The sequence below is a fragment of the Macrococcus brunensis genome, from assembly GCF_022343725.1.
GTDB classification, from domain to species: Bacteria; Bacillota; Bacilli; order Staphylococcales; family Staphylococcaceae; genus Macrococcus; species Macrococcus brunensis.
On sequence record NZ_CP092179.1, the window covers coordinates 1 to 115,343 of the forward strand.

A 115,343-nucleotide genomic window follows, 5' to 3' on the forward strand; every position below is an offset into this window, starting at 1 on the left:
ATGAGTGGTATTGATTCAATATGGTCGTCAGTCCTGCAAAATCTCGAAAAAAAGCTGTCTGCTCCTAGTTATCAGACATGGTTCGTCAATACAAAACTAAAGACGCTCAATAATCATCACATCATTATTGAAGCGCCCACTGCCTTTAATGCAGACTGGCTCATCAAAAACTATGTGCCAGTCATACAGGAGACTATTCAGGAGACTATCGGTGAAACAATAGCTGTCAAAATCATCTCTAATGGTGACACAGAGGAACTGACAGATCCTGAACCTGAACCCGTTAAACAAACAGAAAGTGAAGTACTTCCTAATCAGCTGAACGTCGATAATACATTCGATACTTTTGTTATCGGCAGTGGTAACCGTTTCAGTCATGCTGCCTCACTCGCTGTAGCTGAAGCACCTGCAAAAGCCTATAATCCGTTATTCATCTATGGTGGCGTCGGATTAGGAAAGACCCATCTTATGCATGCTATCGGTCATTATGTCATGGAACATAAGGATAATGCGCAGGTCGTTTATACTTCGAGTGAAAAGTTCACCAATGAATTCATCAACTCAATCAAGGACAATAAAACAGAAGAATTCCGTTCTAAATATCGTAATGTCGATGTTCTCCTTATTGACGATATTCAGTTCCTCGCTGGTAAAGAATCAACACAGGAAGAGTTCTTCCATACTTTCAACGAGCTGCATCAGAATCATAAACAGATCGTTATATCAAGCGACCGGGCACCTAAAGAGATACCGACATTAGAAGATCGTCTACGCTCCCGATTTGAATGGGGCTTAATCACAGACGTGACACCACCTGACCTCGAGACGCGTATCGCGATTTTACGCAAAAAATCAGAAGAAGAAAACATCGAAATCCCTAATGAAGCAATGCTTTATATCGCGAGCCAGATTCATTCCAATATCAGAGAACTTGAAGGGGCGCTTACACGTGTCAGTGCTTATTCCAAGCTGGTTAAACGCGAACTGACACCTGATCTTGTAGCGGAAGCACTTAAAGACATCATCGCGACCAGCAAACCTAAGAAAATAAGTATTCAGGACATCCAGACGATTGTCGGTGCTTATTACAATGTCAGACTCGAAGATTTCACTGCTAAAAAACGAACAAAGTCCATCGCCTTTCCCCGTCAGATAGCCATGTATCTTGCCCGTGAATTGACGGATTATTCTCTCCCTAAAATCGGTGAGGAGTTCGGGGGACGTGACCATACAACGGTCATTCATGCTCATGAAAAAATCAAAACGCAGATTGAAAATGATGAAAAATTAGCGAAAGAAATCAAAAACCTGGAACAGGAGATTCTCGGCTAACCTGTGGATAACAGTGAATAACGTGAGCAGCCTTATGCACACTTTATTCACATGTGGATATCTATAGGCTGTAGGAAAAATCGCACTTATCCACCTATTCACACCCCCTATTACTATTATTACGATTTTAAAAGATATAAAATATATATATAACGACGATAAGGAGTAACGATATGAAATTCACAATCCAAAGAGATTATTTCATCAATCAATTAAATGACACATTAAAAGCCATTTCGCCTCGAACAACGTTACCCATCCTGACAGGTATTAAAATTGATGCGACTGATAACGGACTTGTACTGACAGGTTCAGATTCAGAAGTTTCTATTGAAATCACGATTCCAGCTGAACTGAATCATGAACAGATTGTAATGATTCAGGATAAAGGATCTATCGTATTGCCAGGCCGCTTCTTTGTAGATATCATCAAGAAGTTGCCTGCTGCTGATGTGACGATTGATACGAATGCACAATTCCAGGCAAAAATTACTTCTGGTCAGTCAGAATTCAATGTTTCAGGGTTAAATCCAGATCAATATCCATTATTACCGCAAGTTTCTGAAGACAGCGTCATTACTTTACCGGTTAAAGTTCTTAAAAACATGATTCGACAAACCAATTTCGCAGTGTCCACCTCAGAAACACGACCTGTACTGACAGGTGTTAACTGGGTGATTCAGGATAATGTTCTCAGCTGTACTGCAACAGATTCACATCGACTGGCGCTCCGTCGTCTGCCGCTCGAAAATAATACGATTGAAAATATCAACGTTATCATTCCAGGTAAGGCATTAAACGAGCTCAACAAGATCATCAGTGACGAAGATGAATCAGTAGATGTCTTCTTTGCTTCTAACCAGGTGCTCTTCAAAGTCGGACACGTACATTTCATTTCCCGTCTATTAGAAGGCAATTACCCGGATACGAGCCGCCTGTTCCCTGAAAGCTATGAGACTTCACTTACTATTGATAATCATGAGTTCTTCCATGCCATAGACCGTGCGTCACTGTTAGCACGCGAGGGCGGTAACAATGTCATCAAATTATCAACAGCAAGCGAACATGTTGAACTGTCTTCTACTTCTCCTGAAATCGGAACGGTAAAAGAAGAAGTGAAGACTTCAAAATTTGAAGGACAGGAACTTAAAATTTCTTTTAACTCGAAATATATGATGGATGCGCTGAAAGCGATCGATAACAGCGACGTAAACGTTGAATTTTTTGGTACGATGCGTCCTTTTATCCTGAAACCACAAGATGATGACAATGTTATCCAGCTTATTCTGCCAATCAGAACTTATTAATATTGAACCTATGCTATCCGGCATAGGTCTTTTTTTGTTAATATAAAATGGAAGGGGTGGGTTTTTATGTTAAATGTCCAAAACGTGACGAAACAATTTGGAAAATTTACAGCTGTCGATCAGTTATCTTTTGAAGTGCCATCTGGCGAGATGCTTGGCTTTTTAGGCGGCAACGGTGCAGGAAAGACTACGACATTCAGAATGATTCTCGGCTTACTTGAGCGTGATGCCGGCGATATTACTTACAAAGGTCAGCCGATTACATATGCGGTAACCGACCATATCGGTTATCTGCCTGAAGAACGAGGGCTGACTCCTAAGCTTAAAGTATCTGAGCAGCTGACTTATCTTGCGAGTTTAAAGGGCATGAAAAAGGCGGATATAAAACGCGAGATTGATTACTGGCTCGAACGTTTTGAAGTAACAGAAAATAAGGAGAAAAAAATTGAAGCGTTATCTAAAGGAAACCAGCAGAAGATTCAGCTCATCGGAGCGATTATCCATCAGCCTGATCTGCTGATTTTAGATGAACCATTCAGTGGACTTGATCCAGTCAATGTGGAGCTACTGAAATCAGCCGTCAAAGAAATCAATGATAAAGGTGCCACCATCATATTCAGTTCTCATCGCATGGAGCACGTCGAGGAAATGTGTGACAGAGTCTGTATTCTGGATAGAGGAAAAACGGTGGTGGAAGGTAATATCCAGCAGGTGAAGCAGGATTTCGGTCGTAAAGAAATCATCATCAGAGGGGCACACGACTTTACTTCTCTTGAAGCGATTCCGGGTGTCATCGGCTATAAAGCGAGCCGTCACGGTGTCAATTTGACCATCAATGATATTCAGGTCGCACCTGTGGTATTTGAAGCGGTCAGTCGTCTGGGTTACGTCTCTCGCTTTGAAGTAGCAGAACCGTCTCTTAACGATATATTCCTCGCAAAGGTGGGACACCAGCATGACTAAATTTATGACAACTTTTTCAATGACCTATCTGAAAAAAGTAACCAGTAAATCATTTATCATTACGACGCTTATCCTGATGCTCATTGTCATCGCACTGAGCAATATAGACAAAGTGATTGATTTCTTTGATCACAGCGAGGATGAAGTGACAGCTGTGGCAGCAGATAAAGATCTGCAGAATGCCTTTATCGCCGCCTATAAGCAGGCCGATAAAGACCGAAAAATTGAGAAAGTAACACTGACAGAAGGTAAAAAAGGTGTAGAAGATGATCGTTTCAAACAGCTGATTGACATTAAAGAGTCTGACGGCAAACTGAAAGCTACCCTCTACTCAAAGGACGGCGGCGATAGAGCAGCCGTAGAACCGGTGCTTACGAGTCTGCAGTCGAGCAGAGTTGCTCAGACTCTGGATTTGACACCTGCTGAAGTGACTGCCCTGACAGCACCGGCAGACATCAATGAGACGTTGCTCGGCCAGCAGAAGAATGAAGTGGATGATAGTGAGAAATTCATCAATACAGCGGTAGTCTATATCGGTCTGTTCCTGATTTTCATGATTTCACTTAATTATGCCAATCAGATTGCCACTGAGATTGCGATGGAAAAATCCTCGCGTGTCATCGAAATGATTGTGACGAGCGTGTCACCGGTCAATCACATGATGGCTAAAATAGTCGCGATCATCGCGGTTGCATTGACGCAGATTCTTGCCGTGGCGTTAACGATTTTAGTCTGTCTCTATGCTTTTGATCTGAAAGACGTACTTCAATCATTTGACCTGAGCTTCGGCCCGGGGACAGTCCGCGTTATTATCTATGCGGTTATCTTCCTGCTGCTCGGCCTTCTGATGAATGTCAGTGTCTCTGCGATCATCGGCGCATTGACCAATCGCGTCGAAGATATTGCGCAGGCGGTGATGCCGGTGACATTTATCAATCTGGCGGCATTCTATATCGCAATCTTCAATCTGACGACACCTGACAATATGCTCGTCAAAGTGACAAGCTATATCCCGTTCTTTACCCCTATCGTCATGCTGCTGAGGACGTTATCCAGCCAGACAGGCGACTTTGAGATTATTGCAGGGATTATCATCTCTATCATTACTATCGTCCTGTCCCTATTGCTGGCCGCCCGTATTTATAAAGGCAGTGTATTCAGCTATGGAAAAGGGCTGGTTAACAACTTCAGACAGGCGCTGACCATGAAATAACTTTGTCACAAAATCTTAACGATTACGCACTTTCTAAAGCATGCTCTTTAGTATAAAATTTATACTGTAACTTACATCAATTTTGAGGAGTATGTCATGAAGAATAAAGGAAATATGATATTTGCAATGATTTTAGCAGTTATTGCCATCGGCGCGATTGCAGCGATGATTATTTTCAATCAGGGTAACGATTCAGATACAACTGATTCATCTGCGAAAGCGGTTGATATAGATGTCAAAGGTCAACCGATGATGGGTGACGAGAAAGCCCCTGTAACAATTGTTGAGTTCGGTGATTACTTATGCCCGGCCTGCCGATTCTTTGATACAGAAATTCAGCCAGAAATCATTAAAGATTATATTGATAAAGGCGATGCGAAGATGTATTTCGTCAATACACCTTTCCACGGCGCTGATTCTCTGAAAGGCGCACGTGCTGCTGAATATGTCTGGAAGAACCATCCGGATCAATTCTGGGATTTCCATAATGGTTTATTTGAGGCACAGCCGACTTCTCATACAGAAGGTGAAAGCTGGTTAACAGATGCTGTTATTAAAGAACAGGCGGACAAAGCGGGGATTAAAGATACTGCTAAAGTTGCGCAGTCTAAAGAAGATGCAGCGGTGAAGCATGATATCGACCTCTATAAAAAGCATGGTGTTGTACAGACCCCTACGATTTTCGTCAACGGTAAAATGGTCAGCAACCCACTTGAACTGGAAACGATGAAAAAAGCGATTGATGAGGCGAAAAAATAATGCAGAGGAACAACCTGTTCTTCTTTGCAGCATGGATTGTGTCCATTGTCGCGATGCTCGGCAGTCTGTTCTTCTCTGAAATCAGACATTTTGTGCCGTGTGAGATGTGCTGGTATCAGCGGATACTGATGTATCCACTCGTGCTGGTGCTGGGCTTTGCAGCATTACGTGAAGATTACCACATGAAGTATTTAATCATGATGTTTTCAATCATAGGTCTTTGCTTCTCGGTCTATCACTACATGGAACAGAAAGTGCCAGGCTTTGCATCCGTTAAACCTTGTGTCGGCGGAGTGCCATGCAGTACGCAGTACATCAACTGGGGTGGTTTCATCACGATTCCATTCCTGGCTGGAACAGCATTTCTTCTCATTACGATCTGTATGCTGCTCGTTAAACGACCTGTACAAAAATAACTCGAAGCGATGGAATATCCATCGCTTCTTTTTTGTCTTTAAGACATGCAATTTTAGCAAAAAAAAGGTATAATTATATGATGACTTAAATGGATAGGAGGAACCGTGACATGGTGAAACAAGTCGAATTTGACAGTATAGTAACGCTCGGTCAGCTGCTGAAATCAGAGGGCATAATCGGGACAGGCGGACAGGCAAAATGGTTTTTACAGGAAAACACGGTCTACCTGAACGGCACGCTTGAAACAAGACGAGGAAAGAAACTTGCACAGAACGACATCGTGGATATTGAAGGTGAGGGCAAGTTTAAGATTTCTTATTCTGCTGAAGGATGAAATTAAAACACCTCGACCTGACCCATTTTCGTAATTATGACAAGGTGTCGCTCGATTTCCATGACGAAGTGAATGTCCTGATTGGCTCAAATGCGCAAGGTAAGACTAATCTGCTGGAAGCTATCTATTGTCTCGCTCTGGCTAAAAGTCATCGTGCGACGCAGGATAAAGAGCTGATTCAGTGGCAGGCGGACTTTGCTCTCATTGAAGGCGAGCTTGAATATCGTTACGGAACCATGCCGCTTTCTCTTCAGATTTCTGCGAAAGGAAAGAAAGCGAAAGCCAATCATCTTGAACAAAGCAAGCTGACTCAGTACGTCGGTCATATGAATGTCGTCTTATTCGCGCCGGAGGACCTCAGTCTTGTAAAAGGCAGTCCACAGGTCAGACGACGCTTCATCGATATCGAAATTGGCCAGATCTCTGCTGTCTATTTAAACGATCTCTCCAATTATCAGCGGATTCTTAAACAGAAGAACCATTATCTTAAGCAGCTGAAGTCAGCAGGCGGCGACCGGACAATGCTGGAAGTGCTTAATCAGCAGTTTGCGGAGTATGCGGCTAAGCTGACGCTAAGAAGACAGCAGTTCATTGCTCAGCTGGAAGAAAAAGCGAATGAAATTCATCGCGGTATTACGAAAGATAAAGAAAATCTCAAGATTCATTATGATGCGAGTCTGAAGATAACAGAGGATATGGTAGAGGAAACGTATAACCAACTTTCAGCTGTGATGGACCGGGAAATCGACCGCATGACGAGTCTGTACGGCCCCCATCGTGATGACCTGTCCTTCACCATCAATGATATTGATGTTCAGACATACGGCTCTCAGGGCCAGCAACGGACAACGGCTCTATCCATGAAGCTTGCAGAAATTGAATTAATTAACGAAGAAGTCGGAGAATATCCGATTTTATTATTGGATGACGTACTCAGTGAACTGGATGACAGCAGACAAACACACCTGCTGTCGACGATACAGCATAAAGTACAGACATTTGTGACGACGACTTCAGTGGACGGTATTGAACATGAAACAATACAGGAGGCAAAGCTATTCTTTGTCGACCAAGGCAGTATAACTAATAAAGAGTAGGTGACGTGTGTGGAACAGAATTTAGATCAGTACGGCGCAGATCAGATACAGGTCCTTGAAGGACTGGAAGCGGTACGTAAAAGACCGGGGATGTATATTGGTTCGACTTCAGCAAGAGGATTACACCATCTTGTCTGGGAGATTGTCGATAACAGTATCGATGAAGCGCTCGCCGGCTACGCAGATCACATCGTAGTGACGATAGAAAAAGACAACTGGGTTCGTGTCCAGGATAATGGACGTGGTATTCCAGTCGATATGCATAAAAAAATGGGCCGCCCTGCAGTGGAAGTCATCTTAACAGTCCTTCATGCCGGCGGTAAGTTTGGCGGCGGCGGTTACAAAGTTTCAGGCGGGCTGCACGGTGTAGGTTCATCAGTCGTTAACGCATTATCAAGCACGCTTGAAGTATACGTTCATCAGGACGGTAAAGTACATCACCAGGCCTATCATAAAGGGATACCTGCATTTGACCTGAAAGTCGTCGATGAGACAGATAAAACAGGGACAGTCATCCGTTTTAAGGCAGATCCTGAAATCTTTACGGAAACAACAGAATATGATTACGAAACATTGCAGCAGCGTATTCGTGAACTCGCCTTTTTGAATAAAGGCATTAAAATAGAAATCAATGATGAACGCAACGAAGAAGGCAGAAGCGATGAATACTTCTATGAAGGCGGTATTCGCTCATATGTTGAAATGCTGAATGAAAATAAAGAAGTTTTATATCCTGAACCGATTTATATTCATGCATCACGTGACGTGGTAGAAGTCGAAATCGCCCTACAGTACAACACAGGTTACGCGACGAACCTTCTGTCTTACGCCAACAATATTCATACTTATGAAGGTGGTACACATGAAGAAGGCTTCAGACGTGCTTTAACACGTATCATCAACAACTACGGCTCAAAAAACAAACTGATTAAAGACAGCGATGAAAAACTGACAGGTGAAGATGTGCGTGAAGGCTTAGTGGCCGTTGTCTCTATCAAGCATGAGGATCCGCAGTTCGAAGGTCAGACCAAGACGAAACTCGGTAACTCTGAAGTGCGTCAGCTTACGGATTCACTGTTTGCGGAACATTTTGAACGTTTCTTATACGAAAACCCTCAAGTAGCCCGCATTATTGTAGACAAAGGTATCATGGCTTCCCGTGCGCGTCTTGCAGCTAAGAAAGCCCGTGAAGTGACGCGTCGTAAAACGGCGCTTGATGTCGCAAGTCTGCCAGGTAAACTGGCTGACTGCTCAAGTAAATCACCGGAAGAAAGCGAACTCTTCATCGTAGAGGGAGACTCTGCCGGCGGTTCAGCGAAATCAGGTCGTAATTCTAAGACGCAGGCCATTCTGCCGCTTCGAGGTAAAATTCTGAACGTAGAAAAAGCACGTCTCGATAAAATACTGGGCAATAATGAGGTCCGTTCTATGATCACAGCAATGGGGACAGGCATCGGCGGAGAGTTTGATATCGCGAAAGCCCGTTATCACAAAATCGTCATCATGACTGATGCCGATGTGGATGGCGCACATATCAGAACGCTGCTGTTGACTTTCTTCTACCGGTTCATGCGGCCGTTGATTGATGCAGGCTATATTTATATCGCACAGCCACCGCTCTACAAAGTAGAACAAGGGAAAAAGACATATTATGTCTACAATGACCGTGAACTCGACAGACTCCGCAGTGAGCTGCCGGCGACACCTAAATTACAGCTTGCCCGCTACAAAGGTTTAGGTGAGATGAATGCCGACCAGTTATGGGAGACAACAATGAATCCAGAGAACAGAAGCATGTTACAGGTGACTTTAACAGATGCTATTGAAGCGGATCAGACATTTGAAATGCTGATGGGTGATGTAGTGGAGTATCGCCGCCAGTTTATTGAGGAAAATGCTCAATACGCGACATTAGACGTATAGGAGGCGCCGAAATGGCTGAAAACAACGAAAGAGTACAGGAAAGAAATATCAGTAGGGAAATGCGCGAATCATTCCTTGATTACGCGATGAGCGTTATCGTGGCACGTGCATTACCTGATGTTCGTGATGGCATGAAACCCGTGCATCGTCGTATTCTGTACGGCATGAATGACCAGGGCATGACATCAGACAAACCTTACAAGAAGTCAGCACGTATCGTCGGGGACGTCATGGGTAAATATCACCCGCACGGTGACTCTTCTATTTACGAAGCGATGGTCCGTATGGCGCAGGACTTCAGCTATCGTTATCCATTAGTCGACGGACAAGGGAACTTCGGTTCTATGGACGGCGACGGTGCTGCTGCCATGCGTTATACAGAAGCACGTATGACGAAGCTTGCGATGGAAATGATGCGTGATATCAACAAAGATACGATTGATTTTACAGATAACTATGACGGTAATGAACGTGAACCCGTTGTCTTACCTGCCCGATTCCCTAACCTGCTGGTCAATGGTACGTCAGGGATTGCGGTCGGTATGGCGACAAATATTCCGCCGCATAATATGACGGAAGTCATCGATGGCGTTCTTGCCCTCAGTCATAATCCGGATATTACCATTCCGGAACTGATGGATTACATCCACGGCCCGGATTTTCCGACTGCCGGTCTTATTTTAGGACGTAGTGGTATTCGTCGTGCATATGAAACAGGACGTGGCTCAGTTATTATGCGTGCGAAGACATTGATTGAAACACGTAGTAACGGCAAAGAGACAATCGTCGTGACAGAGATTCCGTATCAGGTCAATAAGGCGAAGCTCGTCGAGAAGATTGCGGAGCTTGCACGTGATAAGAAAATCGACGGCATTACTGACTTACGTGACGAGACGAGTTTGAAAGAAGGCGTCAGAATCGTGATCGATGTCCGTCGTGATGCGAATGCAAATGTCATTTTGAACAATCTGTACAAACTGACGCCTCTGCAGACGACGTTTGGTATGAATATGCTTGCTATCGTCAACCAGAAGCCTGAAGTCTTGAATCTGAAACAGATGCTTTATCATTATCTGGAACATCAGAAAGTCGTTATTCGTCGTCGTACAGTCTATAACCTGAAAAAAGCAGAAGACCGTGCGCATCTTCTTGAAGGTCTTCGTATTGCGCTCGATAATATCGACCGTATTATTGAACTGATCCGTGCTTCAGAGAATGATCACGTCGCTATCAGTGAGCTGCAGTCACAGTTCAGCCTGTCGGAACGTCAGGCACAGGCTATTCTTGATATGCGTCTTCGCAGATTGACAGGACTTGAACGCGACAAGATTGAAGCAGAATACCAGGAACTGATGAAATACATTGCAGAACTGAAAGAAATTCTTGCAGATGAAGAACGTATTTTAGAGATTATCCGCGAGGAACTGACTGAAATCAAAGAGAAATTCGGCGATGGCCGTCGTACTGAGATTACAGTCGGTGGTTACGATGTGCTGGAAGATGAAGACTTGATTCCGGAAGACCATGTCGTGATCACACTTAGCCATAATAACTATATCAAGCGTCTGTCTGCATCTACTTATCGTGCGCAGAACCGCGGCGGCCGCGGCGTACAAGGAATGAATACGATTGAGGATGACTTTGTCAGCCAGATCGTCACAACTTCTACGCATGACAACGTCCTCTTCTTCACGAATAAAGGACGCGTCTATAAGCTGAAAGGTTACGAGATTCCAGAGCTATCAAGACAGTCTAAAGGGATTCCAATCGTCAATGCACTGGAACTTGAAAAAGACGAAAGTATCAGCCAGATGATTGCTGTAAAGAATCTGAACCGTGAAGATGCCTTCATCATCTTTGCGACAAAAAAAGGTCTCGTCAAACGATCAAGTCTGTCGAACTTTGCACGTATCAATAAAAACGGTAAGATCGCCATCAATTTCCGTGAAGACGATGAATTAGTCGGTGTCCGTTTATCTGAAGGCGGCAACCAGCTGATCATCGGTACGAAAAATGCCTCACTCGTTCGCTTTGAAGAAGAATCACTGCGCCCGCTTGGCCGAACAGCTGCCGGGGTTAAAGGGATTACGCTTCGCGCAGGCGATGAAGTGATAGGCCTCGATGTCGTCAGACCGGATAGTGAAGAAGAGATTCTCGTTGTAACTGATAAAGGTTATGGTAAACGGACAACGGTAACGGATTATCGTGTCTCTAACCGTGGCGGTATGGGTATTAAAACGGCGACACTCACAGAACGAAATGGTTCTCTTGTCTATTTCGCGACAGTAACAGGCGATGAAGATTTAATGATTGTTACAGATAAAGGGGTCATCATCCGCTTAGATGTGAATTCTATTTCCCGTACAGGACGTAGCACACAAGGCGTGAAACTGATCCGTCTGTCAGATGATCAGTTTGTTGCGACTGTTGCAAAAGTAGAAAAAGAGGAAGAAGAAGTCGTGGCACCACAGGAAGAAAACCTGACAGAATTATCCCAGGAAAAAATGGATGCAGAAATTGAACGAGAAAATGGACATCTAGTCGAAGAAACAGAAGAGCAGACTGAAGAAGAAGAAACAGATATCTTTGAAGACAGTGAAGATGTGGATACACTAGACTCAATCCGCAATCAGGAAAACAACTAGTATTTCCTGAGAAATAAATAAGGATGATGCCGAGGCATCATCCTTATTTTGATTCCAGTTTTTTCATCATGAACGGAATTTCATTGATAATCATGGACGGAGGTGTGACGTACATGGTCTGTGATAACTGATCCCCAATCTTGCTGTGGATGTAGACCGCGTATTTAATCGCTTCTTCTGTATCGAACTGACCGATAAAACCTGCTATCATACCGGCGAGTGTGTCACCCATGCCGCCTGTCGCCATTGCAGGATTACCTTTATCAATTTTATAGTCCCCTGTCTTCAGATAAAGTTCGGTATGATGTTTTTTTAGGATGACGTGCGCGCCCAGTTCATCGGCCACCTGACGGTTTTTCTCAGGCGTCTGGTCATCGATCTGAATGCCGCTCAGTCTTTCCCACTCCATCTGGTGCGGTGTAAATATCACTTCGCAGTCCGGCAGTGATAGACGCAATTTACTGAAGATAGTGATCGCATCCCCGTCGATAATGATCGTCTGATGCGGCTGAATATGCTGCAGGATAAAAGTCAGTGTGTTATTACCTTTAATATCAAGGCCAAGTCCCGGACCGACGAGAATACAATCTGCCTCGGTCACGAGTTTAGTCAGTCGCTTAATGTCACTTAAATCGCTGACCATTGCTTCCGGACAGCGGGAATGAAGTGCCGTATGATTGGACTGGTGCGTACAGACAGTTGTCAGACCGCCTCCGCTATAGACGCATGCGCGTGACGACAGCATGATAGAACCGCCCATGTTCTGATTGCCGCCGATCAACAGGATACGGCCGTAATCGCCTTTATGAGACTGATCTTCGCGTTTTGGAATAGTAATGCTGTCAATTGTTTGCATATAAGGCTCCCTTAAATTTAATATCATCATTTTAACAGAATAGTTTGCATTCTTAAAGTTTGTCTGATAATATATAGACAACTTAATAATAAATTGTCTCGGAATAAGTACTTTCTTCTTCTTTCAAAGAGAGTCAGTGGTGGGTGTGAACTGACAAAGAACAGAAACGAAATCTATCCGATTAAGCAGACAATCGGTCTAACCGTTATGTTAATGGAGTGAACAGCTTCGGCTGTTAATTAGGGTGGCAACGCGTAATACCACGTCCCTTTCAAGGGATGTGGTATTTTTTTGTCCCCAAAAATAAAAAGGAGGCAATACAATGTTAGATATCAAAATGTTTAGAACTGAACCTGATTTCGTGAAAAAGAAACTTGAAATGCGTGGTATTGATACTTCCCTTGTTGAGAAAATCGTTGAACTTGATAAGAAAGCCCGTGAACTGACACAACAGACTGAAGAACTGAAAGCAAAACGTAACAAAGCAAGTGAAGAAATTGCCCTTAAAAAACGTAACAAAGAAAATGCAGACGATGCTATTGAAGCAATGCGCGTCGTAGGTGACGATATCAAGAAAATTGATGTGGAACTCAATCAGCTGAATGCAGACATCAAGCTTGAGCTGTCAAGCATCCCGAACTTAGTAAGTAACGAAACACCGTTTGGTAAAGATGAAGACGAGAACGTTGAAGTCCGCAAATGGGGAACACCACGTGAGTTTGACTTTGAAGCGAAAGCACACTGGGATATCGTGGAAGATTTAAAAATGGCAGATTTCGACCGTGCTGCAAAAGTTTCTGGCGCACGTTTTGCCTTCCTGACACGTGACGGAGCGCGTTTAGAGCGTGCGCTTTATAACTTCATGCTTGACCTGCACACAAAAGAACACGGTTACCAGGAGATGGTAACTCCACAACTTGTCAATGCAGATTCTATGTATGGTACAGGACAGCTGCCGAAGTTTGAAGAAGACTTATTCAAGATTGAAAAAGAAGGTCTTTATGCGATTCCGACATCTGAAGTCCCTCTGACAAACTACTATCGCAATGAAATCATGGACGTTAATCAGTTTCCGGTGAAATTTACTGCTCTGACAGCATGTTTCCGTTCTGAAGCAGGTTCTGCTGGCCGTGATACACGTGGATTAATCCGTATGCACCAGTTCAACAAAGTAGAGATGGTCCGTTTTGAGTTACCTGATAACTCTTATGCAGCGCTGGAAGAAATGACAGCGAACGGTGAAAAAGTCCTTCAGTTACTGAATATTCCTTATCGTACCATCGCTTTATGTTCTGGAGATATCGGTTTTGGCGCTGCGAAGACTTATGATATTGAAGTCTGGTTGCCAAGTTATGATGCCTATAAAGAGATCAGCTCATGCTCTAACATGACTGACTTCCAGGCACGTCGTTCTAACATCCGCTTCAAACGTGAAAAAGATGGTAAAACAGAATACGTTCATACACTGAATGGTTCAGGACTGGCAGTCGGCCGTACATTTGCTGCTGTTGTCGAAAACTATCAGAATGAAGATGGTACGATTACAGTGCCGGAAGCCCTTGTTCCTTACATGGGTGGTCAGACAGTCATCAAATAACATCAATCCCTCTACAACGAGTAGAGGGATTTTTGGTGTATTAATACATTTTTAAATGGGTATATAAAAAAGTAAAAGAAAATCCGCCTTTTTACTTGAATATAAAAAATATATCTGATATATTAAATATATCAAATAAATAAAAAACGAAAGAGGTTATTCAAATGACAAACTTCAAATTAGATCCAGTACACAGCTCAGTTGCTTTTTCAATCAAACATTTAATGGTTTCTAAAGTTAAAGGTGAGTTCAAAGAATTCGACGGAGAATTATCAGGAGATGTGAGCGATGTTTCTTCATTACAGTTCAAAGGTTCTGTAAAAGTAGACTCTATCGATACTCGCAATGCTGATCGTGATGGTCACTTAAAATCAGCTGATTTCTTCGACGCTGAACAATACCCGGAAATCACTTTCGTTTCTAAATCAATCACTGACTCTAAAGTAACAGGTGATTTAACAATCAAAGGTGAAACGCGCGAAGAAACATTCGATATTGAACATAATGGTGTTTCTAAAAACCCGATGTCTGGTGGACAAGTTACAGGTATCATCGTAACAGGTAAAATCAACCGTGAAGATTATGGCATTACTTGGAACCAGGCGCTTGAAACAGGCGGCGTAATGGTAAGTAAAGATGTAGCGTTCGAAGTTGGTTTAGAATTCGCAATCGAAGAATAGAAATAGGTTTAAGCCATGCAGATGCATGGCTTTTTTGTCGTTGTGTGGATACATTGAGCAATCGCGCCAATAGTTGTAAAATAGTAAGGAATGAAATTTATGTGAGAAAGAGAGTTTTTAAATTTGAAAATTGATTTTCTGAAGACAGGCATCATCACGCTGATTCTTCTGCTGATGACTTTACTGATACATACAGCGCCTGGCGTTATTATCTTACTAGCACCTTTTTCACTGATTCCGGGTGTCTATCTCTATATGAAGAGCAAACCTTCATTTTATGTCATGGCGGGCATCGTCACACTCATTTCGATGATCTTCACATCCATCGTTGCTTTTCAGATCGTCCTTGCCATCCTTGTCATGAGCTATGTTCTGGGTTACTTACTGACACAGCGGGCTTCCAGAGAAGCGATGCTCTTCATCATGACAACGCTGCTCAGTATGTATACACTCATTTCAGTTATTTTCCTGCAGCTTGCTGACCTGGCACCGACAACTAAAACGTGGTTCAGCGACTTAAAAAACACGTACTTCACATTAGTGAAAAGTGAGATTGAAGCAGGCAACGTAACGAAAGAGAATGTAGCACTTTTCAATACTGCGCTGGACGCAATGCAAATACAGGTGCCGGGACTGATTGTTTTTAATCTGTTCTTATTGATTCTGCTGACACTCGTCATTACATTACCGATTTTACGCAGTTTCAAAATTGCGACCCCTAACTTTAGACCGCTCTATTTCTGGAATATGCCTAAGATGGCACTATACCTTTACTTCATCGTCAGCATCATCAGCTGGTTCGTGGCGCCGGAAGGCGTCGTTCTGCTCGGTATAGTCCTCAACTTAAAGTATGTGTTAGAATGGATTATGTTCATCCAAGGTTTATCATTACTGAGTTTCTTCCTGAAAGTAAAACGTATTCCAACCGTTTTCGGTGTACTGCTTTTCATCATGGCATTTCTGATGGCACCCGTCACTCAGCTCTTTGGTGTGCTGGACTTGATCTTCAGAATGAAAACTAAAATCAAACCTTAATAGGAGGCAGTTAAATGGACCGTAAATATATGAGGCAGACCCTCATTACACCTTTTGTTGTAATGGCTATTCTCGTCTTCATTTTAATCGCACTGCTGTTTACTGTGCATCCTGTTATGGCACTTCTTGCGGGCTGTATCGCTGTGATCATCATAGTCATTACAGGTGTCATCTTGAAAAAGAATCTGGCACGAAGTGAATCATACTTTGAAAACATAGCCGTAAAAGTCAGTAAAGGGAATGTCGTTGCGATTAATCAGATTCCGGTCGGCATGATTCTCCTGAATCAGTCAGATAAAGTGGAATGGTACAATCAGTTCATCCGTGAGAAGATTGACCGCCCTATTCTGGCAGATGCCATCAATGAGATTTTTCCTAACCTGCTTAATCAATTAAAGATTCAAGGGGTCAATGAAGTACATACACAGTATAAAGACACGAAATTTAAAGTTCGCTATGCAGAAGATATGCATATGCTTTACTTTCTGGATGAGACAGAACGCGTTGAGACATTTGAAGTCTACGAGGAATCTCAGCCGGTCATCGGGATGGTTTTTCTCGATAACTATGATGAAATCACTCAGAATATGAACGACGCGAATCGGACAGAAATGAATAGTATGATGACCAATGCCGTCAATGAATGGGCCGCGGAAAATCATATTTACGTTAAACGTTTCTCTTCTGACCAGTTTGTTATTTTCCTGAACAACCGTATTCTAGCTGACCTTGAGACAACGAAATTCAATCTGCTGGACCGTATTCGTGAGAAGAGTCGTGACAAAAAGACACATCTTACGCTGAGTATCGGGATAGGTGAAGGTACAGATAACCTGATCACACTCGGTGAACTCGCTCAGTCAAGTCTTGATCTCGCGCTCGGTCGCGGAGGTGACCAGGTCGCCATCAAAAATACATCCGGTGGTGTTCGTTTCTTCGGTGGGAAGACCAACCCGATGGAAAAACGAACGCGTGTCCGTGCACGGGTTATCTCACACGCACTGCGAGACATCCTGATTGAAGGGGATAACGTCATCATCATGGGGCATAAGCGTCCGGATATGGATGCCATCGGGGCAGCTATAGGGGTGGCACGCTTCGCCCGTATGAATGACTTGAATGCCTATATCGTATTGAATGCTTATGATATCGACGAGACACTCAGTCGTGTCATGCTTGAGATTGAAGAGAAGCCGGAACTTAAGGAAGTATTCATCACGTCTGATGAAGCTTGGTCACTGATGACGAATCGCACGACTTTAGTCGTCGTGGATACGCATAAACCGGATATGGTCATCGATGAGAATATCTTGAATAAGGCATCTCGTAAGGTTGTCATTGACCATCATCGCCGCGGTGAAGATTTCATTTCAAGCCCTCTTCTCGTCTATATGGAGCCTTATGCAAGTTCAACTGCAGAACTGGTGACAGAACTGCTTGAATATCAGCCGGAAGAGCATAAGCTGACACGTCTGGAATCAACAGTCATGCTAGCCGGCATTATTGTTGATACACGGAACTTTACATTACGGACAGGTTCACGGACTTTCGATGCAGCAAGCTATTTAAGAAGTCATGGTGCAGATACCATCCTCTGTCAGCATTTCCTGAAGGATAATATGGAGACGTACTTGCAGCGTAGTGAACTGATTAAGACGGTACAGCTGGGCCGTGACGGTATTGCGATTGCTAATGGTGACGAGACGACCATCTTTGATCCGGTGACGATTGCTCAGGCAGCAGATGAACTGCTCAGCATCAACGGCGTAGAAGCCTCGTTTGTTGTGGCAAGACGTGCTGACGATATCGTCGGTATTTCAGCCCGCTCACTCGGTGAAATCAACGTTCAGCTGGTGATGGAGGCGTTAGGTGGCGGTGGTCATCTCTCAAACGCAGCGACACAGCTTAGCGGCGTAACAGTAGAAACAGCTATCCTTGATTTAGAGGATGCGATAGAAGAACAATTCAAAAGGAGTGAAGAATAATGAAAGTTATTTTCATACAGGACGTTAAAGGTAAAGGTAAAAAAGGTGAAGTGAAAGAAGTACCAGTCGGTTATGCGAACAACTTCTTACTGAAAAATAAATACGCAGTTGAGGCGACACCAGGTAATCTTAAACAGCTGGATGCTCAGAATCAGCGTATTGAAAAAGATAAAGAACAGCATTTAATCGATGCACAGAACTTAAAAGAGAAATTAGAAGCACTGGAAGTTGAAGTGAAAGCGAAATCTGGTGACGGTGGACGTCTTTTCGGTTCTGTCAGCACAAAACAGATCGTCGAAGCACTGAAAGAACAGCACGGCATCAAGATTGATAAACGTAAAATGGAGCTGCCGGACGGCATCAGAAGCTTAGGTTATACAAATGTGCCCGTTAAACTTCATAACCAGGTGTCAGGCACGTTGAAAGTTCACGTTACTGAGATGTAAGAAGGAGGCGCACAGATGGAAGATTTTAATTCCATGCAGATGCCCCATCATTTAGAAGCAGAGCAATCTGTTTTAGGTGCGATTCTGCTGGATCCTGAGCTTTTGATTCCCACGCTCGAAAAACTTTTACCTCAGCATTTTTATCGCAGAAGTCATCAGCATATCTTCCAGGCTATGCTTTCTCTGTCTGAAAAGAACGCACAACTTGATATCATCACACTCACGGATCAGATGACAAAGGAAGGGACACTGGAAGAAGCCGGTGGACCGATCTACCTTTCTGAACTGTCTGAGATTGTACCGACGACGCGCAATATTGATTTCTATACAGACATCGTCTTTAATGATGCAGTCAAACGCCAGTTGATTAATGTCGCGGATTCCATCGCAAAAGATGGCTACAACCATGAACTTGAACTGGAATCACTTCTCAGTGACGCAGAGAAGCGGATTATGAATATTTCCAGTGACCGCGGCACAGATGGCTTCCAGAATATCCGGGATATACTGCAGGTCGTCTTCGAGAATGCAGAGGATCTGGACCGTAACCAGGGACAGACGCCGGGTATTCCGACGGGTTATCGCGATCTGGATAAAATGACTGCAGGCTTTAACCGTAATGACCTGATCATTATCGCTGCACGTCCATCTGTCGGTAAGACTGCTTTTGCGCTGAACATCGCGCAGCAGGTCGCGACACATGACAATAACTATTCTGTTGCCATCTTCTCACTGGAGATGGGTGCGGACCAGCTGGCAACACGTATGATCTGCAGTACAGGCAATGTCGATTCCAACCGACTGCGGACGGGAACGATGGAAAATGAAGACTGGAATCGTTTCACGGTTGCTATCGGTAAACTGTCCCGTACTAAAATATTCATTGATGACACGCCAGGTATTCGTATTACAGATATTCGTGCTAAAAGCCGACGTCTGAAGCAGGAGCATGGTCTGGATATGATACTGATTGACTATCTTCAGCTCATTCAAGGCTCGGGCTCCAGAAGTTCTGACAATCGTCAGCAGGAAGTCTCAGAGATTTCTCGAATGCTGAAGTCACTTGCCCGTGAACTGGAATGTCCGGTTATCGCCCTCAGTCAGCTGTCTCGTGGAGTCGAACAGCGTCAGGACAAGCGCCCGATGATGAGTGATATTCGTGAATCTGGTTCGATTGAGCAGGATGCTGATATCGTTGCCTTCCTCTACCGGGATGATTACTATAACCGGGGAAATGGCGAAGAAGGTGAAGAGAACGTTGATGCCGGCGCTCAGGATGAGAATGGTGAGATTGAAATCATCATTGCTAAACAACGTAACGGTCCGACAGGCACGGTCAAGCTGAATTTCATGAAGCAGTACAACAAATTTGCGGATATCAGCTATGAATATGAAGGTTTTGAAAATTAATTAATACGTACATTTTTGAATTTTGATTCAAAAATGTACGTTTTTTAATACCTTTCTAACTTGTATATGAAGTAGATGTCTGTATCGTAAATAAATCAAAAAATAGGCTGATATACTGATATTATCGTCTTTTAGAGCTGTTTGAATAGGTTTATAAAAACAGAACGTGCACTCAAAATTTACATTTTAAACGTTCGGGTTTCGTTTGATTTTTCATATGGTTATTGGTAAAATGGCTAAGGTTATTAAATTTGGAGGTGCAAGAATGTCATCTATCGTAGTTGTTGGTACACAATGGGGAGACGAAGGTAAAGGTAAAATTACAGACTTCTTAGCAGAACAGGCAACAGTTATCGCACGTTTTTCAGGTGGTAACAATGCAGGACATACAATTAAATTTGGCGGCGAGACTTATAAATTACATTTAGTGCCGTCTGGTATTTTTTATTCAGATAAATTAGCAGTCATCGGCAACGGTGTAGTCGTTGATCCAGTTGCTTTACTGAAAGAACTGGATGCATTAAATGAACGCGGTATTTCAACTGATAATCTGCGTATTTCTAACCGTGCACAAGTCATCCTGCCTTATCATTTAAAACAGGATGAACTGGAAGAAGAAAAACGTGGTAACAACAAAATCGGGACGACTAAAAAAGGTATCGGTCCTGCTTATGTCGATAAAGTACAGCGTATCGGTATCCGTATGGCAGATTTACTGGATGAAGAAACGTTCAGAACACTGTTAACACAGAACTTAGCAGCAAAAAACGAACTATTTGAAAAAATGTTCAATGCTGAAGGATTCACTTTCGATGAAATCTTTGATGAGTACTTTGCAGCAGGACAGCGTCTTGCACAGTACGTGACGGATACTGCGAAAGTACTTGATGATGCGTTCCATGCAGATGAGAAAGTCTTATTTGAAGGCGCACAAGGTGTCATGCTCGATATCGACCACGGTACTTATCCGTTTGTGACATCAAGTAACCCGATTGCAGGTAACGTTACGGTCGGTACAGGTGTCGGCCCGACATTTGTAGACCGTGTTATCGGTGTATGTAAAGCTTACACTTCTCGTGTAGGTGACGGTCCATTCCCTACTGAATTATTCGATGAAGATGGTCATCATATCCGTGAAGTCGGCCGTGAATATGGGACAACAACAGGTCGTCCGCGTCGTGTCGGCTGGTTCGACTCAGTTGTTCTGCGTCATTCTCGTCGTGTAAGTGGTATCACTGATTTATCTATCAACTCTATCGATGTGCTGACTGGCCTTGAGACAGTGAAGATCTGTACAGCTTACGAGCTTGATGGAGAAGAAATCACTGAATACCCAGCAAACTTAAACAACTTAAAACGCTGCAAACCTATCTTCGAAGAACTGTCAGGCTGGACAGAAGACGTAACAGGCTGCAAAACGATGGAAGAGTTACCGGATAACGCACGCCGTTATTTAGAACGTATTTCTGAGTTATGTGATGTGAAGATTTCTATCTTCTCAGTCGGTCCTGACCGTACGCAGACAAACTTACTTGAAGATTTATGGCAGAACTAAAAAAGAGCCCTCGGGCTCTTTTTTTTAATGGATATCGCGCTTTTTAAAACGACCGCCTTTTACTTCTGAGACGTTGCCGATCGCAACAAAGGCAGATTCATCATAATGATTGATAATATCCTTCAGTTTATATTCTTCCAGACGCGTAATAACCACAAAGATAACTTTCTTGTCGTCACCGGTATAGGCACCTTCTCCGCTGAGATACGTGACTCCACGACCAAGACGCGCATTAATGGCATCACCAATTTCTTCATACTGATCACTGATGATCCAGACGGATTTCGATTCATCGAGTCCGAGCTGAACAATATCGATAGCTTTAAAGGCAATGAAATAAGCGATAACGGAATACATAGCAGATTCCCATGTGAAGACAAAGCCTGCAACGATAAATATAAAGAAATTGATGACCATTACAATTTCACCTACTGAAAAAGGTGTCTTTCCACTGATCAGAATCGCTAAAATTTCTGAACCGTCCAGTGAGCCTCCGTAACGAATAACGAGACCGACACCAAGACCTAGAATAGCACCGCCAAAAATAGTGACGAGAAACTTCTCTTCGATAAAGGGTGGAATCGGATGCAGAAAAGCTGTGGCGATTGACAGAACAGCGATTCCGTAAAGTGTGGATAATGCGAATGACTTACCGATTTGCTTGTAACCGAGGAAGAAGAACGGCAGGTTCAAGATGAAGATAAAAAGACCTAAAGGAAGACCGATTAAGTGGCTCGTAATAATGGAAATACCCACGATACCGCCATCTAGTATGGCATTCGGTACTAAAAATAATTCAAGTGCTACTGCCATGAGAAGTGCGCCGATAGTGATCATGAGAAACCGTTTGATTTTCTCTTTCAGCGGCAAAGTTCTATGGACTTTTTCAACTGCTAATTGTGACATAGCATCCCTCTTTTCTAATGGTTTCTACCTTTATTATACTATAAATAAATTGTTAGAAATTTCAGAATGCTCACAGATAGAAAAATGTTTTAGAATATAAAATTTTTTTCGAATTATAGTTGTCAGATTATAATTAAGCATGCTATAATCAATCTTGTGCTAAAAAAATATGGCCCCTTGGTCAAGCGGTTAAGACACCGCCCTTTCACGGCGGTAACACGGGTTCGAATCCCGTAGGGGTCACCATTTAAATAGCTTTAGGTCCCGTGGTGTAGCGGTTAACATGCCTGCCTGTCACGCAGGAGATCGCGGGTTCGATTCCCGTCGGGACCGCTTTAAGACATGCATTTGATGCATGTCTTTTTTTGTTGTAATTCAGTAGATAGAAAAAAACACATAAAAATGGTAAATTATAAGATAGTAAATGAAACTCTAAAGAGAAGAGGTTACCTATGGCTCGTAAAATAGTCGTTGTAGATGATGAAAAACCGATTGCGGATATACTTGAATTTAATTTGAAAAAAGAAGGCTATGATGTGCATGTTGCCTATGATGGTGATGATGCAGTTGAACTGATCTATGAAGTACAGCCGGACATCGTGCTGCTGGACATCATGCTGCCAGGACGTGACGGTATGGAAGTCTGCCGTGAAGTCCGTAAGAAATATGATATGCCGATCATTATGCTGACAGCGAAAGACTCAGAGATCGATAAAGTACTTGGACTGGAACTCGGGGCAGATGACTATGTCACGAAACCGTTCAGTACGCGTGAACTGATTGCGCGTGTAAAAGCGAACTTACGTCGTCACTACACACAGGCGCAGTCTGAAGAAAAAGAAGAAACAAATGATATCGTTATTAAAGACATCACGGTTTATCCGGATGCTTATTCTATCAAAAAGCGTGGCGTCAGTATCGAACTGACACATCGTGAATTTGAACTCTTCCATTATCTGGCACGACATATCGGCCAGGTCATGACCCGCGAACATCTCTTGCAGACAGTATGGGGCTATGATTATTTTGGAGATGTAAGAACAGTTGATGTGACCATCCGAAGACTCAGAGAAAAGATTGAAGATGATGCTTCACATCCTGAATACATCGTGACAAGACGCGGTGTCGGTTATTTCTTACAAGTACAGGATAAATAATGAAATACATCCAGTCTTTCATTAAGAAACTGCAATCTCTGCATATCAAGCTCGTTGTCGTCTATGTTCTGCTGATTATTATCGGCATGCAGATTATCGGGCTCTATTTCACGAATAATCTGGAAAAAGAGCTGACTGAAAACTTCAAGGACAATGTAGAACGACAAGTGAAACAAGTTGCTTATGATATTAATGAAACATATAAGGAAAATAATGATGACAATACGGAGCGAAAGATACAGTCGATTATCGATGATTATACTTCACGTTCCGGTGTCGGAGAGGCTCGCTCAGATATAGATGAAATCCGATTTATCAATACAAATGAGCTGATTATCGCGACGAGTAAAGTATCTGATAATGTTTCGATTGACCAGAAAAATAAAGATACTCAAATACAAAAAGCGTTGTCGCTTGGCCAGAGCAATGACCAGATTCAGTTAAAAGAAGAAGGCACGAGTAAGAAGCGTGTCTGGGTTAAAAATGAAACGATTAAAGTGAATAATGAAGTGGTAGGTGTTATTCACGTTGAATCGAGTATCGAGACTGTTTATCAGCAGCTTGATAAAATCAACCAGATCTTCATTATCGGAACAGGTTTGTCACTTCTTATTACTGCACTTCTCGGCTTCTTTATTGCCAGAACCATCACTAAACCGATTTCGGATATGCGTAATCAGGCACTCGAGATGTCAAAAGGGAATTACACGAACCGGGTCAAAGTGTACGGCAGTGACGAAATTGGTGAACTGGCTCTGACTTTCAACAACCTCGCGAAAAGAGTACAGGAAGCTCAGGCGAATACAGAAAGTGAAAAACGACGACTGGATTCTGTTATCACTCACATGTCAGATGGGGTTATTGCCACTGATAGACGAGGACGTGTACGTATTGTCAATGATATGGCGCTGCGCATGCTGGCTGTCAATCAGGATGATATAGAGGGCCGTCATGTGCTGGATGTACTTAAGATGGAGGAACATTATTCTTTAGAAGAATTGCAGGAGAATAGTGGAGGCGTCATCATTGATATCGCAGGTGAGTATCCATTGATTGTCCGTGCCAGTTTCTCGACGATTATTCAGGAGACAGGCTTTATCACAGGTTATATCGCTGTACTCCATGACGTGACCGAACAGCATCATGTCGAAAATGAACGTCGTGAGTTCGTCGCAAACGTTTCGCACGAACTACGGACGCCGCTGACATCTATGCGCAGCTATATCGAGGCGCTCGAAGAAGGTGCCTGGCAGAATCCTGAACTGGCGCCCCAGTTCCTGAGCGTGACACGAGAAGAGACGGACCGCATGATTCGTCTCGTCAATGACCTGCTGCAACTCTCTAAAATGGACAACTCTAATGAAAACATTAACCGCGAACTAATTGATTTTAATATGTTCATCCATAAAATCATCAATCGTTTTGAGATGAGTGAAGGCAAATCAGCGACATTTATCCGTGATATCCCGAAAGCAGGTATCTTTGTAGAAATCGACCCCGACAAGATGACGCAAGTATTTGATAACGTTATCTCTAATGCGCTCAAGTACTCAAAAGGGAAAAAACGTGTTGAATTTCATGTGAAACAAAACATGTTATTTAACCGGATGACCATTCAGATTAAAGATAATGGTATCGGTATTCCAAGAAACAAAGTCGACAAGATTTTTGACCGCTTCTTCCGGGTCGATAAAGCAAGAACACGGACGATGGGTGGAACAGGTCTGGGTCTTGCTATCAGTAAGGAAATTGTAGAAGCGCATAACGGACGTATCTGGGCGAACAGCCAGGAAAATCAGGGTACATCTGTGTATATCACATTGCCTTGTGAAGTCTTAGATGATGGTGATTGGGATGTATAAGAACATCATTAAAAGTCTCATACTGATTATTCTGGTCTGCACGAGTATGGTGCTGACCTATCTGATATGGAACTTTAAGCCTCAGCTGACCAATGTAGATACAGCTGTCGTTGAAAAGAAAACAATCGGTCCTAGATTTATTGATAATATCAAGAATATCTATATGCCCTATCAGGTGGTCTCATACAATGAAGGCAACATCAAAGGAACGACAGAAAGTCATCTGATTATGGAAATGACTAACTTTTTAAGCGAAAGTCATATTCAGTCCGCTTATCTGATTGATAATAACGGTAAATTTCAGGCGAAAAATATCGGTAACCGTTTTACGTTATTTGATTTTACTGTTGATATCCCTCAGACCATGTATGTGACAAACATATTAGATATGAACTATAAGTCGGAAGATAAGTATACTTTTAAGCGCTTGATGATTGATAGCGAAAGCCGCACGAACGTCAATATTTATCTGATCGGCAAAACAAAAGTACTGAAGATAGAGACGGATGCGAAGAGTCAGACATTCAATAAGATGCTGCAACAAGAACGCAAGTCTATGGTAAACTATACAAGTCTTGTTACAAATGAATTGACATCCAGCGATAAGATGCAGCTCTATATCTCGGAAGAAGCGGACAGCGTTAAAGCTTATCGATATATAGCGGATCGTATCAATGTCAAGGATATTAACGATGCTGTACTGGATGATCAGGATAATATCATTGAGCGTGACAGAAAAGAGAGTACGACGTATTTCAGTAATACAGGTATCGTCTCTGTCAATGACAGTGACATCTATAAATATAACAATTTATCAGAAGCGGATTCAGTTAAGGCCGCCCCGCGTGATATACTGGTTAAATCATTCAAGTTCATCAGTAGTCACGGCGGCTTCACAGATGATTATCGACTGTTTGATATCAATGATGATAATAGAATGATTGATTATCAGATGTATCTAGGAGGCAGACCTGTCTTTAATGACACGGGACTTTCCAATATCTCAGTCATCTGGGGTAAAGATGATCAATATGAATATCGACGGGGACTGTTATCGACAAGTGTCGCAGTGCCGTCGACCCAGGAAGTAGAGAAACTGCCGAGTGCAGAAAGCGTTCGTTACAGACTTGCTTCTTCAAAGGAATATCGTTTCGATAAAATCACGAACATGCTGATTGGCTATGAGATGAAAAAATCAGCAGACAGTGAAATACAGGCTAATCTGCTGTTTGAACCTTACTGGTATATTGAATATGACAATCAATGGCTGAAATATGAGAATGGGAGGCTGAAGTAGTGGATTGGAAACAAGCAAGTTCACTGTTTATCTTCGTCTTCCTGATTATCAATATCTGTCTTGGTGTGCTGTACTATCAGAAAGTCGAACGCTCCAACCAGATAGATATCGCCAATGAAAAAGTGCTGTCTTTTGAGAAAGAGAATATCAAGTTACCGAAAGAACTGCCACCGTCAGAAGGCGTCAAACTGAACTACTTATCGGGTCGCAGCAAGAAGTTCGAAGCAACAAATACCACACGCAGTAATACTGTTGTTAAAGATAAAGTCATCAAAGACCGTATCGCGACCAATCTGCCTCTCAGCGCGATAGAGCCGGATGCCATCATGGAAGACCTGAATATCTTTATGGCAACAGTCCCTTATAGAGGAACTGAATATATTCTGAGCGGCATTGACCGCATCAATAAACGTATACTCTACGAGCAGACTTTTAACAAGTATCCCATACTGAGCAATGATACGGCAAAAGTCGTGGTGAATTATAATGATAACCAGGAAGCCTATAGCTATGAGCAGTCCTATATCGAGAACCTGCAGGAAGGCATCGGTAACAATAACAAGAAGAAACAAGTCGTTGAACCAAGACGTGCACTTGAGGTTCTGTATTATCAGAATGAATTGAAAGCAGGAGACGAGATTACGGCGGTCCGCCTGGGCTATTATTCCGTCGTACCGAATATAGAAGGACAAGTACTCAAACCGACATGGCAAGTTGCAGTTCTTCATAAGAACGGCAAGCGTGAGACGTTCTATGTGGATGCACTGAATCCGCAGGAACCTATACTGAAGTAATAAAGAGAGTGATATCAATGATTAAAATGTCAGTACTGGCAAGTGGCTCAACAGGTAATGCAACTTACGTCGAAAGTGACAAAGGTTCATTATTAGTAGACGTCGGCTTATCAGGTAAGAAGATGGTCGGCCTTTTCAGCCAGATTGACCGCAAAATAGAAGACCTGGATGGCATCCTCGTCACCCATGAACATATCGACCACATCAAAGGACTCGGTGTGCTAGCAAGAAAGTACAAAATACCAGTCTATGCAAACGAAAACACATGGAAAGCAATAGAACGGGCAGATAAAAATATCCCGCAGGACCAGAAGATGATTTTCAATCCATACGAAACGAAAAGTATCGCAGGCTTTGATATCGAATCCTTCAATGTGTCACATGACGCGATAGACCCGCAGTTCTATATCTTTCACAATGACTACAAGAAGCTGACGATGATCACAGATACCGGCTACGTTTCTGACCGCATGAAAGGCATGATACACGGCAGTGACTGTTTCGTCTTTGAGAGCAATCATGATGTCGATATGCTGAGAATGGGCCGTTATCCGTGGAAAACCAAACAGCGTATATTAAGTGATATGGGACACGTCTCAAATGAGGATGCAGCATATGCGATGCGTGAAGTCATTACAGGCTCGACGAAACGTATCTATCTCTCTCACTTATCACGCGACAATAATCTGAAGGATTTAGCCCGCATGAGTGTGGAACAGGTATTAAATGAGCATGATATCGATACAAAAAATGATGTCACGCTGCATGATACGGATAAAGAAGTGGCAACAAAGCTTTATGAACTCTAATTTACACACTTTTCATTAACTCCACTAGAAATGTGGATAACAGTGAATAACTTTGTGGATAGAAAAGAATTTATCCACAATTGTATAAGATGTCTTAGAAATAAGGCATCTTTTTTTATGTTTATGCATAAAAAAATGGAAGAAAAAGAGCGAAAAAAGACAAAATACGATAAAATAAGGCTTGTGAAATGTGCATAAGTTAATAACATGTGGATAACTCGAATAAAACATACAATAAGGATGAATATAGATGAAGATTACAATTATAACTGTGGGTAAGTTAAAAGAGAAGTACTGGAAGCAGGCTGTGGATGAATACGTAAAGCGACTCGGCGCCTATACAAAGATGGAATTGATTGAAGTGCAGGACGAGAAAGATATGGACAACATGAGTGAGAAAGATATCGAAATCGCGCAGAAGAAAGAAGCGGAGCGCATCCTGGCCAAAATAAAAGACGATAGCTACGTCTATACATTAGAAATCCTGGGCAAACAACTGGATTCAGTCGAACTATCGCAGCATATCGAAAACAACATGAACATGGGCAAAAGCCACCTGACCTTCATCATTGGCGGCTCAAACGGCCTGCATGACAGCGTCAGTGCAAGATCCAATTACAAACTCTCCTTCAGCAAAATGACCTTCCCCCATCAGATGATGAAAGTGATTCTGCTGGAGCAGGTGTATAGAGCTTATAGGATAATGAAAGGGCAGGCTTACCATAAATAAAACTAAGTACATTCATTTTGAATGTACTTTTTTAATTTTAGCGTAGAGTAAAGGTTAAAAATTGTCTATACTAATATTTCATAAAGTTTATATGGTATTATTTGTTTAAATCATAAAATATGCAGTGATATGAGATAATGTAATTGAATTTTAAATATCATATATATCATATATTGGGGGTACTTATGACTAGAGATGAGACAATGTTTTATACTTACATAGATGAATGTAAAAATAATTATTTTGTCACAGAATTTTATAAAAATAATAGGGATAATGAAATTTATAATTTTTATTCATTATCAAGCATTTCTTTTAAATCAGAGGAGTATTTATATAAGTTTGAAGAAAGATGGTGTGGTTTTAAGGAAAGCTTTAATATTCCAAGTAATACATGCTTACACTTTGCAGAATATAAAAAATTATTATCAAGTAATCATGTGAAAAATATTGAATTAGCAATTAGACAAAAATTAGAAATCTTTATTGATGAAAATCATATTGATATGGAAAAGTTAGAAACCATTCTGAATGATAGTTCTTCATTATTCACAAAGGATTTAGAAAAATTAAAAAATTCAGAAGAAGGAATTTATCAAGAATGTGAAAAGCTTTTTAATAGATACACTAAGAAAATTTTAGAAATAGATGAAAAAGATATTACAGCATACAATCTTTTTTTAGATTCTTCTAATGAATTTAATATAAGCATTGTTCATGAGTTTTTCTTAGAAATGAAAAAGGTTCTGAAGGAATCAAATTTTTCTATTTTAAATACAGATTATATTAATAAAAAAAAATCATATTTACCTAAAAGAAAGCTTACAGCGAAGCCAGAACTCACTAACCCAAAGCCCCAACCTGCTAAAAACTTAAGTAAAGATGAACCGAGAATCACAATGAAGAAACATCTAGACATACTAATTGAATTCCTTATATCAAGAGAATTTGAGGGAAAAATATATCTTGATGAGAATTTACCAAAATCTACATATACTAAATTACGTTTTGATGCAGATGGTAAAGAATTTGAAGCGAAAAATGATTTAAAAATGGCCTTTCACGAATGTTTAACAACGGGAACAGAAAGGTTCAAACAAGAAACTGTAGTGGATTTATTGGATGAAATCCGATTTATAAGGAAAGAAGAGGTAGGTAGCGCAAATAATCCGCCACATTGTGGATCGGAAGTAGTAGATTTTTTATGTTCATTAGTATGCTCTGGAACTAGAATTGCTTATTTAAATAAAATAGGAATAATTTCTAAAGAAGAATACCCTAAAATTAAATATACAACATTAAATTTTGAAGAAGGTTTGAGTGATATTCCTTTTCAAGATATTATTGATGAGAAATTATTTCTTGCCACCACAATTGACTATAGCTAAAAATGAACAAAAAAAAAACTCGCCAGATATCATCCGCGAGGCTCGATATAGCAGAAAGCATTCCCTATATCTGTTATTAATTATAGATAGTCTCATTAAATTTTGCAAGTAATTTTAATCAATTACTGAAAAAATCAATAAAAATATATTGATATAATAATTATATTATTTTAAGAAGTGGAGAATTACGTTGGGAAAAGAACTGAATCAGGCACTCTTCAGTGCGGCAGATAATCTAAGAAGTAAGATGGATGCATCTGAGTATAAAAATTATCTGCTCGGACTTATTTTCTACAAATATCTTTCAGATAAGATGCTGAAGAAAATGGTGGAATTAAGCTACGAAGATGAAGATGTGTACAATACAAAGGAAAAACAGACAGAACTTTATGAGTCGCTCATTAAGGATGAGGATACGGCAGAAGATTTAAAAGCCACACTTGTCGATACACTGGGTTATGAGATTGAACCTGAGTATCTGTTTAATAAGCTGGCCGAAAAAGCGAAACTGAATACTTTCCAGCTTGATGATATGAAGAAGGCCTTTGTTCAGCTCTCTGCAAACTATGAACAGTTTACAGGTCTCTTCGATGATATTGATCTGAACTCTAATAAGTTAGGGACAAGTCCACAGCAACGTAATATCACTATTACTGAAGTCATTAAGAAACTGAATGATATTGATTTGATTGGACATGAAGGAGACGTTATTGGTGATGCCTATGAGTTTCTGATTGGTCAGTTTGCATCAGAGGCAGGAAAGAAGGCCGGGGAGTTCTATACGCCTCATATGGTATCGGATATGATGGCTCAGATTGTGACAATCGGACAGCAGAATAAGCCTATCTTCTCAGTATTTGACCCGACAATGGGATCAGGCTCACTGATGCTGAATGTAAGAAATTACTTAGATGATAGAACAGTCATTAAATATCATGGTCAGGAATTGAATACAACGACCTATAATCTGGCGAAGATGAACCTGATTCTGCATGATGTCGATGCTGAGGATATCAATCTAAGAAATGGCGATACGTTAGACAGAGATTGGCCGACAGATGAACCTTACACATTTGATGCCGTGGTCATGAATCCACCTTATTCTGCGAAGTGGAACGCAGATTCAACATTCCTTGATGATCCACGTTTTAATCGCTATGGCCGGCTGGCCCCTAAAACGAAAGCTGACTTTGCGTTCCTTCTACATGGCTATTATCACTTAAAAGAAACAGGGACAATGGCTATCGTCTTGCCACATGGCGTGCTCTTCAGAGGTGCAGCAGAAGGAGAGATCCGAAAAAAATTACTTGAAGACGGTGCCATTGATGCTGTCATCGGTGTGCCAGCTAATCTGTTCTTCGGTACAAGTATACCGACGACTATTATTATCCTTAAAAAGAATAGAACGAATCGTGATGTTTTGTTCATTGATGCGAGCCATGAGTTCACTAAGAAGAAGGCTCAGAACGTTCTAACTAAAGAAAATATCACTAAGATTGTTGAGGCCTATCAAAACCGTGAGAATATTGAAAAGTTTGCGTATGTTGCCTCATTTGATGAAATTAAGGAGAATGACTACAACCTGAACATCCCCCGGTATGTCGATACTTTTGAAGAAGAAGAACCTGTCGATATGGTTGAAGTGGCGAAAGAAATGACAGCTATCCGTCAGGAGAGAAAAGAACTCGAAAAAAGTCTATTTGAGGCTATCCAAATATTAGAAGCTTCACCTGAGAATCAGGAGTGGCTGAACAGTGCATTAGAGGTGTTCAGAAATGAGTAAAGTACCTGAAATAAGATTCAAGGGTTTCACTGACGCTTGGGAACAGCGTGAGTTTTTAGAGTTGGTTAATAAGTTAAGCAAAACTTCAATTTCTGAAAATTTACCTAAAATTGAATTTGAAGATATTATCTCTGGAGAAGGTCGATTAAATAAAGATGTTTCAGCAAAATTTGATAATAGAAAAGGTATATTATTTAATGAGAATAACATACTTTACGGTAAATTACGTCCTTACTTAAAAAATTGGTTGTACACTGATTTTAAGGGTATTGCATTAGGGGATTTTTGGGTTTTTGAAGCTAAAAATATAGAACCAAAGTTTTTATATTTCCTAATTCAGGCTGATATTTATCAGAAGGCTGCAAATGATACATCTGGTACTAAAATGCCTAGATCTGATTGGCAGAAAGTGTCGTCTACTAAATTTTATATTCCAAGAGACTTAGAAGAACAAATTAAAATAGGTAATTTGCTTTGGGAGATTGAAGAAACACTCACCCTTCATCAGCGTAAGTTAGAACAATTACAACAGACTAAGACAGCATTTCTTCAGAAGATGTTTCCACAACCAGGAATGCTTGCACCTGAACAACGTTTTCCTAAATTTAGCGAAAATTGGAATAGCAAAAAATTAGGAGATTTTACCAGATTAATTACAAAAGGTACTACACCAAAAGATAAATCTGGAGTAGGAGAAGTTAATATGATCAAAATAGAGAATATATCTAATGGTAAAATTAATCCTACTAATCAAATATCATTTAAAGAACATGAAACCAATTTAAAAAGGTCAAAACTAATCGAAAAAGATATTCTATTTTCTATTGCAGGCACATTAGGAAGAACTGCATTAGTTACTGAAAGTATATTGCCAGCTAATACAAATCAAGCCTTAGCAATTATTAGAGACTATGATTTTGATTCAATTTTTCTGACAACATATTTGTCAGGTCCTAAATTAAAGACTTATATAAAAAGTAATCCAACAGTGGGAGCACAGCCTAATTTATCTTTAGAACAAATAAATAATATAACTGTAACTGCACCATCTACACAAGAACAAAAAAGAATTGGACAGCTTTTTTTGAAAATTGACCAGGTGATTAATCTTCATCAGCGTGAGTTAGAACTACTGAAACAGACGAAACAGGGCTTTCTTCAGAAGATGTTTCCGAAAGGAGAATAGATATGAATGGTATTTCTTTTGAGGATGAACTAAAGATTGAGAGACAGCTGATCACTGTGATGGGCGATGGCTATAACCAGTGGACGTTCCGTGAGGACCTGAAGTCTGAACGGGACCTATGGGTGAACCTGAGACAGAAAATCACACAGAATAATCTGGCTGAGCTCGCTGACCATCCTTTGACTGATAGAGAGTTTGATAAGGTAAGGACTGAACTTATGCGGCTGACACAGACGCCGTTTGACGCTGCCAAGTGGCTGAAGGGTGAGAACGGCATTGCACGGATCACGGTTGACCGGGATGATGTCTCACTCGGAAACGTCTCTCTGATTCTTTACTCTAACCACGATATCGGTGGAGGCATCTCCAGCTACGAGATTGTGCACCAGATTGCTACTCAAGGCGCTGACAACAGCCGGAACAGACGGTTTGATGTCACTCTTCTGATCAACGGCCTCCCGATCGTTCAGATAGAGCTCAAGAAGTCGAGTGCGAAGGATGGCATCTATCAGGCCTTTAACCAGATTAAGAAATACGCAGAGGAAGGTCAGTTCAGAAATAATATCTTCTCTACTCTCCAGCTGTTCGTCATCTCTAATCTGCAGACGACCCGTTATTTTGCGAACACACTCCCTAGATACATGGATAAGAAGTTCCTGTTCTCCTGGCGGACACGAGATAACAAAAAGGTCGATCATCTCTATGAGTTCTGTAAACAGGTGCTTAAGATTCCGGATGCTCACCGTCTGATTGCGGAATATACGATTGTCAGTGAGGACCAGGACAATAGACTGCTGATGGTGCTTCATCCCTATCAGATCCATGCCATACAGGCGCTGGTAACCTCAGCCAGTAAGCATGAGTCGGGCTATGTCTGGCATGCGACAGGTTCAGGGAAGACCCTGACCTCCTTTGTGGCGACAAAACTGCTGGCCCGGAAGGCCGGTATTGACCGTACCATCATGCTGATTGACCGTAAGGACCTGGACAGTCAGACGACGAATGAATTCACCAATTTTGCCTCTGAATTCAATACAGGACAGACGAGTGGTGAAGGGGTATCCAACAGCCTCATTGTAGGGACAGGTGATACACGGGAACTGACCCGTGCCCTTCTGTCGGATTCTAACTCCAATGTCGTCATCATCACGACACGACAGAAACTGGACTCAGCACTGAAGTATGCGCAACGACAGGAGGAACAAAAGGGGACCCATCGTTTCAGGAAATTGACGGGCCAGCATGTCGTCTTCATCGTGGATGAATGCCACCGTGCCATCTCGCCTGAGAATATGCAGAACATCCAGTCCTTCTTTCCGAACTCGACCTGGTTCGGATTCACGGGCACACCAATATTCGAGAAGAACAAGAAACAGGCGAAGGGCAAGCTGGCCCGTACGACCTATGACCAGTATGGACCGGTCCTGCATACGTATACCATCAAGAATGCGCTGGAGGATGGCGCTGTCCTCGGTTTCCAGGTTGAACATGAGAATACCATCAACTCACGGACACTGCATAACTACATCTACGAGATGCTGTCGAATGGTTCTGATAACCCTGAGACTATCAATGCCTATATCGATGCAATGACTGAAGAAGAGAAGGAGAAATATATTCCTAACGCACTCTATGAAGATGATGACCATATCCAGACGGTGATTGAGAAGATATTCCGTCCGGATAATGCCTATACTAAGTTCGATTTCCGTAACGGCCGTCCGACCAAGTCAGCTATCCTGACGACTTCATCCATCGATATGGCCAAGCGCTATTATCATGCCATCAAAGAGATGACTTCACAGCCGGGATGGATGGAGGAGAAATATAGGGACACACCTCTGCGTAAAGGTCGTACGATGGAAGACCCGGATTTCCCGAGGATCGCCATCACCTATTCGCTGGATGAGAATGCGGACAATGCTTATGCCAAACAGGAGGAGATGCAGACCATCATTGAAGATTACAATGCCTACTACGGCACCTCCTGGAATATCGACGGGATTGAGCGCTATAACGGAGACATCAATAACCGGCTGGCAAGAAAAAGGGCTGAGTTCAAGGTGCCGGGCAGACAGATTGACCTGGTCATCGTCGTCGACAGATTGTTGACGGGATTTGACTCTCCTTCCATGCAGACATTGTTTGTCGACCGTAACCTTGAGTATGCCGGCCTTATTCAGGCCTTCTCGAGAACCAACCGGACGTTCAAGGATAAGTCTAAGGGGCTGATCGTCACCTTCAGAAAGCCGGCGACTATGGAGAAGAACGTAGAGGAAGCCACAAGGCTCTATTCCAACGCCAACGAGGAGACCGGACTGGTCTATCCGACCTATCAAGATGCGAAGAAGAAGTTCGAGAAGTCATACAGGGAGCTCCATTCACTGATCAGGCATCATCCTGATATCGATGAGAACACAGATGAATCCATTCAGATAGACTATGTGAAGGCCTACCAGAAGAGTCTGAACGCATTCGAGGAACTGATCACTTATGATGAGTTCAATGATAATGTCCAGGAAGAAAAGGCGCTGCAGGACAAGATGACAGTACTTGAGAATCATAGAGGCAGTTATGAGACGGTCAAGGGCCATCTGAAGACACTGATCAACAGACCGGAGGATGTGGATGCGCTCCTCAATGAGATCGAGTTCTTCGCAGATGTGAACAACAAGATGTACAATATCGATTCCTCCTATATCGACCAGCTGCTTGGAAATTATCAGCCCGATAATGCCTCGATACGGGATGAGATAGAGAAGGCCCTCCAGAAACTGAACAAGCCGGATAATGTCAGAATGGTCTATCAGAATATCCTGGATGAGATTGACCGGGAGAAGGGTGACGTGAAAGAGGACATCTTCAGTCTGAAACGTGACTTCTTCACACGTGAAAAAGAGCAGATCATCGCTGAGTTTGCGGAAGAATATAAAGCAGAGGTATACGAGCTTCATTCATCAGCGATACAGTATACGGCAGGCGCTGATGAGATTCCGAACATGAAGAACGTCATGAATAAGATTGACTTCGAATCCTACAAGAAAGAGCATCCGGAGATCAATCCCTTTAAATATCGTCAGATGATGAAGTCCAGATGGAAAGAAGTGCTGAACACTGAGATAATTCCGCTGGAAGATGAATTGCGATAACTTACGTCGTCTATTTTGGTAGTTGATAATAAGAGATTAGAAATAAAAAATTTATATTTTCACTTCGTAATAAATCAGCTGATCCATCGTTATGTTTAAAGCTTGGGCTAATGCATATAATTCAGTGCCGTAGAGACCACGTTTGTTGGATTTTATCTTTGAATATTGCACAGGAGTGAGTTCCATCATTTGTGCAAATTCATATTGTTTATATCCTAATTTTCTTCTGTTGTATTCTATCGATTTCATAATGTCGACCTGTTTCATATTAAGTTCACCTCATTTTTTTTGACTATCATAGCAAAAAAAATAATAGGTGAGTGATTTGTTGCTGATATGGAAACATTTCAGCATCGACAGTGTCGCAGAATTTACATTATAATCCTCTTTTCCATTTGACCTTTATTGACTATTGGGGCTATACTATACTTCAAAGTGATGAAGGAGGAAATTATGCGGAAGAATGATTATTTATATTCTATTTCAGTTGGAGACTATGTAAGAAGAGATGTCTGGAATTACATGGAGGACGAAGATGTTAGTCTGGATAAAGCATTAAACGCTTTAAATTTAGATTATAGCGATGCATTTCTTGAACCGGAGGAAAGAAGAGAGTTTATGGCTCTTCAAGATGAAACAGACATTTGGTAATAAAAACTGCATTCATTTTGTCTTATCTTTTAAGACGAAGTGAATGCAGTTTTTTAGTTAATGTATATTAGTCATAAAAAAAGTAGCTAATTGATTTCCAGCTACTCTTAATTTATAGTTCGATATGCAAGTTTATTGTACATATAACTCGTCATCTACTTCTCCCATAGGACTCATTATTCTGACAAACCCATTTGAACATGTGTAAAAATTAGCTCCTCCAGAACCGGAAGTATTATTGCCGTAAACGTCATAACATTGTGCATCAAGATCCTCATCATAACCAGCGTATTGTGCAGAATAATTCATTAGACTGCTGTCATTGTCAGGTGATGATTGATCGACACCTTTCTTTGTATAATCAATAGCCTGCTCTTCACTGAAATCATTATTATTATTTTCAGCTGTTTGTTCTTCTTGCTTTTCGTTATAACACTTGCTGTTAACATTTTCACAATCTTCTTTGCCGTTTTCATCTAAATTATTCAGAGTATAAACCAAATTTTTAGCTTGATTGTATTCTTCGGGCATTACGTAGTAAGTAGCACCAGGAACTTGTAGAATTTCAGTTCTAGATGAAGAAGGCTGATGAACATCAAAACCAAGTTGACTGGAATCTCCCATCCAACTTCCATCTGTCCCTAGAACACTTTCTTTTATAGTTTCCTGAAAAGTTGATTTTTCTTCTGTTTTTACCTCAGCTTTTTTCTCTTCCGTAGCAGAATCTTTTACATTTTCTTTTACCTCTTCAGTCTTAAGCTCTACTGTATTATTATTTTTATCTTCTTCTAATTTAGCCATTTCTATCTTAATTTTTTCCTTCTCCAGTTGAGTTTCTTGATACTTATTAAAAGTCATAAATCCCAAAATTGCGACTATTAATAATGCGAGAAATAAAAATAATGACATTGTAATTTTATTCATGATTTAGACTCCATTTAATTTATTTGAATTACTGTATATCTTCTGAAGTTTGTGTCTCTACTTGGGTTTCTACGTTATTCTGTTCCATTTCAGCCATCTTACGATCATATTCTTCTGGTGTGACATAAACACATCCTGTTTCAGACAAAACACTGGGTATACACTCGGTACGATCTGCTGAGGGATGTTCGGCTATCAGGTCATCCTGTGTAGGGGCATCTCCCAGAGGTAATGAAGAAGTTGCTTGCTCTACAGTGTCATCTTGAGTTTGAGTTGTATCAGCATCTGATTCGATAGAGGATTGATAGTTACTTTCATTTGATACTTGTTCAGACTGATTAGTCGATGGTGTTTCAGTTGTAATAATCTCTTCATCCGTAGATTGACTATCCGTTTTACTTAAGTCATCATCTTTTTTTTTCGATGATTTTTTGGACTCCTTTTCAGAGTTCTCTTTCTTGTCTTTAACACTTTCAATTTCAGCTTTCTTTAATTTAAGTTTTTCTTTTTCAATTGAAAGCTCCTGACTTTGAGAATACTGGAAATATAAAATGAATCCTAGTCCTACTAGTAAAAAAATAGAGATTATAGTTATTAATATCTTTTTCATACTTTATCTCCTGTTTATTATTTTAATATATTACAAATTGTAGCATAATAATATGATTTTTACTTTATATATTTTCAATTAAAGCTATAGAATATTTTAATACTGATGATTTAAAAAGAAGTAACTTTAAATTCTATTATTGATTAGAATTTATTCATTGATTGACATTCCTTATATTAATTAAGCAAAAAAATAAAAGCAGTAAGTTTGATAACTTACTGCCTATAATCTGCCACTTTCTCGTATAGACTGGTGGCTGTCAGGAGTGAAGATAATATGATCGAGTAATTCTATACCCATAAGAGAGCCAGCTTCAAGTAATCGCTGAGTTGCTAGGATATCCTCGTGGGATGGTTCTGTATCACCAGAAGGGTGATTGTGTAAAAGGAGGATACTATTACTATTGGCGAGGATAGCAGTCTTGTAAACTTCACGAGGTGATATGATACTGCTATTCAACGAACCTACCGACACAGTAGTGATGTGTGTAGGTTCATTTTTAGTATTTAGACATATCAGGATCAGTTCTTCACGGTCAGAGGATGGAGAATATTGTCTAGCTATGTCCGCTGCATCTCGGGGACTGGATATCTTTCGTTTTGCATAATGAATAGAACCCTCTTTAATCTGCTGTATCTTTACGATATCTATTCTTTTTCTCACGTTTTAATCACCTTTCTCTTATTATCCGTGAATTCTTTCTTCAAAATCCATTTAGAGTTTCTGACGTAAGTATTTAAGGGGTGAGCTATTTCGCCAGTTAAAGGCTGTATAAGACGCATCAGCTTATCCTGATGTGGCTTTAGCATATCAAGTACTTCGTTCACTCTAGGCTCTATTAAGGGCCTTCTAGCGTAACTTCCATAAGCCAATAAGATTGTTGAAGATTCACTGGCAGCATTCATGATTTCAACGTCGGTAAAATTATCAAAGCCATTAACAATATGCTTTCGGTTGCTAGGTGCATCAATATTCGAATATAGATTGACGAAGTTAATGGCACCAAATTCGCCATTCTTTACAATTTCATTCATGCTTAGCATTGTCGTTAGGTCGATTGTGTCCACACCGTCATAATGGGGATACATTGTTACCAGCGTTATCACTGGTTTATCAGAATCCCAGATTTTCTTAAGCCTATATCTATGTGTACCATCCTCACTGAAGATGGCTTCTGTCTTAAGATTGCTGTCCTTGTGTATTAACATATCTCTTCCTCATTTCATTTAATATTCGGTCGGCAGCAGCATGATATAAAAAGGGTCTATGTCGTCTTCTCTGACGACATAGACCTTACTTTTTTTGAAATCTTCTATACTTTGTATCATGTATTTCAGATTGTAGGGTGGCTGTTCCTGCAACATCTTTATCTGAATGTGTCGTTTATCTTTTCTTTTTATATGAAACACACTGAGATAATCTGCTTTCTGTCCGTTCTTTTCAGCATCATTATCTCTTGTATCAACTAATGAGAAAAGAATCTGTTGAAGGTGAGGAGAGAGATTCCCCTGTATGCCTCGTGTGATGTATCTTTCTGGTGCTTTCATCTTAGTCATCTCCAAACTGTCGTATTAATTCACCGATTACAACAACACTGATCTGTGCGATTTTAACCCACGTCGAGGTTGGCATAGAGTAAGTCCTCCTCTTTTAAGTTGATAAGGTAGAGCTCGTCATGAAGTGTCTCTTCTAAGTTGTTAAGATAGATACTGTAACACTCGTTGTGACACTCCTTACATTTAACATAACCGATGCTGACAACGACATCTTTGTAATAGGCGATGAATGAATAGATGTCATCGAGTTCGTCACTGTAATAGGTATATGTGTCCAGAATCTTCCCTTTGAGTGATGGACTGATGAGAGTTGGTTCATTGATGAATTCTTCGGCTCCTAACTGAACATGTTCGACTGAGTAACGATGAGGTGGTAGATGATAGATTCGTTCCACAAAGTCTGTTAGATTCTTCTTAATAGACATAGCTTGTTCCTCCTGATAAAAGATTGATGTAGTACACATCAAGAAAATAATATATATCTCAAATCGCGATTGTTTCACTGGGGGAAGTTTATAAAACAGAAGTGCAGATAGTGCAGATAGTGCATCAGTTTTAACTGGCACTGAAGTTAAGAGAGAGTTACTGAAAATAGAGTTGAAGGGGGATTAGCTTGCCAACATATTAATCCGTACAAAGTCACGGTCAATTTCATAGTGGATGGCCGGAAAATAAAAAAGACCGCAATCATTTTTAAATGATTGCGGTACATCTTCTGCATCTATCTTGTAGGTAATTTTCTTTACCTGTTTATCGTCAGTCAATTCAATTTTGTCGATTAACATTCTGAGGAGCTGGTTTTTCTGGTCGGCTGTTGCCTGGTCAAATACATCATCAAAATTAGTGAACAACTTATTTAATAGCGCTTTTATCTGTTCAGGATTTACAGCATTTTTATGTGGGGTGTGTTGAGAAGGTGCCGCCTTCAGCTGTTTTTCAATAGTCTGAAGTTCAGTACCGATGACAGCTATTTTTTTATCTAATATTTCCGTGTCGAAAGGACCACTTAGATATAAGTCGAGTACTTTCTCTTTTTGTTTCATCAGTTCGTCTCTTCTTTTTCTAAGACTACCAATATCAATTGTATCGTCCGGCTTATCCACGTTTATCAAATTCATATACTTATCAACGATTTTATCAATTACGTGCTGCTGATTCATCAGAACTGAAAGATGACTTTTAACGATATCTTCAATGACTTCACTTCTGATGCTGTGACTGCTACAGGCTGAACTGCCGCTACGATTAAAGAGGGAACAGATATAATACTTCTTCATTGTGCGAGAGCCATCTTTTCTTTTATAATAGCTGCGCCTGCAGACCATTTTTTGCCCACAGCCGGGACAGGATATTAATCCTCGTAAATAGAAATCCTTACTTGCGGGGCGTCCGGGTTGGAAGGACCGAGCCGCAAATTTTTCTTGGACCTTATCAAATACTGTGGGATCAATAATCGCATCATGTTTTCCTTTATACAGTCTGAGGTCGTCAGGATGACGGTCTCTTCTACTTTTCTTAATGTTCCAGTTGGTGTTGGTATGATGTCGTATCATTCCTTTATACAATGGATTCTGCAGCATATACTTTGTGGTGAACACCGAAAATGGTCTTCCTCTGATGGTTTTATATCCTGATTTATTCAGATGGTTGGTGATGGCCTTAAGTCCCATATCTTTGTTCAAGTACATATCGAACATCTGTCTCACGATGTTTGCTTCATATGGGTTAATCATTAATTCCGATTTTCTAGTCTGCTGGTTAATCATCAAATCATAACCAAAAGCTCTGCCGCTTATAGGTTCACCCTTGCTTGCTTTAGCACTGATGCCCATCTTAGTATTCTTGATTAAAGTTTTCCGTTCCAGCGAACTTTGTAGCCCGAATATAGTCATGAGAATGTCAGAAGATTCTTCATCATTTTTAGTGTCTATTCCTTCAGCCAGAGCCCGGTAATGAACACCATTTCTCTTGAGTGTGTCAGCAAATATATGCTGATCCGTTTGTGAACGCGATATACGTGAAAACTTCCAGCTCATAACCATATCTAGTATTCCATCCTCAACATCTTTTAGAAGACGCTGCATCTCAGGTCTATCCGTCATGTTTTTCCCTGAAATACCACCATCGACATAGCATTCATAATTATAACCTGGGTAATTATTGACCACTTCTTCTATGAGCAGTTTCTGCTGCATTTCCAGCGAGTAACCATAGTCAGCCTGCTCGTTTGTACTCACACGACAATATAATCCTATCGTTTTCATCTTAGTCATCCTTTCTTGAAATATAAGTGATTCAGCCATATCGACTGAATCACTGCAAGTTGATAATATATGCTCTATTCTTCAATTAAATCATCTAGCAAGGGCTTCACAATGAGCACAAGCTGGTCATATACGGATTCCTCCATCTCCATTACACCTCCATGTGAACACTCAAAGAAACTTTTGGAACTCAACTGTTTTTATAGCACTACTTGCACTAAAGGCACTATTGTATTCTGATTCCTTTGACAACCTGTCTTCCATTAGACTTCGATTTAATATAACCAATACCTAGTGACGTTGCGTTTTTTTCGAACTCGGTCCAGAATTTTTTAGGAGATGCCAAGTGGACATATTGCAGATTCTGACCACTTGCCCACTGAATAAAGTCAGTGATAAATGCACTTGCCGCAACCTTATTTATCGGATTGTTATCTATGACTATACGGTTCTTGATATAAAGCTTCATCACATTCGAGGAGCCGTGATACAGGTTCTGAATCGCTCTCATAGACGTCGAAACCGTAAAGTTATAGTTGTTGCTTTGTAGACGCTGTAAGCCCTCTAATGCCCAGTTAAGGATACCGCTGAGCTCTCCATTCAGCCTTTTCGCAAGGTGCTTATCCTGTTTGTCAGGTGGCAGAACATGTAAGAAGGGCAGAATAAGTAAGCGCCGTGCAAATCCTCGTGAGTCATCGCTTAGTTGCGGTAATTCATTCAGTAAGAAAATAAGTTTTGCAGGCAAGATCATGTCTGTTTCAGCCATGTTTTTACGATTAACAGTAATTTTCTCACCTGCAGTTATAGCTTTTAACTTTGAGGTATTAAAAGCACTGCTGCCGCTTTCAGTTGAGATATTAACTTTCTTGCCCACTAAAGGTTCTAATCCGAAGTCAGTGTTCAGATTTCCAAGTGTGGCAGCAGAACTGTTGATCTGTCCTATTAAGTTTTCCAGCACACCGAAAAAGGTTGATTTTCCTTCACCGCCTTTACTATAGACGAGAAGGAAAACATTAGCCTGGTGTCCACCTGCAAGACAATAGCCATACCATTCCTGGACAAAGAGTTGGGTGTCTGTCTCGTTTTTAAACCAAATCTCTAGCATATTTTTAAATGTGGGACAGGATGCGTTAGGATCATAGCTAACATCCGATTTTATAGTCGAGAAGTAGCTAGGGTCATGTTCATGCATTGTCAATGTCTGATAGTCCAACGTCATATTCATGAATGGAAAGCCCTTCTGGTTAAAGTCTTTCCATTCTATTACAGGAACTTTACGCCCGATTTCATCGTTTATTTTCTTCTCAAGTAGCGAACTCCACTCAAGTTGCATGGCTATTCTGACCAGCTCATAGATTAATCGTTTGATAGGCAGGCTGCCAGGTTCCCATAAGCCATGACGAAAATTATAAATGTATAGATCGCCCGTTTCTTTTATCATCACGATTTTAAATATCTGCCGAACTAAACTGGATACGGAAGAGCTGCTCGCTCTTCGATTACCAGAATTGCCAGCCACGAGATAGCTGTATCTTTCTAACAATAAGTCCTGTATCATTTTTCGGATTTCAGTGGCTGAATTAATAGGCTTAGATGGTAAGTGTGGAGCTGGCTGAGCCGGTATATATTTATTCCAGACGTCTATTCTGCAGACGTTCTGTTGCAGTTCAGATATAATCGTCTGACGGCTCATAGGAAGCAGCGAAGAGGTGATAGAGGCCTCTTCGCTACTGCTGAACTTAGGGTTGTAAGATGGATTGATGAAATCCTTAACAATGTCATAGTTTTCTTTTAATGTGACATTAAACATAATCATTATCCTCCATGTCATCAGCTTGTCCATATTCAAAATCGAAATAGCCAACAGTGTTTTCAGGAATATTAGCATCAGTATGAAAAGATGGTGTAAAGTTATCAAAAGCATTATGGTCTAAATCGTTTAGACCTTCATTATGAGGTTGTAACGGTTGAATTATTGCCGTATTTTGTTTGACGTGATTTATTAGTTGAGCTTGAGCAGCTGATGAAGGAATATTAAATTTCCAACGACTCAAAGTCTCATAGCCTTTACTGTTTACGTAATAATCAACAGTTCCCTGGATGCCTATTAATTCAGCGCCATTGTCGAATCCTTCTTGGTCTATTTTAGTCGCATATTCCCGCACAAATTGTCCGAAGTCTGATTTCGGATTTTCGTTAATAAAAAGTAAGTAACTAGGGAGTCTGTCGGTTCTTTGTGTCCGTTGATCAGTTAAAGTAACATCCATTGAAATGACTTCTACAATGCCGTTAGTAGAATTAATTTCTTTAATCACAGCATTATTGATTTCGAATCGAACTTCTCCGTAATTGACCTGTTGCTCTAAAAAACTCAAATTGTATTTTTTCATTTTAATATCCTCCGATTTTGTTAATTTTAAGCATGCCTTCCGTTGGAAATAAGGGATGACTTGCTTTAAGTGAGTCCGCAAACTCTTTCGTTAGTGCAGTTTGCCATATTGAATCACGCGAATTAGGTACTTCAACCCAAATCTCGTCGTGGACGATGTTGATCACTTTGAGCCGCATAGATGTCGCTATTAACGATAGAATCTTAATGGCAGTGGCAATGGACGACTGCAAAGCAAAATTACGTTTTTGACTACATGTCATGTTGACCAAGGGGTGGATAGGGCCGAAGAAACAGCCGACTAAGTCACTGTTTTCCACAGACTTAAAATATCCCTCAAGGGTGGCATAACAGCTGAAGAAAATATTTTTAATGTGAATAACATCATTAAATTGAATATCATAGCCACTTTTTTTGAGACCTTCAGCAAGACGAAAATCTCCAGCGCCGTAGAGCATGGCGAAGATAAATGTCTTTGCCGCCTTTCGATGATTCGGTTCCTCACCTTTGTAAGATAAGTGTTGTTGAAACAGAGTTCCTACAATGTGGTGAATGTCACGTCCATTTCTAAGATCATCAGTTAGCTGCTGATCTTTCGAATATAGTGACAGAAACCGTAGCTCAGCGTTACTTAGGTCTATTGACCAAACTGTGCAGCCTTGCTCGGAAGGAACGACCCAATGCTTCATCTTGTTCGGCATAGATGTAAGTGGTAACTTCGATGCTGTAATCCTGCCGGTATAAGAGGTAAAGCTTCTCCAGTGCCCTGTTAACTCTAAACAATTGTTTGTCTTAGAATAGTAGGGTGTCAGCTTTTCTACCCATTGCTGATGAAACTGTTGTGCCTTTAAAAATTCCTTGAACTTACTGTATACTGGATGCAAGGTGCTTAACGCATCTAGCTGTTGTAGGTCTTTAGTAAAATAAAGACTGTTCAGTTCCATATAATGAATGAAGTCATGTTCTACGCTGCTAAGATTTGAGCCCTTGCCAGCGTTTAGACCATCCCTTACCTCATTCTGAAGGGTTTCATACTCATAATTTTGAGTACGTAACCACTGTGGAACGATGCAAATCTTTCCCCCGTTCAGTGTTGGTAGCACGGAACGGGTAAAGGCTTGTTCAAGTTTGTACAGTGAGTGAAATGCTGAATTTGCCTTCAGCATCTCACTTTTGTATATTTCTACGTCCCTATCACTGATGCTGGTAGGTACCAGCAATAAATGATTGATCATTAAATCACCTCCTATAAAATTTTTAAAGTACTCGCCAAATTAACTGAAGACTTGTATCAAGTAACAACGTTACTTGATATTTTTATTTTTGCATGAAATAAAAAAGAATCCTCCCAAACGTTTTATAAAAAAGCGTTTGGGAAGATTCGAATTTATTTTATCTAGTTTAGTTCTTATTAATTATCTATTCTTATAAATTTCGAAGATTCATTACTATCTGAATCTGTCGCTTCATTTAGTGCAACCTTGATGTCCTCTATTAGTTGATGTTTATATTTCTTAACTATAAGTTTTTCATATTCAATTTTACGATCTTTACCTTTAGTCATACCCACATCAACTATAGCATTAGGAATTGCTCGTTGAATTAGTCTTGCATAATAGGAAGTAGAGACGGTGTTTGTAGTTTTTGAATTCAACATTTTTTTTGCATCAGATCGCGAGATGAAGACGCGATCATCAAATAAATAGTTCTCATCGTAATTCTTTATGGTCGAACTTAGCGAGGCTAGATTGCCTAAATGATCGAACACTACTTCATCAACGTCATTTATAAAAGATTCATAGATTCTTTGTTTATTTTTAAATGGAAGACCATCTGTTTTAAAAAGAATGCTTACCATTCTGTCGATAGGATTATCTCTTAAATCACTTAATTCAAACTTTACAGTGAAAACTGACATGGCATTATTATAGTCCATGTCATTTTCTATACAATTAGCAATGAAATCATGTATGGCTTGTATTTTCTCTTGTTCTTCAATCGTAAATACATTTGTAATACCAGTTTTAAGAAGTTTATTATAGACAGCATTGTTTTGTAAAATTTTTAACAGATAATGTGAGGTACTTAGCTTGAAAGAATAGTTATCGCCATTTTGTCCTGCACTCTTAAAATTATCTGAGTCGATATGGAGGTTGACACAGAACTTCTTAAATGCGATATCTAAACGACTTGCCTCTCCTTTTAACATATCATCACTAGTTACTTTTGTTTTAGCTTCTTTTAGATCTTGAATTGTAAAGCTATTTTTTACGTTCGGATATAAAATTGAAAGCCTAGATAAGTCTTGAAAGTTAATTATTTTTTCTCTTTTAATCAATTTAATACTACTCCTTTATCATAAGTCTTTTTAAATAGCATAGCATCGAAATATAAATTATGATTACTTACTTTATAAAAAATAAAAGGAATATGTGCTAATATGATAGGGAACATACGTTCTCTATAAAGTAAAGGAGTGAATAATAGTGAAAGTGTCTATGACTTCAATGGGTGAGATACTAGACATCGTCGAACTTTCTTCTGAAGATAAAAATTTTAATTATACTGGGAGGTTGAATGAGGTTCAGTTCTTATCGCGTATTTTTGATTTAAAGAAACTTAAATCGAATGATTACAGATACAATAATATGTATGAAGATATAGTTCAACATACAGTGAGAAATGATGATTGGGAAGATGACTGGTTGTTTTATGATGAAAGACTAGATATAAGAGGAGAAAACTTCATAAAATTTATAGAAGAAATCTTTCATCCTGCTGTAAGAGTTGAACAACAAAACTGGCGAATGTACATTGATAAAATTAATGACGTTTTAAAATATGATAAATTAAAGATAGGTGTTACATCAGATTTAGTTGATGGTAGAGAACGATATAAGATCATGCAACTGTCATCAGATACTTTAATGGAAATATATTTAACAGAGGTAAGGGACAAATTTAGCTCTCAATATATTGACTCTCAAGTTGATATCATGATGAAATGTATTGAATCTAATCCTAGTGTTGCTATAGGAAAAGCTAAGGAACTTATTGAATCCTGTGCTAAGACTATACTAATTGAGGTTAGTAATGGATATGATAAAGAAGCTGACTTACCTGCTCTCGCGAAACAAGCAATGCAAGTGATTGGTTTATCAGCAAAAGATCAAGATAAAACAAATTCCTCGGGAATTATATCCGCTAAAATATTAGGTAATTTGAGTTCGATATCACATAACATGGCTGAACTACGAAATGAGTTCGGGGATGGCCATGGTAAAGAAAGTACATTTATCTCTTTACCACCAAGATATGCTAGGCTGGCTGTGGGGACTGCATCTACTCTAGTCTATTTCATGTGGGAAACTTATCAAGAGAGAAAGACTAAATTTTAATCATTTCTCAACTAATTGAAGTATAGATGTGTCTTGGTTAGTCATATTAAATAATTGTGGAGTGAGAATATATGAATAAAGTACCTATAAATGATGAAATAATAATTGCACTAGCGAACGCAGTCGATGATTCTCATATTAGTACGGCTAGACGGGACCCATCACATTCACAAATTGATTTTTTAGTAAATCGATTTAACCTTAAGGAAAATGATCCAAGACAAAATGGACAAAATGTAGGGAAAAAAAAGAGGATCTATACCATCTTATCCAGTTCAATAGACTCACCTAATGAAGAAAGTGCTGAAAAATTCATGTTTTCGCTTATTAATGAAATAAGAGGTCTCGGTGGATTTAGAAAGGACTCATTAAATTATATTGGTAGTAATGCAATAATGAATCTAACTGAAGCACTTAAAAACCAAGGTTATATACTGAACTCAAATGGTACAATCACTAATTCCATCTTAGATAATATAAGTGAAATAGAAAAAGAAAAAGCGTTGATGGGCTATGTAAACAGAGCAAAAAAAGGGCAACAAGATGCAGCTTTAATTGTTGGTACCAGTAAGGACCTTTTGGAAGCAGTGGCTCTGCATGTATTAGTGAAGAAATATAATTATGATAAGAACACATATTTAAATTTTCCCACACTTTTAGGGCAAGCTTTTACTGCTCTTGGACTTTGTACAAATGAAAACGAAATAAAAGAAGCCGATAAAGCTATAGTAGCCCGAAAAAAAGTAGAGGCTTCTCTTTATAGTTTGGGTTGTTCTATAAATAATTATAGAAATAAAGTTGGTAGCGGGCACGGAAGGCCTTTTATACCTGAAATAAAGGAAGAAGAAGCTAAATTAAGTATTGAGATTATGGGAATCATTTCAGAACTGATGTTAACAAAACTAAAAGAAGATTGAGAACAAATTTAAGCTCTAAACTAGTTGAGTAGAAACTTTGAAGAAACATTTAACCGGCACTTGAACAAATACCTTTAACAGTATATAATAGGATTACAGGTGATTGAACAATCGCCTGATTTTAGATTAAAAAGGAGAAGTTATATGCGAGTACAATTTTCAGTAAATGATGATGAATGGAAAAAGCTAAAAAATTTTGCTGAAAAATTAAACTATCCTGATGTTCCATCTTATTGTAGAGGAACTGCCCTTCGTGATAGAACTTATGCTGATATGTGGGAAGATGTAAAAACAAGTATTAGTAAGATGTCTAGTGGATCTACATTTATTCTTAGAGATTTATTAGATGCACCACCAGCAAATTTAGGTGTAATGTTATATAATCATCAGCAGGAATTAGGTATTGAAAAAGTTTCGAAGAATGCCTCAAAAGTTAATGTTTTTAAAAAGATTTAGATGAATTATTTTATTAGTTGATAGAATTAAAGAGTTTCAGAAGTAATAATCCTAACTTATGATAGCTTCCTAGTTGAGAGTGCTTAGTAGCGTCTCAGGTAGGAGGCTATTTAGGTTTTGATTCGTAATACTATATTAAATTATAAGTTGAAGGAAGCAATTTATTTTTAATAGTAATATCTTCTTTTTTTAGCAATATAATAGGTAGGGGCAGGCCTACCATAAATAAAACTAAGTATATGCAAAATGAATGTATTTAAATAAATTAGTTTAGGATTCCTTTGAGAGAGTCGTATCATAAGTGATGCGGTTATATTCTAGTTGATTCTCTTATAATATGTCCAATGAAGTGTAGACGATTCAATTTTTGAACAGGCTACCGAGCGAAGAGAGGTAAAGTTATAAATTCACTGGGTCCAATTTCTTGACACAAATCCACTTTTATACGTGATCAAGTATTAGGTATCTACATTAACAGTGAACTTGATGGAAGACTCGATAGTGGAGCAATTTCGTTTATATCATTCTTAATATCTTTAGCAAAGTTTAACTCTGAAAATAAAAAAGACACTGATTAATTTCAGTGTCTCTTATTCTATATCAAGTTGTTCTCTATTCTCTCTAGCTATTCTTACCCAGTTTTTAAATTCATTGCTTGCATCTATATCCTGATACTCTAAGTCCTTTATTACTTGTTCAGTATCTATATCATCTAAGTCTTGTGTTAATAAGTAGATTGAATACATCTTATTATCATGTGACTCATAATCTAAAGCTCTATTGTATAACAAACCTTCTCTACTGATACAATATATTCTACTGCCATCTTCAAGCTCTATCGTCTGAGTTTCTTCATATCTCATTGGGTCTAATGGTTCAGACATTATTTGTACTGCTACATTTAAAGGTTCATATTCAAATATTGTATACTTCTTGAATCCTAATTCAAGCAAAATCTCTGTTAATCTAATACTTGCTGTTGTTACAAAGTCTATATCATGTGTTGTATATTCACTACGTGTATATATCTCCATAGCTAATCCACCAACTATTATTGGTTTATCATTCATTTGTGTAACTTCAGCATCTAAAACTTTAGTTAATATACTAGCTACTTTCAACATTCTCTCAACTAAAGGCTCACACTTATCTATATTCTCTAAGTCAATTTTAGCTTGATTAATAGTGTAATGCATATTCTTTTTCTTTCATGCGTTTCAACTGTGCTTCTTTACCTTTGATACGTTTAGCATCATATTTTCTGCTTCCAATGTTAAAGTTGCTATCAAGTTTTTGCATAGAAGAGAGAACTTTTTTTCTTTTTAATAATGAATTTTGAGTAAGTGAGCTGTAAGACACTACCATTGTTCCTCATCCTTCCTATTAATCTTTGTTATTTCATTTTACAAACATTATAGTAAAAAGTAAACTATATCAATTGCGACAACATAAGTTTCACATTAAAGAAAAGAGAAATTTATAAATCTCGACTTCTCATTTTACTTAATTCGGTTTCTCTTTTTTTCTTATAGTCCTTTTGTCCTTTATCATATTGAGAAAATAATAATACATACGCGATTACTAAAAGTAATCCCAAAGCCCATAATGGCCATACACCATTTACATATAAATAACCAGCATATAGTGTACACAAAATAGGTATAATAAGACCTAGAAATTTAAACTTTGTTTTGGATAAAAAATATTGTGTCGCTAATATGGCTGCAAACGTTAAAGCATTTATAATATGTTCTGTCATTTTATTGCTCCTTTTCACTGTTATATAGATTAATGATTTTCTTCGCATCTTCTAAACTTATTTTTTCATCAATAACCAAAGATTTCACATAGTTTACGAGTCCTGAGTTTTCTTCTTGTGAAGCTAACTCTACTTTTTTGATTAAAGCATTAAGTCTAATTCTCACAGTTGGATATGAAACATCATACATCTTAGCAATACTTTTTAAGGAACCTGATTCTAAAACAAAATTTTTCATAAATTCAATATCTTCTTTATCTAATTTTAATAACCAGTCTGGTAATTCATTTCTTTCCATCTTGCTCCCCCAATCTTTAAATTCATTCTAAGGCTTATATTAATAAAAATCAATATTTAAACAACAATATTTTTAATAAAATTAAAAAAAACTTTAATTTTATTAAAAAGTGTTGTAAGCTAATGTCATAATACAAATTATGGAGGTAACAAATGTTTAATATTATTGAATTGATTTTTTTAATTTTAGTTTTATTTGGATTGCAACGCTATTTAGCTTCTCGTGATAACAAATTACTAGGATTAGTTGTCCCGATAATTTTTAACTTATATGTATTCTATAATTTTATATACGTACACCAAGATGTAGATTATTTATGGTATAGAGCAGTAATAGGTAATTTTATTTTAATTGTCGACTATTACTTTGGTCTTCAAAAAAGGAAAGAAAGATATAAAAATGAAATTCAAAAAATGAAATCAAAAGATATCTAAAATCATTTAAAAAGGGGTAGTATTATGAAAAATCTAGAAGTAAGTTATATTAAGAGAGCCTTTATTATTTATGCCATTATGATATTAGTGGCCATTTTAACTTTTATTATTTCACTAGTAATTTATCCTTCAGAAGAATTATTTGAAGATATAACCAGTAAGTTACCTTCAAATTCAGTAGAATTAAAAGGGCTTGATAAGGTATGGATGTATGTAGTAAATAATGGATTTATTGTACCATTGCAAATGTTTATTCTATCTCTAATACCTATTCCATTTCTTTATTTCTTAAATGTAATATCTACTACAATCATTACTGGAATTATATTTGGTTTTGCCATTCATCTCCTACCTGATTTTGGCTGGATATTAGTATTGTCATCTATTCCACATGCATTGATAGAAATTCTAGCATTTTGTTTTGTTGCAAGCGGACTATGGTCATTGAACCGATCAATCATAAGTAAGGTAAGTAGTTTTTTCAGAAAAGAAAAGAGATATGGACCATCAATTTCAGAATCTATATATAACTTGATTAGAGTTTATGTATTTATTGCGTTACCTTTATTTATCATTGCAGCCTTTGCCGAAACATATTTAACGGATTTCATAGAACATTTACTAAAGTAGACTTAAAAACCGCACTCTTAACTGATACACTGAGTCGTATCATAAGTGATGCGGTTATATTCTAGTTGATTCTCTTATAATATGTCCAATGAAGTGTAGACGATTCAGAGTTTGATAATCATCTTATTGATGAAGTGCTTGATACCTTTGGTATCCAGAGATCGCTAAGTATGAAAGGATGCCTATACGATAATGCAGTAGCTGAAACTACGTTTAAAGCGATGAAGACTGAATTTATCAATCAATATAACTTTCAATCTACTGATCATTTGAATATTGAACTTTTTGATTATGTGAACTGGTATAACAATGTCAGGCCGCACGGCGCATTAAATTATCTAACACCAAGGGAATATAAAGAAATATTCTATAAAAACTGTCCAATATTATGTTGACAGACCAAGTAAGCAATCTGTAAGATACTACCATGTTTCTCATCCTTTCTATTAGTGTTTGTTATTTTATTTTCCAATCATTATAGTAAAAAGTAAACCATATCAATTGCGACAACATAAGTAATCAGTATAAGTAATACAAAGGTTATCATTAAACAGAGATTATTATTATAGTTACAATTATGTAATAAAATATATTGATAGTATTAGTAAGGTAATTAATGGATTTATGAACAAAAATTACTTTATTGGCCCTTTGTCAACTAATGTTTGTACATCTTCCACTATTTCATTTTTAGGAAACTTTTCTTCTCCAGTATCTTTACCGATATAATCTTTTATTATTTTTCTATTTTGATCGATTAAGTAAAATGAAGTACCATGAGTTGCTTGGTTGGTTTCTATTGTTGGAGCAGCAACTATTGTTTTAAAATTTTCAACTGCAAAATCAGCTATATCTTTTGGTTTATAACCTGTTACAAGCTTCCATTTCCCTCCTGTTTGATCTAAATCTTTCACATAAGCTTTCAACTTATTCGGAGAATCTACTTTTGGATCGACACTCATACTAAGAACTCCATAATTTTTTATTCCTTTTTTCTCAAGCTCTTCTGTAACATCACTCATATTTTTAGTCATAGGTGGACATACTGTCTCACAATTGGTAAATATAAAATCTACAAGCCATACTTTTCCCTGCATATCTTTAGTATTAAATATTTTTCCATTCTCATCAGTTGCTTTAAATTCTGATAATGTATTGCCATAGCCTTCTTGTATTTTTAAATTTCCACACCCAGCTAGCACACTTAAAAGTAGTAATAAAATAAATTTTTTCATATTAATTATTCCTCCTTATTCAAATATATAATTGATTATTATCCCTTATTACAATATACTACATTCAACTAATAAATTGAATAAGGAGTTGTTAATATGAATTCATATAAATGTGATGTCATTTGTCATAATAAAGAACAGGTCGACAGAGTGAAGAAACACTTAAATCAATTGCCTTTGGAGAAAGTAACTTCCTTTCTAAAAGTGATTGCTGACGACAATCGTTCAAAAATTGTAAGTGCTTTATGTACAGAAGAAGAGTTATGTGTGTGTGATATAGCTTGTATTCTAGAAATTTCCATTGCTAATGCCTCAAGTCATTTAAGAAAGCTTCATAAAAAAGGAGTTGTGAAAACTAGAAAAGAAGGAAAACTTGTTCACTATAGTCTTGATGATCAACACGTCAGACAAATCATGGAAATGACCATTGAACATATGGAGGAAATCGCATGAATACGAATAATGAGAGAAAATCCTATCGTATACAAAATCTTTCTTGTTCAAGTTGTGCAAAGACATATGAAGCTAATTTAAAAGCTTTACCAAATGTGGTCGATGCAGAAGTTAATCATACGGCTGCGAAGATTTACATCACTGGAGATGCGACGATTGCGGAGATGGAAAAAGCCGGCGCATTCGATAATGTTAAAGTGAGAGATATCAGTGAACGCAAAATCGAAAAAGAAAGTTTCTGGAAGAAGAAAGAGAATTATCCTGTCTACGTGGCTGCTGTCATCGTTCTTATCAGCCTGATTCTTTCCTTTAATTTAGGAGAGAAGCATATTCTGCCGACAATCGGTTATCTGGTGGCAATCATCATAGGAGGATATTCTCTTTTCATCACCGGATTTAAAAACTTGATTCGATTGAAATTTGATATGAATACATTGATGACGATTGCGGTTATCGGTGCAGCCTTAATCGGAGAATGGCAGGAAGGAGCGACTGTTGTCATCCTGTTTGCGATAAGTGAAGCATTGGAGCGCTATTCAATGGATAAAGCGAGACAATCTATCAATATTCTGATGGATGTTTCACCATCAGAGGCATTGATTCGAATAGATGGTGCTGAACAGACAATGAATGTCACAGATATTCGAATCGGTGATATCATGATCGTCAAACCTGGTAAGAAAGTGGCAATGGACGGTATTGTTATTAAAGGTCATTCTACAATCAATCAGGCTGCTATAACTGGGGAAAGTGTACCGGTAGCCAAAGGTATAAATGATGAAGTTTTTGCAGGAACTTTAAACGAAGAAGGGCTTATTGAAGTCAAGGTCACAAAACTAGTAGAAGATACGACGATTTCTAAGATCATACATCTGGTTGAGGAAGCACAGGCAGAACGTGCTCCTTCTCAGGCATTCGTCGATAAATTTGCTAAATACTATACGCCTGCCATTATGATAATCGCTGTATTAGTCATGCTGATTCCCCCGTTATTGCTGAATGGTTCATGGCATGATTGGTTGTACCAAGGTCTTGCCGTATTAATTATTGGATGTCCATGTGCCCTTGTCGTTTCTACACCCGTTGCAATAGTTACTGCTATTGGTAATGCAGCACGTCAAGGCGTCCTAATCAAAGGTGGAATACACCTCGAAGAAGCTGGTCATATTGATACGATTGCTTTTGATAAGACTGGTACATTGACGGAGGGGATTCCTGTAGTCACAGATATCTTCCCTGATGATAATGATTCACTTATCAAAGCAGCTGCACTTGAAAATGGTTCGCAGCATCCTCTGGCGTCAGCTATCGTTCGTAAAGCAGAGGAAGAGCAGTTATCCTATCAAGCTGTAACAGTTGAAAACTTCCAGTCGATTACAAGTAAAGGTGTGAAGGGCGACATCGAGGGTAAGACATATTATATAGGTAGCCCGTCCTTATTTGAGTCGCTTGGATTCGGTGGCGATGAGAGAATCGAAACGTTACAGACAGATGGTAAGACAGTGATGTTATTCGGTAGTGATAAAATTGAACTAATCATTGCAGTAGCCGATGGGCTAAGACCTGAGGTGACAGCCGTTCTCAAAGAGTTGAAGCAGATGAAACTTAACACGATGATGTTGACAGGTGATAATGAAAGAACAGGTCAAGCTATCGGAAGACGTACAGGATTGACATTAGTCCATGCTAACTTGCTACCTGAAGATAAACTAAATATCATACGTGAAACAAGGAAACAGCATAAAATTGCGATGATTGGTGATGGAGTTAATGATGCTCCGGCGCTTGCAGCAGCTGATATTGGAATTGCGATGGGAGGATCAGGCACAGATACTGCGTTAGAAACTGCTGATATTGCATTGATGTCAGATGACTTGAAGAAACTTCCCTATACTATTAGGTTAAGTAAAAAGACATTAAAAATTATTAAACAGAATATTGCTTTTTCTCTGATTATTAAACTAATTGCTTTACTACTTGTCATACCTGGTTGGTTAACATTATGGATTGCCATCTTCTCAGATATTGGGGCTACTTTGATTGTCACGCTAAATAGTATGCGCTTGATTAGGCTCAAAAATAAATAATATACTCCCTGTATTAAAAATCAAAAAATTATAATTAGAAATGAATTAGCTATCATACCATATTATGAAGATGGAAGTGTATTCATAATTAATAGTGGCTATCAAAGAAATAATGTTAAACAGGAAGAAATAGAATAATATATAATGCCAATTCTCTTATAAAAAGAATTGGCATTTATAATAATTAACCTCACTCTTAACCGATACGCTGAAAGTTATCATAAATAGAACATACGTTCGTTTGTTTATGTTATAATGAATTTAATACAAAATTCATTAGGTGATGATTAATGAAAAACAAGCTAACTATCGTAGCACAAATCCAGAAGTTAAAGGACAAAGGAATATATTTCAATATTATTAACGAAGAAGATGCACAAAACATTCTGCTAGATAAAACTTATCTTTTTAAACTATTCTATTTTCGGAAAAGTTTTATGAAAAATATAGATGGCAGCTATAATGTAGAATTTGCTTGTTTATCGGACTTAGCATCTATTGATATGGAAATGAGATATACATTACTACAACTAACATTAGATATAGAGCATTCTTTAAAGGTTATATTAAACAAATATTTAAGTATGACCCCAAATGAAGATGGATATAATATAATTGATCAATTTATAGATAAAACAAATATTACTAAGAGAGATATTTTTAAATATAAAATGAATAAAAACGAAGTTTATCCAGAATGGAAAAAGTTTTATCAAGCCACTCCTTATTGGGTAGCTTTTGAAATTATGAGTTTTTATCATTTTGAAAGATTCGTAACTTTTTATTATGAAGTCTCTAAAAATAGGAGATTAAAGTTGGCTAGTAATCAGTTGGTATTAGTAAGGAATATCAGAAATAGTTGCGCACATAATTCTGTAATTAATGTTCCATTATTTGATGATACTAATGTTACTCCAGAATTAAATAGTTATTTTAGTTTGCATAAAATTGACATACACTATAAACAATCTAAACCTTTTATTGATATTGCAACGTTATTAATGATTCATAATAAGTATTGTAATCAATCAATAAAAAATAGAGCTTCTAGTAATCTTCAAAGATTATTAGAAAGGTTATTGTTAAATAGAGATTATTATAATAATTACGATTATATAATAAAATATGTTGATAGTATAAGTATGGTTGTTAATCACTATATTAAATTAAACACTTGCGAATAGATTGAATATCTATTATTATAGTGAATAAGGAATAAGGGAAGCCCTACCTTGCTGCGTCTAACCACGCGGATAGAGGCGAAAGACATGTCATTTTGGCATGTCTTTTTTGAATACTATAAATTAATCGCACTTCTAAATGATACGCTGAAGCTTACCATAAATGATGAAGTTTTTGATAAGGTTCCCCCTATCAATGATATTGTTAAAAATTCAATAATTTTATAAATACCTTCTACTTAATATTAAAAAAACACATTCTAAATTGCAATTACAAGTTAGCCACTCTGACAAATCTAGTTCATATAGAATCCTAGGGATTCACTCAGTATGTTCTCTTTAATTAGTTCTTTCAAAAACACTTCCATCGCTGACTGTCCATTTAGTATCTTGCGTGGATATCTGTTCATCCATTCCTGGATTTTATGGACGTTAGAAGCTGTTACAGTTGAAATGGGGATACCTTTAGGAATATGCTGGCGAATAAATCTGTGCTGATTTTCTTTCGTCCCTCTTTCCCAGGAGGCATAGGGGTGATTGAAGTAGACCTCTGATAATCCCCTCAGGCATTCAGAAAGATCGCTGAATTCAGGTCCGTTATCTGATGTAATGGACTTGAATATTTTAGGGAAAGCATCTCCTGTTTCTTTTATCAGATGACGTAGTGCATTGACTACATGGCAACTTTGTTTACCATCAATCTTTAAGATAAGGTCATACCGGCTTTTTCTCTCAACCATGGTGAGGAGAACCTGATCTTCGGCAGACTTCTGACCGACTACAGTATCTATCTCCCAGTGTCCGAAGGTCGTACGTGTATCTACTGCACGAGGACGTAGTTCGATGGACTGTCCCAGTAATTTTTTATCGATGCGAGTAAAGCCTGCCGGCTTCTTATTCTTAAGCTTCAATTTCATCAGAAGATTGATATTACGCGTCTTTATCAGCTTTCTGTCAATCCAGTTATAGAGTGTCTTTATACAGGGGATGAATCTTTCTGGAAAGAGCTCAGCTTTCTTAGCCATCATAATAACGGAAGCCGGAGACATCCCCTCATGTATCATCAGATTATCCGCCCATTCAACAAAGGGATTATCTGTAACGGGAAGAGGACGACGTCCTGACTTGATACGATTTTCAAAGTATCTATCCTGGGCAAAATCAGGTGAATAGACGCACTTGTAGTAAGTGTAAGTCTTATTGTTATGCACCTGCCGGCTCTTTTGTGTGTACGTGCCACGCTTTATCTCATTATTAATGGTCTGTGGCGCTCTACCGAGCTTTCCAGCTATTTGTCTGTTTGAATATCCTTCACTGATCAACGTCTGTATGATGATCCGTTCATCTCTAGAAAGGTGTTTGCCCTTAACGGTTTTCGTGTTACCATTGATATGCGTCATACGAATTCATTCCTTTATTGTCGGTGTGAGAACTACAATATTAACATGAACTCGTCATGGCGTATTTTTTTATAAACAATTAATGTATCCTCTACCTTAGGTGGCTAACTTGATTGTATAACTTGCCAGATAAAGAAAATTTAATTTATTAATAACGAAACTGCTGTGGCAACGCAAACAGAAAATTTTTACTATAAATTAATTTTCATTTCAAGCAATACAATTAGACTTACGTACGATAAATGATAATAAAAGAATCTAATAGTAATAGTCTATAGTTTGCATAAGCATACAAGTTTTAAAGAAATGTACTGAAATCTTTTGTGTTGTTTCACAAGAAACACTGCCCTCAAAAAGCAACGTAATAAATATAATCATGACAATTAGTTGTATTTTCTAACCTTTTGACTTTTACTGATAACTTATCTATCGTTGAAGTGTATGTAAAGGATTGGGAGGAGTGAAGATAAAGTGTTTACAGAACGTTTATTTGAGAGAGTGGAACCGATCTGGAATTCTTATTTAGAGCATCCTTTTGTTAAAGGTCTGGGTGATGGGACATTAGACCTTGAGAAATTCAAACACTGGCTGAAGCAGGATTATATTTATTTAATTGAATATGCGAGATTGTTTGCAGTCGGTGCCTCGAAAGCCACTGATCTTGCTATGATGACGACTTTCGGCGAACTGCTGCACGGCACACTGGCGACGGAGATGGCCTTACACCGTTCTTATGCAGCGCAGTTCGGTATAACACAAGAAGAGCTTGAGGCGGTGCAAGCGGCTGAAGTGACGGAATCTTATACCAGCTATATGCTGAAGATGGCTCATCAGGGTGGCGTTGAATATACGATAGCAGCAGTGCTTGCCTGTACGTGGAGCTATCACTATATTGGTGAGCACCTTGCAGCATCAAACAACAATCTTGGTGTGTATCAGGAATGGGTGGATATGTATCATTCACCTGAATTCACTGAACTGAAGGATGACTGTATCCGGCTGATGAATGAAGCTGCTGAAGGTAAGAGTGAGGCAGAATTAAAAGTGTTGGAAGAGATTGTCGTAAAGACCAGCTATTATGAATATCTGTTCTGGGACATGGCTGAGAACATCTCGAACTGGCCCTGTAAGGAGACAGTGTAATTGTCGCAACTCTGCAAGGACATGACCCTGACGCTCCAAAACTGGTTCTGAATGGTCGCAGAATCAGTGATATGAAAGGCAGTTAAAGAGCGTATATTTACAAAAAATAAAGAAGGGGACATTATTGAAATAAAATGATTTCGTAAGGAGTGAATAGGCGTGTACAATCAGTTAATCAAAACACTTGAAAGTAAAGAAGAACAGATGATTGCCATCAGACGTCATTTACATGAAAATCCAGAATTATCTTTCGAAGAAAAAGAAACGCCGAAATATATTGCGGATTTCTACGAAGGAAAAGATGCTGAAGTCGAGACAAATGTCGGCGCGAATGGGGTTAAAGTGACTATTGACTCTGGTAAACCAGGTAAAACAATTGCGATTCGTGCAGATTTTGATGCATTGCCAATCGAAGAAGAAACCGGTCTGCCTTATGCTTCTAAAAATAAAGGTGTCATGCACGCGTGTGGTCACGACGCGCACACAGCTTATATGCTGATACTTGCAGATACATTGATCGAAATGAAAGATAGCTTCAGCGGTAAGATTGTCGTTATTCATCAGCCAGCTGAAGAAGTTCCGCCAGGTGGGGCACAGACAATGATTAAGGACGGCGTACTTGAGGGCGTTGATAACGTGATCGGTGTCCACGTCATGAGTACGATGGAAACAGGTAAAATGTACTATTATCCTGGGTTTGTGCAGACGGGACGTGCCTTCTTCAAACTGAAGATCAAAGGTAAAGGTGGTCACGGCTCATCTCCGCATATGGCGAATGATGCAATTGTAGCAGGGAGCGCTTTCGTCACTGCTGTGCAGACAGTCGTATCAAGAAGACTCAGCCCGTTTGAAACAGGTGTTGTGACTATTGGTTCATTCGATGGGAAAGGCCCGTTCAATGTGATCAAAGATGCTGTTGAACTTGAAGGAGACGTCCGTGGATTGACTGAAGAGACAAAAGCAACTATCGAAAAAGAAATTAAACGTCTCTCATCAGGGCTTGAAGCCATGTACGGTGTCACATGTGAATTGGAATATAATGATGACTACCCAGCGCTATATAATGATCCAGCATTCACAGAGTATGTGGTCAATGCCATTAAAGATCACTCTGATGTACAAATTGAGCAGACAGAACCACAACCCCCGTCAGAAGACTTTGCATACTATGCTAAAGAACTTCCAAGTACCTTTATTTACTCAGGCGCTGCACCAGAAGACGGGGAAATCTTCCCGCACCATCATCCTAAATTCAACATCAGTGAAAAATCGATGATGGTTGCAGCTAAAGCAGTAGGCACAGCTGTATTAACTTATCTGAACGATGAAAAATAATGAATATCGAGCAAGGAAAGACCATGGTTGTCTTCTTTTTATGCAAATGATTATTGATGATTAATCAAGCTAGTAGTCAAAAGAAAAGTATGGCACAGCTGATAATGATCGTCATTTTCTGGCAGATTATTAAGCTGCAGGCGCCTCGACTGGAAAAGGAAACTGAACTTCACTTATAAAGAGACAGTGTTGGAGCGGAAACCGGTTTGACAACCTCCTGTTTTAATACTATATTGATAACAATCATTTAAATATGTCTTATCCAGAGAGATGGAGGGAACTGGCCCTATGAAGTCTCAGCAGCAGGCTCTGTGAGCACTGTGCTAAATCCATCAAGCAGAAGCTTGGCAGATAAGTGATCTTTTAACGTCATTACTGCTGAAGTAATGACGTTTTTAATTTTTAGAGATAAGAAGGAGAGAGAGCATGCGTTCTAGATTACTGGATTCGATACCCGAAAGTTATTTCGGCAAGACGATGGGCAGAAAGCTCGAAATCGGGACTAACCCCCTCATTAATACAGCAGTCGGTATACCTGACCAGAAAGTGCCGGCGGAAGTGCTGGAAGCAATTCAGTCAGCAGTGCAGGAGCCTGCTAATAATAAATATGGCGTGTTCCGGGGTAAGGAAGTCCTAAAAGAAGCGATTCAGCAATTCTATCTGGAGACTTATGGTGTTGAGCTGGATAAAGACGAGGAAATCTGTATTCTTTATGGGACGAAGAACGGACTGGTCAACCTGCCTCTTTGTGTCATTGAACCGGGAGAAGGTGTATTGCTGCCGAACCCAGGTTATACGGACTATCTTGCAGGTGTGAAGCTTGCACGTGGTACAGTTTATGAGCTGCCACTACTGCCGGCCAATCGTTACTGGCCGAATTTTGATGCACTTGATTCCGCGGTATTAGACAAGACTCGACTCATCTATCTCAATTATCCAAGCAATCCGACAGGAGCGGTCGCGACACGTGCAGGGTTCGATGAGATTATCGAGCGCTTCAGAGGGACGAAGATACAGATTGTGCATGACTTTGCCTATGCAGCGTTCGGATTCGACGCTAAAAATCCAAGTATCCTGCAGTCAGAAGGTGCAAAAGAAGTGGCAGTGGAAATTTATTCACTCTCTAAAGGCTTTAATATGTCAGGGGTGCGGATTGGTTTTGCGGTAGGTAATAAGGATATCGTCGGCGCACTCAATTATTATCAGGACCATACACAAGTCGGGATGTGGGGGGTCGTCCAGGAAGCAGCGGTCAGTGCACTGGCACTGGGAGAACCTTTCCTAGAGACGCAGAACGCCATCTTCAGAAAGCGTAGAGATAAAGTGACAAGCTTCCTGACTGAGGCAGGTATTCCGTTTGAGCCGATGCAGGGCGGTATTTTCCTATGGCTTAAAATCCCGGATGGTTATAACAGCGAAGCATATGTAGATGACCTGCTGAAGAAACAGTCTATATTGACGACACCGGGCTTGCCATTTGGTTCAAATGGTGATCAGTATATTCGGATTTCTCTTGCTATCAGTGATGAGGAGATAGAGGAACTGCTGAATAGACTTGCCGAAACAAAAGCGCTCTATCACTAAAGCCGTTTTAAGTGAATTATTTTATTAAAGTAAGAGTCCTTCTCACTACTTTACACGAACGTATGTTCTCGTATACACTTGATATATAAATGAGGTGGGAGAATGTATGACTATTATCAATGTAGTTCTCGTGATGTACTTTGTGTTGACCTTAAAAGCTTCTTTGCATCGGTCTCGTGTATCGAAAAAGGACTGAATCCGCTGACGACTAAACTCGCTGTTGTCGGAGATACGAAACGTCAAGGTTCTGTTGTACTGGCTGCAACACCGCCTTTAAAAACATTAGGTATAAAAACTGGATCAAGATTATTTGAAATTCCGCATCGTTCAGATATTTATATCATTAACCCCTCTATGCTTAAATATATTCAAGTATCGAGCGAGATTTCAGCGATTGCGCTGCAATATGTAGCGCCCGAAGATTTCCATCAGTATAGTATCGACGAATTCTTTATGGATATCACGGATTCCTATCATCTGTTTGCCCGGTCACCTTATCAGATGGCACGTATACTGCAGCAGGAAATCTACAATCAGACGCAGATTGTCAGCACGATAGGTATCGGCTCAAACCCTCTGCTTGCCAAGCTGTCCATGGACTTAGAAGCAAAACGGACGACAGAAGGTGTCGCTGAATGGCGTTATCACGATGTCCCCCGTAAACTGTGGGATATCGAACCACTGACTGAGATGTGGGGCATTAATAATCGGACGGAGAAGAAGCTGAACAAGAAAGGCATCTTCAGTATCGGTGATCTAGCCCATTATCCAGTTGAATATTTAAAGCGTGACTTCGGTATTATCGGCGTCGATCTGCACTTGCATGCCAATGGAATAGATGAAAGTGTGATTCGCAAACCGCATGTCATCAAAGGCAAATCATACGGTAAGTCACAGATTCTGATGCGTGATTATCAGTTTCATGAACTGAAGACGGTCATCAGTGAACAGATAGATGAGGTGTTTTACCGCGTCAGAGAGAAGAATCTGTATCCGACGACGATTGCCTTTACTGTAGGCTATGCAGATGGTGGGGGAATCCATAAACAGTTCACTAAGAAGGATTATTTCACAGCGACTATGCAGATTGTTAACCTGATCTGGCGGTACTTAGAAGAATATGCAGAGATAAACCGCCTTTTCAGGACAGTAAGTGTTTCTTTCAGCAATCTGCGTGATAGTCGAATCAGACAGATGAGTCTCTTTGAAGCACCGGAAGACATGAAACGGGAGATTGTAGAAGATTATCTTGACCAGCTCCGTCGTAAGTATGGTAAAGACATCGTCATACGAGCGTCGTCCTTAACGAATAGCGGCACTATTAAACTGCGAAAAGGACTCATCGCCGGTCATAAAGGTTAAGTTTCTCATTAATAGAAGATTAATATCTCCTCAAAAAGGTTATGGAAAGAGTAACAATTGAAATGGGAGTGATGATGATGTGGACAATGAATGACTACCCGAACAGCTGGAAGAACTTTGATGAACTTGAACGGAAGAAGGCCATCGATATCGGAAATGCGATGCTGACAGATGGCTATAAGGAAGAAGATTTGATTCCTATTGCGACAAAACAGGCGAAAGACTGGTATAAAGCGGCCTCAACAGAAGAATTGCATGAACTGAAGAACAAGAAAATCACGCAGCACAAAAAAGATGATTCAGCACATCCAGAGCTGATGGACAAGGACGTTGAAGTCTACTTTGAAGATAATAAGTGGCACGTGAAGACACAGGGTGCTCAACGCGCAGATTCAACGCATGATACAAAACAGGAAGCGGCAAAGCGTGCTAAAGAAATTGCTGATAACAAAGATGTGAAAGTCATTCAGCATCAAAAAAATGATTGATAGATACCTCCAATCTACTGATTGGGGGTATCTATTTGAATTTTAATGCTATTTGGCCGTTTAAATGGGTAAAGGTAGAAGTCGATAAAAATTTTTACTCATAAGAAGAGTAATAGGACTGTATTTGATTAATCGAGGTGGAGAGATTTGGGTAAAGCGAATGATAGGAAATTAAGTTTATTGGCGCTCGTTGCGATGGTGGTGGGAACGATGATCGGCGGTGGTGCTTTTAACCTGATCAGTGATATGGGTACTGAAGCAGGCGGACTAGCTATCCTCATCGGCTGGCTGATCACAGGAGTTGGCATGATAGCACTAGGGCTCAGCTTTCAGAATTTAACGAGTGTCAGACCGAAACTTGACGGCGGCATCTATAGTTACGCACAAGCAGGTTTCGGTGATTATATGGGATTCAATTCTGCCTGGGGTTACTAGTTTAGTGCGTTACTCGGCAATGTCGCATATGGCACATTGCTGATGACCGAGTATAATAGTAGCTTCGTTATTATTATGGTGTGTCTTTCTGCTCATTTCAAGAGGAGTCAAGAATACAATGTTAATCAATATGATTGTGACTATCGCTAAAATGATTCCGCTTTTTTTATTTTTAGTCGTATTAGTGACTGGCTTTAATTTCGATACATTTATGACAGGTTTTTATGGTATGACTGACCAAGGTCCGAAAAGTTTTGATTTTCAGGATATTATGGCTCAGGTCAAAAGTACAATGCTGGTGACGGTGTGGGCATTTCTTGGTGTGGAAGGTGCCGTTGTTTTTTCAAGCCGTGCGAAACAACGGCGTGATGTCGGAAAAGCGACGATTATCGGACTTCTCGGCGTTCTTATCATCTATATTATGATTACGGTTCTTGCGCAAGGGATTATTATCCAGAATCAGATAGGAGAACTCAGCAACCCGTCGATGGCAGGCGTCATGGAACAAGTTGTCGGTAAATGGGGAGCAGTCGTTATCAATATCGGCTTGATCATTTCTGTTATAGGAGCGTGGCTTGGCTGGTCATTGCTCGCAGCAGAAGTGCCCAATTTAGCTGCCAAAGATAATATCTTTCCGGCGTGGTTCGGTAAAGATAACCATAATCATGCACCTATCCACTCTATGCTGATAACAAGTCTAATTGTTCAGTTGTTTTTCATCACCTTACTCTTTACAGATAAAGCCTATAACTTTGCTTTCAGCCTGGCATCGTCAGCGGTACTGTTACCCTATGCATTTAGTGCATTCTATCAGCTGAAGTCCAGCAGACAGCATTCCCGTAAGCAGACTTTAATAGGAGCAGTGGCTTCCATCTATTCAATCTGGATCGTCTATGCAGCAGGGCTTGAATATCTCCTTTTGACGATGATTCTCTATTTCCCGGGTATATTTGTCTATCAGCATGTCCAGAAACTGCACGATAGACCGATTTCAAAAATGGATAAAATATTATTTGGGGTCATCACACTCTTAGCCTTAACCGGTGTCTATTTTATTATCAGCGGCAAAGTGTCGAACTTCTAAATAGAAAAGCAGCAGAAGATCATATTCTGCTGCTTTTCCTTATTTGAACTGTGTCAGGAATATCGGTGGTACAGGAGACTGAAAGCGCATCTTCTGATGAGTCACGGGATGGGTAAAAGCGAGAATATGTGCATGCAGACCGAGTCTTCTGAAGGGGTTAGTCGTCGCACCGTATTTCTTATCGCCGACGATAGGGTGACCTAATTCCTGCATATGGATTCGAATCTGATTTTTACGCCCAGTATCCAGATTGACTTTAAGCAGTGTCTGTTTACGACTTGTTTTAAAGACAGTATAATGAGTGATTGCTTTTTTGCCGTGCTGTTCATTCTGACTTGAACGCATCGTGAGTGTCTTATCTTCTGAAAGAAAGCTTGTGATGGTACCATTTTCAGAGACACGACCTTCAACCAGTGCCATATAAGTGCGTTCTGTCACAAGTTGTTTCCAGTTGTTCTGCAGAATCTGCTGCGCTTCAGGCGTCTTGGCATATACCATAACACCTGAAGTCTCACGGTCTAAACGGTGTACCACAAATATACGATTTCTAGGATGTGCCCGTTTTACGTATTCTGACAGTATATGATAAGCTGTTTTATCTTTTTCATTGTTTGTCGCAATCGATAATAAGCCTGCTTCTTTATCGATCACAATAAGGTCTGCATCTTCGTGGAGGATCTTCAAGCCTCGGAGCGAGGCTTGTTTGTTGGGCGCACTGAGACGAATTGCAACGATGTCGCCCGGTTCGAGAAACGCATTGAACTGGCTTACTGATACATCATTGACAAAGACCTGTCCTCTTGCGAGAACAGCTCTGACAGACTTCTTACTTCTATCAGGCATCCTCTCAAATAAAAATTTTAAGAGTTCATTCTTTTCATTCACGGTCCACTGTTCATTGTCTTCTTTTGTATTTTTCATCATAACTTCCTTCTTTATCTATTCATTCAAGCATAGCATAGGGCTGTATTATAATAAATGAATTTCATCAAGTGTTTGTTTGACTTTTATATGGGTGAAACATATTAGAGAATAATGAAGAGCAAGAATATGTATAAATAGCTGTTATAGGGTATTCATAGTAAAACAAATTAAAGGAGGACCCTTATGTTTCACGTAAAACAATTGATGATTAACGGTATTCAATATGAATTTGTCGATGAAGGAAGAGGCAAGCCTGTCTTATTGCTGCATGGTTTCCCTGATTCTAAGAAGCTATGGTATCAGATGATGCCGCAGTTGATTCAAAATGGTTATCGTGTCATAGCACCTGACTTAAGAGGGTATGGCAATACTGCACTATCTGACAGCTATCGAATTGAGGACTCGGCAGCAGATATGTTTACGTTACTTGCACAATTAGATATTGCTCGGACTCATGTCATTGGTCATGACTGGGGTGCATGCCTGGGATGGTATATGGCTGCAAACTATGAACCACAGGTGATCAGTTTTACAGCGCTGAGTGTCGGGCATCCGAGTGGTTACTTCCGCAGCGGAGGGCTTAAGCAGATGATGAAAGGGAGTTATATCGGTCTTTTTATCTTACCGGGCGTAGCCGAACAAGTTCTTGCAGCAGGTGATTATAAAGCACTGACGCTGATAGCAGAAAACGATAGAATGCATGAGCATTGGTATATGGATTTAACACGGCCTGGTCGTCTTTCTTCAGGACTGAACTGGTATCGTTATAATATAAAGACAATCGTAGCTGGAATAGATGCTGTTAACGTGCCAGTTATGGGGATTATAGGAAACCAGGATCCTGCACTAACCTCTGCACAGATGAAAGCGTCTGCGAACTATATCTATGCTTCTTTTCATTATCATGAAATAGAAGGCGGCCACTGGTTACCTGAAACACATGCAAATGAGTTAAATAGACTCATTCTGCCATTCCTATCGAATTATATGGAAAGATAAAAATGAGCATTAAATTTAAAATTTTCTAAATTGCAATTACAAGTTAGCCACCCTGACAAATTTAGTTCATATAGAATCCTAGGGATTCACTTAGTATGTTCTCTTTGATTAGTTCCTTCAAAAACACTTCCATCGCTGACTGTCCATCTAGTATCATACGTGGATATCTGTTCATCCATTCCTGGATTTTGTGGACAGTAGAATCTGTTACGGTTGAAATGGGGATGCTCTTAGGAATATGCCGGCGAATAAATCTGTGCTGATTTTCTTTCGTACCTCTTTCCCAAGAGGCGTAGGGATGAGTGAAGTAAACTTCTGATAATCCCCCGAGGCATTCAGAAAGACCGCTGAATTCAGGTCCATTATCTGATGTAATGGATTTAAATATCTTAGGGAAAGCATCCCCAGTTTCCTTTATCAGACGGCGTAGTGCATTGACTACATGATAACTTTGTTTACCATCAATCTTTAAGATAAGTTCATATCGGCTTTTTCTCTCAACCATGGTGAGGAGTACCTGATCTTCCGCAGACTTCTGACCGACTACAGTATCTATCTCCCAATGTCCGAAGGTCGTGCGTGTATCCACTGCATGAGGTCGCAGCTCGATAGATTGACCCAGTACTTTTTTATTGATACGAGTAAAGCCTGTCGGCTTCTTAGTCTTAAGCTTCAATTTCATCAGGAGATTGATATTACGTGTCTTTATCAGTTTTCTGTCAATCCAGTTATAGAGTGTCTTGATGCAGGGTATGAATCTTTCCGGAAAAAGTTTAGCCTTTTTAGCCAGCATAATAACGGAAGCCGGAGACATCTCCTGATGTATCATCAGATTATCGGCCCATTCAACAAAGGGATTATCTGTAATAGGGAGAGGACGACGTCCCGACTTGATACGATTTTCAAAGTATCTATCCTGAGCAAGATCAGGTGAATAGACGCACTTGTAGTAGGTATAGGTCTTATTATTCTGTACCTGCTGGCTCTTTTGAGTGTAGGTGCCACGCTTCACTTCGTTATTGATGGTCTGCGGCGCTCTGCCAAGCTTGCCGGCTATTTGTCTGTTTGAATATCCTTCATTGATCAACGTCTGTATGATGATTCGTTCGTCTCTAGAAAGGTGTTTGCCCTTAACGGTTTTCGTGTTACCATTGATATGCGTCATACGAATTCATTCCTTTATTGTCGGTGTGAGAACTACAATATTAACATGAATTCGTCATGGCGTATTTTTTTTATAAATAATTAATGTCTCTTCCACCATAGATGGCTAACTTGATTGTATAACTTACCAAATTTAAAATTTTATTTAAATTTTCTGAATCTTATAATATAATGAGAAATACTTACATTAATACGTTAAAGGGAAAGAGATTTCAGGGGCAAATTCTTCTAGTCTATTAACGGGTTTAATGAATACTTAATATGGAGGATATTATTATGAAATCAAAACTCACCTTTAAAGAAAATATGTTTATCGGTTCGATGTTATTCGGATTGTTCTTTGGGGCAGGGAACCTGATTTTTCCGATTCATCTCGGACAGACAGCAGGATCAAATGTCTTTATCGCCAATCTTGGTTTCCTGATTACAGCGATTGGTCTACCTTTTCTGGGTATTATCGCAATCGGTATCTCAAAGGCAAATGGTCTCTTCGATATTTCAAGTCGGGTCAATAAAACGTATGCTTATATCTTTACTATTCTGCTCTATCTGGTTATTGGTCCGTTCTTCGCCTTACCAAGACTGGCAACGACTTCTTTTGAGATTGCGTTCGGCTCTTCGCTGCCTAAAGAATCAACGGGCTTATATTTAGCATTATTCAGCGGCTTATTCTTCCTTGTGGCATGGTTCTTTGCACGTCGTCCGTCGAAGATTCTGGATTATATCGGTAAATTTCTGAACCCGGTCTTTTTACTACTTCTCGGCTTGCTGATTCTTCTGGCGCTGGTTCGTCCGATGGGAGGCATTCAAGGTGCAGCTGTATCAGCCAACTATCAGGATTCTGTGCTGTTAAAAGGATTTATTGACGGCTATAATACCTTGGATGCCCTGGCATCTCTTGCGTTCGGTATCATTATCGTGACAACCATCAAGAAACTCGGTATCACTGATCCAAAAATGATCGCTAAAGAAACGGTCAAGTCAGGACTGGTCACAGTGATTCTGATGGGTCTGATCTATACATTACTCGCTGTCATGGGAACAATGAGTTTAGGTCAGTTCGAAGTCAGTGATAATGGAGGTATCGCCCTTGCACAGATTACACAGTACTACTTAGGGGATTACGGCATCATCCTTCTTTCTTTAATTATTATTATCGCCTGCCTGAAAACAGCGATTGGCTTAATTACGGCATTTTCTGAAACTTTTGTAGAACTATTTCCGAGTCAGAAATATATCATGTTCGCAACGGTGGTAAGTATCGTTTCGTTTACCATCGCAAATGTCGGCTTGACGCAGATCATCGCTTACTCGTTGCCGGTACTGATGTTCCTGTATCCGCTTTCTATCGTGCTGATTCTGCTGACGCTCTTCAGTAGTCTATTTCATGATTCAAAAATCGTCTACCAGGCGACTATCTACCTCACGCTGATTGCCGCTCTGATTGATGGTATCAAAGCAAGCCCTGCTTTCCTGAGTCAGACAGCATTTGCAGAAAGTATAATTAACTTCGGCAACCACTATCTACCTTTCTTCTCGATTGGTATGGGCTGGGTGCTTCCTGCTATTATCGGTTTTGTCATCGGCTTTATTATCTACAAAACGCGTAAACCTGAACTGAAAAGCACTCTATAAAAAGAAGCCTGGAGAATCTCCGGGCTTCTTTTTATAGTTCTTCTTCTTTTTGACTGATGAAAAATTCTTTAGTACTTGCATTAAAAGCAATCTTAGCACAATAGCTAGATGAACCAATCTCAACTCTATCATTTTGAAAATTGATAAGTGCGATTGTATCATAATCCTTATCCAGGATTGAAATCATCTCTTCGTTCGTCAGGATGCTATGGCCAGCCGGTACATCTAAATGAAATTTCCAGTCTCTGAATATCAGTTCTTTTGAATTGTTCACGACAATTCCCCCATATAAAAGTATTCGAAATTCATAAGAGACATGATTAAATAATTTTATAACGTTTGCTACACACCTTACTGTCAAACTTTATGTTACACTAAAATGAATAATATGACAATAAATGGTATAGGAGGATGGGATGTTTTATCTGGAGATAGGTGATAGAGTCATGTATAGAACACTGCTGAAAAAATATTTAGTCAAATATGCAGATAGATTAATCATTACCGTTACAAGTGATGAAGATTTTGAGGGACAACCTTTTTACCAGGAATTTCAGGAAGACATCATCACTGTTAAAAAGGTTAGAGAATGGCCCGGTACTATCCGGTCAGGTGACCGAGCCTCTTCTTATTATTTTCCTTACAATATGAAGGTTGCAGAATACCTCAAGCGCTATAACTGTTTCTATAGAGCAGTTTCTAATGATACTTACACCTGGATGGAATCGCTTGATAGTATAGAGGCGGACCTTGCGTTTATGAATGGTAAAGAAGAAATTCTTTATACTATCACACACGAACGAGAAACAAGAATTATCTCAAAAGCACTCACACAGGAATTAAGACAGAATGGTTATGAAGTCTATTCACACCGTTGATTATCCTCGCGTGCCAGGTTTTGCGAAATGTCCATGAACTTCTGTAGTCTCATAGACATTGATAAAACAGTTTGGATCTGCTTCTTTAGCCACACGAATGGCATCCTGAAGTTCATAGCGCGTCAGTACCATCATAATCATCTGTGCAGGCTTCTGAGTATAGCCGCCGTATGTATCGGTAATAGTCATACCGCGTCTGATAGAAGCAATCAGCGCTTGTCTGACCGCTTCACCTTTTGTTGTTACGATATTGATGGTCAATTTGATATGTGAAGTAAAGATGGTATCAACAGTTTTACCGGTAATATAAATAGAAAGTAAAGTCGTCAGTGCATTGCTCCAGCCGAGGAAGAAACCGGAACAAAGGACGATGATTCCGTTCAAAGCTGTCATAACGACACCGATAGAGATATTGCTATGCTGTGAGATAATCATTGCAATAATATCCATACCACCTGTTGTGCCCGAGTACTTTAGGATAACACCGACCCCCAGGCCGCAGAGCATACCACCAAAAATAACATCAATCAACGGTTCTGAAGATATTTGTGTCACTGGGATGATAGATAAGAAAAAAGAAATAAAGCCGACGCTTAATATGGTCTGAATCATCACTTGTCTAGGTAGTTTTAAAAAGCCTAGAATCACGAGAGGTAAGTTGATCAGTAGATTAACAAGACCGGTATCCAGTGATGTCAGGATATGGACAAGTAAGGCGACACCACTTAGACCACTACTCAGCACATTGTGGGGCAGTAAGAATAAATTAAAACTGATAGCGATAATGAATGAACCGATAATGGTCACTAACAACTTAAAAATAAAGTGATCCTGGATACGCATATTGAATCTCCTTTGTGAAATAGATTAGGTTCATTATAGCAAAGTCACAAAGTTGAGGGCTATCACTCTAACAGTAGACATATTTTATGTAAGACTATTTTGATTGAAAAAACCTTCCAACTGCGTTGATAAGCTTCCTATAAAGTAGAAAGACCATCACTTATTCTGCAGAATCCATTTACTGAATAAAAAATAGAGTGTTCATCAAGATGTCATAATCACATTTAAGTACGACTTCTGTACTGAAAAAGGGCTATCACTATTTGCAGCAGGAAAATGATAAAATAAGCTTGTATAATAACAGGTTAGATAGAAGAGAAATAAGAGAAGAGAGGTCATACTCATGAAACGGTTCGGCTATGCCATTATCTCCAGTCTTAGTTTATACATTGTGCTGTTGCTACTTGATCAGCTCTTTCATACACAGACAGCGCTATTACTGCTGAATATTGATTTTATGATTGAGGATGCGCCTTTTATCATAGAATTAGGACTGCATGTCATGGTCGGCGTAGTCCTCTATTATATGCTGAGCATTCTTTACCGTTATAGAACACTGTTCAAAGCAGCGCTCCTTGTTTCGCTCATTCAGTTCATTTTTTTGTATTTTCAGCTGACAGCTTTAGCAGTGACAGATTCTCTTGTTCTTTCAGCATCGGGTTTTATCATCTGGCTGGCAGGACATCTTGTATACTTGCTGATAGCCGCACGTTTAATTGCGATTGAGCATAGAACCTGATATTTTATGAATTTATGAAAATAATTGCGCTCTCTTACTCGGAAAGTGGTAAAATCAAATTATGTTAATAAAATCACAAACAAGGAGAGTTTACTTATGCAAATTGAAAAACCGGTTAAGTCCGTATCTGATACATTTACCAGTACAGATAATATCGGAGAAGCTTTGACACAAGTCGCATTAAAAGAAGTGAACGTCGACCGTGAGCCGGCTCGCTATATTTTAAAAGCTATTATTGCAGGCTTTCTGCTGGCGATTATGGCTGTCTTCTCTTTAGCGGTCAAAACACAGTTTGAAGGGGCAAGTCACGGACTTGTCAATATTCTGGGCGCTATCGCCTTTAGTATCGCGCTCGTTATGATTGTCATGACAAGAGCGGAACTATTAACAAGTAACTTTATGTATCTGACAATAGGACTTTATTATCGGACGATTTCAATGAGTAAAGTCGCCAAAATCTTCATCTATTGTTTTATCGGTAATATTATTGGCGGCTTTATCTTATTCGGTATGATGACGGGCACAAAAGTGATGACGCCTGAAATGGTCACCGCTCTTACAAAGACAGTTTCTGCTAAAACAATTGAATCAACCTGGCTGGCGATTATGATTAAAGCGATTTTTGCTAACTTCTTTATCAATATCGGTATCTTTATTGCCATGCAGTGTAAAGAGGCACTCGCAAAAGCATTCTTCATCGCTATCGGTGTCGTGATATTCGTCTTCATGGCTTATGAGCACGTGGTATATAATACAGGGTTATTCGCCGGTATGATGTATTACAATCCGGCTGCTATTTCATGGATTGATATTCTTAAAAATGTGGTCTTTGCTTTCATCGGTAACTTTATCGGTGGCGGTATCTTCGTAGGGTTAGTCTATGCTTATCTGAACGGTCATCGTGACGATATTGTTAAAACCAAATAGTGATTTCAAATACGAACCCTGCCAAAGGTTCGTATTTTTTATTTTCTGGGCTAGATGATGACAGTAGTTACACGTGAAACGGGTATAAAAGCTTAAAGGAGTGAAGATATTTGGGTAATCTGGATCAGTTTCTGACAGCATTCAATTTACTGCATGAAGCGATGAAGAAATACACAAAACGCGATGATAATTTCGGTTCACTGCTCTATCAGCTAAAAGAGAAGCATCCTGTCATCAAGCAGTATCAGGATGATATCGATATGGCCCGTGAACTACGCAATTTACTTGTACATGAAAAGAAAGAGACATTCAATATAGCAGAGCCTACAACAGAATTCATCGATATGCTGACGACAATCCGTCAACAGTTCGAAAATCCGACGACCGTCAGTATCTTCAGTAAAGAAGTAATCAGTTTGAGTGATACCGATAGTCTGCTGAAAGTCCTTGAACTTGTAGAACAGTACCACGTTTCACAGTATCCAGTCTTTCAGGGACAACGCTTGCTTGGTATTCTGACAGACAACGGCATCACGAACTGGCTGTCGTCTGTGCGCAAAGAAGCACCGCTCGATCTAACCAAATATAAGGTCAGCGAACTTTTATCTCAAGACGATAAAGGTGCGTCCTATGAAGTCGTTAAGCAGAATATGCCGCTTTATGAAATTGAGAAAAAAATGATAGAGCGCATCAATCAGAAAGGTCAGTCCAAGCTGGTGCTGCTCATTTCAAAAACAGGCACGATCAAGCAGAGAGAAGACATCATAGGTATTATTACGCCAGGAGATATGCCGAAAGTGATGGAGCATCTCTAAGTAAAAACAGCTTTCCCGCATGAGATTGGGAAAGCTGTTTTATTTGTTTCTGGGCACTGTGATCATTTTTTAAACTTTCGTATCAATATAGTGAGGGCTGTGATTAGTTGAACTACAATACAGCCGATAAGGATCATTAATAGCAGTGAATGCTGATTTTCAAAATAGATAGCAGTGAAGGCCCAGACGAAAACAAGCGGATAAAGAAAATCGTGATACTTAAATGCGATATAAACACAAAGCGCAGTTGCCACTACCAGCATCACCCATGTCCATGTCAGTTCAGACAGTCCTATGACGTGCGAGACATCGAGTGATTTCACATAGGTGAAAATATTGACTATTGTCGCTACGGTAACCCAGGCAAAATAAATACTAAAAACTGAGCGGTCAAATGGATGATTATGATGCTGCGATATTTTGCGGTAGATAATGACTAAAGTAAGCAGTAAAGCGATGATAACGATAACTGAAGTGAGCTTCCAGTTCTGCGTGAAGACATAAATCCATAAGCCGTTCAGAATAAAGTTCAGAATCGGCCAGAATGTCAGATTCTCACCTTGCGTTAAGTCGTAAGATTGTTGTTTATCTAACAACAGACGAATTATCCAGATGATAATGAACAGATAAATGAGACTCCAGATAGAAAAAGCATAACCCGCAGGCTGAATCAGTGCTTGATCCTGATTAGCTACTCTGCCGACATTCATTGAAGTTAAATAGTTCATGACAAGTGTACCGATAAAAACAAGCAGATAAATAAGAGGCCAAACTTTTGCGCGAGACATAATCTACATCCTTTCTTTAAATGTATTATCCCCTGACAAATTAAACTGAAACATCCAGATGTGTCAGTTTCTTGAAGAATAACTGCTGTTATGTATCTATTTTAGGATTATCTTTCGGATGAATAAACTGATAACGCTGAATATCCTGCTTGGTCAGCACACGTTCCGAGATATAGTAAGGCTTAATATAGTTCATTTCTGTTACTTTAATACTGCCATTTTGATAGACATGTTCCACATAAGCAACATGCCCTTGTTCACCTCGGTCAGATTGCAATAACGAACCTTCGAGAGGTTGCTGGTTCACGGTATAGCCTTCTTCTTCTGCCCGTGTTGCCCAGTATTTAGCATCATTCCAGGACCGCGCTATCATTTTACCATCCTGTCTGACTTTATCAAAAACATAATAAGTACATTGACCTTTATCATAAGTATTCATGGCCATAGGGTCAGACATCATCCGTCTTACTAATTGATCCGTTAATTCTGTAACGGTCTCCCGGTAATGATATCCCCCAGCTCCGAGCAATATAACAGCAAAGAACAAAAAAATCTTCTTCATATTCCACCTACAGCACTATAGAAAAACGGGTTTGCCTTCATACCCTTCATATTCATAAGCATCATTCCTTTTCTTAAAAACATTACCTCTTAGACAACTTAATAAGTGAATATAGCATAGCCCAATAAATATAGGAATACAACTATTTACATGATTTGTATCAATATTGCAAATCAAATTATTATTAGTTACTAGTAGCAGGTAATAAGTGTTAGAATAATTACCGTAGAGATTTTCAGTATAGATAGATGCATTTGATAACTGAAATGGAAGGTAGTGGCTGAATGGTATTAGAAACAGATTTACTCATTTTAGGCGGAGGGACAGGTGGCTATGTGGCTGCTATTCATGCGGCTAAACAAGGACAGAAAGTCGTCATCGTCGAGAAAGAACAGCTCGGGGGTACTTGTCTGCATCGCGGTTGTATTCCGACTAAAGCGTTGCTACGCAGTGCGGAAGTTTATGACACCATTAAACGGGCTGGTGAATTTGGTATCTCGAGCAGTGAAGCAGGCTTTGATTTCCTGAAAATACAGGCCCGGAAGGAAAAGATTGTTGAGCAGCTGCATCAAGGGGTGAAAGCCTTATGCGAAAAAAATAAAATCAAAATCTATCATGGAGAAGGTGCGATATTAGGTCCTTCTATTTTCTCGCCTGTCTCAGGTGCCGTAGCAGTTACTTTCCCGAATTCAGATGAGGAAGAACAGATTATCGTACCGAAAAAGCTCATTATTGCGACAGGTTCTTCTCCGCGTACCCTGCCAGATGTCGAGATAGATGAAACCTTTATTCTGACATCAGACGGGATGCTTAGTCTGCAGGAACTGCCGAAGAAAATGGCAGTGATCGGCGGCGGTGTCATTGGCGTGGAATGGGCATCTCTTCTGAACAGTTTTGGAGTAGATGTCACAATCATAGAATACGCAGAACGGCTCGTCATCAACGAAAGCGAATCAGTAGCGAAAGAACTGCAGAAACAGTTTGAAGAACGTGGCATTCAAGTGATGACGCAAAGAGCTGTCAGAAGTGCCTCAGTAGAGTCAGAGAAGGTGCAGATTGAAGTAGTAGGGCACGATATTATGACATTTGATAAAGTCATGGTTGCTGTAGGCCGGACGCCGAATGTTAACGGTATAGGACTGCAGAACACATCCGTTCAGTTCGATGATAAAGGCATCCAGGTCAATGATTACTATCAGACAGCAGAAAGTCATATTTACGCGATCGGTGATTGCATTGATACGCTTCAACTCGCACATGTTGCTGCCAAAGAAGGTGAAATAGCTGTACGTCATTTACTGGGAGAAGCAGTGATGCCGCTTAATTATCATGATATTCCCAAATGTACTTATACACAACCTGAGATTGCGAGTGTTGGCTATCATGCATCGAATTTCCCGGAAAATATGAACGTCAAAGTCGGCAAGTTTCATTTCAGAGGCAATGGGAAATCACTCATTTACGGAGAACCGGACGGTTTTGTTGAAGTACTGCGAGACACCCAGACTGATGACCTTATCGGTGTGACGATTATCGGTCCACATGCTACAGAGCTGATCGGCGAAGCAGCAGCAGGTATCTACTTAAATGCATCCGCACTTGAATTAAGTGACGTGATTCATGCGCACCCGACCATGTCCGAAACATTGATGGAGGCAGCACTGGATAGTTATGGACTGGCGATTCATAAATAGGAGGTAAAAAATGAGACAACTAAAAGAAACAGGACTCACGAAAGAAGAACTTATCCATGCGTTTAAACATGTTCTTAGAGGCCGGAGATTAGATGAACGTCTCTGGCAGCTGACACGTATCGGTAAAACATCATTTAATATTTCCGGACAGGGCGCAGAAGTAGGGCAAGTAGCTATGGTCATGGCCTTCCAGCCGGAAAAAGATTATTTCCTTCCTTATTATCGCGATATGACAGCTTGTCTGGCCTGGGGGATGTCATCTAAAGATATGATTCTCGGTTCATTCGGTAAAGAAGCAGATCCATCATCGCATGGCCGCCAGATGCCAAATCACTATGGCTCAAAAGAACACAACATCATTTCACATTCTTCCCCTGTCTCTACGCAGCTGAACGTTGCAACAGGAATCGGTTACGCTGCGTTACTGGAGGAATCTGACTCTGTGACTGTAGCGACAACCGGAGAAGGATCATTTAACCAGGGTGAAGTAGCTGAAGCGATGAATTTTGCTGCCATCAAGAAACTTCCGATTATATTTGTCGTCGAAAACAACCTATGGGCTATCTCTGTGGGCATTGAGGAACAGTATGCCAATAAAGAAATGGCAGACCGTGCTGCAGCTTATGGTTTTGAAGGTATTCGTGTAGACGGTATGGATTTTGCTGAATGTTATCTCGCATTCAAACGCTTTGTGGATGAAGCACGTGCGGGAAATGGCCCGGGACTGGTTGAACTAATGGTGTCACGCATGACCTCTCACTCATCAGATGATGATCAGACGGTTTATCGTTCTAAAGAAGAACTGGAAGAAATGAAGACAAAAGATCCGCTTGCAGCTTTTCAGAAACAGATGCTGGATGAAGGTTATCTGACGCAGCAGGATATAGATGCAATGGAGCTGGAACTGAAAGAAGAAATCAATCAGGCAACAGATGAAGCAGAACACATGCCGGATCCGGATGCAGCCGATATTCTGGCACATGTCTGGGCAGAGAAGTAGAGAGGAGGTCCATTTATGACAATGATGACTTATTTAGAAGCAATCAATCGTGGAATCGCAGAAGAAATGGAAAAGGACGACAAGGTCGTTATTTTTGGTGAAGATGTCGGCGGTGTAAAAGGCGGTGTCTTTGGTGTGACTAAAGATCTGGCAGCACGTTTTGGTGATAAACGGGTATTCAATACACCCCTTACAGAAGGGCTGATCGGTGGACTGGCAGTTGGGCTTGGTGTACGTGGTTATCGTGCCATTGGTGAATTTCAGTTCGCAGATTATATTTTGCCGGCGGTCAATGAAATCATGTCTGAAGCCGCTCGCATACGCTACCGGACAAGAGGGGATTTTACGACCCCGATTGTTTATCGTACACCGTATGGCGGTGGAGTCAGAGGTGGATTCTATCATTCGCAGACAACAGATAAGATTTTTGTAGGACAGCCCGGGCTTCGCGTCGTCACACCATCATCTGCCTATGATGCGAAAGGACTGATAAAAGCAGCGATTCGCAGTGATGATCCAGTGCTGTTCTTTGAGCACAAACGTCTTTACAGATTATTGAAAGAAGACGTACCTGATACAGACTACGTCGTGCCGCTTGATAAAGCGAATATTGTCAGACAAGGTGAAGATATAACCGTCATTGCTTATGGGATGGCTCTTCAATTTGCACTTAAAGCAGCTGAGACACTTGCAGAAGAGAATATCGAAGCAGAAATTGTAGATGTTCGTTCTTTATATCCACTTGATAAAGAGACATTGATTCAGGCAGCGAAGAAAACAGGTAAAGTTCTCCTTGTGACAGAAGATAACAAAGAACAAAGTGTAATGAGTGAAATAGCGGCTATTATAGCTGAAGAAGCACTCTTCGATTTAGATGCGCCTATCCGTCGTCTGGCAGGTCCGGATTCACCGAGCATGCCTTATGCGCTATCTTTGGAACGTGAATTTCTGATTAATGAAGAGAAAGTAAAGCATGCAATGCGTGAACTGGCTGAATTTTAAGAGTAAAGGAGCGTCATCATGGCGATTAAAACGATTGTATTACCGGGTTTAGGTGAAAGTGTCACAGAAGCTTCTATTACGAACTGGCTTGTACAGCCAGGAGACCAGATTGAACGCTATCAGCCTATAGCTGAAGCGACTTCTGACAAAGTGACAACTGAAATTCCTTCTGATTTTGCAGGCACTGTCAAAGAACTGTTGGTTGAACTGGATAAAGATATTCCGATTCACGACCCCATTATGACGATTGAAGTAGCAGGCGAGCAGGAAGAGGAAGAAGTAGCTGAGGATCACGACAAGTCACTGAATGATGACGCGTCAGCTAAAGATGTTCCTGAAGAAAAGCATCAAATGCGCTATTCTCCAGCAGTGCTGAAACTCTCGCAGGAACGCCATATCGATCTTTCGCAAGTGACTGGGACAGGTCGGCATGGTCGCATCACACGAAAAGATATTCTGAACTTCCAGCCTCAAAAAGCAGCAGAAAAGTCTGAAACCGTGACTCCGGCAGCTGCGACAGAAGTGATGCAGACAGATGGTGTCAGAAAAGCGATTGCCAAGCGCATGGTACAAAGTGTTAATGAAATTCCACATGCCTGGATGATGGTGGAAGCGGACGTTACAGAACTTGTAAAGTTGCGTAACGCTCATAAAACCACTTTTAAAGAGCAGGAGGGCATCTCACTTTCATTCTATCCATTCTTCATCAAAGCAGTGGCACAGGCGCTGAAGAAACATCCAAAGATGAATGCATCATGGGTTGATAATGAAATCACTTTCTTTAAAGACATCAATATCTCTATTGCTGTTGCGACGGATGATCACCTATTTGTACCGGTCATCAGAAATGCAGATGAATTGTCGGTTAAAGGAATCGCTAAAGAAGTAGATCGTCTTGCAAAAGCAGTACGTAATAACAGTCTGACCTCTGAGCAGATGCAGGGGGGGACGATCACAGTCAATAACACGGGCTCATTTGGCTCAGTGATGTCTCAGGGCATCATTAATTATCCGCAAGCCGCTATCCTGCAGATTGAAAGTATTAATAAGCGAGTAATACCAACTGAAGAAGGTGGACTTAAATTTGCTGATATGATCAACCTTTGTCTGTCGATTGATCACCGTATTTTAGACGGACTTGCTGCAGGACGTTTTCTGGCAGATGTTAAAAGCAATCTGCTGCAATTTAACAATGAATCAGATATTTATTAAACCATATACCTTGAATGTGAGTTTTAAGTTAACATTCAAGGTATTACTTTGTTAACTTTTCTAACTGATTTCATAGAAAGCTCAAGGAAGACAGGTTATGTATACAAAAGTTATTTATATAGTAGAAACATGCTATATAACAAGAGTTAACAGGAACCTTTTTAGTTAATTCAATGAGTAAAAATATACTTATAAAAGGTAAATACACTTAAAAAATAAGCGTTTTCTTTAATTGTTCACATTTGTATGTCTCATACTTTAACGCTTTGGTGTATAGTAGTGGTATTAAAAAACAGGAGAGGAGTCCTGAAGACTAAGATTGATGTAGTACAGTTAAAACTCAGTTGATTATACAACTGAAAGATTATGAGGAATTACTGCAGGATTGTTCATAATAGAATAACTATTCTTACAAAATTTCAGAATATTTGAAAATTTAAGTCGTTTTTCCAAAGAATGTTTGTAAATTTTTAATTAGTGGAACTAAAAGTAATGTGTTGAAAAAAACTCGATAAAAGGTGGATAATCATGAATCAAAATCACACAAGTGAAAACTTTAAAGGCGATAACAAGTTAATTATCGGTATTGTTCTTGCAGTATTAACTTTCTGGCTTTTTGCTCAATCACTCGTTAACATCGTCCCGACATTAAAAGATACTTTTAATACAAGTATGGGTAACATCAATACAGCGCTCAGCTTAACAGCTCTTTTCTGTGGGATGTTCGTGGTAGGTGCAGGTGGTATAGCAGATAAATACGGTCGTGTAAAAGTCACACAAGCCGGCCTTATTTTAAGCATTATCGGTTCAGTCCTCGTTATAGCGACAACTATTCCAGCTGTTATGATGGTTGGACGTGTTATCCAAGGTTTCTCAGCAGCAGCAATCATGCCTGCAACACTCGCTATTGTTAAAGCTTATTACCACGGTGCAGATCGTCAGAGAGCATTAAGCTTCTGGTCAATCGGTTCTTGGGGTGGCTCAGGTATCTGTTCATTCTTCGGTGGAGCCGTTGCAACCACATTCGGATGGCAATGGATTTTCGTTATTTCAATCGTCTTATCTATTATTGCAATCTTCCTGATTAAAGGTACACCTGAAACAAAAGCAGATGAAGAAACACGTACACGCTTTGACGTGCCTGGTTTAGCAATTTTAGTCGTATTTGTATTAGGTCTTGAACTCTTCATCACTAAAGGTGGAGAATTTGGCTATACTTCAATGATCTCATTAGGTTTAATCGCTTTAATCGTCGTATCATTCATCATCTTCTTCTTACGTGAACGCGTATCAAGAAATCCATTAATCGACTTCCACCTCTTCTCTAACAAACCTTATACAGGTGCTGTTGTTTCTAATTTCCTGTTAAACGCAGTCGGTGGTACTTTAGTTGTAGCGAATACATTTGTACAGCAAGGCCTTGGATTCTCATCTTTCCAAGCAGGTTCTTTATCACTGACTTACTTAGTGATGGTCTTACTGATGATTCGTGTCGGTGAAAAGATGTTACAGAAAATGGGCGCTAAAAAACCGATGATGTTAGGATCAATTATTGCGGCAATCGGTATCCTGTTAATTTCATTAACATTCCTGCCTCAAATGCTCTATATCGTCAGCTCAATTATCGGTTACTTATTATTTGGTTTAGGTTTAGGTATCTATGCAACACCTTCTACAGATACAGCGGTATCTACTGCACCTGAAAATAAAGCAGGGGTTGCAGCGGGTATCTACAAAATGGCTTCATCTTTAGGTAACGGTTTTGGTATGGCAATCAGTGGTGCTGTCTATGCGACTGCTATTGTTGGACTGGGACTTTCTCACGGTGCAATGATTGCATTATGGGTGAACGTAGCTATGGCGTTAGTATCATTCCTGGCTATCATGTTCTTAATTCCTAATGATGATAAACGTGTAAAATAGGATAGAATTCAAGAGACAACGTTATCGTTGTCTCTTTTTTTATTGGAGGTTATAAAATGGAAAAACTGAATACTTACGAGGAATGGCTTAAGATCTTGAATAATAATGAAAAGAAACTGCTCTATACGATGACAACAGGCTGCTCAGTCTGTCATGCTGATTATCCTCGTGTAAAAGCTTTGGTAGAGGAAGAACAAATTTCGGGCTATTATCTGATGGCTGATGAGATTCCTGAGGCAGCGGGTCAGCTCTCTTTGTTTACTTCTCCGGTTGTCATGCTCTTTAATCAGGATAGAGAATATCACCGGCAAGCACGGATCATTGATTTTGAAACTCTTCATACGCGAATGAAGCAGCTGAAACTGGAATATTAATGGCAATCAGTTCATAACAGTGAGATAATTAATTGAAGCGTTTTCATCAATTGTTCCAAACATAAGGAGGACATGGTAATGAAAGAGTATGATTTAATTGTCATCGGTTTTGGTAAGGCAGGAAAGACGCTGGCTAAATTTATGGGTCGGCAAGGTAAAGAGGTCGCAGTGATTGAAAAATCCAGCAGAATGTACGGGGGAACTTGTATTAATATCGGTTGTATTCCTTCAAAGTTACTCATTCACGATAGTGCGAAGCAACGACCATTCGAACAGTCGATTGCTCGTAAGGAAGAAGTGACGTCACTTCTGAACAAAAAGAATTATCATAAATTATCTGGGGAAGAAAATGTAGAAGTAATTGACGCAAAAGCACACTTCAAATCGAATAAAGTACTTGAACTGCACTTTGCAGATGGGACAGCAGAAGAAATGACAGCAGAGCATATCGTCATCAATACAGGGGCTGTCTCCAACGTGCCACCTATTAAAGGGGTTATAGAATCGAAACACGTCTATGATTCAGAAGGCATTATGCAGCTGACGAAGCAGCCTAAACGTCTGGTCATTGTCGGAGGCGGCTATATCGCACTTGAGTTCGCTGCATCATTCGGTGATTTCGGTACCGAAGTCACGGTCCTTGAGCGTGGCAACCAAATTCTTGGGCACGAGGACCAGGAGATTGCTGCTATGGCCATCAAAGATATGGAAGCGCATAATGTGACTTTCGTATTAAATGCGAGTACTGAAGCATTTGAAGATCAAGGTGATGAGGTCATAGTGAAGACATCTCAAGGCGATTTTACAGCAGATGCAGTCCTCTATGCGACAGGACGTAAGCCGAATACAGATTTAGGACTCGAAAACACAGATATAGAACTCGGTGCACGCGGTGAGATCAAAGTAAATGAATATCTTGAAACAACTGTGCCAAATGTCTATGCTGCAGGTGATGTGACGGGCGGGCCCCAGTTCACATATATTTCGCTTGATGATTTCCGCGTTATTAAAGACGGACTTGTTGGCGAGCGTAAACGCACGACAGAAAATAGAGGTATTATTCCGTATACCGTTTTCATCACACCGCCTATTTCTGTCGTCGGTATGACAGCTGCTGAAGCTCGTGCTAAAGGCTATGACATTATGGAAGGTAGAGTCAAAGTCTCAAGCATCACGCGTCACACAATAGATGACGAAGGCAGAGGACTCTTTAAATCTGTTGTTGATAAGAAGACACATCAAATATTAGGTGCGACACTTTACGGTGTGAAGTCTGATGAGCTGATTAACTTGATTGCACTTGCTATGAATCAGCAAGTTCCTTATGAGGTCATTCGTGATACGATCTATACACATCCAACGATTGTGGAGTCATTCAATGATCTATTCAATGTCAGTGAGTAATTATTTTCCATTCGGGTATAGAATAAGTAATTATACTCTGGAGGGATAGTCATGACCGTTAAGAAACAAATCATAAAAATGACGTTACCACTAGCAGGTGGTCTCATAGTCGGCGCATTAACGAGTAAAGCTCAAGGCGATTATAAGCAGTATGAACAGCCGCCGCTCGCACCACCACCTGCTGCCTTCCCGATTGTCTGGCCGGTACTTTATACAGGAATGGGCGTGGCTTATTATTTAGCTGATCGCTACACGACAGACAAAAGTGTTAAGGTCAGTCATTATGCACAGCTCGGTTTAAACTATTTATGGTCGATTTTGTATTTTAATCTAAAATTACGAGGTACAGCCCTCATTGAAAGCTTCTGTCTGCTTGCGGCTGGACTTTTAGCAGCCCTCATCTTTTATGACCATAATGAGATAGCAGGTCTCTTAATGGCACCTTATGTTGCATGGCTCGCATATGCAAGTTATCTGACAGCAGGTACCATTAAGCTGAACCATGATAAACCAGGATTTAGCCGAGATTTTTAAAAACAGCCGATTGGCTGTTTTTTTTGTATGTATAAATGTAAAGAGGGTATAAGTCTAAAAAATAAGGAGGCAATCTATGGGAACTTATACAAAAGAACACAAATGGTCGGGCTTTATTTTTGGAATCGGGCTGGCCGGCTTTATAGATGAAATTGTCTTTCACCAGTTTCTGCAGTGGCACCACTTTTATGATCAGATGACCAAGGAAATCGGACTCTTATCGGACGGCGTACTCAATTCAATGTGCGGCTTCTTTATTATTTTCGGATTGTTCCTGCTGGCAGATGCGAGAAGAAAATATCAGACTGATTGGTTATTCTGGATAGGTCGTACATTGATGGGAATGGGTTCTTTCCAGGTCTACGACGGCATCATTAATCATAAAGTGCTGCGCATGCACCAGATTCGTTATGTGGATAATGTTCTAACATACGATATTGTCTGGATTATTACAGGTCTTGCGATGATTATCATCGGTTTTCTGATGTCACGTAAAAGAGAGCTGATGAAGTGATGCATATACATCATTCAGTGAATCCGGCAGACTTTATCATTGTATTTAGCGCAGTTGTGATGATAACAGGTTACCTGTATTTAGCTGGCAGGAAAAAATGGCCCGTTTATCGATCTGTACTTTGGATAGTCGGCATCATCTTTGCAGTACTGGTCATGGTAGGACCCTTTGCAGAAGAAATGCACCATAATTTTATCTATCATATGTACGGCCATCTGCTGTTAGGGATGCTGTCACCACTTCTTCTGGTGCTGGCAATGCCTTTAAGACTGCTTTTAGGGACGCTTCCTGTTAAGAGTGGACGACGTCTGTCCCGTTTCATGAACATCACTTATATACGGTTTATTGCACACCCTGTTACAGCGACTATACTCAATACAGGTGGACTGTGGCTGCTTTACCGAACTGATTTGTTTATGATGATGCACCATCATACGTGGCTGCATTATCTGATTCATTTTCATATCTTTCTGGCCGGTTACCTATTCACAGCTGTAATGCTGGAACTGGACCCAGTGAGGCATCCTTATTCCTTTAAGTACCGGGCCATTGTCATGATGGTGTCCGTCGCACTGCACCAGATCTTGTCTAAATCCTTTTATCCATATCCGCCCGCCGGTGTAGATGCGGTGCAGGCGCAGACAGGAGCAGTTGTCATGTACTACGGCGGTGATGTCATCGAGCTCTTGATCATCTTTATCATGTGTCTCGGCTGGTACCGCTCAGTGCGACCAGGCAAAGTCTCTCACGCATAAAAGGAGATATTCATCAGAATATCTCCTTCGTTCTTAATGAGCCATCATTTCATGAGCGATTTCTTCACCTGACATATCACTGAAGTAATAAGTCGGCCAGTGTTCCATTTCTTTAAGTAATTGAGCACGGTCATCGCCCATATAAATATGGAAATGTTCAGCGAGTTTGGGTGCGATGTTATGATCGCTGAACTGGATGTATGCAGGGGCTTCTTTATCACCTGATACTTTCTTGAAGATAAAGCGGACGCCCCGATTTCCTTTTTTATATGTCAAAATCTCTTTGCCGTCATAATGATATTTCCCGGAAATCTTTTTGTCTCCTTTATAGAAATCAATCTTTTCTTTACCGATATTGATACGTGAGACATCAGTCTTGTAGCCAGTTGTATAATACTTTTTATAGTCGGCTGCTGTCATATCACCTTTGTCTTCTGCTTTATGTTCGAATACCTCATCTAATGTGCCGTCCTGAAGATAAGGATAAACCGATTGCCAGTCACCTTCCCAGTCTGTCAGCTCACGATCTTTTACCTGACTATCCTTGAAGTGACCTTCGTATATTTTTTTGTCAGCAGCTGACATGTGGTGATGATCATGTTCATGATGCTTGTGTTCGTGGTTATGCGCATGCTCTTCTGTCTTCTCTGTTACTGCTTTTTCTTCGTGATTTTTTTCTGAGTCCTGATTTGTGCCACAGGCAGTTAAGATAAGTGCCAGCAATGCCACGCCGAGTCCTTTAATAAAGTAATGCATATTGCCTCCTATAAAACGTAATAGTTACGATTTATAATTATAGATACAAATGCTGTAAACGTCAACAGACGATTTGAGAAAATATTTTTAACGTGTTAACATTTAAGAACTAATGAAAAGAAGGGGTCATATGCAGATATTTAGAGTAGACGCTGATCATAAAATCAGCGCACAGTATTTGGATAATAGAAGATTGTCCAAACAGGTGCTCGAGTTATACCAGATCATACGTGTCTGTCTTGCCGAACTGAAGATTATACAGGGAAATACGCGTTACTTACATCATCCAATCGTCAAACAGGCTTACAATAATGGCAAGCCCTACATCATTGACCTTTATAATATGCTTGTGGAAATGGACCTGGAGCATCAAAGACGAGGTGGCAAGCGTTCTCCTGCCTTTAAAGAAGATCTCGATGTACTGGCGGATATTATCTTTGCCAATCAGGAAGCGTTTTCGCATGAGCCGCTACCGCCTTATTATGTTTATGGGGATACGAGGCTTGAGGGCGAAACGGTGTATGAAGCTTATCAGCAGCTTCTCCATGATAAATGGCTGAACGATACCACCAGTCCACGCTGTGGTTTTCAACCGAAAAAAACTGACGTCTGATACGTCAGTTTTTTTCGGTTAATATACTGCTTTCTTTGAGGTATTTAACATTATATTTAAGGGCTAAATGATGGAGCTGCTGGATGATAACATCGTTCTTTTCAGGTACCTGGTTCAGTAGCGGCAGAAAGAGCTCTTTTTCTTCTGGGGTCGCTTTGTTCTTGAAATATCCCCATAAATGCTGAAATGTATTGAGCATAGAACCGTGCGTAGGCTCCAGTGCATACGCTTCACTGATTTGTGTGTTCAGGATATCGATATCCGTCAGCTGTTCTTTCATCAGGCCTCTGATGTCATTATAGTGCTGCTGACTATGATACATCACTTTATATTTTTCCTCACGCCAGCGTTTTTCAACTGCTTTTTTCTGTTCTTTTTGATTAACCATATAAACTTGTAATCGCTTCTTTGATAGTCGGGTGCTGGAACTTAAAGCCTGCTGAAATGAGTTTATCCGGTAGAACGCGCTGACCGTCTGTAACCATTATCGCCTGTTCACCAAGTAAGGTCTTCAGTGCAATCTCAGGCACAGGTAGGAAGTGAGGTTTATGAAGTGCTTCAGCGATTGCTTTCCCGACTTCTTCCTGCGTGGCAGGCTCTGGTGCGGTGCAGTTATAGATCCCTGTCAGTTGTTGATCGTAGATGAAAAGGAGAGCACGAATGAGGTCATCAATATGAATCCAGGAGTAGACCTGCTGACCATCGCCGATATTACCGCCAATATAGAATTGATAGGGCTTAACCATAATAGGGAGCGCCCCGCCTTGGTTTGAGAAGATAACACCAAATCTGCAATAAGCAGTCGCTACCTTAAGTTTAGCTGCTTCCTGCTCCCATAAATGAACGGTTTTAGATAGAAAGTCAAATGCTTCGAAACGGTCGGCTTCTGTATAGGAGAGATTTTTAGCAGGTGGATAATAGCCTACAGCGCTTGCAGAAATCAGGAAAGGTTTCTTCTGCTGCTGTTCAATGATAGGACCTAGCTTCTTCGTAGATTCTATGCGACTTTTGACAATCGCTTGTTTATGTTGCTGGGTCCAGCGGTTACTCAGACTCGCCCCGGCTAGATTGATGATGAGGTCTACTTCGGGTATCTGAGATAAATAATCATCATTATTCCAGTTGATATAGTTAACATGCGCGGTGTCTTCCTTATCAGAACGCGTCAGAATATAAAACTCATGGTCTGTCATTTCAATTAATCGAGAACCTACTAGTCCAGTACCGCCAGTCAGTAATATTTTCTTCATCATATTGCCCCCTTTTATTTTTAATATTATACCCTGTTTAAGTCTATGCCATACACGATAAGTGATTAGAATGAAAAGCGACGGGTAGATAACAGATGTATAATAAAAAGGAGGCATCATTATGAGTAAAATCAAAGCAAATCTCGCATTAGTCAAAGCACTTAAAAACTGGGGCATTGATCATGTCTATGGTATTCCAGGCGATTCAATTGATTCAGTGGTAGATGCACTTAAGCATGAAGAAGAAAGTATCAAATTCTATAATGTCAGACATGAAGAAGTAGCGACACTTGCAGCGGCAAGTTATACGAAATTAACAGGTAAGATTGCTGTTTCGTTAGGGATAGGTGGACCAGGTGCGGTCCATTTATTAAACGGCATGTACGATGCAAAAATGGATAATGTGCCGACACTTGTCCTATGCGGACATACCAATACAGATCAGATTGGTTCAGGTTACTTCCAGGAAGTCGATATCTCTACAATGTTCCAAGGTGTAGCGGTATTCAACCAGATTGTGACGGATCCAAATCGAATTTTCGATACGGTGAATGAAGCGATTAAAACAGCATATGATGAATCAGGCGTAGCGGTATTGACGATTCCCGGGGATATTCTTAAAACAGAGATTGAAGATAATACACTTGATAAAAAATATGAATATGTCAGACCGCATTTCTCTGCGCCGACTGATAAAATTGCGGCAGCGGCAGAATTGATCGGTAATAGTAAAAATCCAGTGGTTCTTGCAGGTGTAGGAACGAAAGGTGCTAAAGATGAAGTGATTCATTTCATTGAATGCATTAAAGCACCAGCTATGATTACGCTCCCAGCTAAAGGTATTATTCCAGATACACATCCGCAATCACTTGGTAATATCGGTAAAATTGGCACGAAGCCAGCTTTTGAAGCAATGAAAGAAGCGGATTTACTGATCTTATTAGGTACGAATTACCCCTATGTCAGCTATCTGCCAGATGAGAATGTCCCTTGTATTCAGCTTGATATCAATCTGAAAAATATCGGCAAACGTTATGATGTAGATGTACCACTGATAGGACATGCAAAAGATATTCTGCCAGAGTTGACACAGGCTTGTGAAGCGGTTGGACGTCGTCCATTCCTTGAAGCATGTCAGGAAAATATGGTGAACTGGAACAAGTGGCTAGAAGAAGACCGGATGAAAGACTCTACACCTATCCGTCCAGAACGCGTGATGGCCGAAATCGAAAAAATTGCTGAGCCCGATGCAACATTCTCAATTGATGTCGGTACTTCAACAGTATGGAGTACAAGGTATTTAAGATTAGATCACCAAAATAAATTTATTACTTCTGCTTGGCTCGGAACAATGGGCTGTGCGTTACCGGGCGCAATCGCTTCTAAGATTGCTTTCCCAGAGCGTCAGGCGATTGCAATTGCCGGTGACGGTGGCTTCTCAATGGTCATGCAGGACTTTGTCACTGCTGTCTATTACAACCTGCCGATGATTGTAGTTGTTATGAATAACCAGCAGTTATCATTCATCAAGTATGAACAGCAGGCTGCAGGAGAGCTGGAATACGCTATTAACTTAGCAGATATCGATTATGCTAAGTTTGCTGAAAGCTGTGGCGGTATGGGTATCAATGTCACAAAACCGGAAGAACTTGCACCAGCTATGCAGCAGGCAAAAGCGGCTAATAAGCCTGTTATTGTCAATGTTTATGTTGATCAGGATGCAGCACCGCTGCCAGGTCAAATCGTCTTTGATGAGATGCTGGGTTATGCTAAGTTTGAAATCCGTTCATTACTTGAAGAAGGTAAACTTGAAAAAATGCCACCTCTTAAAACATTGATCAGACGTGTGCTTTAATTAAATAAAGTTATCGGAAGCAAATTTGCTTCCGATTTTTTTATGTCTTTCTGTTATATAATAACGGTATTTTAAATATCACAATCTCACCATTTATTTGTGAAATTTGGTATTTTTTTCTGTATTTATTAATATTTTATTTTATTAAAATCTATTTATATGCATAATTCATATTTTATAAATACTTTTATACCAAGCTATTACAAATTCAAAGAATATTTAGAAAATTATTTGCTTTATTGCTTAAAAGCGATGAATTTGTGATTTACAACTTGTGAAATTGCTGTATAATAACAGAGAAAATAAATATTTCACTTATATAAAGGAAAGAGGTAAAAGTAATGGAAGACAATCAATTACACAGAGGACTGAGCTCACGTCAGGTCCAGATGATTGCACTCGGCGGAACAATTGGTGTTGGATTATTTATGGGGGCTTCCAGTGTTATTAACTGGGCAGGACCATCTGCACTCATTGCGTATTTAGTAGCTGGTATTTTCTTATTCTTCATCATGCGCGCAATGGGAGAAATGGTTTATCTTTATCCAACGACAGGTTCATTCGCTCAGTATGCAAATGATTACATTCATCCGGCAGCGGGTTATGCAACTGCCTGGAGTAATATATTCCAGTGGGTTGTTGTTGGGATGAGTGAAGTTATCGCCGTCGGTCAGTATATGCAGTACTGGTGGCCGGAATTACCGACTTGGATTCCAGGTCTGATCGTAGTCGTGACACTCGCTGTTGCGAACTTAGCATCTGTAAAAGCATTCGGTGAGTTTGAATTCTGGTTTGCGATGATTAAAGTTGTCACAATTATTCTGATGATCGTTGCGGGATTAGGCGTTATTTTATTCGGTTTTGGTAACGGTGGAAATCCTATTGGTTTTGGCAACTTAACTGAACATGGTGGATTCTTCCCGAATGGATTGACAGGTTTCTTGTTTGCACTTTCTATCGTAGTCGGTGCTTATCAAGGAGTTGAGTTAATCGGAATTACAGCTGGTGAAACAAAAGATCCTCAAAAAAATATTCAAAAAGCAGTTAACAGCATTGTATGGCGTATTCTGATTTTCTATATTGGTGCTATCTTCGTTATCGTTACTGTTTATCCATGGGATCAATTAGGTACAATCGGCAGCCCGTTCGTAGCAACATTCGCTAAAATTGGTATCACAGTCGCAGCGGGTCTGATTAACTTCGTTGTTATCACCGCTGCAATGTCGGGATGCAATGCAGGTATCTTCAGTTCAAGTCGTATGGTCTACACTTTGGCACAAGAAGGCAAAATGCCAGCTATCTTCGGTAAAGTCTTAAAAACAGGCGTGCCATTCTATGCAGTTCTTGCTATTGCAATCGGTATCTTCCTGGGCGTTATCCTCAATGTCGTGATTCCAGGGGCGGATAAAATTTTTGTCTATGTCTATAGCGCATCAATCCTGCCAGGTATGGTACCATGGTTCATGATTCTGATCAGTCATATGCAGTTTAGAAAGAAACATCCGGAACTGATTAAAGATCATCCATTCAAGATGCCGGGCGCACCAGTGACGAACTGGCTGACAATCGGATTCCTGGTATTAGTATTATTTTTCATGCTGATCAATCCGGATACTCGTATATCTGTTATTATCGGTTTTATCTTCCTTGCAATCGTGACAGCAGCATACTTTATGCTGGGTTATAACAAAAAAGATAAAGCGCGCGGTGTGGCAGAAAGAACGGTTTACCGCGATTAATATGAAGCGATACTTCGGTATCGCTTTTTTTATTTCTCAGGAAATGTTATTGACTTTAATTCCGGACAAGTATACAGTTTAAATACAAATACATAACAGAAACACTAGGGGTGTTATTGTAACTGAGACGAGATAATCTCGAACCCTTTGAACCTGATCTAGTTGATGCTAGCGGAGGAAAGTGTATAGATTTTATTTTTCTATGTCTTTTTTGACGCGCAATCATCTTGTGATGGTTGCGTGTTTTTTGTTGAGGAGGATATTGGAATGAGAAAAGGTTTGACGTTATCAGATATTTTAGTAACAGTGCTTGTCGCAGTGATTTTTGGTTTTATCTATAATTTGTGGTGGCTGCCCTATGAAGCCGTTAAACCGCTTGGTGTTCATGTTGAACAGCTGACTTATGGTATGTGGTTTGCTGCAGCTGTTGTCGCTTACTTGATTGTACCGAAATTCGGTATTGCACTACTGGCTGAGTTTGCAGCTGGTGCCGGTGAGACGATTATCATGGGGAAATTTGATATCCCGACATTTGTCTTTGCTTTACTGCAGGGTCTTGCCTGTGAGCTTGTATTCATGGCATTCAGATATCGTTCTCGCAGTGTGATGGTATGTATATTAGCGGGTGTCGCAGCTGCTTTGATCAGCTTGCCAATCGACTATTTCTACGGTTATATGAGTGAAGTTGCAGCGTGGAACTTAATTCTTTTCATTGTATTTCGTGTAATCAGCGGAGCCGTGCTGGCGGGTATTCTCCCTTATATACTCGTCAAAGCGCTTGATCAGACCGGTGTCACACGTCTATTCCGTTCTGCATCACAGGAAGATTATGACGCACTCTAAACTTAAAGTAACAGATCTACGGCTGAAATATCCCGGGGTTAAGGATAAGATATTTGACGGGTTATCGATTGACATCAAAGAAAAGGAAAAAGTATTGCTGCTTGGACCTTCCGGCTGCGGTAAAAGCACGTTGCTCAATGTGCTGGCAGGCATTGTACCTGAATTGATAGACCTGCCGATGAAGTACGAAGAACGTCTGATTGATCCGAGTGCTGCTGTTATTTTTCAGGATCCTGATAGTCAGTTCTGTATGCCGAAAGTGTACGAAGAACTGGCCTTTATTCTGGAAAACAGACAAGTGCCGGCAGGTGAGATGGATCAGCGTATAGAACATGCTCTTCGTGAAGTAAACTTGAATGTCGATAAAAGTCAGCTTATCAACCAGCTGAGTGGTGGCATGAAACAGAAACTGGCGATAGCAGGGACTTTGCTTCAGCAGGCTGATACACTCTTCTTAGACGAGCCTTCCGCTATGCTTGATACTGAAGCGACAGAACAGCTCTGGTCACTGTTGATTAGTCTGTGGCATGATCAGACCGTAGTGATTGTAGAACATAAAGTCGAGCATATCTGGCAGCATGTTGACCGTGTAATCGTGATGAACGAACAAGGTGAGATCGTGCAGCAAGGTGCACCGTCCTATATTTTAGAGCACTATGAATCGCTGCTCTCGGATTATGGTATCTGGCATCCGAATGCCTGGCAGCATGCACCGTCGTCGCTTGAGGATAAAGTGGAATCCGTACCGTTATTCAGCTACAAGAATGGCATGATTAAGCGTGGTAAAAAAGCATTGTACGCAGTAGAGGAGCTGCAGATTGGTTTAGGAGAGTGGATTGTCATTACCGGCCAGAATGGTACAGGGAAGACGACACTGCTTGAATCAATGCTGCAGATGGTTCCGTATGAGGGTGTGATGTATTACGTGGACATCAGACTGAAAACAGTCCGCGATGCTGCCGCTCATTTTTATCTGGTCTATCAGAATCCGGAGCTGCAGTTCATCCAGAATAGCGTCTATGATGAAGTCTACGTCAACTACTACCATCAGAATAAGGAAACAGCACGCGACAAGACGATGCAGATGTTAGAGCTACTGCAGCTTAAGCATGTCAGAGACCAGCATCCTTTTGAACTTTCGATGGGACAGAAAAGACGGCTGAGTGTCGCAACAGCCCTCAGTTCCCCGGCAGATATCATTCTGCTCGATGAACCGACGTTCGGACTGGATAGTCATAATACGTTCCAGCTGCTGACACTTTTTAAGGAGCGGGTGCAGCAGGGGCAGACGGTGATGATGGTGACCCATGACCCGCATATTGTGGAACGCTATCCGACGCGACGCTTTCATGTAACGGAGAATCAGTTGAAAGAAGTAGGTGCAGCTCATGTATGAACAGTTTAAGACACGCATCACGATGATGGACCATGTCAACATCCTGACGAAGATGATAGCAGGTGTCCTGCTCTTCTTTCTGGTCATCTTCATTCATCGCTTCGACGTCATGCTTTATATGGCGCTGTTGATGTTCTCTTTTATGCTGCTTTTTTCCGGGACACGGCTGAAGATTGTCCTGCCGCTTTTCTCGGTAATTGCACTGTTTAGCGTCACTTCTTCACTTTTCATGATTTTTTACGGGGACGGGAGTCATACACTTTTTAAATGGGGTATTATCCATATTACGACGGAGAGTCTCTTCAGAGGACTGCATCTGTCACTTAGAACGATTACAGTGAGCTGTCTCGGGCTGACAATCGCATTTACTACACGGATTGTCATGATTTTCTATAGTCTGATGCAGCATTTAAATGTTAAACCGAAGTATGCCTATGCTTTTATGGCGGCGATACGAATGGTCCCGATAATGATAGAATCATTCTTTCAGCTCAGAAATTCACTGAAGATGCGCTACCAGATGATAGATCCGAAGCAGTATAGAGGAATCAGACGCCTCAAGCATCTGATTATTCCGCTGATGAGTCAGAATATACGTAAAGCACACCGGCTCGCTGTGGCGATGGAGAAAAAAGGATTTAAAGATGGCCCTCGGACTTATTATTACCGTGTACCATTCAGTTTTTATGATGTCATCTTTATTTTTGGGCTGATAGCAGTAGTTGCGGGTGCATTTCTGCTGGCGGGCATATTGCCGGTGACCGGGCTTGAAGACGTCAGGTAAAAAGGAGTGCGGGCGTACGCAGTGTTTGCTGTTCGACCTGGCTCAAAAGTTGAACAACAACGGAGTTTGCTGTTCGACTTGACTTAGAATCTGAACACAAAACCATCAAAAAAGGCCTCATCCTAAATTTTAGGATGAGGCCTTTACCGTTTTTTTAACTAAAGAATAGATCCATAATATTCATACCTGCATTTGTCTGCTTCGAATAAAATTCTGTATAGCCACAGTTCTTGCAGGAAATTACTGTAAACGTATTATGCTCAATATCAAACAGTTTAGATAATCCTGTCCCTGCCATAGAAACATCCTTTGTTACGGTTTCCTGGTGACCACATTTTATACAGCCTTCATTTGACATCTTCTCATCCCCTTATATAGAAGTATAGTTAAATTATAACAAAAAAAGTGGACTTTATCTTTTCTTGACCAGGGCTTATGATGGAACTATATGAAAGGGGATAAGACATGACGAGTTTATGGCAAAGTGCAGAAGCGCGTGCAACACTTCTGAAGCAGATTGTTCAGTTTGATAGCGTGACATTGTCAGAAGGAGAGAAGGAGTTTCCATTCTTCATTCAACAGATGCTGATGGATTTACCTTACTTTAAAGAGAGAGAAGAACAGGTCATTTTAGCGCCGACTGGGGATGGTCGACATACGCTGATGGCACACTACAAAGCTAAGTCCAGAAAAACGATCGTACTGATCAGTCATTACGATACAGTCGGAATTGATGACTTCGGTGATTATGAACAGGCGGCGTTTGATATGGATGCAATTACGGCACTATTCAAAGAAGACGATGCTTACTTGAATGCGACAGCGAAAGAAGACCTGGCGAGCGGTAATTATCTCTTTGGCCGAGGTTCGATGGATATGAAGCCAGGATTGATGCTGCATCTGTCATTGATTGAGAAAGCGATTCTTGAAGAATGGAATATCAATCTACTGCTGATGACAGTGCCTGATGAAGAAGTGAACTCACTTGGCATGCGTACAGCAATGATGAAACTGCATGACATTGTTCAGAAAGAAAAGCTGGATATCGTCCTCTATCTGAATAGTGAGCCGACTTTCCAGCAGCAGGCATCAGATAATGCGCATTACGTTTATTCCGGTTCCATTGGCAAATTAATGCCTGCTGTTCTTTGTTACGGAGAAGAGACGCATGTCGGGACCCCGATGAACGGCATCAGTTCGAACTTTATGCTGAACTTTGTCAATCAGACGATGGAATATAACCGCCACTTCAAGGAGACTTTTGAAGACGAAGCGACACCTCTGCCTGTTGCGCTCATGAATAAAGACTTAAAGGATTATTACGATGTACAGACACCGTTTCGCTCTGTCGCGCTTTATAATGTCTTTTCATTCAAACAGACGGCAGCAGATGTCTTCAGCCAGTTCAACACGATTGTCAAAGAAGCAAAAGAGAAGTGCGAACAAGCGTATCAGCAAATCTTCGAACTTGAACAAGTAGAGAGAACACTGGATATCAAAGTACTGACTTATGCGGAACTGCTGCAGCAGGCAACCGAGCAGCTTGGCCGTGATAAAGTAGAGCTGATTATCAGCAAAGCGGTAGAAGAGCCGGCACTTTATCTGCAGAATATTCAAGTGGTGGATGAGTTGATGAAAAACTGTAAAGCTATCGGGCCTGCGATGGTTACATTCTTTGTTCCGCCGTATTACCCGGCAGTCAATGCATCATATCATTCTGAGATTGAAGATTTAATAGTACAGGTCAAAACGGCAGCCGCAGGTTTAGGCCGCGAGAGTAAACGCCTGCATTATTTCAACGGTATCAGCGATCTGAGCTATTGTTTAAGCGATAGCGCCGGCAGTGGTAAAGTCTATGCGGATAACACGCCTACTTTTAAGCGAACATATGATATTCCGTTTGAAGAAATCCATGCGATTCAGGCGCCTGTCTTTAACTGCGGACCGATCGGTAAGGACGCACACAAAGTAACGGAAAGACTGAACACAAAGAGCGCATTTGAGGAACTCCCAGTCATGCTCGAGCATATCGTTCGTTATTATTTAGCAAAATAAAATACGCCCGCCTTTAAATAGGCGGGCGTATTTTTAGTTGAGTCGCGTCTCGCAAGTACCTGTCTGAATCACTTCGAGTGCTGCGTTCAGACCACCTTCGACCAGATTCTGTACAGCAACATCTGTATAAAAAGCGATATGCGGTGTTACAATAATTTTGTCGTGTTCAATCAGACGAAGTAAGTCCTTGTCTTCAATTTCCTGGTTGCTGAAATCTTTAGGGAAATACTGGCTTTCAAATTCATACGTATCTAGGGCAGCAGCAGCCAGCTGACCGCTATCAATCGCTTCTATAAGAGCAGGTGTATCAATTACACTGCCGCGTGCCGCATTAATCAAAATGGCACCTTTTTTAAACTGAGCGAACATCTCTTTATTGAAGAGGTGATGGTTGTCGCTTGTTGCCGGCATATGCAGAGAGACGATGTCGGCATCTTTAATTGCTTCTTCTACAGAGTCTTTATAATTAATCCATTCTCTTGCCTCGTCATTCGGATAGAGATCATAGCCGACTACGTTAGAGTCAAAACCTTTGAATATCTTAGCCGTAATCTGTCCGATCCGTCCCGTGCCGATGATTGCGACTGTCAGGCTTTTGATTTCTTTAGACATGATGACCGGCTGCCATCTGAAGTCGTGGCGTCTGACATGTTCATCGATGAGAGAAGTTTTTCGGACAAGATTGAGCGCCATAGCAACGGCATATTCTGCAATGGAATTCGGTGAATAGCTCGGCACATTTGAGATGATAATATGATGCGCTTTTGCGGCTTCTAAATCATACATATCGTAACCTGCACTACGCTGTGCAATCTGTTTGATACCGATCGCTTCTAAACGTTCATAAATTTCAGGTGCCAGTTTGCCTATCTGCTGCGTTGTTACACCATCATAGCCTTTAAGTGAATCGATGGTATCTGGTGTCAGAATATCAGAAGAGATTGTGAGCTCTACATTGTTTTTCTCTGCCCAGTTCAGAGCAGCAGGTCTTTCGTCTTCGCGGGCACCGAACATCATTATTTTAGTCATTTATTTACCCTCGCTTTCAGTCTGAAATTTGAATACTTCCGGATCATATAATTTAAAGACTTTTGTAAATAAGTAATGGAAGATGAATGCTGATACAAATGGAACAACGAAATAGACAAGAATAAGGAGAAGGAGATTCATCATCGCATTGCCTTCCATGAATTTAAAGGCATTGATTGGCCCGACAAGACCAGAGAATCCGAAACCTGCAGATTCTTTTGTTCCTTGAATGCCGATCAGACTGCCGACAATACCTGTAACAGTAGCAGTCAGTGCGATAGGTAAAGCGATGATTGGATATTTGAGCAGGTTCGGCATCATCATTTTCATAGCACCAAGAAAGACAGCGATAGGAACACCTGCTTTATTGACACGCATTGTACCAACCACAAGCATGCAGGCAGCAGCGGCAACCCCTAGGTTCGCGGCACCTGATGCAAGTCCGGAGATACCAATTGCCATCGCAATCGCGACCGTTGAAATAGGTGAAACAATCAAAATACTAAATGAGATAGCGATTAGAATGCACATGACCATCGGCTGTAATGTAGTGAAGCTGTTAATCAGCTGTCCAAGACTTGATGTGATCAGTTTGACGTAAGGTAATAAGATGATGCCCAGGAATCCGGCGATACCACCTGCTATGATAGGTAAAAGAATAATAGTCAGACTGCCTAAGCGATCTTTAATCCATAAAATGAGTAAGACGGCGATAGAAGCGGTAATCATGGTATTGATTAAGTCACCAATACCTGTTAAGACCCATGCATTTTCTTTGAAGACCGCGGCACCACTACCTACGAATGCGGCAGTACCGACAATGACTGTCTGAATAGGGTTGAGTTTGAACTGCATACCGATTAAGACACCGGCAAGAACCGGTACAGTAAACTGGATACCGACAACAACGCTGTTCAACGTGGCGAAAATAGGATGATAATGAATTAATGCTTTGAATAACTTGCCTAGAATAGCGTTCGGAATTAAACCGACGACAATACCAGTGCAACCCCAGCTAGTACTTTGTTGATGAAATCTTTTGCGGAAATGCGGTTTGCTGTTTGTTCCATAAAGAACTCTCCTTTTGTTTGTGAATTAAATCACATTTATCTTAATTTTATTATAGCTTGATTGTGAAAGAAGTGCAATATGTTATTTAGTATGACTTAAATTCTTCATAATACTTAAATATTTGATTAATAAAATTTATATTTAGATTGAGAATATCGGCTTTCTACTGATAATAAGTACTTTAGCGAGAGATGACGCGGAGGTTAAAAAATAGTATTAAAAAGTCATATTTTATTCAAGTTTTCTTCGTTGACTTCAACCAACAATCATGTAACAATAGGGGAGTACTAGATTATAATAATTATAATCTAAAAAATATAAACCATTCGGAGGGTTCATTCATGTCATTAATCAACAAAGAAATCTTACCATTCACAGCTAATGCTTATAATCCTAAAGAGGATAAGTTCGTTGAAGTATCTAACGAGTCAATGAAAGGCGACTGGAGCATTGTCTGCTTCTACCCAGCCGACTTCACATTTGTCTGCCCAACTGAGTTAGAAGACTTACAGGATCAATATGCAACATTACAAAGTTTAGGCGTTAATGTTTATTCCGTATCATGTGATACTCACTTCACACATAAAGCATGGCATGATCATTCAGATGCTATCGCTAAAATTGAATACACAATGATCGGTGACCCATCTCACACTATCGCTCGTAACTTTGATGTATTAGATGAAGCAGAAGGTCTTGCGCAACGTGCGACATTCCTTATCGATCCAGATGGTGTTGTTCAAACAATGGAAATCAACAACGACGGCATCGGTCGTGAAGCAAGCGTGCTTGTTGATAAAGTGAAAGCAGCTCAATACGTGCGTACACATGACGGTGAAGTATGTCCTGCTAAATGGAAAGAAGGATCAGAAACATTAACACCTGGTCTTGACTTAGTCGGTAAAATCTAAGAACACTCTAAACATAGATAGAAAAAATCAGCCACAACGCTCTTCGGGTGTTGTGGCACTTATTTGAGGAGGAACATCGATGTTAGACAATACATTGAAACAGCAGCTTGCCCAGTATCTTGAACTACTTGAAGGTGAAGTTATCCTGACAGCTAGTGCGGGCGAAGATAAATCATCCCAGGATATGATGGATTTACTGAAAGAAGTCGAAAGTATGACACCTCGCATTACTTTAAAGGAATCTTCATTGAAGCGTACGCCTAGCTTTACAGTAGGTCATCCGGATGAAGAGGCAAGAATTACGTTTGCTGGTGTACCATTAGGTCACGAGTTCACATCATTCGTACTCGCGCTCCTGCAAGTGAGCGGCCGTGCACCGAAAGAAGAGCAGTCTACACTGGAGCAGATCGCGAAACTGGAACAGCCTCTCCACTTTGAAACATATATCAGTCTGACTTGTACAAAATGTCCGGATGTCGTACAGGCACTGAACCTGATGTCTGTCGTTAACCCGAACATTACACATACAATGATCGACGGTGCGGTCTTCCGCGAAGAGTCTAAAGATATTATGGCTGTACCAAGCATCTTCCTGAACGGTGAAGAATTTGGCAGCGGACGCATGACAGTAGATGAAATCGTCGCTCAAGTTGGCGGCGGTCTGGACGCAGAAGAACTGAACGCCAAAGAAGCGTATGAAGTGCTTGTTATTGGAGGGGGTCCTGCAAGTGCAGCAGCCGCGATTTATGCAGCACGTAAAGGTCTTCGTACAGGTATGGTAGCTGAAAGAATTGGCGGCCAGGTCAATGACACAGCAGGCATCGAAAACCTGATCGGTGTGAAAGAGACGACAGGTCCTGCTTTATCACAGAACTTAGGTGAGCATATCCGTGAATATGATATCGATGTGATGACAGCAGTCCGTGCTGCAAACATTGAGAAAGTCAATGATATGGTTGAAGTAGAACTGGATAACGGTGCTAAACTTTCATCTAAAACATTAATCATTGGTACAGGTGCCAAATGGCGTAACATGAATGTGCCAGGCGAAGCTGAATTTAAAAACAAAGGTGTCGCTTATTGTCCGCACTGTGATGGTCCGCTCTTCGAAGGTAAACGTGTCGCAGTCGTTGGCGGTGGTAACTCAGGTGTTGAAGCAGCAATCGACTTAGCAGGTATTACAGAGCACGTGACATTACTTGAATTCGGTGACACGCTGCGTGCAGATGCTGTCCTTCAGGAACGTTTAGCATCACTGCCGAACTCTGAAATCATCACGCAGGCCGCAACAAAAGAACTGACAGGTACAGACAAACTAAGCAGATTGACTTATACAGAACGCCATACAGGTGAAGAAAAATCTATCGACCTAGAAGGTGTCTTCGTTCAAATCGGCCTTGTACCGAACACTGAGTTTGTCGGTGACACAGTCGCGCGTAATGAACGTGGTGAAATCATTGTTGACCGCAATGGTGCGACAAATGTGCCAGGTATCTTTGCAGCAGGTGACTGTACAGATCAGACATTCAAACAAATCATCATCTCAATGGGCGCAGGCGCTACAGCTGCACTCAGCGCATTTGACTATTTAATCAGACATTAATCATAAAACCTTCTATTTCCTCGGAAATAGAAGGTTTTTTAAATGGACTCTGCGATGAAACGTTCAGCATCTTCTATGCGGTCAAGCCCCTGAATAATGATACGACCATCATGAAAGAAACTGATTGTATAGTGAGGGCCTTCATAATATTTGAAATAAGGAGAAGATTTTTGGAAACGGAAAGTGGTCTCCGTAAAATGAGCAGGGGTCAGTCTGACCATGTATTTACCGCCGCATAGTTTCATGACTTTAAGAGGACGCTCATTCAGCCGCGGGTAGTGACCATGACAGCATGTCTTGCAGTCAGGATTCTTTAACTTATCTGCCAGCGTCTGCTGGAAGCGCATCGACTTCATATCGAAAGTCAGCAGTTGTCCTGAAAAGCATCTATTCGCCATATAGTTCATGATTTCTGCTGTCTGCATACTCGCTGTCATGTGAGCGACAGGCGGCAGTATACCGGCGATTGAACAGTCCTGCCCGCTCGTCTGCTCATCTGCGAGCAGACATTTCAGGCAGGCGCTTGTGTAATCGACCGCATAAACCGTGCCTTTTGTACCTAAACAAGCACCATAGACCCAGGGCAGCTGCAATTTATGGCATACTTCATTAATCAGAAAACGTGTGCTGAAGGCATCGGTCCCATCTATCACCATATCCGGCTTATATTGATGAATTAATGCTATGATGTTAAGAGAGGTCACTTCCTGAGTGACAGTTATAATATCAGTATTACTGTTAATGGCTTTCAGATGGAAAGCTAAAGCGTCTGCTTTCAGCATATTAGCTGCGGCATCTTCTTCCGTATAGCAGCTCTGTCTGTGCAGATTGGAATACTCGACGACATCCATATCGCAGATGACGAGACGGCCTGCGCCAGCGCGGGCGAGCTGCTCGCTGACGGCACTGCCCAGGGCGCCGGCACCGATGATGAGCAGCGTCGAATTCTCCAGTCGATTCTGCCCGGAAGAACCGAAAGCATGACATCTTACTTGCCGCTCATAACGGCTCACAGGAACTGAAGTCCTTCAGTCGGGCTGGAAGGATTGGCGACATACTGCTTAGGAATGCGTCCGGCCTCGTAGCTTAGCCGGCCTGCCTGCACGCCGTATTTCATTGCTTCTGCCATCTTGACAGGGTCATCTGCACCTGACACAGCTGTATTTAATAGCACTGCATCCGCGCCCAGCTCCATGGCGAAGGCTGCATCACTGGCAGAGCCAATACCGGCATCGACGATTACAGGGATGTTTACACTTTCTACGATATAGCTGATGTTTAGTGGATCATTGATGCCAAGCCCTGTGCCGATAGGTGAACCGAGCGGCATGACTGCATGGACGCCGAGCTTTTCTAATTTTTCAGCTAGGACAACATCACAGCTGATATAAGGACAGACAGTGAAACCTTTCTCAAGCAGGCGGCCACAGGTCTCATAAGTCGCAAGCGAGTCCGGCAGAAGAGTACGGTCATGACCGATAATCTCCACTTTGATCATATCGCACATACCAGCATGGCGGGCAATTTCTGCAATCTTCACTGCTTCTTCAGGCGTTTTTGCGCCTGCTGTATTTGGGAATGTAAAGTAACGATTTAAGTCTACTTCAGCTAGAGGGTTAGGAAGGGATTTATCGAACAACTGCATTCTTCTGACTGCAAAAGTCAGTGCTTCTGTGCCGCTTGCTTCAATCGCTTGCGTCTGCACTGCAGCATCTTTAAATTTTCCCGTTCCTAAGATAAGTCTTGATGTAAATTCATAATTTCCGATTTTAAACATATTAACCGCCTCCGACAAATTCGAGTAATTCTAAACGCATGGCTTCAACTAGTGCTGTTGTCTCAAAACATTCCTTCTTGATCGGTTCGTCGTCTATCAGGACGATAATTCGTTTATCATCAATAGCGAGTTCTTTCAGTAACATGTGTAAATTCTGGGCGGTAGTCTGATGAGATTCACCGTTTAAAATAATGTTCACGTTGTTAACTCCTTTATTCGAAAATGGTCTAACAAAGGTTCGCGTCTGCCTAGAATCAGCTGAGCCATATAATGGCCTGTAATAGCGGACAGCAGTATACCGTTACGGTAATGACCGGTCGCTACATATAAGCCTTCAGAACACTCATCCAAGTAGAGCTGATGGTTCCGTGTAAAGGGGCGCACACCGCTATAAGTCCGTATAATTTCACCTGCTGCTAAAGACGGTAGCATTTTCTGACTTTCTTCCAGCAGCCAGGCGATGCCGCTGTCTGAGACGTAGTTCTCCCGGTCAGGCTGACTGGTCGCACCAATAAGATAATGATGATTGGCCTTAGGCACGATATAGCAGCCATTTGTGCCAAACAGGGAAGGCCGTAAATGCAGAGTAGGATGATACATGTAACAGACTTCTCCGCGCATCCCTGTCACTGGAAGATGAATATTCAGCATGCGGAGTAAATCCTGTGACCAGGCGCCTGCTGCGATCAGTAGTTTAGCGCTCTGCAACTGCTGCTGATGAATAGAAACTGTGTAATCGTCAGACTTCCGGATATTCAGTACTTCATCATGATAAAAATCGACATGACTGAGCGTGGCTTTTAAAGCCCGTGTATAGCGCGCAGCATCTATCTGCCCGTCGTCCGGAATGTAAATACCAGATGTACCCGTAATACCTGGGTGCAGTTGCGTCAATTCCTTTGTATTTAACTGTCTGATATTGCTGTCTGTCTGAGAGAGAAAATGGAACTGTCGCTCAAATAGCGGCTGATCTTCCATACAGCTTAAGTATTTAATTAGACCATGCTGTTTGAGATGGATCTGATGACCGGTCTCTGCCTCAAGCTGACTGATCACTTCAGGCATCATTGCGCGACCTGCCATCGATAGACGATAGAGCGCATTGTCCTCGTAAAATTCATTCTGAGCACCGAGCATGCCGCCCGCTGCATAGGAGGCGCGCCTGCCCGGCTCATTACGGTCGATTACAGCAATAGATAGGTCTCGCGGCAGGTTTCTGGCGATAGATAATCCGATAACACCTGCGCCCACGATGATTAAATCATATTTCTTGATAACATCACCTTCATTCGTCAGCATTCAAATAACCGGATGCCTGCATACCCGACAAACTCCGCTGGCAGCTGTGGTAGTGTTTCGGCCGTAATACCACCCAGCGCTATCAGCGGCAGTCCTGTTGCGAGTGCTTCTTTTATTTCAAGTGGTGTGCGGGGAACTTGAGCAGGTTTTGACGGCGTAGGAAAGAGATGACTGTAGAGACCATAGTCCAGATGATGCCAGAGTGCTTCCTGGCATGCTGACACACTATGCACAGCCATACTGACTGATAACTGTGGCCGCTTTTCTTTCAGATTATAAGCTGTCCTATCACCTTGACGGAAGTGGATGCGTGACAGCTGGAAAAAATTGAGCAACGTCACATCACTATGGACAATCAGCTTCTTTTTGTCGAAACCTGCCTGCAGTAAAGACTGGATGACAATATAAGCATCATCACTGTCACTGAGCCTTAAAATGACCCCGTCGATAAAAGGTTCAATAGTTAATAAGTGCTTGATAAGCCGTTGAGGTGGCCGCTCAGGTGTAATAGCAATTTTTAGCATCATCCATTCCTCCAAAAAAAGATCCCTGGCATAAAATGCACAGGGACCTTGAAGTCTCACATATTATGCTTCCCTACGTTGGTGTTAACCATATCAGGTTCAAAGAGTTGGACATCTGTCCTCTCAGCTCTCAATAGAGCACCTCCAGCAGTTTATTCAGTTATGACTTTAGAGTAGCACTTATTAAATTTAAGTGCAATGCATGTTGTTTCATGTGGATGCGACGGTGGAAGAGTATAATGAAGTTAAAGGAGGAGAACCTATGTTATTACTACAGTTTCTGCAGAGTGAGCTGACCATTGATATCGGTCTTTTTGAAAATGAAGATCAGATTAAAGAGTGGCTTCATTTACTGCCCGTTTACGTTGAAGATGGTGTCTATTTTTTAGATGGCGATAAGCTGAATGATTACAGTGAAATCAAGTTTATGAACAGTCGTTATCCGCTGACAAGCTTCAGTTTTGATAACAGTGAATCCATCTTGGTCACTTGGACTGAAATCCCTGTTATTCCGCTGTCAGAAGGACTCATCCCAGGCGCTACAAAAGTAGATGCTTATTCAATTGACAATGAAGATGTCAAAGATTATATTACAAGCCGCGAGGAAGCGGTTGATGCAGTTATGGAGTATTATCATAAGCAGAATAAACAGATTGACCGAGCAGGACATGCATCAGAAGATGGTGAATATCTAATGCTGGATGGTAAGTTCCTCGCGCACTTAGATCCGATATTTGTCGACCAGTGGAAAAAACGCGAGTCGCTTGAATTATTTATTCAGACATTCGAAGAAGAATAAGAAAATGCCAATCGGATGATTGGCATTTTTTAGTTGATTCTATTATCACAAGTGCCTGTTTTAATGACTTGCAGTCCGTCATATAAAGATCACATATAATGCGGTGTAGACACCTGTACTTCTTCATGTATACTCAACGTCCACGACCATTATCTCTCTAAAATCTGGAATAGCATTTTAATGGCAGCAGCTGCAATCAGAGCTGCAAGTATATAGCGCAGCACCAACTGATTTGTTTTTTTAGAGATCCGTGTGCCGACAGGTGCCATGATTAGGCTGGTGATGACAAGGGGAATCATCAAGACGAAATCCACGTCTCCTGTTACTGCTTTAATCAGAAAAGTGCCGATAGAAGAGATAAAGGCAATAATAATACTGCTTGCGACCACACTTCTAAAAGGTGCACGGAATAAAGCGAGCAGCACGGGCACAATAATAAAAGCACCACCAGCACCCACGATGCCCGACAGAAAACCGATTAAAGCAGCCGTAACGAATAACAACACTGGATTGAACTGTGTTGTTGTCTGTTCGGGTCTTACTTTGACAAACATGAGAATAACAGCGAGTATAGCGAGACCCGTATAGACGATATTGATAATACTTTCATCAAAAAGAGAAGCACTGTACGCACCGCCTATACTGCCGAGTAGAATCCCTATTCCCATCGGCACAATCAGCTGACGCCTCGCATCCGGATTACTGCGCTGGCTGATACTGCCGCTCAGCGTGCTGAAGAATACCTGTGCTGCTGTCAGACCGCTGGCAAGATGCGGCGTGATCGTATCGATACCGAAGAAGGGCGGAATAAAGAGCAGCATCGGAAAGATAATGATAGCCCCGCCAATACCGACCAGCCCGGACACAAACGCGCCGATAGCACCGATGAAGAGCAGCAGGATGAAAAGCATCATCGTCTATTCCACTCAATCATTCCGCCTTGAACATTCGTTGTGTTCATTCCTGCTTCACTTAAATACTGACAAGCCATCCCTCTTCGGTTGCCTGAACGGCAGATAATGACGTAATCATCTGTCTCATTGAACTCGGATGTTCTCGCTTCAAGTTCTGATAACGGAATATTGAGCGCTTCGTCAATCCCATCTACTGAAAATTCATCTCGTTCACGGACATCAATCAGCTTGATATCTGCCTGCTGCATGAGCAACTGTTCTAAACTTTTAACTGTGATTGTTTTCATATGCTCTACCTGCTTTTGATCAACAGATTGACAGCTTCTTTAACGAGCTCATCTGTATCTTCATTATTTTTAACATTCTCTTTGACACATTCCGCTAAGTTCTCGCTGACGATCACACCAATCAGTCTTTCGATGCCGCTACGGGAAGCACTCAGCTGCGTCACCACTTCTCTGCAGTCTTTTTCTTCTTCCATCATTTTTAAGACCCCGTTCAACTGACCTTGCAGACGTTTTAAACGGTTAATAGTATTTTTATCGTATTTCATATCATCCCTGCTTTCTAATTTTTTCAGTGTTTTTACTATATACCCCCTGCGGTATCAATGTCAATTAAAAAATACCTTGTGGGGTATTTGACAAATCATTTAAATCGTAATATGATACCCCCATAGGTATTAATGAACAGGAGGAAAACACGATGAGACGTATTGTTATTGTAGGAGGGGTTGCAGGTGGCGCATCTGCAGCAGCCCGTTTAAGAAGGCTGAATGAAGAAGACCACATCACTTTAATAGAAAGAGGACCGCATGTATCTTTTGCGAACTGCGGTTTACCCTATTATATCGGTGATGAAATAACAGATAGAAGTAAATTACTGATACAGACGCCTGAACTGATGCATGAGCGAATGAATATCAACGTCCGTATTAATACGGAAGCACTGAAAATCAATAGAGCAGAACAGCAGCTTTTAGTGAAGACAGAAGGTCAGGAAGAAGTCATCGACTATGATGTCTTAGTTTTATCGACAGGTGCGAAACCGATTGAAATTCCTGTTGAAGGGAAAGAGCAGTCACATGTTTTCACTTTAAGAAATATTCCGGACATGGATCAGATCAAATCTTATATTAATGACAAGAAGGTTAAGACAGCAGCAGTTGTCGGAGGCGGCTTCATCGGCCTTGAGATGGCGGAGAACCTGCATGCGTTAGGAATCCAGGTTTCTTTATTTGAGCTTGGCAATCAAGTGATGCCAGGCGTCGATATCGATATGGCAAAGGGTATTCATGAACACTTGATTCAGCAAGGTATCGACTTAAGACTGGAAGAATCGATTACACGTATCGATTCACAGACAGTGACGGCAAGCACGAACGCGACGCTGGATGCCGATATGGTCATTATGGCGATTGGTGTGCTGCCGGAATCAACGCTCGCAGAAGAAGCAGGACTTGAAATAGGTATTAAAAAAGCGGTTAAAACGAACGACGTCTTTCAGACAGCAGATGAACATATTTATGCGATTGGCGACGTCAGCGAAGTCACACATCAAATAAGCGGCCAGGCAGCGCATATCCCGCTTGCATGGATAGCAAACCGTCAGGGACGCCTTCTTGCGGATCACTTGAACGGCAAAACAATTGAAGCGTTGAAGCCTCTCGGCACAGCTATAGCGAAGGTGTTCGACTTATCTGTTGCAAGCACAGGCTTAAATGAAAAAGCATTAACAGAGCTCGGTAAAAAGTATCACGTCATCCACGTATCAGGTCAGTCGCATGCGACTTATTATCCAGGCGCTACGCCGATGACGATTAAAGTTATCTTCAGTCCGGAAGGTGAAATATACGGTGCACAGATAGTCGGCCGTCAAGGTGTCGACAAACGAATTGACCTTATTGCGAGTGCGATGACATTTAAACAGTCAGTCGTTGATCTACAGAAGATAGAAATTGCTTATGCACCACCGTTCTCATCAGCAAAAGACCCGGTCAATATGGCAGGGTACATCGCAGAAAATGTCCTGACTGACCAGATGAAGATGGCACAGCATAATGAAATAGTTGATCATCCGCAGTTGATAGACGTTCGCGAGCCGATTGAATATGAGATGGGCACGATTAACAATGCTAAGAATATACCACTCGGCTCACTCAGAGAGCGTCTTGATGAACTGGACCGAAGCATGCCTGTCACCGTATTTTGTCAGGTGGGTCAGCGTGGCTATAATGCAGCACGTATTCTGAAAAATAATGGTTTTGACGTTATTAATCTGGACGGAGGCTATAAATTATACAAGCAGCTGCACACAGCACCGAAACCAGTGATTGAAAAGAAAGAAACAGTTAAAGAAGAGGTGAAAACAGTGAGTGAGAACAGACGATTTATTGAGGCGAGCGGCCTGCAGTGTCCGGGTCCGATCCTGAAAGTGAAAGAAAATATTGATGATATGCGGGACGGAGAACAACTTGAGATCCACGTAACAGACTTTGGCTTCTGTACTGATATTGATGCATGGGCGAATGCGACAGGCAACACAGTGATCAGCAATAAGACAGAAGGCGGCAAAGTTAAAGCCGTTGTCCAAAAAGGAACAGTCAATGTTATGAATGATGCTAAAGGACACCAGCTCGTTGAGACGAAAAACGGGGCGACAATGGTTGTCTTCAGTGGAGACCTCGATAAAGCACTTGCTTCATTCATTATTGCAACAGGCGCTGCATCTTATGGTAAAGAAGTCACGATGTTCTTCACCTTCTGGGGCTTGAACGTCATTAAGAAACCGGGCATGAAAGTAGCGAAAGAAGGACTGGATAAAGCCTTCGCACAGATGATGCCGAAACACGCAGGTAAGCTGCCAATCTCTAAAATGAACATGGGTGGCATGGGTGCGCGTATGATTCGTCACGTCATGAACAAAAAGAAAGTGGATTCATTAGAGACGATGATCGAGAAAGCGCAGTCAATGGGCGTGAAAATGGTCGCGTGTACAATGAGTATGGATATCATGGCTGTAACGAAAGAAGAACTGATTGACGGCGTAGAATACGGCGGCGTAGCTACTTACCTTGGGGATACAGAAAAAGCGAACCTAAATCTATTTATATAAAAAGGAGAGAGAATATGTATTTTAAATCATTTTTTAACGGTCCGTTAGCGCAGATGTCTTATATGGTCGGCTGCCAGAAAACAGGAGAAGCGATCATTATTGATCCTCTCCGCGACCTGACACCTTATATTGAAACAGCAGAAAGTGAGAATCTTGAGATTAAATATGTGACTGAAACGCATATTCATGCAGATTTTGCATCCGGTCTGCGCGAAGCAGTGAACAGATTAGGCGCTAAAGCTTATGTCTCTGGCCTTGGCGGCGAAGACTGGCAATACAAAGCTATTGACGCAGAACGCCTGGCAGAAGGCGATGTGATTAAGGTGGGTAACGTTAAGCTTGAAGTGATCCATACACCGGGTCATACGCCTGAAAGCATCAGTTTCCTGCTTACGGATAATCAGTCTGATATTCCGATGGGTCTGTTTACAGGGGACTTTATCTTTGTGGGTGATGTCGGTCGTCCCGATTTACTGGAGACTGCTGCCGGCGTCAAGGATTCAACTGAAATCGGTGCGAAACAGATGTACCAGTCCATCAAGAAAATAGCTGATTTACCGGATTACATTCAAATCTGGCCGGGTCACGGAGCAGGCAGCGCATGTGGTAAGTCATTAGGGGCAGTTCCAGTGACAACACTCGGTTACGAACGCGTGAACAGCTGGGCATTCCAGTATGATGATGAAGAAAGTTTCATTCAGGCACTGACCAGTGAACAGCCGGAACCGCCGTATTATTTCAAGGAAATGAAAAGAATCAATCGTGACGGCGTCAACCCTTATTCAGCTGATTCGGTTATGCCGGTCGCTGAACTGACAGCGTCTGTTGTACTGGACTTACGCCAGAAAGAAGTATTCGCAGAGAATGGCAGTATGGGCATCAATGTTCCTTATAATAAGAAGTTCCTCAGTTTTGCCGGCTGGTATCTGAACTATGAAGAGCCGCTCCAGTTGATTGGAGACTTCGAGATGGTTCAGCAGGCAGCAGATGAACTGAAACTGATTGGATTTGATAAAGTGACGGGTTATTTACCGGGCAATAAAGTGAACGGACCGTCCTATGATCAGATTGAACCCGCTGACTTTAAAGAAAAAGATAAAGAAACTATCAATATTCTGGACGTTCGTACCCAAAAAGAATGGGATGACAGTCATTTTGAAGGCGCGAAACATCTTCACTTTGGTAAGCTGACGACAGAAGAGATTCCATTCAATCAGGATGACAAGATTTATGTACACTGTCAGTCAGGTGTTCGCAGCGCAATCGCGATGAGTATTCTTGAAAATCTCGGTTATGAACAGGCTGTCAATATAAAAGGCGGTTACGATGCAGTGAAATAAAGGCAACAGACTTGAAAATTTAGTTTTTCAGGACTATGCTTGATACAAATGATAAAAAACCTCACAAATTTGATTTGTGCGGTTTTTTTGTGGGAAGGTGGACCTTATTTGAAGGCTTATTATCAGTCGCTGCTTACAATTGATGCTGCTAAAATAGACGTCCCTAAAGGCATCAGACAAGGGCTTCTTATTTTTATCGCTTTATTTATCTTCTATTTATTTGGCGAGCTGCAGACCGGGCTGCTTGTCTCGATGGGGACGTTGTCTCATATCTATCTCTTCGGCGGGACACTCAAATCTAAGATTAAGACAGCTTTGACGGTGAGTGCAACTTTAGCACTGGCCATGATTTTGGGTTCACTTGTCGGTCAGCATGCACTTCTCTATGCTATCCTGCTTATTGCGTTTGCGGTGATACCCTTCTATGTCTTTACAGCACTCGGTGTTAAAGGACCATCTTCCACATTCTTTATCGTAGTGTTTGGTCTCGCATCATTTATGCCTTATCATCCAGAAACGGCGCTTTATCGTGGGATTCTCGTCATAATTGGAGGACTGCTCTCTATTCTCATTGTCTGCATCGATGCGTGGCTCTTCAAAAACACAGCTCAGCAGCAGGCAGTCATCAGTGATTTCCGCATGCTGCTCTCACTCGCTCACCATTATTCAGATTTCGATCAGTTCAAGAAGACGAATCAGCAGGCGCTGCAGACTTTCAGTTCCAGCAGTCAGACGCTGAGAAGTGCAGATATCGGCTTATTGAAAGAAAATAAAGTGAACTATGAAAGACGCCTGCTTTTCCATGAAATGGCCCAGGTAATCTTTGCGGAATTACTGGAACTTCGTGCTCGCGGTTACAGGGCAATACCGGAGGACATGATCGACATGCTCGAATATCTCTGTCTAAGTGTAGAGAATCAATCATCTGTGTCATGGAAAAAGTCTGTGGATGTTGATCCACAGTTCGAAGCGCTTGCCGTTGCACTCTTTCGTACAGAAGAAGTCTTGAATGCACCGTCGGAACAATTGTCTTATAAGATGAGTACAAGAGATGTTAACTATGTTGAACGTCTGATACAGAATCTGACACCGGAATCAATGGTTTTTATCATGACCTTAAAGTATGCAGCGATTGTCACAGTAGCGGTGACATTTGCGCTGCTCTTCAATATTGAACGACCTTACTGGGTGGCATTGTCTGCTCATACCGTTATGCTCGGTATTCATACAGTGTCAAGCATGCAACGGGCTGGAGCACGCATTATCGGTACGTCTATCGGCTTATTGATTATGCTTGCTATTCTGCCTCTTCATCCTAGTCCACTTGCCATTCTGCTCATTATTGCAGTGACAGGTGGGATTACCGAAATGATTGTAGCTTCCAATTATTCGCTCGCTATGATTTTCATTACCATTCAGGTTCTGATGATGTCTGCTATTGCAGCAGGACATCTGTCACAGGATTTTGCTTTGTTAAGAATAACGGATACCGTTATCGGTGTACTCATTGCTGTATTCGGTACGCTCCTGCTCGGACGTGTGACAGCATCTGCTCGTCTGCCGCATATGTTAGCTGCACTTTTACGGCAGGAAGCTGTGGCGTTCCATGATCTGTTTACAAATGATCACCAGACAGAAACCAGAAGCCGCTCATTTCCACTTAATCAGCAAGTCTTCAATAGCAGACTCACCTATACACAGGCATCAGGTGAACTGACTGCGGATAAGGAACAAGTTGAAGCTTACTACGCAGTTATCACGCTTCTCGAACAGATCAGCTTTACACTTAATCGCCTGAAAGAGCAGTCACCAAAATCGCTGGACGACCACACACTGAGTGTCTATATGCTGACTTTCGCCAATGTCGCAAAACAAATTGAATACCAGCAGTCCCTTGATAAAGTAGAGTTACCGGAGTTGCCGGAAGCGGATTACTTAAGAGGGATGCTGAATGAAATGCAGAATTACTGTAGTCGCTACCAAGCTGTTTCATGAGAAACAGCTTTCTTTTTTTGAGGAGTCCTCTATAATAAAAGAGATTAGACTAAGGTGTAAAAGGAGCCTCTATGAAAAGAGATATCAGACTGCTACTTTCAGTTCCGGTTTTAAGCTGGGCACTCTATGATTTCAGTAACACGATTTTCAGTGCTAACATCATCACCTTATTTTTCCCGCAGTTCGTCACAGAACAGCTGGGGACGAATCCAGTGCAGGAGCAGATTGCTTCAACCTGGATTGCATACTCTGCAAGTATTGCTGCATTTTTTCTGATTTTGCTCAGTCCATTGTACGGCGTT

Annotated in this window: 110 protein-coding genes, 2 tRNA genes, 3 pseudogenes, 3 riboswitches and 1 other annotated feature (1 of these 119 running past the window's edge); of the genes and pseudogenes, 75 read left to right on the forward strand and 40 right to left on the reverse strand. The window is 40.7% G+C overall.

What is annotated here, in order from left to right; translation table 11 throughout:
* The 10 genes from dnaA to gyrA all read left to right on the forward strand — a co-directional run bounded on the left by dnaA (position 1) and on the right by gyrA (position 11,990).
* Positions 1-1,332: a chromosomal replication initiator protein DnaA gene (gene dnaA / locus MGG13_RS00005; protein WP_133432509.1), complete on the forward strand. Its 1,332-nt coding sequence runs from the start codon at positions 1-3 to the stop codon at positions 1,330-1,332.
* Between the two features lie 173 nt (positions 1,333-1,505).
* Positions 1,506-2,639 (forward strand): DNA polymerase III subunit beta, encoded by a 1,134-nt coding sequence (gene dnaN, locus MGG13_RS00010; RefSeq protein ID WP_133432510.1) that lies wholly within the window; start codon positions 1,506-1,508, stop codon positions 2,637-2,639.
* Positions 2,640-2,705: 66 nt separating this feature from the next.
* Complete coding sequence (locus tag MGG13_RS00015; RefSeq protein WP_239034918.1) at positions 2,706-3,602, forward strand: ABC transporter ATP-binding protein; 897 nt, start codon at positions 2,706-2,708, stop codon at positions 3,600-3,602.
* On the forward strand, positions 3,595-4,815 hold the full coding sequence (locus MGG13_RS00020) for an ABC transporter permease (protein WP_133432512.1): 1,221 nt from the start codon (positions 3,595-3,597) through the stop codon (positions 4,813-4,815). The genes MGG13_RS00015 and MGG13_RS00020 overlap by 8 nt, the downstream gene beginning before the upstream one ends.
* A 96-nt stretch (positions 4,816-4,911) precedes the next feature.
* Entirely contained in the window at positions 4,912-5,574 is a 663-nt protein-coding gene (locus MGG13_RS00025; RefSeq protein WP_239034919.1) for a DsbA family protein, read from the forward strand.
* A complete protein-coding gene (locus tag MGG13_RS00030; protein ID WP_133432514.1) occupies positions 5,574-5,990 on the forward strand; it encodes a disulfide oxidoreductase in 417 nt (138 codons plus the stop codon). The genes MGG13_RS00025 and MGG13_RS00030 overlap by 1 nt, the downstream gene beginning before the upstream one ends.
* A 110-nt stretch (positions 5,991-6,100) precedes the next feature.
* Positions 6,101-6,325 (forward strand): S4 domain-containing protein YaaA, encoded by a 225-nt coding sequence (gene yaaA / locus MGG13_RS00035; RefSeq protein WP_133432515.1) that lies wholly within the window; start codon positions 6,101-6,103, stop codon positions 6,323-6,325.
* Positions 6,322-7,422: a DNA replication/repair protein RecF gene (gene recF, locus MGG13_RS00040; RefSeq protein ID WP_133432516.1), complete on the forward strand. Its 1,101-nt coding sequence runs from the start codon at positions 6,322-6,324 to the stop codon at positions 7,420-7,422. The genes yaaA and recF overlap by 4 nt, the downstream gene beginning before the upstream one ends.
* Positions 7,423-7,431: 9 nt before the next feature.
* Positions 7,432-9,345: a DNA topoisomerase (ATP-hydrolyzing) subunit B gene (gyrB, locus tag MGG13_RS00045; protein WP_239034920.1), complete on the forward strand. Its 1,914-nt coding sequence runs from the start codon at positions 7,432-7,434 to the stop codon at positions 9,343-9,345.
* An 11-nt stretch (positions 9,346-9,356) separates the two neighbouring features.
* Positions 9,357-11,990: a DNA gyrase subunit A gene (gene gyrA / locus MGG13_RS00050; protein WP_239034921.1), complete on the forward strand. Its 2,634-nt coding sequence runs from the start codon at positions 9,357-9,359 to the stop codon at positions 11,988-11,990.
* Between the two features lie 43 nt (positions 11,991-12,033).
* On the opposite strand, the gene MGG13_RS00055 is transcribed toward gyrA, so the two are convergent.
* Positions 12,034-12,846, reverse strand: coding sequence for an NAD(P)H-hydrate dehydratase (locus tag MGG13_RS00055; RefSeq protein ID WP_133432519.1), 813 nt, complete (start codon positions 12,844-12,846; stop codon positions 12,034-12,036).
* A gap of 86 nt (positions 12,847-12,932) precedes the next feature.
* Positions 12,933-13,119 (forward strand) — a binding site (T-box leader).
* 49 nt (positions 13,120-13,168) lie between these two features.
* Here MGG13_RS00055 and serS point away from each other — a divergent pair.
* From serS to MGG13_RS00090, 7 genes are all read left to right on the forward strand, one after another.
* Entirely contained in the window at positions 13,169-14,443 is a 1,275-nt protein-coding gene (serS, locus tag MGG13_RS00060; RefSeq protein WP_239034922.1) for a serine--tRNA ligase, read from the forward strand.
* Between the two features lie 164 nt (positions 14,444-14,607).
* Positions 14,608-15,123: a YceI family protein gene (locus tag MGG13_RS00065; protein WP_133432521.1), complete on the forward strand. Its 516-nt coding sequence runs from the start codon at positions 14,608-14,610 to the stop codon at positions 15,121-15,123.
* Positions 15,124-15,246: 123 nt separating this feature from the next.
* A complete protein-coding gene (locus tag MGG13_RS00070) occupies positions 15,247-16,158 on the forward strand; it encodes a DUF2232 domain-containing protein (RefSeq protein WP_239034923.1) in 912 nt (303 codons plus the stop codon).
* Between the two features lie 14 nt (positions 16,159-16,172).
* Complete coding sequence (locus MGG13_RS00075; protein WP_133432523.1) at positions 16,173-18,143, forward strand: DHH family phosphoesterase; 1,971 nt, start codon at positions 16,173-16,175, stop codon at positions 18,141-18,143.
* Positions 18,143-18,589, forward strand: coding sequence for a 50S ribosomal protein L9 (gene rplI, locus MGG13_RS00080; protein ID WP_133432524.1), 447 nt, complete (start codon positions 18,143-18,145; stop codon positions 18,587-18,589). The genes MGG13_RS00075 and rplI overlap by 1 nt, the downstream gene beginning before the upstream one ends.
* A gap of 15 nt (positions 18,590-18,604) precedes the next feature.
* Positions 18,605-19,999 carry a replicative DNA helicase gene (gene dnaB, locus MGG13_RS00085; protein WP_133432525.1) on the forward strand — a complete coding sequence of 465 codons (1,395 nt, stop codon included), beginning with the start codon at positions 18,605-18,607 and terminating at the stop codon, positions 19,997-19,999.
* 265 nt (positions 20,000-20,264) lie between these two features.
* Entirely contained in the window at positions 20,265-21,554 is a 1,290-nt protein-coding gene (locus tag MGG13_RS00090; RefSeq protein WP_239034924.1) for an adenylosuccinate synthase, read from the forward strand.
* A gap of 24 nt (positions 21,555-21,578) precedes the next feature.
* Here the strand turns inward: MGG13_RS00090 and MGG13_RS00095 are convergent, their stop codons facing one another.
* Positions 21,579-22,460 carry a YitT family protein gene (locus tag MGG13_RS00095; protein ID WP_239034925.1) on the reverse strand — a complete coding sequence of 294 codons (882 nt, stop codon included), beginning with the start codon at positions 22,458-22,460 and terminating at the stop codon, positions 21,579-21,581.
* 171 nt (positions 22,461-22,631) lie between these two features.
* On the opposite strand from MGG13_RS00095, the gene MGG13_RS00100 reads away from it, so the two are divergent.
* From MGG13_RS00100 to MGG13_RS00155, 12 genes are all read left to right on the forward strand, one after another.
* A tRNA-Glu gene (locus MGG13_RS00100) sits at positions 22,632-22,706 on the forward strand.
* A gap of 14 nt (positions 22,707-22,720) precedes the next feature.
* Positions 22,721-22,793, forward strand: a tRNA-Asp gene (locus tag MGG13_RS00105).
* Between the two features lie 119 nt (positions 22,794-22,912).
* Positions 22,913-23,617 carry a response regulator YycF gene (gene yycF / locus MGG13_RS00110; RefSeq protein WP_133432528.1) on the forward strand — a complete coding sequence of 235 codons (705 nt, stop codon included), beginning with the start codon at positions 22,913-22,915 and terminating at the stop codon, positions 23,615-23,617.
* Entirely contained in the window at positions 23,617-25,479 is a 1,863-nt protein-coding gene (gene walK, locus MGG13_RS00115; protein WP_239034926.1) for a cell wall metabolism sensor histidine kinase WalK, read from the forward strand. Before yycF ends, walK begins: the two co-directional genes overlap by 1 nt.
* Positions 25,472-26,776, forward strand: coding sequence for a YycH family regulatory protein (locus tag MGG13_RS00120; RefSeq protein WP_239034927.1), 1,305 nt, complete (start codon positions 25,472-25,474; stop codon positions 26,774-26,776). The genes walK and MGG13_RS00120 overlap by 8 nt, the downstream gene beginning before the upstream one ends.
* Entirely contained in the window at positions 26,776-27,570 is a 795-nt protein-coding gene (locus tag MGG13_RS00125) for a two-component system regulatory protein YycI (protein ID WP_133432531.1), read from the forward strand. The genes MGG13_RS00120 and MGG13_RS00125 overlap by 1 nt, the downstream gene beginning before the upstream one ends.
* Before the next feature lie 17 nt (positions 27,571-27,587).
* Entirely contained in the window at positions 27,588-28,379 is a 792-nt protein-coding gene (locus MGG13_RS00130; RefSeq protein WP_420827899.1) for an MBL fold metallo-hydrolase, read from the forward strand.
* Between the two features lie 250 nt (positions 28,380-28,629).
* Positions 28,630-29,109, forward strand: a complete 480-nt coding sequence (rlmH, locus tag MGG13_RS00135; RefSeq protein WP_239034929.1) for a 23S rRNA (pseudouridine(1915)-N(3))-methyltransferase RlmH — start codon at positions 28,630-28,632, stop codon at positions 29,107-29,109.
* Between the two features lie 185 nt (positions 29,110-29,294).
* A complete protein-coding gene (locus tag MGG13_RS00140) occupies positions 29,295-30,497 on the forward strand; it encodes a hypothetical protein (protein ID WP_239034930.1) in 1,203 nt (400 codons plus the stop codon).
* Positions 30,498-30,744: 247 nt separating this feature from the next.
* Positions 30,745-32,280: a type I restriction-modification system subunit M gene (locus MGG13_RS00145; RefSeq protein WP_420827911.1), complete on the forward strand. Its 1,536-nt coding sequence runs from the start codon at positions 30,745-30,747 to the stop codon at positions 32,278-32,280.
* Positions 32,273-33,466: a restriction endonuclease subunit S gene (locus MGG13_RS00150; protein ID WP_239034932.1), complete on the forward strand. Its 1,194-nt coding sequence runs from the start codon at positions 32,273-32,275 to the stop codon at positions 33,464-33,466. Before MGG13_RS00145 ends, MGG13_RS00150 begins: the two co-directional genes overlap by 8 nt.
* 2 nt (positions 33,467-33,468) lie before the next feature.
* Positions 33,469-36,615, forward strand: coding sequence for a type I restriction endonuclease subunit R (locus MGG13_RS00155; RefSeq protein ID WP_239034933.1), 3,147 nt, complete (start codon positions 33,469-33,471; stop codon positions 36,613-36,615).
* Positions 36,616-36,666: 51 nt separating this feature from the next.
* Here MGG13_RS00155 and MGG13_RS00160 read toward each other — a convergent pair whose 3' ends face one another.
* Entirely contained in the window at positions 36,667-36,882 is a 216-nt protein-coding gene (locus MGG13_RS00160) for a helix-turn-helix domain-containing protein (protein WP_239034934.1), read from the reverse strand.
* A 186-nt stretch (positions 36,883-37,068) separates the two neighbouring features.
* Between MGG13_RS00160 and MGG13_RS00165 the strand changes: the two genes are divergently transcribed.
* Positions 37,069-37,266, forward strand: a complete 198-nt coding sequence (locus tag MGG13_RS00165) for a hypothetical protein (RefSeq protein WP_239034935.1) — start codon at positions 37,069-37,071, stop codon at positions 37,264-37,266.
* A gap of 132 nt (positions 37,267-37,398) precedes the next feature.
* Here MGG13_RS00165 and MGG13_RS00170 read toward each other — a convergent pair whose 3' ends face one another.
* The 11 genes from MGG13_RS00170 to MGG13_RS00220 all read right to left on the reverse strand — a co-directional run bounded on the left by MGG13_RS00170 (position 37,399) and on the right by MGG13_RS00220 (position 47,347).
* On the reverse strand, positions 37,399-38,190 hold the full coding sequence (locus MGG13_RS00170) for a hypothetical protein (protein WP_239034936.1): 792 nt from the start codon (positions 38,188-38,190) through the stop codon (positions 37,399-37,401).
* Positions 38,191-38,218: 28 nt separating this feature from the next.
* Positions 38,219-38,800, reverse strand: coding sequence for a hypothetical protein (locus MGG13_RS00175; protein ID WP_239034937.1), 582 nt, complete (start codon positions 38,798-38,800; stop codon positions 38,219-38,221).
* A 222-nt stretch (positions 38,801-39,022) separates the two neighbouring features.
* Positions 39,023-39,463: a JAB domain-containing protein gene (locus MGG13_RS00180; RefSeq protein ID WP_239034938.1), complete on the reverse strand. Its 441-nt coding sequence runs from the start codon at positions 39,461-39,463 to the stop codon at positions 39,023-39,025.
* Positions 39,460-40,008, reverse strand: coding sequence for a DUF1643 domain-containing protein (locus MGG13_RS00185; protein ID WP_239034939.1), 549 nt, complete (start codon positions 40,006-40,008; stop codon positions 39,460-39,462). Before MGG13_RS00185 ends, MGG13_RS00180 begins: the two co-directional genes overlap by 4 nt.
* Positions 40,009-40,026: 18 nt before the next feature.
* On the reverse strand, positions 40,027-40,356 hold the full coding sequence (locus tag MGG13_RS00190) for a DUF960 family protein (protein ID WP_239034940.1): 330 nt from the start codon (positions 40,354-40,356) through the stop codon (positions 40,027-40,029).
* 53 nt (positions 40,357-40,409) lie between these two features.
* Positions 40,410-40,781, reverse strand: coding sequence for an SAUGI family uracil-DNA glycosylase inhibitor (locus MGG13_RS00195; protein ID WP_239034941.1), 372 nt, complete (start codon positions 40,779-40,781; stop codon positions 40,410-40,412).
* Between the two features lie 183 nt (positions 40,782-40,964).
* Positions 40,965-42,620: a recombinase family protein gene (locus tag MGG13_RS00200; protein WP_239034942.1), complete on the reverse strand. Its 1,656-nt coding sequence runs from the start codon at positions 42,618-42,620 to the stop codon at positions 40,965-40,967.
* Positions 42,621-42,846: 226 nt separating this feature from the next.
* Complete coding sequence (locus MGG13_RS00205) at positions 42,847-44,430, reverse strand: DNA primase family protein (protein ID WP_239034943.1); 1,584 nt, start codon at positions 44,428-44,430, stop codon at positions 42,847-42,849.
* Complete coding sequence (locus MGG13_RS00210) at positions 44,423-45,010, reverse strand: hypothetical protein (protein WP_239034944.1); 588 nt, start codon at positions 45,008-45,010, stop codon at positions 44,423-44,425. Before MGG13_RS00210 ends, MGG13_RS00205 begins: the two co-directional genes overlap by 8 nt.
* 1 nt (position 45,011) lies before the next feature.
* Positions 45,012-46,244, reverse strand: coding sequence for a DNA polymerase (locus tag MGG13_RS00215; protein ID WP_239034945.1), 1,233 nt, complete (start codon positions 46,242-46,244; stop codon positions 45,012-45,014).
* A 176-nt stretch (positions 46,245-46,420) separates the two neighbouring features.
* Positions 46,421-47,347, reverse strand: a complete 927-nt coding sequence (locus tag MGG13_RS00220) for a hypothetical protein (RefSeq protein WP_239034946.1) — start codon at positions 47,345-47,347, stop codon at positions 46,421-46,423.
* Positions 47,348-47,495: 148 nt separating this feature from the next.
* Between MGG13_RS00220 and MGG13_RS00225 the strand changes: the two genes are divergently transcribed.
* The 3 genes from MGG13_RS00225 to MGG13_RS00235 all read left to right on the forward strand — a co-directional run bounded on the left by MGG13_RS00225 (position 47,496) and on the right by MGG13_RS00235 (position 49,780).
* Positions 47,496-48,407, forward strand: coding sequence for an abortive infection family protein (locus tag MGG13_RS00225; RefSeq protein ID WP_239034947.1), 912 nt, complete (start codon positions 47,496-47,498; stop codon positions 48,405-48,407).
* Between the two features lie 71 nt (positions 48,408-48,478).
* The gene (locus tag MGG13_RS00230) at positions 48,479-49,324 is read left to right on the forward strand and encodes an abortive infection family protein (protein WP_239034948.1); all 846 of its coding nucleotides are present in this window, start codon (positions 48,479-48,481) and stop codon (positions 49,322-49,324) included.
* Positions 49,325-49,468: 144 nt separating this feature from the next.
* Positions 49,469-49,780, forward strand: coding sequence for a hypothetical protein (locus MGG13_RS00235; RefSeq protein WP_239034949.1), 312 nt, complete (start codon positions 49,469-49,471; stop codon positions 49,778-49,780).
* A 590-nt stretch (positions 49,781-50,370) separates the two neighbouring features.
* Here MGG13_RS00235 and MGG13_RS00240 read toward each other — a convergent pair.
* The 4 genes from MGG13_RS00240 to MGG13_RS00255 all read right to left on the reverse strand — a co-directional run bounded on the left by MGG13_RS00240 (position 50,371) and on the right by MGG13_RS00255 (position 51,837).
* Complete coding sequence (locus tag MGG13_RS00240; protein WP_239034950.1) at positions 50,371-50,976, reverse strand: hypothetical protein; 606 nt, start codon at positions 50,974-50,976, stop codon at positions 50,371-50,373.
* Positions 50,960-51,145, reverse strand: a complete 186-nt coding sequence (locus MGG13_RS00245; RefSeq protein ID WP_239034951.1) for a hypothetical protein — start codon at positions 51,143-51,145, stop codon at positions 50,960-50,962. The genes MGG13_RS00240 and MGG13_RS00245 overlap by 17 nt, the downstream gene beginning before the upstream one ends.
* Positions 51,146-51,257: 112 nt before the next feature.
* On the reverse strand, positions 51,258-51,539 hold the full coding sequence (locus MGG13_RS00250; protein ID WP_239034952.1) for a hypothetical protein: 282 nt from the start codon (positions 51,537-51,539) through the stop codon (positions 51,258-51,260).
* Position 51,540: 1 nt separating this feature from the next.
* The gene (locus MGG13_RS00255) at positions 51,541-51,837 is read right to left on the reverse strand and encodes a DUF2089 family protein (RefSeq protein ID WP_239034953.1); all 297 of its coding nucleotides are present in this window, start codon (positions 51,835-51,837) and stop codon (positions 51,541-51,543) included.
* 152 nt (positions 51,838-51,989) lie between these two features.
* On the opposite strand from MGG13_RS00255, the gene MGG13_RS00260 reads away from it, so the two are divergent.
* From MGG13_RS00260 to MGG13_RS00270, 3 genes and pseudogenes are all read left to right on the forward strand, one after another.
* The gene (locus MGG13_RS00260; protein WP_239034954.1) at positions 51,990-52,271 is read left to right on the forward strand and encodes a hypothetical protein; all 282 of its coding nucleotides are present in this window, start codon (positions 51,990-51,992) and stop codon (positions 52,269-52,271) included.
* Between the two features lie 24 nt (positions 52,272-52,295).
* A complete protein-coding gene (locus tag MGG13_RS00265; RefSeq protein ID WP_239034955.1) occupies positions 52,296-52,901 on the forward strand; it encodes a stage II sporulation protein M in 606 nt (201 codons plus the stop codon).
* A 107-nt stretch (positions 52,902-53,008) separates the two neighbouring features.
* A pseudogene (locus MGG13_RS00270) lies at positions 53,009-53,296 on the forward strand (transposase); the annotation flags it as partial.
* A gap of 240 nt (positions 53,297-53,536) precedes the next feature.
* Here the strand turns inward: MGG13_RS00270 and MGG13_RS00275 are convergent.
* Positions 53,537-54,136 carry an SCO family protein gene (locus tag MGG13_RS00275; RefSeq protein WP_239034956.1) on the reverse strand — a complete coding sequence of 200 codons (600 nt, stop codon included), beginning with the start codon at positions 54,134-54,136 and terminating at the stop codon, positions 53,537-53,539.
* Between the two features lie 96 nt (positions 54,137-54,232).
* Here MGG13_RS00275 and MGG13_RS00280 point away from each other — a divergent pair, with 96 nt between their 5' ends.
* The 3 genes from MGG13_RS00280 to MGG13_RS00290 all read left to right on the forward strand — a co-directional run bounded on the left by MGG13_RS00280 (position 54,233) and on the right by MGG13_RS00290 (position 57,860).
* On the forward strand, positions 54,233-54,589 hold the full coding sequence (locus tag MGG13_RS00280) for an ArsR/SmtB family transcription factor (RefSeq protein WP_133432563.1): 357 nt from the start codon (positions 54,233-54,235) through the stop codon (positions 54,587-54,589).
* Entirely contained in the window at positions 54,586-56,676 is a 2,091-nt protein-coding gene (locus tag MGG13_RS00285; protein WP_239034957.1) for a heavy metal translocating P-type ATPase, read from the forward strand. Before MGG13_RS00280 ends, MGG13_RS00285 begins: the two co-directional genes overlap by 4 nt.
* 290 nt (positions 56,677-56,966) lie before the next feature.
* Positions 56,967-57,860, forward strand: a complete 894-nt coding sequence (locus MGG13_RS00290; RefSeq protein WP_133432561.1) for an Abi family protein — start codon at positions 56,967-56,969, stop codon at positions 57,858-57,860.
* Between the two features lie 293 nt (positions 57,861-58,153).
* Here the strand turns inward: MGG13_RS00290 and MGG13_RS00295 are convergent, their stop codons facing one another.
* Positions 58,154-59,257, reverse strand: a complete 1,104-nt coding sequence (locus tag MGG13_RS00295) for an IS30 family transposase (RefSeq protein ID WP_239034958.1) — start codon at positions 59,255-59,257, stop codon at positions 58,154-58,156.
* A 471-nt stretch (positions 59,258-59,728) separates the two neighbouring features.
* Here MGG13_RS00295 and tenA point away from each other — a divergent pair, with 471 nt between their 5' ends.
* The 6 genes and pseudogenes from tenA (at position 59,729) to MGG13_RS00325 (ending at position 66,688) form a co-directional block, all read left to right on the forward strand.
* The gene (tenA, locus tag MGG13_RS00300) at positions 59,729-60,400 is read left to right on the forward strand and encodes a thiaminase II (RefSeq protein WP_239034959.1); all 672 of its coding nucleotides are present in this window, start codon (positions 59,729-59,731) and stop codon (positions 60,398-60,400) included.
* A 159-nt stretch (positions 60,401-60,559) separates the two neighbouring features.
* On the forward strand, positions 60,560-61,735 hold the full coding sequence (locus MGG13_RS00305; RefSeq protein ID WP_239034960.1) for a M20 family metallopeptidase: 1,176 nt from the start codon (positions 60,560-60,562) through the stop codon (positions 61,733-61,735).
* Positions 61,736-61,990: 255 nt separating this feature from the next.
* A riboswitch (SAM riboswitch) is annotated at positions 61,991-62,093 on the forward strand.
* A gap of 68 nt (positions 62,094-62,161) precedes the next feature.
* The gene (locus MGG13_RS00310; protein WP_239034961.1) at positions 62,162-63,319 is read left to right on the forward strand and encodes an aminotransferase class I/II-fold pyridoxal phosphate-dependent enzyme; all 1,158 of its coding nucleotides are present in this window, start codon (positions 62,162-62,164) and stop codon (positions 63,317-63,319) included.
* Between the two features lie 102 nt (positions 63,320-63,421).
* Positions 63,422-64,681 carry a Y-family DNA polymerase gene (locus tag MGG13_RS00315; RefSeq protein ID WP_239034962.1) on the forward strand — a complete coding sequence of 420 codons (1,260 nt, stop codon included), beginning with the start codon at positions 63,422-63,424 and terminating at the stop codon, positions 64,679-64,681.
* Between the two features lie 74 nt (positions 64,682-64,755).
* The gene (locus MGG13_RS00320) at positions 64,756-65,169 is read left to right on the forward strand and encodes a DUF2188 domain-containing protein (RefSeq protein ID WP_133432575.1); all 414 of its coding nucleotides are present in this window, start codon (positions 64,756-64,758) and stop codon (positions 65,167-65,169) included.
* Between the two features lie 195 nt (positions 65,170-65,364).
* Positions 65,365-66,688 (forward strand): annotated as a pseudogene (locus MGG13_RS00325) (basic amino acid/polyamine antiporter).
* Positions 66,689-66,727: 39 nt separating this feature from the next.
* On the opposite strand, the gene MGG13_RS00330 reads toward MGG13_RS00325, so the two are convergent.
* A complete protein-coding gene (locus MGG13_RS00330; protein ID WP_239034963.1) occupies positions 66,728-67,609 on the reverse strand; it encodes an RluA family pseudouridine synthase in 882 nt (293 codons plus the stop codon).
* A 186-nt stretch (positions 67,610-67,795) separates the two neighbouring features.
* On the opposite strand from MGG13_RS00330, the gene MGG13_RS00335 reads away from it, so the two are divergent.
* Positions 67,796-68,611, forward strand: a complete 816-nt coding sequence (locus MGG13_RS00335; protein WP_239034964.1) for an alpha/beta fold hydrolase — start codon at positions 67,796-67,798, stop codon at positions 68,609-68,611.
* Between the two features lie 61 nt (positions 68,612-68,672).
* Here the strand turns inward: MGG13_RS00335 and MGG13_RS00340 are convergent, their stop codons facing one another.
* Positions 68,673-69,776, reverse strand: a complete 1,104-nt coding sequence (locus tag MGG13_RS00340; protein WP_239034581.1) for an IS30 family transposase — start codon at positions 69,774-69,776, stop codon at positions 68,673-68,675.
* 275 nt (positions 69,777-70,051) lie between these two features.
* Here MGG13_RS00340 and brnQ point away from each other — a divergent pair, with 275 nt between their 5' ends.
* Complete coding sequence (gene brnQ, locus MGG13_RS00345; RefSeq protein ID WP_239034965.1) at positions 70,052-71,410, forward strand: branched-chain amino acid transport system II carrier protein; 1,359 nt, start codon at positions 70,052-70,054, stop codon at positions 71,408-71,410.
* A gap of 31 nt (positions 71,411-71,441) precedes the next feature.
* Here the strand turns inward: brnQ and MGG13_RS00350 are convergent, their stop codons facing one another.
* On the reverse strand, positions 71,442-71,684 hold the full coding sequence (locus MGG13_RS00350; RefSeq protein WP_133432551.1) for a hypothetical protein: 243 nt from the start codon (positions 71,682-71,684) through the stop codon (positions 71,442-71,444).
* Positions 71,685-71,826: 142 nt separating this feature from the next.
* Here MGG13_RS00350 and MGG13_RS00355 point away from each other — a divergent pair, with 142 nt between their 5' ends.
* A complete protein-coding gene (locus MGG13_RS00355) occupies positions 71,827-72,288 on the forward strand; it encodes a hypothetical protein (RefSeq protein WP_239034966.1) in 462 nt (153 codons plus the stop codon).
* Here MGG13_RS00355 and MGG13_RS00360 read toward each other — a convergent pair whose 3' ends face one another.
* Positions 72,289-73,131 (reverse strand): YitT family protein, encoded by an 843-nt coding sequence (locus MGG13_RS00360; protein ID WP_239034967.1) that lies wholly within the window; start codon positions 73,129-73,131, stop codon positions 72,289-72,291. It abuts the gene before it with no gap.
* 343 nt (positions 73,132-73,474) lie between these two features.
* Between MGG13_RS00360 and MGG13_RS00365 the strand changes: the two genes are divergently transcribed.
* From MGG13_RS00365 to MGG13_RS00375, 3 genes are all read left to right on the forward strand, one after another.
* On the forward strand, positions 73,475-73,870 hold the full coding sequence (locus MGG13_RS00365) for a hypothetical protein (protein ID WP_239034968.1): 396 nt from the start codon (positions 73,475-73,477) through the stop codon (positions 73,868-73,870).
* Positions 73,871-73,966: 96 nt separating this feature from the next.
* Positions 73,967-74,797 carry a formate/nitrite transporter family protein gene (locus MGG13_RS00370; RefSeq protein WP_239034969.1) on the forward strand — a complete coding sequence of 277 codons (831 nt, stop codon included), beginning with the start codon at positions 73,967-73,969 and terminating at the stop codon, positions 74,795-74,797.
* A 110-nt stretch (positions 74,798-74,907) separates the two neighbouring features.
* The gene (locus MGG13_RS00375; RefSeq protein ID WP_239034970.1) at positions 74,908-75,612 is read left to right on the forward strand and encodes a CBS domain-containing protein; all 705 of its coding nucleotides are present in this window, start codon (positions 74,908-74,910) and stop codon (positions 75,610-75,612) included.
* A gap of 62 nt (positions 75,613-75,674) precedes the next feature.
* On the opposite strand, the gene MGG13_RS00380 is transcribed toward MGG13_RS00375, so the two are convergent.
* Both MGG13_RS00380 and MGG13_RS00385 read right to left on the reverse strand, forming a co-directional pair.
* Positions 75,675-76,400: a tryptophan-rich sensory protein gene (locus tag MGG13_RS00380; RefSeq protein WP_239034971.1), complete on the reverse strand. Its 726-nt coding sequence runs from the start codon at positions 76,398-76,400 to the stop codon at positions 75,675-75,677.
* Positions 76,401-76,488: 88 nt separating this feature from the next.
* Positions 76,489-76,962: a CHAP domain-containing protein gene (locus tag MGG13_RS00385; RefSeq protein WP_239034972.1), complete on the reverse strand. Its 474-nt coding sequence runs from the start codon at positions 76,960-76,962 to the stop codon at positions 76,489-76,491.
* A gap of 284 nt (positions 76,963-77,246) precedes the next feature.
* On the opposite strand from MGG13_RS00385, the gene lpdA reads away from it, so the two are divergent.
* The 10 genes from lpdA (at position 77,247) to MGG13_RS00435 (ending at position 87,374) form a co-directional block, all read left to right on the forward strand.
* A complete protein-coding gene (lpdA, locus tag MGG13_RS00390; protein ID WP_239034973.1) occupies positions 77,247-78,656 on the forward strand; it encodes a dihydrolipoyl dehydrogenase in 1,410 nt (469 codons plus the stop codon).
* 10 nt (positions 78,657-78,666) lie between these two features.
* Positions 78,667-79,656 carry a thiamine pyrophosphate-dependent dehydrogenase E1 component subunit alpha gene (locus MGG13_RS00395; RefSeq protein WP_239034974.1) on the forward strand — a complete coding sequence of 330 codons (990 nt, stop codon included), beginning with the start codon at positions 78,667-78,669 and terminating at the stop codon, positions 79,654-79,656.
* Positions 79,657-79,671: 15 nt separating this feature from the next.
* Positions 79,672-80,658 carry an alpha-ketoacid dehydrogenase subunit beta gene (locus MGG13_RS00400; protein WP_239034975.1) on the forward strand — a complete coding sequence of 329 codons (987 nt, stop codon included), beginning with the start codon at positions 79,672-79,674 and terminating at the stop codon, positions 80,656-80,658.
* Between the two features lie 18 nt (positions 80,659-80,676).
* Positions 80,677-81,870, forward strand: a complete 1,194-nt coding sequence (locus MGG13_RS00405) for a dihydrolipoamide acetyltransferase family protein (protein ID WP_239034976.1) — start codon at positions 80,677-80,679, stop codon at positions 81,868-81,870.
* A 528-nt stretch (positions 81,871-82,398) separates the two neighbouring features.
* Positions 82,399-83,793 (forward strand): MFS transporter, encoded by a 1,395-nt coding sequence (locus tag MGG13_RS00410; RefSeq protein ID WP_133432537.1) that lies wholly within the window; start codon positions 82,399-82,401, stop codon positions 83,791-83,793.
* Positions 83,794-83,849: 56 nt separating this feature from the next.
* Positions 83,850-84,167 (forward strand): thioredoxin family protein, encoded by a 318-nt coding sequence (locus MGG13_RS00415; protein ID WP_239034977.1) that lies wholly within the window; start codon positions 83,850-83,852, stop codon positions 84,165-84,167.
* A 78-nt stretch (positions 84,168-84,245) separates the two neighbouring features.
* On the forward strand, positions 84,246-85,571 hold the full coding sequence (merA, locus tag MGG13_RS00420) for a hypothiocyanous acid reductase MerA (protein ID WP_239034978.1): 1,326 nt from the start codon (positions 84,246-84,248) through the stop codon (positions 85,569-85,571).
* A 51-nt stretch (positions 85,572-85,622) separates the two neighbouring features.
* Entirely contained in the window at positions 85,623-86,105 is a 483-nt protein-coding gene (locus MGG13_RS00425; RefSeq protein ID WP_239034979.1) for a TspO/MBR family protein, read from the forward strand.
* Positions 86,106-86,181: 76 nt separating this feature from the next.
* The gene (locus tag MGG13_RS00430; RefSeq protein ID WP_133431298.1) at positions 86,182-86,619 is read left to right on the forward strand and encodes a DUF2243 domain-containing protein; all 438 of its coding nucleotides are present in this window, start codon (positions 86,182-86,184) and stop codon (positions 86,617-86,619) included.
* Positions 86,619-87,374, forward strand: a complete 756-nt coding sequence (locus tag MGG13_RS00435) for a cytochrome c oxidase assembly protein (protein ID WP_239035645.1) — start codon at positions 86,619-86,621, stop codon at positions 87,372-87,374. Before MGG13_RS00430 ends, MGG13_RS00435 begins: the two co-directional genes overlap by 1 nt.
* A 33-nt stretch (positions 87,375-87,407) precedes the next feature.
* On the opposite strand, the gene MGG13_RS00440 is transcribed toward MGG13_RS00435, so the two are convergent.
* Positions 87,408-88,130, reverse strand: coding sequence for a metal-binding protein ZinT (locus MGG13_RS00440; RefSeq protein ID WP_239034980.1), 723 nt, complete (start codon positions 88,128-88,130; stop codon positions 87,408-87,410).
* A 130-nt stretch (positions 88,131-88,260) separates the two neighbouring features.
* Between MGG13_RS00440 and MGG13_RS00445 the strand changes: the two genes are divergently transcribed.
* Positions 88,261-88,743, forward strand: coding sequence for a pyrimidine dimer DNA glycosylase/endonuclease V (locus tag MGG13_RS00445; protein WP_239034981.1), 483 nt, complete (start codon positions 88,261-88,263; stop codon positions 88,741-88,743).
* 4 nt (positions 88,744-88,747) lie between these two features.
* Here the strand turns inward: MGG13_RS00445 and MGG13_RS00450 are convergent, their stop codons facing one another.
* Entirely contained in the window at positions 88,748-89,131 is a 384-nt protein-coding gene (locus MGG13_RS00450) for a YbgA family protein (RefSeq protein ID WP_133431301.1), read from the reverse strand.
* Positions 89,124-89,993: a TIGR01777 family oxidoreductase gene (locus tag MGG13_RS00455; RefSeq protein ID WP_133431302.1), complete on the reverse strand. Its 870-nt coding sequence runs from the start codon at positions 89,991-89,993 to the stop codon at positions 89,124-89,126. Before MGG13_RS00455 ends, MGG13_RS00450 begins: the two co-directional genes overlap by 8 nt.
* A 121-nt stretch (positions 89,994-90,114) precedes the next feature.
* Here MGG13_RS00455 and MGG13_RS00460 point away from each other — a divergent pair, with 121 nt between their 5' ends.
* From MGG13_RS00460 to MGG13_RS00480, 5 genes are all read left to right on the forward strand, one after another.
* Positions 90,115-91,848, forward strand: a complete 1,734-nt coding sequence (locus MGG13_RS00460) for a pyruvate oxidase (protein ID WP_239034982.1) — start codon at positions 90,115-90,117, stop codon at positions 91,846-91,848.
* A gap of 341 nt (positions 91,849-92,189) precedes the next feature.
* The gene (locus MGG13_RS00465) at positions 92,190-93,587 is read left to right on the forward strand and encodes an amino acid permease (protein WP_239034983.1); all 1,398 of its coding nucleotides are present in this window, start codon (positions 92,190-92,192) and stop codon (positions 93,585-93,587) included.
* Between the two features lie 96 nt (positions 93,588-93,683).
* Positions 93,684-93,784, forward strand: a riboswitch (TPP riboswitch).
* Between the two features lie 70 nt (positions 93,785-93,854).
* The gene (locus tag MGG13_RS00470; RefSeq protein ID WP_239034984.1) at positions 93,855-94,430 is read left to right on the forward strand and encodes an ECF transporter S component; all 576 of its coding nucleotides are present in this window, start codon (positions 93,855-93,857) and stop codon (positions 94,428-94,430) included.
* Positions 94,417-95,826: an ABC transporter ATP-binding protein gene (locus MGG13_RS00475; protein ID WP_239034985.1), complete on the forward strand. Its 1,410-nt coding sequence runs from the start codon at positions 94,417-94,419 to the stop codon at positions 95,824-95,826. The genes MGG13_RS00470 and MGG13_RS00475 overlap by 14 nt, the downstream gene beginning before the upstream one ends.
* On the forward strand, positions 95,819-96,610 hold the full coding sequence (locus MGG13_RS00480; protein ID WP_239034986.1) for an energy-coupling factor transporter transmembrane component T family protein: 792 nt from the start codon (positions 95,819-95,821) through the stop codon (positions 96,608-96,610). Before MGG13_RS00475 ends, MGG13_RS00480 begins: the two co-directional genes overlap by 8 nt.
* A 154-nt stretch (positions 96,611-96,764) precedes the next feature.
* On the opposite strand, the gene MGG13_RS00485 is transcribed toward MGG13_RS00480, so the two are convergent.
* Positions 96,765-96,968, reverse strand: coding sequence for a zinc ribbon domain-containing protein (locus tag MGG13_RS00485; RefSeq protein WP_133431308.1), 204 nt, complete (start codon positions 96,966-96,968; stop codon positions 96,765-96,767).
* Positions 96,969-97,075: 107 nt separating this feature from the next.
* Between MGG13_RS00485 and MGG13_RS00490 the strand changes: the two genes are divergently transcribed.
* Positions 97,076-98,665: a M20/M25/M40 family metallo-hydrolase gene (locus MGG13_RS00490; RefSeq protein WP_239034987.1), complete on the forward strand. Its 1,590-nt coding sequence runs from the start codon at positions 97,076-97,078 to the stop codon at positions 98,663-98,665.
* 33 nt (positions 98,666-98,698) lie between these two features.
* Here MGG13_RS00490 and MGG13_RS00495 read toward each other — a convergent pair whose 3' ends face one another.
* Together MGG13_RS00495 and MGG13_RS00500 are read right to left on the reverse strand one after the other, a co-directional pair.
* Positions 98,699-99,694, reverse strand: coding sequence for a D-2-hydroxyacid dehydrogenase (locus MGG13_RS00495; protein ID WP_239034988.1), 996 nt, complete (start codon positions 99,692-99,694; stop codon positions 98,699-98,701).
* Positions 99,695-100,764: pseudogene (locus tag MGG13_RS00500) on the reverse strand (PTS sugar transporter subunit IIC).
* 342 nt (positions 100,765-101,106) lie between these two features.
* On the opposite strand from MGG13_RS00500, the gene ahpC reads away from it, so the two are divergent.
* Both ahpC and ahpF read left to right on the forward strand, forming a co-directional pair.
* Complete coding sequence (gene ahpC / locus MGG13_RS00505) at positions 101,107-101,676, forward strand: alkyl hydroperoxide reductase subunit C (protein WP_133431312.1); 570 nt, start codon at positions 101,107-101,109, stop codon at positions 101,674-101,676.
* 79 nt (positions 101,677-101,755) lie between these two features.
* Entirely contained in the window at positions 101,756-103,279 is a 1,524-nt protein-coding gene (ahpF, locus tag MGG13_RS00510) for an alkyl hydroperoxide reductase subunit F (protein WP_239034989.1), read from the forward strand.
* 38 nt (positions 103,280-103,317) lie between these two features.
* On the opposite strand, the gene MGG13_RS00515 is transcribed toward ahpF, so the two are convergent.
* From MGG13_RS00515 to MGG13_RS00535, 5 genes are read right to left on the reverse strand one after another with little or no spacing between them, the layout of a single operon-like run.
* Positions 103,318-104,292, reverse strand: coding sequence for a HesA/MoeB/ThiF family protein (locus MGG13_RS00515; RefSeq protein ID WP_239034990.1), 975 nt, complete (start codon positions 104,290-104,292; stop codon positions 103,318-103,320).
* Entirely contained in the window at positions 104,289-105,056 is a 768-nt protein-coding gene (locus MGG13_RS00520) for a thiazole synthase (RefSeq protein WP_133431315.1), read from the reverse strand. Before MGG13_RS00520 ends, MGG13_RS00515 begins: the two co-directional genes overlap by 4 nt.
* A 1-nt stretch (position 105,057) precedes the next feature.
* Entirely contained in the window at positions 105,058-105,255 is a 198-nt protein-coding gene (gene thiS, locus MGG13_RS00525; protein ID WP_133431316.1) for a sulfur carrier protein ThiS, read from the reverse strand.
* Positions 105,252-106,355: an NAD(P)/FAD-dependent oxidoreductase gene (locus tag MGG13_RS00530; protein ID WP_133431317.1), complete on the reverse strand. Its 1,104-nt coding sequence runs from the start codon at positions 106,353-106,355 to the stop codon at positions 105,252-105,254. Before MGG13_RS00530 ends, thiS begins: the two co-directional genes overlap by 4 nt.
* Positions 106,349-106,882, reverse strand: a complete 534-nt coding sequence (locus tag MGG13_RS00535; protein WP_239034991.1) for a thiamine phosphate synthase — start codon at positions 106,880-106,882, stop codon at positions 106,349-106,351. Before MGG13_RS00535 ends, MGG13_RS00530 begins: the two co-directional genes overlap by 7 nt.
* 50 nt (positions 106,883-106,932) lie before the next feature.
* A riboswitch (TPP riboswitch) is annotated at positions 106,933-107,035 on the reverse strand.
* 106 nt (positions 107,036-107,141) lie between these two features.
* Here MGG13_RS00535 and MGG13_RS00540 point away from each other — a divergent pair.
* Positions 107,142-107,678, forward strand: coding sequence for a hypothetical protein (locus tag MGG13_RS00540; RefSeq protein WP_133431319.1), 537 nt, complete (start codon positions 107,142-107,144; stop codon positions 107,676-107,678).
* 149 nt (positions 107,679-107,827) lie between these two features.
* Here MGG13_RS00540 and MGG13_RS00545 read toward each other — a convergent pair whose 3' ends face one another.
* From MGG13_RS00545 to MGG13_RS00555, 3 genes are read right to left on the reverse strand one after another with little or no spacing between them, the layout of a single operon-like run.
* Positions 107,828-108,592 (reverse strand): sulfite exporter TauE/SafE family protein, encoded by a 765-nt coding sequence (locus MGG13_RS00545; protein ID WP_239034992.1) that lies wholly within the window; start codon positions 108,590-108,592, stop codon positions 107,828-107,830.
* Complete coding sequence (locus tag MGG13_RS00550) at positions 108,589-108,879, reverse strand: rhodanese-like domain-containing protein (RefSeq protein ID WP_239034993.1); 291 nt, start codon at positions 108,877-108,879, stop codon at positions 108,589-108,591. The genes MGG13_RS00545 and MGG13_RS00550 overlap by 4 nt, the downstream gene beginning before the upstream one ends.
* Positions 108,880-108,884: 5 nt before the next feature.
* On the reverse strand, positions 108,885-109,145 hold the full coding sequence (locus tag MGG13_RS00555) for a metal-sensitive transcriptional regulator (RefSeq protein WP_239034994.1): 261 nt from the start codon (positions 109,143-109,145) through the stop codon (positions 108,885-108,887).
* A 152-nt stretch (positions 109,146-109,297) separates the two neighbouring features.
* Here MGG13_RS00555 and MGG13_RS00560 point away from each other — a divergent pair, with 152 nt between their 5' ends.
* From MGG13_RS00560 to MGG13_RS00575, 4 genes are all read left to right on the forward strand, one after another.
* Positions 109,298-111,706, forward strand: a complete 2,409-nt coding sequence (locus MGG13_RS00560; RefSeq protein ID WP_239034995.1) for an FAD-dependent oxidoreductase — start codon at positions 109,298-109,300, stop codon at positions 111,704-111,706.
* Between the two features lie 14 nt (positions 111,707-111,720).
* The gene (locus MGG13_RS00565; RefSeq protein WP_239034996.1) at positions 111,721-113,046 is read left to right on the forward strand and encodes an MBL fold metallo-hydrolase; all 1,326 of its coding nucleotides are present in this window, start codon (positions 111,721-111,723) and stop codon (positions 113,044-113,046) included.
* Positions 113,047-113,154: 108 nt separating this feature from the next.
* Entirely contained in the window at positions 113,155-115,041 is a 1,887-nt protein-coding gene (locus tag MGG13_RS00570) for an FUSC family protein (RefSeq protein ID WP_239034997.1), read from the forward strand.
* Between the two features lie 71 nt (positions 115,042-115,112).
* Positions 115,113-115,343, forward strand: the 5' portion of a protein-coding gene (locus tag MGG13_RS00575; protein ID WP_239034998.1) for an MFS transporter. It continues 1,053 nt past the right edge of the window; 231 of the gene's 1,284 nt are visible here — the first part of the coding sequence; its start codon is at positions 115,113-115,115; its stop codon lies beyond the right edge, outside the window.

Coding starts and splice junctions, on each gene's coding strand:
- dnaA (WP_133432509.1), top strand. CDS start 1: ATGAGTGGTATTGATTCAATATGGTCGTCAGTCCTGCAAAATCTCGAA.
- dnaN (WP_133432510.1), top strand. CDS start 1,506: ATGAAATTCACAATCCAAAGAGATTATTTCATCAATCAATTAAATGAC.
- MGG13_RS00015 (WP_239034918.1), top strand. CDS start 2,706: ATGTTAAATGTCCAAAACGTGACGAAACAATTTGGAAAATTTACAGCT.
- MGG13_RS00020 (WP_133432512.1), top strand. CDS start 3,595: ATGACTAAATTTATGACAACTTTTTCAATGACCTATCTGAAAAAAGTA.
- MGG13_RS00025 (WP_239034919.1), top strand. CDS start 4,912: ATGAAGAATAAAGGAAATATGATATTTGCAATGATTTTAGCAGTTATT.
- MGG13_RS00030 (WP_133432514.1), top strand. CDS start 5,574: ATGCAGAGGAACAACCTGTTCTTCTTTGCAGCATGGATTGTGTCCATT.
- yaaA (WP_133432515.1), top strand. CDS start 6,101: ATGGTGAAACAAGTCGAATTTGACAGTATAGTAACGCTCGGTCAGCTG.
- recF (WP_133432516.1), top strand. CDS start 6,322: ATGAAATTAAAACACCTCGACCTGACCCATTTTCGTAATTATGACAAG.
- gyrA (WP_239034921.1), top strand. CDS start 9,357: ATGGCTGAAAACAACGAAAGAGTACAGGAAAGAAATATCAGTAGGGAA.
- MGG13_RS00055 (WP_133432519.1), bottom strand. CDS start 12,846: ATGCAAACAATTGACAGCATTACTATTCCAAAACGCGAAGATCAGTCT.
- serS (WP_239034922.1), top strand. CDS start 13,169: ATGTTAGATATCAAAATGTTTAGAACTGAACCTGATTTCGTGAAAAAG.
- MGG13_RS00065 (WP_133432521.1), top strand. CDS start 14,608: ATGACAAACTTCAAATTAGATCCAGTACACAGCTCAGTTGCTTTTTCA.
- MGG13_RS00075 (WP_133432523.1), top strand. CDS start 16,173: ATGGACCGTAAATATATGAGGCAGACCCTCATTACACCTTTTGTTGTA.
- rplI (WP_133432524.1), top strand. CDS start 18,143: ATGAAAGTTATTTTCATACAGGACGTTAAAGGTAAAGGTAAAAAAGGT.
- dnaB (WP_133432525.1), top strand. CDS start 18,605: ATGGAAGATTTTAATTCCATGCAGATGCCCCATCATTTAGAAGCAGAG.
- MGG13_RS00090 (WP_239034924.1), top strand. CDS start 20,265: ATGTCATCTATCGTAGTTGTTGGTACACAATGGGGAGACGAAGGTAAA.
- MGG13_RS00095 (WP_239034925.1), bottom strand. CDS start 22,460: ATGTCACAATTAGCAGTTGAAAAAGTCCATAGAACTTTGCCGCTGAAA.
- yycF (WP_133432528.1), top strand. CDS start 22,913: ATGGCTCGTAAAATAGTCGTTGTAGATGATGAAAAACCGATTGCGGAT.
- walK (WP_239034926.1), top strand. CDS start 23,617: ATGAAATACATCCAGTCTTTCATTAAGAAACTGCAATCTCTGCATATC.
- MGG13_RS00120 (WP_239034927.1), top strand. CDS start 25,472: ATGTATAAGAACATCATTAAAAGTCTCATACTGATTATTCTGGTCTGC.
- MGG13_RS00130 (WP_420827899.1), top strand. CDS start 27,588: ATGATTAAAATGTCAGTACTGGCAAGTGGCTCAACAGGTAATGCAACT.
- rlmH (WP_239034929.1), top strand. CDS start 28,630: ATGAAGATTACAATTATAACTGTGGGTAAGTTAAAAGAGAAGTACTGG.
- MGG13_RS00140 (WP_239034930.1), top strand. CDS start 29,295: ATGACTAGAGATGAGACAATGTTTTATACTTACATAGATGAATGTAAA.
- MGG13_RS00145 (WP_420827911.1), top strand. CDS start 30,745: ATGGATGCATCTGAGTATAAAAATTATCTGCTCGGACTTATTTTCTAC.
- MGG13_RS00150 (WP_239034932.1), top strand. CDS start 32,273: ATGAGTAAAGTACCTGAAATAAGATTCAAGGGTTTCACTGACGCTTGG.
- MGG13_RS00155 (WP_239034933.1), top strand. CDS start 33,469: ATGAATGGTATTTCTTTTGAGGATGAACTAAAGATTGAGAGACAGCTG.
- MGG13_RS00160 (WP_239034934.1), bottom strand. CDS start 36,882: ATGAAACAGGTCGACATTATGAAATCGATAGAATACAACAGAAGAAAA.
- MGG13_RS00165 (WP_239034935.1), top strand. CDS start 37,069: ATGCGGAAGAATGATTATTTATATTCTATTTCAGTTGGAGACTATGTA.
- MGG13_RS00170 (WP_239034936.1), bottom strand. CDS start 38,190: ATGAATAAAATTACAATGTCATTATTTTTATTTCTCGCATTATTAATA.
- MGG13_RS00175 (WP_239034937.1), bottom strand. CDS start 38,800: ATGAAAAAGATATTAATAACTATAATCTCTATTTTTTTACTAGTAGGA.
- MGG13_RS00185 (WP_239034939.1), bottom strand. CDS start 40,008: ATGTTAATACACAAGGACAGCAATCTTAAGACAGAAGCCATCTTCAGT.
- MGG13_RS00190 (WP_239034940.1), bottom strand. CDS start 40,356: ATGACTAAGATGAAAGCACCAGAAAGATACATCACACGAGGCATACAG.
- MGG13_RS00195 (WP_239034941.1), bottom strand. CDS start 40,781: ATGTCTATTAAGAAGAATCTAACAGACTTTGTGGAACGAATCTATCAT.
- MGG13_RS00200 (WP_239034942.1), bottom strand. CDS start 42,620: ATGAAAACGATAGGATTATATTGTCGTGTGAGTACAAACGAGCAGGCT.
- MGG13_RS00205 (WP_239034943.1), bottom strand. CDS start 44,430: ATGTTTAATGTCACATTAAAAGAAAACTATGACATTGTTAAGGATTTC.
- MGG13_RS00210 (WP_239034944.1), bottom strand. CDS start 45,010: ATGAAAAAATACAATTTGAGTTTTTTAGAGCAACAGGTCAATTACGGA.
- MGG13_RS00215 (WP_239034945.1), bottom strand. CDS start 46,244: ATGATCAATCATTTATTGCTGGTACCTACCAGCATCAGTGATAGGGAC.
- MGG13_RS00230 (WP_239034948.1), top strand. CDS start 48,479: ATGAATAAAGTACCTATAAATGATGAAATAATAATTGCACTAGCGAAC.
- MGG13_RS00235 (WP_239034949.1), top strand. CDS start 49,469: ATGCGAGTACAATTTTCAGTAAATGATGATGAATGGAAAAAGCTAAAA.
- MGG13_RS00240 (WP_239034950.1), bottom strand. CDS start 50,976: ATGCATTACACTATTAATCAAGCTAAAATTGACTTAGAGAATATAGAT.
- MGG13_RS00245 (WP_239034951.1), bottom strand. CDS start 51,145: ATGGTAGTGTCTTACAGCTCACTTACTCAAAATTCATTATTAAAAAGA.
- MGG13_RS00250 (WP_239034952.1), bottom strand. CDS start 51,539: ATGACAGAACATATTATAAATGCTTTAACGTTTGCAGCCATATTAGCG.
- MGG13_RS00255 (WP_239034953.1), bottom strand. CDS start 51,837: ATGGAAAGAAATGAATTACCAGACTGGTTATTAAAATTAGATAAAGAA.
- MGG13_RS00260 (WP_239034954.1), top strand. CDS start 51,990: ATGTTTAATATTATTGAATTGATTTTTTTAATTTTAGTTTTATTTGGA.
- MGG13_RS00265 (WP_239034955.1), top strand. CDS start 52,296: ATGAAAAATCTAGAAGTAAGTTATATTAAGAGAGCCTTTATTATTTAT.
- MGG13_RS00275 (WP_239034956.1), bottom strand. CDS start 54,136: ATGAAAAAATTTATTTTATTACTACTTTTAAGTGTGCTAGCTGGGTGT.
- MGG13_RS00280 (WP_133432563.1), top strand. CDS start 54,233: ATGAATTCATATAAATGTGATGTCATTTGTCATAATAAAGAACAGGTC.
- MGG13_RS00285 (WP_239034957.1), top strand. CDS start 54,586: ATGAATACGAATAATGAGAGAAAATCCTATCGTATACAAAATCTTTCT.
- MGG13_RS00290 (WP_133432561.1), top strand. CDS start 56,967: ATGAAAAACAAGCTAACTATCGTAGCACAAATCCAGAAGTTAAAGGAC.
- MGG13_RS00295 (WP_239034958.1), bottom strand. CDS start 59,257: ATGACGCATATCAATGGTAACACGAAAACCGTTAAGGGCAAACACCTT.
- MGG13_RS00310 (WP_239034961.1), top strand. CDS start 62,162: ATGCGTTCTAGATTACTGGATTCGATACCCGAAAGTTATTTCGGCAAG.
- MGG13_RS00315 (WP_239034962.1), top strand. CDS start 63,422: ATGTATGACTATTATCAATGTAGTTCTCGTGATGTACTTTGTGTTGAC.
- MGG13_RS00320 (WP_133432575.1), top strand. CDS start 64,756: ATGATGTGGACAATGAATGACTACCCGAACAGCTGGAAGAACTTTGAT.
- MGG13_RS00330 (WP_239034963.1), bottom strand. CDS start 67,609: ATGAAAAATACAAAAGAAGACAATGAACAGTGGACCGTGAATGAAAAG.
- MGG13_RS00335 (WP_239034964.1), top strand. CDS start 67,796: ATGTTTCACGTAAAACAATTGATGATTAACGGTATTCAATATGAATTT.
- MGG13_RS00340 (WP_239034581.1), bottom strand. CDS start 69,776: ATGACGCATATCAATGGTAACACGAAAACCGTTAAGGGCAAACACCTT.
- brnQ (WP_239034965.1), top strand. CDS start 70,052: ATGAAATCAAAACTCACCTTTAAAGAAAATATGTTTATCGGTTCGATG.
- MGG13_RS00355 (WP_239034966.1), top strand. CDS start 71,827: ATGTTTTATCTGGAGATAGGTGATAGAGTCATGTATAGAACACTGCTG.
- MGG13_RS00360 (WP_239034967.1), bottom strand. CDS start 73,131: ATGCGTATCCAGGATCACTTTATTTTTAAGTTGTTAGTGACCATTATC.
- MGG13_RS00365 (WP_239034968.1), top strand. CDS start 73,475: ATGAAACGGTTCGGCTATGCCATTATCTCCAGTCTTAGTTTATACATT.
- MGG13_RS00370 (WP_239034969.1), top strand. CDS start 73,967: ATGCAAATTGAAAAACCGGTTAAGTCCGTATCTGATACATTTACCAGT.
- MGG13_RS00380 (WP_239034971.1), bottom strand. CDS start 76,400: ATGTCTCGCGCAAAAGTTTGGCCTCTTATTTATCTGCTTGTTTTTATC.
- MGG13_RS00385 (WP_239034972.1), bottom strand. CDS start 76,962: ATGAAGAAGATTTTTTTGTTCTTTGCTGTTATATTGCTCGGAGCTGGG.
- lpdA (WP_239034973.1), top strand. CDS start 77,247: ATGGTATTAGAAACAGATTTACTCATTTTAGGCGGAGGGACAGGTGGC.
- MGG13_RS00395 (WP_239034974.1), top strand. CDS start 78,667: ATGAGACAACTAAAAGAAACAGGACTCACGAAAGAAGAACTTATCCAT.
- MGG13_RS00400 (WP_239034975.1), top strand. CDS start 79,672: ATGACAATGATGACTTATTTAGAAGCAATCAATCGTGGAATCGCAGAA.
- MGG13_RS00405 (WP_239034976.1), top strand. CDS start 80,677: ATGGCGATTAAAACGATTGTATTACCGGGTTTAGGTGAAAGTGTCACA.
- MGG13_RS00410 (WP_133432537.1), top strand. CDS start 82,399: ATGAATCAAAATCACACAAGTGAAAACTTTAAAGGCGATAACAAGTTA.
- MGG13_RS00415 (WP_239034977.1), top strand. CDS start 83,850: ATGGAAAAACTGAATACTTACGAGGAATGGCTTAAGATCTTGAATAAT.
- merA (WP_239034978.1), top strand. CDS start 84,246: ATGAAAGAGTATGATTTAATTGTCATCGGTTTTGGTAAGGCAGGAAAG.
- MGG13_RS00425 (WP_239034979.1), top strand. CDS start 85,623: ATGACCGTTAAGAAACAAATCATAAAAATGACGTTACCACTAGCAGGT.
- MGG13_RS00430 (WP_133431298.1), top strand. CDS start 86,182: ATGGGAACTTATACAAAAGAACACAAATGGTCGGGCTTTATTTTTGGA.
- MGG13_RS00435 (WP_239035645.1), top strand. CDS start 86,619: ATGCATATACATCATTCAGTGAATCCGGCAGACTTTATCATTGTATTT.
- MGG13_RS00440 (WP_239034980.1), bottom strand. CDS start 88,130: ATGCATTACTTTATTAAAGGACTCGGCGTGGCATTGCTGGCACTTATC.
- MGG13_RS00445 (WP_239034981.1), top strand. CDS start 88,261: ATGCAGATATTTAGAGTAGACGCTGATCATAAAATCAGCGCACAGTAT.
- MGG13_RS00450 (WP_133431301.1), bottom strand. CDS start 89,131: ATGGTTAATCAAAAAGAACAGAAAAAAGCAGTTGAAAAACGCTGGCGT.
- MGG13_RS00455 (WP_133431302.1), bottom strand. CDS start 89,993: ATGAAGAAAATATTACTGACTGGCGGTACTGGACTAGTAGGTTCTCGA.
- MGG13_RS00460 (WP_239034982.1), top strand. CDS start 90,115: ATGAGTAAAATCAAAGCAAATCTCGCATTAGTCAAAGCACTTAAAAAC.
- MGG13_RS00465 (WP_239034983.1), top strand. CDS start 92,190: ATGGAAGACAATCAATTACACAGAGGACTGAGCTCACGTCAGGTCCAG.
- MGG13_RS00470 (WP_239034984.1), top strand. CDS start 93,855: ATGAGAAAAGGTTTGACGTTATCAGATATTTTAGTAACAGTGCTTGTC.
- MGG13_RS00475 (WP_239034985.1), top strand. CDS start 94,417: ATGACGCACTCTAAACTTAAAGTAACAGATCTACGGCTGAAATATCCC.
- MGG13_RS00480 (WP_239034986.1), top strand. CDS start 95,819: ATGTATGAACAGTTTAAGACACGCATCACGATGATGGACCATGTCAAC.
- MGG13_RS00485 (WP_133431308.1), bottom strand. CDS start 96,968: ATGTCAAATGAAGGCTGTATAAAATGTGGTCACCAGGAAACCGTAACA.
- MGG13_RS00490 (WP_239034987.1), top strand. CDS start 97,076: ATGACGAGTTTATGGCAAAGTGCAGAAGCGCGTGCAACACTTCTGAAG.
- MGG13_RS00495 (WP_239034988.1), bottom strand. CDS start 99,694: ATGACTAAAATAATGATGTTCGGTGCCCGCGAAGACGAAAGACCTGCT.
- ahpC (WP_133431312.1), top strand. CDS start 101,107: ATGTCATTAATCAACAAAGAAATCTTACCATTCACAGCTAATGCTTAT.
- ahpF (WP_239034989.1), top strand. CDS start 101,756: ATGTTAGACAATACATTGAAACAGCAGCTTGCCCAGTATCTTGAACTA.
- MGG13_RS00520 (WP_133431315.1), bottom strand. CDS start 105,056: ATGTTTAAAATCGGAAATTATGAATTTACATCAAGACTTATCTTAGGA.
- MGG13_RS00530 (WP_133431317.1), bottom strand. CDS start 106,355: ATGCTGACGAATGAAGGTGATGTTATCAAGAAATATGATTTAATCATC.
- MGG13_RS00535 (WP_239034991.1), bottom strand. CDS start 106,882: ATGATGCTAAAAATTGCTATTACACCTGAGCGGCCACCTCAACGGCTT.
- MGG13_RS00540 (WP_133431319.1), top strand. CDS start 107,142: ATGTTATTACTACAGTTTCTGCAGAGTGAGCTGACCATTGATATCGGT.
- MGG13_RS00545 (WP_239034992.1), bottom strand. CDS start 108,592: ATGATGCTTTTCATCCTGCTGCTCTTCATCGGTGCTATCGGCGCGTTT.
- MGG13_RS00550 (WP_239034993.1), bottom strand. CDS start 108,879: ATGAAAACAATCACAGTTAAAAGTTTAGAACAGTTGCTCATGCAGCAG.
- MGG13_RS00555 (WP_239034994.1), bottom strand. CDS start 109,145: ATGAAATACGATAAAAATACTATTAACCGTTTAAAACGTCTGCAAGGT.
- MGG13_RS00560 (WP_239034995.1), top strand. CDS start 109,298: ATGAGACGTATTGTTATTGTAGGAGGGGTTGCAGGTGGCGCATCTGCA.
- MGG13_RS00565 (WP_239034996.1), top strand. CDS start 111,721: ATGTATTTTAAATCATTTTTTAACGGTCCGTTAGCGCAGATGTCTTAT.